Below are 102,141 nucleotides of genomic sequence, written 5' to 3' on the forward strand. Positions count from 1 at the left end.
AACAATTGGCCGTGTGAGTAATTTTGAGATCAACCAGCCCAAAATGCCACTCCACAGAACACCCAATAACAGAATGATCGAAGTGTACACCCATTCTTGTGTACCTTGAGCAAGCCAGTCCTTGAGTACAAAAATAAAAAAAGCGCTTGTTCCATAGGTTATTGCAGAAATTGAGACAAATGCAGTAACCATTTTCGTACCTAGTGACATCTTCATGTACTGTAGCCCACCCCAAAAAACTCAAATTTGATTCCATTTTACCATAAAATTGCTACATTTCTAGTAGTATTTTTCATAGACAGATATATTCATGAGCATAAAGATACAGAGTCTTAAGTCCCCTATCCTAATCACAAAAAACAATATGTTACCAGGTAGCAGCTTGCATCTTAAAACGGACGAATCGCGCTGTCACAAGCTTTACAGGCCATTCGTCACATCTTAAGCGAGCTGTTACTCGACAAAGTCATTTTCCATTATTAAAAATCATTGTCATTTTTCTGTTCAACGACTGCTTTCTTAATCGCTTCAATTGTGTCTATTTGGTGACTGTTTTTTTCCAGTACGGTAAACTCCCATAAACCGATGGTCAGCTTCTCTCCTTGCTGGATATCAAAACGCTCTGAAAGCATCCATCCCCCAATTGTATATACGTCCCCGGCCTCAATATCCGTCTCCAAGCGTCGATTGACCTCATGAATGAGCGCCTGTGATTTGAGTATGTAACGATGATCATCTGTTTTTGTAATGAGTGGAGTTAACGCTGCGGGGGTTTCGGTGTCGGTATAGGAAGGAATGTCTCCAACAATCTCCTCCATAATGTCCTCCAGTGTGACAAGTCCAGATGTTCCACCATATTCGTCCACCAGCACCGCTACTGGAATGCGTCGTTTTTGCATCTGAATCAGCAGATCCCGAGCCTGAACCGTCTCGATAACCTGAAGCACCGGGTGAATATAAGAAGCCATCGTCGTATTCCCTGTGCTGTGCCCACGTGCCAAATCATGCAGGGCTTCCTTGACGCGAATCATCCCGATAATACGATCCCGGTCGCCATGTTCAGCTACAGGTAGAAAATTATAAACTTTGTCCTCGATCAGCTCCATAAACTCGGCCACTGTTGCCTGGTGGGAGATGGAACGGATGTGGATGCGCGGTACCATAATTTCCTGCGCCGCACGGTCGTCAAAATCAAATACATTGTTCAGATATCGATATTCTGTCGGTGTAATTTCACCACTACGAAAGCCTTCAGATAACGCCAAACGAAGCTCGGCTTCACTGAGTGCCGCATCTTCTTCAGATACCCTTTTGAGCCCGAAGAGACCCGTAATGACACGCGATGAACGACTGAGCACCCAATTCAGGGGATAGGTCATTTTATAGAATATCGTGATCGGACGGGCAAAAAACAATGCCATTGGTTCAGCAATCTGTATGGCGAATGTTTTCGGTACCAGCTCCCCAATGACCACCTCGAAATAGGTCAAGATTAGAAAAGCCAGCAAAAAGGAGAGCACTCCCGTCAGGCCTGCTGGAATATGAGCCAACACAAACAGGGGATGTAGCAGATGTTCAACAGTAGATTCCCCTAGCCAGCCTAGCGCCATTGAGGTTAATGTGGTTCCGAGCTGACAAGCAGATAAATACTCGTCCAGCCGAGACAGAATGTTTTTAACGGCTTTCGCATTTTTGTTGCCTTCAGAGGCCAATTGATTGATGCGAGATACTCGCACACGAATAATGGAATACTCCGAGGCCACAAAAAAAGCAGTTAATGCGATAAGCAATATAACCAGAATGATATTTATCGTTTCCATAGCCCTCTCTTGCTCCGTTCATGACGAAGCAAGAAGCCCCCCCTTTGACATTCATTTTTGGATGGAACCATAACATAAGTAATGATGTCCATAATCGTGTATTACCCAAAAATGACAAGGAGTAGACTATGTATGCCCCTGTTAGCGAATCGCTAGCGGACTCTTTTGCACAATATCTATCCATTGATCAGCTATCAATTGATGCCCAACCGCTGTCGGATGAACCCCGTCATGCAGCCAATAGGAGGCGTCCGCCTGGATAGCGGCTTCGTTCAACATGCTCTGGAGCGGCACAAATACGGCCCCAAATTCGTCCGCAAGCTGACGTACAATACGCTGGTATCCCGTTATTTTTTCTTGCCAAATGTCCCATCGCGCCTCGGTAGCTCCCGTTTTCAAAATAAACGGCTCGCACAGCACGAGTCCCAGATCAGGCATCACTTCACGCGTTTCTTCCAGAAGGTGGCGATAGGCTCGTTCAAATCGGTCCGTCACCCCGGACGGCTCCTGCTCCACGATCCGCCAGGCGTCGTTCACTCCGATTAGAATACTGAGCAGGTCCGGCTTCAGGCTAAACGTGTCCTCATTCCAACGTGCATACAAATCCGAAACTCGATCCCCCGAAATTCCCCGGTTCACAAACTCTGGCTGCGTGGTAGTCAAACGGCTCCCCAACGCACCTGCGATCAGATACACATAGCTCTGACCCAGCCAATGGTTCGCGTCCTCATTTCGTCCCCTTCCTCCGTCTGTTATAGAATCTCCCTGAAAAAGAATACGTGCGTGTTCTATACTCGTCATCTTCCTAACTTCCTCCTTCGCATTTTCCAATAATACCCTTATCATACCTCGCAGCTTCTAAATTATAAAGCGGTTTCAAAACATAGAAGAATTATAGATTTGCCATATGGCCGGATTCACTAGCTTTAATTAGGGTAGGAATCCGGTGGCAAAGGCGATCAAGTCATTTCACATCGCTCGGTACTTACACACCTCACGAAAATTACAGCCTCCGCACGCTCTGCGTGAAGGCATCGGAGTGAAGAAAGATTCAGGCTTGGGGCGATTATAGTAATCGTCATCGAGACAGGACTTCATTTCCTCGATGTATCGTCCGACATTACCAACCACTTTGTCGATATCCTCTTGCGCGGGACGATACACCTCATGCTCTCCTGTCATCAGATACTCCACACGTACCTCGATCTTCTCCAATGGAAGCTGATAGTGCTCCTGCACATAGGAAGCATACAAAAAAAGTTGGTCGGAAAAATCGCCTTCCTTGCCTGTTTTCCAATCCACGATGACCAAGTCTCCATTGTCTCTACGGTAGAGCAAATCCATTTTGACATACACTTTCGTCTCGTGAAGGAGCATCGTATCCCACTTCTCCACTTCTACAATTCGGGCCTTTCCCTGTTGCAGTTCATGCCAAACCGCAGTACGGTATAAATTGTGTATCACCGCGTGCTGTCGCTCCTTAATAAGGGCGATTCGTTCCGAAAGCACCTCGTCGTCGTAATAAACCTCCGCCAGCATGACGCGATTTTTCGGATCTTGTAGCCATAGCTCACGGTGTAGCGATTCCTTGTAGCTGTCATTCAACATGTTCTTCATAGCTGTCTCGAGGTATGCTGTACGCGGGATAGCCCCTTTTTCCATCCATCCACGTATGACTGATTCACACATTTGATGCGTGATATTCCCGAATAAAATATATAAGTTGCTCAGTTGCTTGAGCCGATACAACGTAACTTGCTCTTCAGTGCCCTGTGCCGAATTCCAGCCATTATGCGAGCCGTAATAATGATAATAGTATTTGCGTAAGCATTCATCGAACGTTTGAGCCCTCGATTGCGAATAGGACCAGGACGGGTATATAGCCATGACAGGCCCTCCTTCATTAAAACTATCATCTCTTTATTATAACGCAAACCTAAGCTGTATCGGCGATAAAAAGGACAAAGACTTTAACCCATGGGTTAAAGTCTTCTACTGACTGACTAGTTTGTAAACTCTCAATGAGTCCGTTCAACATTTATCAAATCACTAACATTAACGGCACCGTCCTCACGGACGTTGACAACAAGTACCGGAGTTCCCAGCATTCCGCTGATCCACTCCTTATAATCATCCACATGATCATTCGGAAGAATCGTCAAGATGACACCAGCGAAGCCACCCCCATGTACCCTGCATGCGCTGTTATCTATTGATTTTAAATACATTTCGGTTAAAGCCAGTGCAACCGATACGTCTTGTTCCCGCGCAACCCCACTTCTATATACGTTTTGGAGCCATTTCCATGAGGAATTACCAGATTCGGTAATGAGCCTCAGGAAATCAGTAAAGCGCCCCTCCTCCAGTGATTTCACCTGTTCATCCACACGCCTATTTTCTTCAAAAAAATGCAACGCCCGCAGTACTGCACGGTCTCCTGCTTTTTCCCTGACCATTTTAAGGTTGGCATATAGATCCTCTGGCAATAAGTCACGGCAAACCGAAGCGTCTAAAGATTGAGCCACTGCAAACATTTCGTTGGGCACCGCCGCGTAATCGTCCGTTAAATCAGCATGATTTCCGCCTGTATTTACAATAACGAGGGAATATCCGTTTTGTTCAAAATTCCAATGAACAGGATTTATGATCGGTTCCTTGGGATTTTCAAAGTCAATGGAAATCAAGCCGCCATACGCGCAAGCCATCTGATCAAGCAGCCCCGACGGCTTGTTCCAATAGCTATTTTCCGCATACTGACCAATTTTGGATTTAGCAACTGCATCTAACGCTCCCTCGTTATAAAAATGATTTAATATCGTGCATATCAACATTTCAAAAGAAGCGGAAGAGCTTAAACCTGAAGCAGAGAATACATTACTTGATATATAAGCTTGGAATCCCCCGATACGGTATCCGAATTCAAGTAGACCAGCGGCAATACCACGAACCAGCAGCATCGTACTGTCATCCTCCGGTTTTGGCGACAAGTCGGTTAAATCGATGACGTACTTCGTCTTATAGCCTTCAGAAAAGAATGTAATTACAGACTCCTCCACTTTAGAAGCTGCAGCGATGGTATCGAGTGTTATACTGCCTGCCAGCACCTTCCCGTGATTGTGGTCTGTATGATTTCCACCAATTTCGCAACGTCCCGGAGCACTAAACAGTTCAATATCCCCTACACCAAAATGCTCCCGATACGCCTGTATAAGTGATTCATATCGAGTCGTTTGCTCAGAGATTTGCTGTTGACCGTACATTCGGGCAAGCACCATTTGTCCCTCTCTGGAATTCAATAGTTCCATATCTTTCATCGTATATCCCCCTAATTGTATGTGTTTTCCTATGCTGGAATGATACTATAATTATCTCAATTTTCCCTGTATAAAAGTATGGCACTTTTAAAATTTGTAAGCGCTTATTTTAATCGCTTTACTGAGCATTTTACCAATTTAACTAAAAAAGAACCAGCCCTAATTGGGCCGGTTCCTTGAATATCTTTTTTAGTCGCGTTTCAGTACATATTCCCCATCATTGTTACGAGTTACTGTGGCGCCAAGCGCCTCGGCAACTGATTTGAAAGGAACATACAATGTGCCATATTCATCCGTATATGGAGCTTGTGGCAGCGTCAATGTGCTTCCTTCCAATACAGCCTGTTTGGAGCCACTTTTCAGCTTAATCGTCTTACCTGTAATATCATCAATTACAGTAGTTTGTTTAGCAGCTGCATCCCATTTTAACTCGGAGTTCAGTTCGCTCGTCAGTTCACGCAATGGAATAAAGGCAGTGCCACCACGATTCTCCAAGACGTAGTAATCGTCTTTAGGATCGAAAATGGTTTCTACTTTTGTAATTTCCAAATCATTTTTTAAAATGTTGTAGATCGGAGAATTCGCTTCAAAATTGCGCAGCGTCGCTCCCGGAGTTAATTCAGCTTGTTTATTCAAGTCAATAACACCGTTAGAAATATCCACTTTATCAGCCGTCACACTACCATTGACGTTCCAAGATTGAGTTTCGGTCAGAATTGTGAAGGACTTCACCGGAAGACCGTCCACATCTGGCAGAGCAACTGTCAAGTCTGTCGCTGCTTTGCGAACATTTCCTTTTTCATCAAAATACATGTCGCTTTTCAGAACCGTGTTAGCACTCAGAACCGTTTTGATTTCAGGGGACTGTGCATACATGGTGCTAACGCCTACATCATACTGATCAACGGCCAGATCCAAATACTTTTTAACTTCGGTATAAGCCTCATTGACCATTTTTTCTTTGTTAGCACTCAGTTCCGTTGTTACTTTATCACTACCTTCAATATTCATGCCGGAAGCAATCGTTTTAGTCATATCAATGGCTTGCCCGATCAGCTCTTTCAAGCCTGCTTCGTCCTTCGCCAGATTCGCCAGGAACGGTTTTACCAATGTTACCAGCTCATCACCACGAAGTTCAGCATGCAGATGGGTCAGTTTCACTTTGTCTTTTTCACCGTATACTTCCTCGGTTACAGACGTTGCAGAAATGGTAGAAGGGTTAGGCGCATGCTTGAGCATAAGTGCAGCGGCTGTTTTCGTCAGTTCTCTCACGTCTTTGGAATATACATATGGATCAAATCCAGCAGGCAGACCGCTCAAACTCTCTTGCGAGTTCAAAGATATGTAATAAGGTTTTTTGGCACCTTCCAGTTGAATAGCCAAACCTTGGCGGTCTAAAGCAAGTTCAAACGGCAAATTATACTTATCGATGTGCAATGTACCTTTGGCAGAAGCAAGTTCCTCCGATTGTACCTTGGCTTCATCCACAGTGACGGAAATCGAATTAATCAAATCTACGATTTCTTTATCTCCTTGCGTGATTCCTTCTTTTGGAGTCAATTTAAGAGAGATTTTCTCCGTTGTTTGCTGGGATTTCACATCAAGTGTTCCCAATAAATTTTTACTTACATCAAATCCACCTACTGCCTGGCAACCTGTCAAAGCTACCATTAACAGAATAAGAGGGACGGCGATCCATTTTTTTATATTCATATTAATCCCCTTTCAAGATATTTCCGTTATCTCTTCTATTATCTCAGTGTTAACACGCATTGTAAATGAGTAGAATGGAAAATAGAACTAGTTATTTAGGATCAATTTTCAGCCTGCAGCATTCGGTAAGCCAGTAGCGCCATCTCTAGGCAACGACGTTTGTCAGGGTCTGCCAGATTTCCCTCTATGATTTCATTAATTTTATCCAGCCGATTATAAAGGGTCTGTCTGTGAATGTACAAAATTCCGGCGGTATCACGCTTGGAGCCATGGGATTGAAAATAGGCATCCAGTGTATCCAGAAGCTGCATATGGTGCTCACGATCATGCGCAATCAGCCCGCCCAAATGGTCCTCTACGAACTCTTGTAGAAAAGGAATGCGGGGCACCGCCTTCAACAACTGATAGATTCCGATGCTGTCGTAAAATAACCGATCCTTCATGACTGGGACGCTTCGTGCCACTTCAATGACCTCATATGCCTCTTCAAAACTGCGATCCGTCCCCGTCATGCGATGCCTTACTTTACCAAAGCCTGCATGAATGCGCACCTTATCAAGCTGTCCTGCGGCATAATTCTGAATATATTGAACAGTATGGGCAAGCACTTTTTTCATTTGCGCTGCGGAACGCAGTGTTAATTCCTCCTTGGCACAAAGGATGTAGCATTGACTCCCCTTCATCATCAGCAGATTGTGCAACGTTTCTTTTTTCAACAATGAACGAAGCAGCACCAGCACATCCTGATTGATGGATTCCTTGCGTACCTGACTGGCATCCTTGTCCTGATGTTCCACCTCGATGACCCCTGCCCAAAATAAATACTGCCCCTTCGATAACAATCGCAGGCCCATTCGGGTCTGGGCCTGTTCTTCACTGGGAAGCTGTCCGCTCAATACATCCTGAATCAATTCATTTTGATTACGCAGCAATCGGTCTTCAAGAAACTGTGTTCTCAGCACCAATGTAGCGGCTGCCTTGGCAGTGTAATCGAGTAACAGCGACATTTCTTCCGTTGGCATTTCACTATGCAGCACCAAACCTACTGCGGAAAACACCTGACCGAAGCATACAACGGGCTGGAACAAGACGGCGGTGGATTCATTCAGGTGAAACAGCAGATGCCCCTCCCGATCGGCTGTCATACTAGATTCCACTTCATTGGCATAAAAATCTGCAATACGGTCCGCTAGATCCGGCTGGACGGAAGGTACGAATCGATTGGTTTCAATGGAAGACATGTAGATGACCTGCCGGGCTGCATAGTCATGAAGCACACGCAAGAGGGCGTTCATATCAGTGCTGCGCAGGGTCTCCTGCTGAAGCTGACGTGAAAATCGCTCCAGATCTTTTAGGAGTTCATGATGTCGGTTAATAAGTAGGGAATGAATATCTTGTGTAATTTCAACAAAACGCACTGGCTGCTCAAATACGATGACCGGGAAGTGATGTCGTTCCGCCAACTCCAGAATTTCAGAGGGGATTTCATGAATGCTCGTGCCCAGCTCCACGCACAATCCCGCAGCTTCCGAGCGGATCAGTTGCTCCATATACTCGGCACGCTCTTCCCCCTTCCGTGTGAGCCACAGGCCGGTCGTCAAAATCAAGTCATGACGGCTCACAAACGGAGAAACATTTGTGATTTCTAGTACATGTACCCAACCCACACGGCGATTTACGCCCTGTTCCCCCGCCGCCAGTTTTGCCCGCCGGAAAACGGGACGTTCCAGCACATCCGCAATGGTAAATGTTTTTTTACCGTTCATCGGCATTCTCCTTATGTATATGTCTTTATGTCATTTTATATGACATATATTCATCAAAAAGTCGAGCCTTTAAGTCAGATAATCCGACAAAATGTATGATGTCAAGGAGCTTCCCCCCTTGTAAACTGTACCTAATCTAACATGAATTGCATTTATCGGCTTGAGTCCATGTAACTAATCGGCAAACTGCACAAAAATGATAGTGTAATTTTCTTAACAATTATTTTTAGGAGAGGTGAATGAAATGAAAATTGGGATTCCGAAAGAGATTAAAAACAACGAAAATCGTGTCGCTCTAACGCCTGCAGGTGCAGCTCAAATGATTCAACACGGACATCACGTATTTGTGGAAAGCCATGCAGGTGTTGAAAGCGGCTTTACGGATGGAGATTATGCCACTGCGGGTGCGACTCTTGTGCAACAAGCTGCGGACGTGTGGTCCCAGGCGGATCTGATTATCAAGGTAAAAGAGCCGCTCCCCTCTGAATACGGGTATTTTCGACCAGGATTGATTTTATTCACCTATCTGCATTTGGCTGCCGAGCCAGCACTGGCCCGCGCTTTAACAGACAACGGCGTAGCCGCCATTTCCTATGAGACGCTAGATGTTGAAGGCAGCCTCCCGCTGCTTACCCCGATGAGTGAGGTTGCCGGACGAATGGCTGTACAAATTGGAGCACAACTGCTGGAAAAACCAAAGGGTGGCAAAGGCATCCTGCTGGCAGGTGTGCCGGGGGTCAAACGCGGTAAAGTGACCATTATTGGCGGAGGGGTGGTCGGCACCAATGCTGCCAAGGTCGCCATCGGTCTCGGGGCAGATGTGACACTGATCGACCTGAGCCTGCAAAGACTGCGCCAACTGGACGATATTTTTGGCAATCAGCTCCATACGCTGGTGTCCACCCCGTCCAACATTGCTGAAGCCGTGGCGCAAAGTGATTTGCTGATCGGTGCTGTCCTGATCACTGGTGCCAAAGCCCCGCGGCTCGTAACGGAAGCGATGGTACAGACGATGCAGCCCGGCTCTGTGATTGTGGATGTCGCCATCGACCAAGGCGGCATAGTCGAGACGATTGACCACATCACGACACACGACCAGCCTACCTATGTGAAGCATGGCGTCATTCACTATGCGGTAGCAAACATGCCGGGCGCGGTACCGCAAACCTCGACGCTCGCTCTGACGAACGCGACGCTCCCCTTTGCTCTCCAGCTCGCAGATTTGGGTGTGCAGGAGGCGCTTCGCAGAAGCAAGCCACTGCTTAGCGGCACCAATGTCCTGAACGGACATATTACCTACGAAGCGGTCGCACGTGATCTGGGATATCCTTATGTTCCCGTGGAACAGGCATGGCAGGCGAAAGCCTTACAATAGAAACAGCTCAAAGAACCACACACTCTTCCCAGCAGGGACTGGAGCGTGTGGTTCTTTTTGTGCTAGCTGTATTCACCATACTTACTGCATTTCAGACGATCTCTGACGAAAGGAACGTTTGAAGATGGCGATAAATATCTGTGATTTCTTCCAGCGACATGCGCACCAGTCCGCTAGACGAAGGTGCCACAAATTCATGCATCTCGGGAATTAGCGGTTCAGGCTGAAATCCCCAATCTACTTTGGATTTTTTACTGTATTCGGTGTACACGCCTTTGCCGACAAAGCAAGCAACCCTCGGGCGGTATTCCTTTAGCTTCTCGTATAGCTTCAGACGTCCTTCGGCGTATTCCTCGCGTGCAATGTCCTCTACTCCCCTCGTGGGACGGGAAACAATGTTCGTAAATCCGAAGCCCAGCTTCAGCAGCTCCCGATCTTCCGATGGATCGTACAAGCGAGGTGTCAAGCCTGCTCCCTCCAGTATGCGCCAAAAGCGGTTGCGCGGATTCGCATAATGATGTCCTACCTCGCCTGATTTCAAGCTGGGATTAAAGCCGATGAATACAACGGATAATCCATAATCCAGATGATCATCTACCTCATGCAGTTCTGTCTCTCGCTCTGTCATGGGCTCCTCCTTCCTCAAACAATATCCAGCGGCTGCTTCCGCGTTGGCGGAGGAAAAGCTTTGTCTATTTGTTGAAGTTGTTCAGGAGTGAGCCGAATACTGGCTGCCGCTGCATTTTGTCGTACATGCAATTCCTGCACCGCCTTCGGAATTGCCCAGACATCACCGTCCCGTATGACCCACGCAAGCGCAACTTGGGATGGAGTTACCCCGTGGCTGGCAGCAATGTCTACCATAACAGGATGCTCCAACAGACCCCGTCGCAGGCGGCCACCTTGGGCAATCGGGCAATAGGCCATCACAGGCACCCCATGCGTACGGCTCCAAGGTAGCAGATCATATTCGATGCCACGCGAAGCTGCGTGATACAGCACTTGGTTAACAGCGCAGGCTTCGCTTCTACTCAAGCTCCATAGCTCCTCCATGTCGGACTTGTCCAGATTGGACACTCCCCAGCTACGAATTTTGCCCTGCTCACGCAGTTTTTCCATACCTTGTATCGTCTCTTCCAGCGGAATATTCCCACGCCAATGCAACAAATACATGTCCACGTACTCCGTTCCCATTCGGGTTAGGCTCGCTTCGCACGCTTGAGCCAGTCCTTGGCGGTCCGCATGATGAGGGTAAGCCTTGCTAACAAGATAGACATCGTCCCGGCGACCCCGGATGGCCTCTCCGACGATCTCTTCTGCGCCGCCCTCAGCATACATTTCAGCCGTGTCCACCAGCGTCATACCCAGCTCCAAGCCAAGTTGAAGCGCGCGCACCTCTTCCTGCCGGAGTGACGCTTTTTCCCCCATATGCCACGTGCCCTGCCCGATTAGTGGTACTTCACGACCGTCAGTCCATCTAATCACACTTTTCTTATGTTGGCTCATATTCATCCCTCCTTAGGATCCTGATGCCACAGGCTTGTCAAATACATGGCTCTGCGTCCAATGCTGTCCACCATCCGAGGTGGTATACATAACTGGGGCCTGCTCTGAATCTGAGAAAATAGCCCAGCCTTCCTTGGCATTTGCCATCCCGATTTGCTGACCGCCATAACCGTCAAAGCCTTGCTTGCCATTGTTCCACGTCTTGCCGCCGTCAGTCGTCCAGCCGATCGTATTAGGCTTGTCGCACGGTGCGCAGTAGCCACCCATCCATGCGGTACTGCTATTAACCGGATAGAGCATACCTGGTGCCGTCCCTTCATTTTTGGCAACCTGGTTCTCTTGCTGGCTAATACCTGGTGCCGGACCGCCGCCAGCGGTGGCATTCGCCAGCACAGCACGCCAGCTTTGTCCACTATCGGCAGTATGCCAAAGCGAATACGACGTCTGATTCATCCCCGTATCTCCAACCAGCTCGATCCATGCGTTGCCACGTTCTACCGAACGAATAATGGCTCCATTTAGAGGCGCCTCCGTTGTGCGTGACATGACAGTAGTCCACTTTTGGCCCCCGTTAACAGTGTGTAAAATCTGAAACGAACGGTCTGTGTCCTGCGTAACCGCCCAGCCGTTTTGCCGATCATGGTAATATGGCTGTCCTACCATGTGGCCAGGCATGGGGAGCGAAGACCAGCTATGCCCGCCATCCTTCGTATATTGGCTGCCACTGAACCCTTCCTTGGACGATACAAAGTGTAAAAAGCCCGCTTGCCCTTGCTCAGGTACAGTCCCCACAACCTCCCAGCGTTTGCCGCCATCGCGAGTGGCCAGCAGCGATCCGCTGTCTGCCATAACAGCCCAGGCCTGCTGTCCGTTCAAGGCAAAAATCTGCTGAACCGTACCTTGGCCCTGATATTGCACATTCCACGTCGATCCGACTGAATCGGATGCAGCCGCGTCCGTTCGGGCAATCCAGCCATTTCCGCCGATCCAGCCGGATTGACCGTCGATCAAACGCAGCGCGGTAATATTGTCCATGCGGACCTTCGCTATAGTAGAGTCTGTGGTTGCTTGTCCTCCTGTTTTCGGTGTATCTACAGTCGTTCCCGAACCATTCGCTTGTGCCGAGGCAGCACCCTTTTGCTCATTTTGAGCCGTTTGTCCTGTTTGCGAGCCTGTTTCACACCCCGCTGTCACTATGGCAACGGCGAGCAAAAGCACCCAGACCGATGTTTTTTTCTTCATTTTCGTTCATCCCCTTATGTTGGTGATATACATGCTGTGCGGGTATTGTATTCACAGCAAAGTATATTCTATGTATTACCCTGCTGTCTTCGTTTCACTCTTAAGGTGAATATACGGGTGACTGTATGCGAACCATCGTTTCAGGTTTACGAGTTTACAGGAACAAAGCCGCCTTTTTCGATGGCCCGAGTTCCTTCTTCACTTTGCAGCCATTCGAGTAATCGTTGCATCGAAGGGCTTGGTTTCTCGCCTTCCCGTGTGACCACGAACAGTTGAGCTGTGAATGGATATTGCTTCGAGCGAATGTGTTCTTTGTTCGGCTCTACTCCATCAATAGACAAAAATTTGACCTCTTGACGATTATGCATCACATTTGCAAAATAATAAAATGAATATCCGAGCGCGTTGTGATCCTTGTTAAAATCTGCGACTGCATTAATCATACCACCCATAATGCCAATTTGTAGTTCACGTGGCGGGTCAGCCATCTCATGGCCTGCCATCACTTTCTTTTGCATGTATGTCTGACTGCCTGAATTTTCTTCTCGCTGATAAGCAATGATCGGCTGATCCTTGCCCCCTACTTCATTCCAATTATGGATAGCCCCTTCATATATACGACGAACCTGCTCCGAAGAAAGTCCCTTAACCGGATTGTCTTGATGAGCGAGAAAAATAAACGCATCCCACCCAATGGGCGTGAGCCTCATTTGTATTCCCCGACTTTTCGCCAGACGCAGTTCCTCATCGGAAGGACCGGCCACCAGAATCAGATCCGCCTTCTTTTCGATTAAATTGACATATGCCTGATGGGTCGTGTTGAATCTCAGCTCGTGCGCCGCTCGCGCCTTGCTCATTCCAGTCAGTTCATGCAGCATATCCTGCGCAAACGGAATGGCCGCCGTAGCCCCGTCAACTACCGGAAAATCCTTCTCTGCAATGTACGGGCGTTGAGGAAGCATCAGTGTAATCGTCAGCACAATGACGAGCGCAGCAGATATTGCGGCAACACTCCATTGCCATCTATGATCCACCTTACCATTCTTGTCGGTCACCGCTGGATAACGATTCACCCCAACTCCTATTACCATGCCAGCTATCGGCAGCAGTGCAGCCAGTAGAAACCAGATTTCACCATGCTGTGTATATGGCCCCAATACCTCCAACACAGGCTCCGCCCAAGCGTGATAGAGTGAAAAGAGCTCCCACGCCCCTCCCACTTCAGCAGGTTGGCCACCAGACCCTTGTATGCCTACAATCCACAACCACAGCCCACATAATAATGATAATAGCCCGGTCAGCATCAGCGAAAGCTTGCCCATGCTGGACATACGCGCACTCAAGGCACCATAAGCTGCAAAAATGAGACCGATAATCCATGCATATAGAAGTAGTATTACAAACACAGTTGTATCTGTGACACCTTCATGCCTCAGCAGAAGCTGCACTTGGGGTGCCACAACCATACTCCAAACTACATTAAACATGACTGAAAACAATCCAAACATAAACGTACCACCCAGCCATGGCCAAAACCATGCTATCCGCACAGACTCATTCTTTTCCGGCTTGGTTATAACTTCCTTTGGATCAGACATGTACATCCCCCTATAACTAATGAATGAAATGAGACTGTAAGCCATTGCTTCTTCATTGTACAATTATGGTAAAGATTAGTATACGAGAGGAGGATAAAAATGTCCTTATCCGATCATCCGAATAATACATCTGATGTAACCTTGCTCCGGAAAGCACACGATGATCTATGGCTTTCCTTACAGCATATTCCCAGCGATGAAGCACTCAAGCTACTTCACAGCTTTGCAACCCAGGTAGCGTTCTATCACGAGAAAAAGGACAAGGAGGCGGACTGTAAAAACTACTTTCGAACTCCCTTGCCCTATATAGCGATAGCCGTTGGTATTTCACTGCCAACCGCCATGTGGCTTCTGATATTGTTCTTACCCTAATGCTTATGGCAAAAAAGGCCTCCCCCACGGGAAAGGCCTTTTTGGTATCGAATCTTCTTTATATTGCTCTGGCATGGATCAAAAAACGGTGCTGCTTCACGTCCCAGTACCCATCACGTTGGATATCCAAATACAGACCATACAGCTGTTCTATATATTTCTCTGGCTGAAAGTCTGCAATCTGCCATTCAATAGCTTTTAAATAGTAGACAAGCGCAAAATACGTCGTACCTCCGTTGGCGAAAATGACTCATGCTTATTCAGCACGAGGTCGAACCCGGCATCGCCAAACGGGAGGGAATCGTCATCCTGTATAGCCATATCGTGGGCTTAAGGAATTGCTGGTAAAGCCTTTGCAAGCTCCGGTGTCATATCTTTTGGAGTTAAATAGCAATAGCGTGTATGGGGGTCTGAACTAAATAAAGGTTTGATCTTGACCTGAACCAGGTAAGTGCCTTTCGCCCTATTTGGAGTATAGCTATAGGGTCTGCGCTTTTCCAGTACAGTGCTCCAGAGCTTCGGATCTTCAATCGTTATTGCTTTATGCTTCTGTTGGATGCTTTTAAATAGCTTATAGTCTTCAATATACTGATTGGGTTGATAAGGTTCAAGCTCTTCAGCAATAATAGGAACAGCCCGTATCGAAAAAATATCCTTGGAATCAATGATCACCTTATCCGCATACCCCTTTTGCTCTAGCCAACCTGTAAGCTTGTGATAGGAAGCCGGCCATTCAAATGAAAATTCACGATGCCAGCTCGGTTCGTTATTGGTAAAGGATGACTCTTTGTTTGTAATAGAAACACTCCCTAGGGGATATCGATGTGATTGCATTTCGCTATAACTCATATTTAATACTTCTTCTCTGAGTATATCTTCAAATTCACGAGTTTCTTTGGGATTGGTCAAAACCACTCGTCTTTCATTATCATCTACGGATTGGATATTAATCGTCTCTGCTTTTCCTTGCAGCTTATCCAGCTCGTATCTTACCGTTTTATAAGGCTCTGCTTCCATCACTTTAGTCAGTTCTGTCCGGAAAGGCTTCTCCGGGAATGTATAGCGGCGAGTCATGGTGGAACCATCATCCAAGCGGTAGATTATGACTGCCCTTTCGACGGCCAGGTTTTTGGACAATGTTTTCTCGCCAGCTGCATGTGCACGTACGAGTTCACGATGTAAATTCAGCACAGAGGCAATATAGGCCCTGTCTTGGGAGTAATAAGCTTCTTTTTCTGCATTTCCCCCTAGAGGCTCCTCTTGCCCGACATAAACTTTTTCTACGGAGTGTGCTGTTGGAATCCGCCCCTCATAACCCAACCAACCTGATATCGGGATATATAGTACCAGCCCCATGATCACACCGTACACGACCATTTCCACCAAAGCTCGAACACGCACAATTTGCCACGTCTTGCGGACGACCATCTCTACAACGATATAGCCTAGAACAGCTCCAAGTGCATACCCAAAAATCGACCAATTTGCTGCTCCTCTTGTACCTGCATTATAAAAATAATCGCCTATTACAAGCATGGCGCATAGTATAACCCCTGCCTTGAACAAAGGTTGAAAGAAAGAAAACGCCATGGCCTGAGTCGCCTTCTCGACCAAGCGTTTACGGTACAAACCATAACTCAAGGCGACAAACAGCAGGGAGATACCTATATAGGCAAGCAGCTCCATGTAGGAAAAGGCGCGATGCGGCAAATTGTCCATAATGCGTACAAACGGCGATAAGTTATCCCAGACATTATTACTGCTGCGAAACTCCGAGCCGTTAATATATTGAACAATGGTTTCTCGCACTTGCACATAACCGTATAAATTACGTTCCAGAAAACGCCCTATCATCATGGATAGAAACTGAGGCAATAGCAGCAAAACATACACTACTACGATCTGTAGCAACGATTGTCCCACACAAATCCCTACAAACACAGTAAAAGTAAACAGGAAAATCGTAAGGACAGATACGACCAGTGCCCATGATCCAATATCATGGATATGAAAAATATAAGGCAGTTCGACTGACGTGTTAACCCAAGCAGTTACTCCCGCAGTCAGCCATACAGGTACAAGTAAAAGAATAAGACCGCTAATTAAATGTGATGTTAATAAATGCTCTCTACGCAAAGGTAGGCTGTGATACAAATCGGATGACCCCTGTCGCTGAACAAAACGAAGCAGCATCACACCTGCCAGCACGGGTACGGTCGTTAAGATTAATTTTTGCAATTCATTACCTGAGCTTGTGTTATCAAACAAGCTTTTTAAAACCACTCGTGGTTGTTCATCACCAATGCTCATAAACAATGGCAGCAGTACTGTAAACAGCAATCCTACCAAGTACAATAGACCGATCCAGCCATGCTGTCTCAGGCATTGGCGAATTACGCCGCCGCTACAGAAGAATCGGTTGGATGTCATAACCTGCGTCCTCCATTTCATAAATGAAAATTTCTTCAAGCGTCAACGGCAGCAAATCAAACACATGCGGCTCATACGCCTCAATCGTCTCTGCAATCCGCTCTCGTTCCCCCCGGATAATGAGCAGCAGAACACTGCCCCTCCGCTCCTTATGTACAACCGAAAGTTGTCCACATACGGTTTCCTCATGCGTGCTTTCACGAAAGGCAACCTGCACCTTATGCGTATCAGACTTGAGGTCGTCGACCTCTTTTTCCAACAGCATTTGCCCCTGGTGCATAATGCCGACGTGATCACACATGTCTTCTATTTCACGCAAATTATGAGATGAGATCACGACGGTCATCTCGCGTGCAGCGGTTTCCTGGAACAGTAAATTTTTGATCATTCTACGCATCACCGGGTCCAGCCCATCAATCGGTTCATCCAAAATGAGCAGCTCAGGCATACAGCTCAAGGCAAGCAAAAAAGCAGCCTGGCGCTTCATCCCCTTGGAAAAACGGTGGAGCTTTCGTTTAGGATCTAGCTTAAAAATCTCCGTAAGCTGTATGTAGCGTTCCTCGCTCCAGCTCGGATAAATGGAGCGGTAAAACCGGGCCATCTGACGAATTGTCGCTTGCGGAAAAAAATAGGGGGTGTCTGGCATAAACAGAATGTGCTGCTTGACTTCTGGCTGCTCATATACGGACTGTCCGCCAATCAGTACCTTTCCTGCATCCGGTCGGTAAATCCCGGCGATGATTTTGAGCAGTGTTGTTTTCCCCGCCCCGTTTGAGCCCAGCAGTCCAAAAATGGAGCCCTTCTTCACTCTAAGGGCGAGCTGGTCGACAGCCTTTTCTTCTGTAAATGTCTTTGTGACTTCCCTTAATTCAATCAAGGGACATCCCCCTTTCCTTTGTTTGTATAGCTTCCACGTACATGTCGTCCACTTCCTGCTGTGTAAAACCGAAATGGACGGCTACAATCATCTGTTTTAACAACGCCGCCCGAATCTCATCTCGCTTGATTTGTTGTGGCTGATGTTGGGCAGGTGTGACAAAGCTGCCTTTGCCCTGAACGGAATAAATGTATCCTTCTCGTTCCAACTCGCGATACGCCTTCTGAATCGTATTCGGATTCACCGTTAGCTGAGCGGACAATGTCCGCACAGAAGGCAATTGCTCATCCGGCTGAAGTGACCCATACACGATCATTTCCTTTACCCTGTCCATAAGCTGTTCGTAGATCGGCTTGCGGCTGCGGATATCCAGCTCGAACATGGACTTCCTCCTTTCAAGACTTAATCTGATTCATTTGTATATGCTCAGCTGTTCTAACTGTACTATAATTAATAGTACAGTTAGAACAGTTTGTCAATCTTTTCTTTGGGGATTTCTCACAAAAAAAATAGCCGTGATGCATGATGCATCACGGCTATCTCTTTTTAGCCTTCCTTTGACTCATAAGGTTCATCACGGCTTATATTCGCGAGCGTTGAACCATCCGGCAGCTTAAGATCCAGCTGGAACCGGAACGTCGCTCCTCTGGCCTCATCGCTATCCACACCAATGGACCCCCCCATCAGCTTGACCAAGTTTTTACAGATGGACAATCCCAGTCCTGTCCCTCCATATTTTCGGTTCAGTGCCGGATGAAGCTGGGAAAAAGGCTGAAACAATAGATGCTGGCGGTCTGCTGGGATACCGATTCCAGTATCCGTTACACTGAACTCAATCAGGCATCTATTTTTACGACGGCTGTAAGCCTTTCTCTCCACAAAGATATTTACACGCCCTCGCTCCGTAAATTTGATCGCATTGCTCACCAAATTCACCAGCACCTGTCGAATACGCACATGATCGCCGACCAGCATCCCCGGGATTTCCTGATCCACATGCCATTCCAGCTCAATGCCTTTTTCCATAGCCTGCGTCATGAATAGGTCAGCCACACTGCCCACCACATCATCTAGCACAAAGGACTCGTGCAGCAAAGACATTTTGCCAGCTTCGATTTTGCTCAAATCCAGTATCTCGTTCAATATCTGCATTAAAGCACCGCTGCTACTGGTAATAATGTCTATATAGCTACGCTGCTCCTCATCCAATTCAGTATCTGCCAGTAACCCCGCCATGCCTATAATGCCGTTCATCGGTGTACGGAGCTCATGACTCATCACAGAAAGAAACTCTGACTTGGCCCGATCGGCGCGTTCGGCAGACTCCTTGGCCCGAATGATCTCCTTTTCATTCGTCCTGTCTACAAAAACCATCACAGCCCCTTTTCGCTCGCCATTATCCATCAAAGGGCTGATTCGATAGGAGGCCAGAAAGCTGGACCCGCCTTTTTTCCAAAATACAGCTTCCTCTGCCTGATAAGAGGCTCCGCTTCGAATCGCTTGAAGAATAGAGGACTGTTCGTCCGGAAAATGACTGCCAATTTCGTCAGCATGGAGGATCATGTCTATGCAAGCGCCATTCAGCGGATTGGCAGATCCTACGCCAAACATCTCAACAGCTGCCGGGTTCATAAAGCGGACATGTCCTTCGGTACTTAAACCTACAATTCCTTCGGATACGGCATTCAAAATAAGCGAATGCTCATTACTGAGCTTTTCAATTTGAGCAATGTAGCTTTTAAGAGGGGTAACATTTTCTATAATCCCGTAGCAGCCTACAATTTCCTCTTGCACGAAAATCGGGATATTCGTCATCTTGATGAATAGACGCTCCCCCTCCTTATGTATAAATTCCGATTCATAGGTTTGCGTCTCACCCTGCTTGGCCAGCTCCATGTGACGCTTGATTTTGTCCTGTTCCTCAGAGGAAGCCATGATGAGTATGTCAGCCCCAAGCAGCTTATCCTTCGTATAACCCGTAAGCTCCTCCAAGCTCGGATTCACGCTCAAGATATGACCTTCCATATTCACGGCGCATATCCCGAGTGGATTATGCTGAAACAGTGACCTATAACGGTTTTCACTTTCGCGCAGACGCTGCTCCATTTCCCGGTGCTCTGTAACATCCTGGATCATTCCAACCACTTGAACGGGCTTGCCTGCATGCTCGTCCATTTCAGCTTCCCAGATTGAACGCAGTACCTTTTGTTCCCCATTCGGCAATACAATCCGGTAAAAGGTTTCTTCGTGAACTCCCTTTAATATAACGTTGGTGATAATCTGTTTCATGCGCTCTGTATCTTCTGGATGAACAGCCGCCATGAACGCGTCAATACTTGTTTCAACCGACTTGACACGATAACCAAAAATGCTGCGAAATTCCTTGGAGAAATGCATAACATTGTTGACCAGATCCCAGTCCCATGAGCCGAACATCGCCAACCGTTGAGCTTTTGCCAAATTCTCCTCGCTCTTCTGGCGCTCTGTGATGTTGCGTCCGATGGACAGTACTCGCTTGATTCTGCCCTGTTCATCCCGAATAATGCGGTACGATACTTCCAGCCACAAATAGTGCCCGTCCTTATGACGAACACGCCGCTTCATGATGCCTGTTTCCTTGAAGAGTCCATGTACACGCATATAATCGGCATCTTCAACATGGTAGAATTGGAGCCGCTTTTTGCCGAGCATTTCCTGCTTTGTATAGCCTAGGAGTTTTTCCACCGAAGGAGAAATATATTGGAGTATGCCGTCCGCCGTGCTATATGAGATAACATCCGGCGTATTTTCCGTAATCAGCATGTACAAATCCTCATTATCCGAGAGCACCTGCTCCATATCTTTTTTCTCCGTGATATCCATTGCATACGCAATCAAATAAGATTGTTCGGTAGCCTCATCATCAAATATGGTTAATTCCAGCGATAGCCAGACGGATGTTCCCCTTTTATGTTTCAAACGCAGCTCTGTCTTATAGACTTGATCCGTAGCCTTTAGCCAACCTGCGTAAGCCTCCCTCAACCCTCGCTGATCCTGAGCCTCTTTATACAAGAGATGGTAATATCGGATATCCAGTAATTCCTCCTGCTCATATCCGACCATTTTGCAAAAGGCGGGATTGACGTACAGGCACTTCCCCTCCCTCGACAAAATCACGATTCCTGTCGGGGCATGATTATACATATGTTCCAGCAAAGGCAGTCGTCGAGCAGCAGAAAACACAATGAATCTCCTCCTTTGTGGTCCGGCAGTTTTTCTAACTACACCTATTCTAACATGATATGGGATTTTATAGCAGTGAGTCCACCTCTAGATAAAGGCCCTTAAAACATGTATGCACAAAAGATTGCCGATGCAGGTTCATCGGCAATCTTCGAATTATTTTTTTATACCACCCGGCTAAGAAAATGACGCAAAAATCGCTCCGCATCGACTTTAAGTGCCACATCAACCGTAGTCAGTGCTTGAGCTTCGTTCTCATTTTGCACCTCACGGGTGCGACCAACCTCGGCGGAATCCCCCACCTCAACAGCAATGTGCATTGGACGTATCTCCACAAAACTGGAATCTATCGCTAATCCTACAGCCAGTGGATCATGCAAAGCACAGCCTGCAATACCAGGTCTGAAATTGCGATAAGCTTCCATATAAAAGTCTGTCATATCTGCCATAAACGCGCTCAGCTCGGTCCCTTGCTCACGCCATTTGTCCACATCCTGCTGTGGAAGCAGTGTTTGCATCGTGACGTCAAGCCCAACGAGCGTAAGCGGAAAGCCCGCTCCCAGCACATAGGCTGCGGCTTCTGGATCGGCGTAAATATTCGCTTCAGCCGTCGGAGTTACATTCCCTTTCACTGTAACCGCGCCGCCCATGATGATCAGGCGGTCAAGCAATTGGGGCAATTCGGGGCAGCGATCCAATGCAATCGCAAGATTGGTTAGCGGTCCCACAGCTACCAGGGTAAGTTTGCCTTCATAGCGACGAGCCTGTCCGATAATAAAGTCAGCCGCATCCCCAGACGCAGCCTGACGGGAGGGCGCTCCTTTCAATTGATTGCCAATACCGTCTTCACCGTGAATATGCCGGGAATAAGGTTTGAACAACTCCCGAGCATACGGCTTGTGAGCGCCAGACACGACCGGAGCCTCTACCCCCAGTTTTTCCAGCAGAATCAGTGAGTTACGTGTTGCCTCCTCCACCGAGATATTACCAAAGGTGGTTGTAATACCGAGTAGCTCCAATTCCGGCGAATGGACCGCATACGCAATAGCAAGCGCGTCGTCAATGCCAGTATCTACATCTAAGATTAACTTTTTGCTCATGATGACCCTCCACAGTAGAACAGCATTCTTTTTTTCATTATACACAATTTCAATGCTTATTCCCTTGGTCATCAAATTCTTTATTCGAAGACGTAAAAAAGACTACGACAGCTATGCCGTAGCCTTCTTTTAATACTTTTAAATCACTCAAGGGCACTTGTTCTGGCTAAATCCTAAGGCTCGATTCCCCACACCAGCTTATCATTGTGGAACAACGTTACTTTGTTCCATTCTGCATAAGAGGTTTTCGTTGGATCGAAGGAGTAATCATTGGATTCGTTCAGGTTAGACCAGTCACTATTGTTCATGCGGATCTGAATATCACCTGTTTGCGCTCCAGCAGCAAGCGTGCCGGCAGCAGTACTGAAACCAATTTCAATATAGTTGTCTGTAATGGTACGCAGCACGTTATCATTGCCTACTTGCGCATAGTCTACTGCAGATTGCAGCTCTTGGCTGCCATCCTTCGTGAAGTAATAGCGGATTTTCAGCTCACTCAGCTTCACGGGTGTTGTACCTTTATTTTTCAGGTTAAGGAAAGGCTTGACTGCGTTATTAGCTGGGTCGGTGTCACCAGCCCGGTACATTACAACCAGATCACCCGCTGGTTCTGTAGGGTCGGTTGGATCAGTCGGTGTACCTTTAGGTTCAGCGCTTACCGTTGCGGAATCCTTACTTGTTCCTTTCGCATTCGTAGCACTTACAACATAGAAGTAAGTTGTTCCGTTCGTCAGCCCCTTATCCGTGTACTCTCTTTCCGTTACAAGAGGCGCAACGGCTGTAAAAGGACCTGCTTCGCTAGTGGCACGTTTTACCGTGTAGCTATCGGCACCAGTAGACGCATTCCAAGTCAGCGTTACTTGAGCATTACCCACAACAGCCTTTAAGCCTGACGGTACAGCTGGAGCTGTAGGCGCTGGGTCCACACCACCAGTGGAAGGCACGATTGCAGGGTACGCATTTTGTACCAGCATCACAAACTGATCATGGAACCATGCTCCTGAAATAGGTGCATTCGGTAAAGCATCTGTTAATGTGCCATCCTTGGTTGTATAGGTAGGATCACACATACGGTCAAAGCCTTTACCCTCATCGTTCGGAATGAGTGAGCTGGAACCATCGGAATCACCCGGAGGTTTCGCCCATACATAGGCATCAATATGGCCAGCTGGAGCCGTTTGTGGCGGTGTTCCCATACCTGCTCCGCTGTTATTACACCAGTTACCACGGTGCGAGCGTTTGTCAACACGGCCTGAGTTTACATAGGAGTTAATATCATTGCCGACTGCGGAAGTCGGACGGTTAGGTCCGCCCCATCCGTTACGGCCTGTATCAATTAACATACCGAGTGAGCTCGGCCAGCCTGCGCTGACAAAATCTCTATGCAATGACTCTGCGAAATCCGATTCATCGAAATTAGGATTCCATTCATAGTACTTGGACGATTTGATCGGTTGTCCGCCGACATTCAGATTTGGATCAGGCAAATTAGGTTCTGTCAGCGGTGAAGTATTGGCTGTATTCGTGATAAAGCCATCTACACTGGACAGACCTTTGCTAGTGTCTTTGAAGATAGTTGTAAACAGGGATACCGTTGCTGCACGGTTGTTATCCCAACCTAACCAGCCAGAGTGACCGATATCTACGTATTTGTACACATTCGGAATCTCGTTCAGCTTATTCATTGTGTACTTAACGCCAGCTTCATAAATCCCTGTAGACTTGGCTTGCGCACATTTAGGATCATCCAGATTGGTTACCAGGTTTGGCAAACTATCTGGTTCAATGATCGCTACGATACGAATATCCTTATATTTGGGATTTGCAAAAATAGAAGCAATTTTGTCAACATAATCCTTTTTATATGTTTCCAGCCCTGCCTGAGTCAGCGGTAATTCACCATTGGAAGCCAAGGCATGACAATCCCGTCCGGGCAGATCATACACAATAAATTCCGCCGTAATCGGTGTGCTGCCTTTCTTTTGCGCCAATACTTGGTCCAAATGCGCTTCCAGGCCAAGCTTGCCTCCACCGCCGTTAATAGCAGCGATACGATCAAGCCATACGGCTGTTGGGAATGTTTTGACCGTTTGCATTTTTGCTTTCAGATTGGCATCCGTAATCTTGGCAATCGATGTATCAACACTAGCCGCATAATCAGGACTAACATATTTTGTCGCCCCTTGGTAAGGATTGTCCACATGGGATTCTGCATGTATTTTATCCGTAAATCCTGCACCTGGTAGAAAGCTGCTTGCGACGAGTGATAGCGCAAAAGCATACTTCATGCTTTTACGAAGCACTTGCTTTGTTTTCAATTGCTTCACCTATCTTTCCGTGGATTTTGTTGAATCTTCCTATGTCGGCACCTGATTGTTACATGATTAAATGTGAGTTACGCCTACTCTCTCCAAAAAAAGCGGCGTTCATAGTTGCGAAAGGTAAGCGCTTTCTATTTGTCCATGCGCTCACATTTTCCCCTTTTTGTCACCTCCTATGTTAGATTATAGTGAGCTGGAAATCTGCTGTAAATTGAATAAATTAAGGACTACATTATTAATTAGGCATATGAATTGCCACTCTAACGGTTCGTTGTGGCACCTCTTTTTCTGAAACCGGTTCCTTCATTTGTTGAACATCCCTGCTATGACAAGCTCTCAGGAGATTTAGGATCGACAGCAAAAGAGCGAATTCAAAAAAAGCAAGACCGCATTCTTTAATTTCCGTCAGCTCAAATCGACAATGATAAACTCCAGAACGCCAACTATGCCAAATCGTTATATCTATCGACAGCAAAAGGGTGTTTTCAGGCCACATGACCGTGAAAACACCCTTTTATTGTTGTGAAGTCAATCTATGCTCTTGTTGTTCTACACTTTTTCGCGATCCTTGCCCTTATCGGATTGCCCTGCATTTTTATTGGCGGCATCCCGATCCAGCTGCATTTCTTCAACCGTCTTCACCTTAAGTCGCGCTGCTCCCTCATAAGGTCGGGTTGGAATCAGATCGCCTGCAGCCAGACGTTGACGCGCCTCGACAATTGCTGCTCCGTATTGCGGCAACCATGCTTCCTGGGCCACCAGCATTTCATCGACCATCTGCCAAATTTCTTTCGGATTACACACCGCGCCCACTAGCGGATCCATCATAAACGCTTGCCGCAGCAGCTTATCATCTCCGTGCACAGCCGCTTCAACAGCCAAACGCTGGACGGAAATACTTACATTGCAGACGGCAGCAAGACCGAGCGGAAGGTCTCCTACATGTGGCATGGAGATACCATTCCGATCCACATATCCAGGCGCTTCAATAATCGCATCGTCCGGCAAATTGGAAATCACACCGTTATTTACGACATTAAAATGCCCCCGGTATACACGTCCGGTTTCTAGACCTTCGATAATGTATGAACCATGCTCTTCACCGCGATTTTCCGCCTTGTACTCCAATGGGTCTTCTTTCATCCAGTTGGGGAAATCTGTTTCAAACCAATTACGTCCTTCTGTACATACACGCAGATAGCCGCCTGTTTCTCCGTTGATCCAGCTGCCTAGATCAATCCAGTCCAGAATTTCATTCGGACGCTTCCGGTACCAAGGTACATATTCACTTAGATGGCCATTCGACTCTGTGCTGTAATAGCCAAAACGACGAAGCATGTCGATGCGTACCTTTTCGGTGCGGCTATATTCGGGATGTTTTTCAAAAGCCTCCAGCAGTCCAGCTGTCAGATCCTTGCCTTCATGTGACGCCTGAATGTACCACGTCTGGTGATTGATTCCGGCGCACACAATGTCCACATCCTGCTTCTCCAGACCATACACCTCGGCAATTTGGTGATGCCCATGCTGGACGCCGTGGCATAGGCCGATTGTACGCACACCGCTGTATTTATTGCAGGCCCACGTAATCATCGCCATCGGGTTCGAGTAGTTCAGCAACAATACATCCGGTGCACTTAGCTCGCGGATATCCTTGCAGATGGCCAGCATTTCAGCAATACCACGCTGACCGTACATAATCCCTCCTGCACACAGTGTATCGCCCACGCATTGATCCACGCCATATTTCAGCGGAATATCCACATCGGTTGCAAAGCCCTCTAGCCCTCCTACCCGGATGGTACAAATGACGTATTTGGCATCCTTTAGAGCTATCTTTCGGTCCGTAGAGGACTGTATCTGTATGGACAAACCATTCTCACGAATATCCCGCTGGCACAGCTCAGTAACCATATCCAGATTGTGCTGACTGATATCCGTAAAAGCCACTTCAATATCGTTAAATTCCGGCACCGATAACAAATCTCGTAAAATTCCACGGGTAAAACCGATGCTTCCTGCTCCAATAAAAGCTACTTTAAATGACACGGCATTCAACCTCCGGTAATTAGAATTGGTATATACCGTCATTGTAGCAATAGCTCTGCGGAAAGCGTTATCAAAATCATGACCAGTTTCGTATTTAGGTGTCAAAAATCCTAACTTTCGCTTTAGCAGAGGGTTGCCGATTTCCATTTCGTTCCATCCGTTTCTCTCTTTCTATCTAGTGTTTTTTCAGTTCAATATGTACTTTAAGTGCGGTAAATGTAGTAACATAAAAGAAAACATTGGAGAGCAAGGAGCAGCCTAAGATGAACAAAAAGATTATCTTTTTAGATATAGATGGAACGCTAGTGGATGATGATGGTATGATTCCCGAATCTGCAAAAACAGCATGTATCGAAGCGAGAAAGAACGGACATCTGATTTATTTATGCACTGGCCGATCCAAAGCGGAGATTTATGATTTTATCATGGAGGTCGGTTTTGACGGGATCATCGGAGCTGGCGGGGGCTTTGTAGAAATCGAAGGCGAGATGTTATATCACCACAAAGTATCGGATGAAGATGTTAAACATATGGTCGATTACTTTGATGAACATGATTTGGACTTTTATTTGGAATCGAACGGGGGACTGTTTGCGAGTAAAAACTTTTTGCCCCATGTGGAACGGCTTATCTATGGTGATGTGGACAATGATCCCGTAGCCAGAGAAAAAAAAGAACAACGCCCGCATCCGTTTATCACTGGCCTAACTATAGGAGAGGACAACCTGTATCGTAGTGACGTGAACAAAGCATGCTTTTTGGAAAACAAAAATGTTCCTTTCGAACAGATCAAAAAGGAATTTGCAGGGAAATTTGAGGTTATTCAATGTACTGTATCTGCTTTCGGGCAAGACAGCGGCGAGCTAATGGTTCCCGGTATTCACAAAGCCGTAGCTATTGAAAAGCTTATTGAGCATTTGGGAAGATCCCAAGAAGACACCATTGCTATCGGAGACGGGATGAACGATGCTGAAATGATTGAATATTGTGCGCTAGGAATTGCCATGGGAAATGCCAAACCGGGCCTCAAAGCCATTGCAGATGACATTACGGATGCTGTCGATGAAGATGGACTGTTTCACAGCTTTAAAAAGCATGGTCTGATTTAGTGAGGTTATTTTTTTATACTTAAGCCCCTGCAGTAGTTTCTGGACTTAAAAATGTCCTAATTCTACTGGTAGGGGCCTATCTCCAATGCTATCTTTCCACGGAATTCACTTAGTACTTGCTCGGCTTCCATCTCCTCACTACTTGTAAGATGGGCAAACCATTCTTCAAATATCTGTTGTTGCTTACCCTTCAAGATTTCTACTTTGGTCATGTACCTTGATTAAAATATGGAATTCCTCCTCAATAACCGCGCTTATGCTGACGATAGCTGCGTGCGGTTGTTTTGTTGCTGTATAATGAGTGAGTCTGTAAATATTTACAAAGGAGCAAGACATGTCAAACCGTAAATGGACATTTATCCTTATCCCAGTCTTCCTGCTATTTGCCTGGCTGCTCTTCCAGTTCACTCTGTCTTCTTTTCAAATTCACCAATTTGCAGAGTTATTGAAGACGGTTTCTCCAAAAGACGGGGTTTCCGCTACAAAAGTCGTACTGATATCCCAGGAGTTGGATAATTATTACTGGCGGTCAATCGAACAAGGAGCCCGAAAAGAAGCGGAACAGTACGGTATGCGGCTCGATTATATCGGGCCGGACCGCATTAATCCGTCCGAGCAGGTCAAACTGCTGGATAAAGCGATCGCCAGTAAGGCGGATGCAATTCTGGTTCAAGGAATAAATGATCCAGAGTATCGCCGATTAATCGACAAAGCAGCCGGACTTGGCATCCCCGTCATCACGATCGATACGGATGAACCAGACTCCCGGAGACTAGCTTACGTGGGAACGGATAACGAAGGAGCAGGAAAACGGATGGGCGCGCTGTTAGCGAAAGCCTCTGGAGAGCGTGGCGACATTGGAGTTATGATCAGTAGCGAGCGCGTCGAGAATCAGCGACTCAGGCTTGCTGGATTTCGTTCCGTGATCGGTCGCTATCCCAAGCTCCGCATTGTGGAGATTCGCTCCTCAAATATTTCACGGCTTCAGGCAGCACAGCAAGCTCAGAACATGCTCACCCGGTATCCGCAGATCCGCTACATGGTCGGATTCAGTGCGCTGGACGGCCTTGGCATTCTGGAAGCCTCGGAGCGACGCGGAGCGCGGAATTTGCAGATTTTCGCTTTTGACGATATGGCCGAGACGTTGAAAGCCATCAGAGATTGCAAAATCGAACTGACCATTGTTCAACAGCCAGAGGAAATGGGGGCTAAGTCCATAAAATTACTGAATGATTATCTAAAGGGGAATCCCCCCCAGGAATTAACATACACCAGGATATATGAGATGCATGCGGACACTCCCGACAACATGACCGGAGATGACAGACGATGACGATCAGAACGAAGCTGCTTCTGTTCATCCCTCTTCTAGTTGTGTTCGCCAATATCATCGCTTATTTTGTATTCCAAAGCGGAAAGGTCGTACAACAGAGCTACGATGAAATGCTTGGCCGCATTCTTCTCATCGAGCAAACCTCCGAATCGGCGGAGAGCAACTTAAATCTCCTATATGCCTATCTGCTTAATCCAAGAGGCGATAAGGCTGTGCAGGGCCCGACAGAATACCAATTGATGCAGTTGAAAGGCAGAATTCAGGAAGTCTCCGACTCGACCGACCCTTCTTTCGCCGAGGAGGACTACGTGAATCTGTTGGCTACATTTCTTAAAGAGAAACAAGCCGCAGTTCTGGATGCAAAGGCACAAGATCCTCAATCGGCTTTTGAACATTATATTGAAGCGGAGAAAACCGTCAGCTATATTCATGAGGAGGGTCAGCAACTGATCGATGATGAACTGGCTTATTACCGGCCAATCATTGAGAACATCCGGAACAAGAATGAGCGAATGAACGGATGGGGAGTGGCGTTGTTCGGCATGAACGCGCTGATGGGGGTTTTGCTTGCAATCTGGGTCTCGCGCAGCATTACTGGCCCTGTCGGCAGACTTGTCGGACTGGCGAAGCGAATCGCCACAGGTGATCTGAATATCAAGCCCCAACCGCGACGGGATGACGAGCTAGGCGTACTGTCGGACGCCATTTCGCAAATGTCCGCCGATTTGAGTATCCTCATCGAGAAGGATAAACAGAGTCTGGAAATGCGGCGGCTTGTGAAGGAACTGGAGCTTCTGGCTCTGCAAAATCAAATTAACCCGCACTTTTTATTTAATACCTTAAATGTGCTCTCCAAGCTGGCGATTCTGGAAGGGGCGGAGAAAACCAGCGACCTGATCGTTTCGCTGTCCAATCTGCTACGGTACAGCCTGCAGAAGCTGGACAAACCCGTAACTCTCCAGGAGGAACTGGATCATATCCGCGAATACGTAACCATCCAGCAGGCGCGCTTCAGGGACAGAATTCGCTTTGATCTTCACTTTGACGCTTCCGTACTTCAGCAGCAAATTCCGGCCCTGACGATCCAGCCATTTATTGAAAACGCTTTTCTTCATGGTGTGGCAGATATGGAAGACGGAGCCATTATCATGTTAACGCTATCGAGAGCAAACGAAGATGTACAAATTGAAATTTCGGACAACGGAAAGGGCATGACGGAGGAAACCCGACTGTCCGTACTCCATCTTAAAGGCGAAGTCGAAAGCGGCAGTTCAACAGGACTTGGAATGCAAAATGTGTTTAGGCGGCTGCAGTTGTTCTACGGAAAGGAAGGAATGGTTGAAATCAATAGCAATATCGGACGAGGTACTACCATAACAATACGAATTCCAGTCAAGAAGGAGAGTGAGCAGACTGATGTATCGGTTGTTGATCGCGGATGACGAGGCTTTGGAGAGAGAAGGACTGGAATTGACAGTGGAACGGGCGATGCCGGGGATATTCCGGTTTATTCATGCCGGCAACGGCCGCATGGCGATTGAATGTGCGGAAGAGCACCGTCCCCATATTGCCATTCTGGATATCAATATGCCTGGAATTGACGGGCTTGCGGCGCTTCGTGAATTAAAGGAACGGCTTCCCGATACCCGATTCGTGCTCGTTACTGCCTATGATTATTTTGCCTATGCCCGGGAGGCGCTCTCTTTGGGTGTGAAAGAATATATTCTGAAGCCGGCGAAGCGAGAACTGATCATCGGTACACTGAAACGACTGATTGAAGAAATTGAGTGCGAGAAGCGGGCACGTACGGAAGAATTGGAGCTTAGGCACAAAATCTCACAGCTGATGCCGCTCGCAGAAAATGAGCTGGCTTTAATGCTTATGGTTGACCAGACCGTGGATTCGAGCGCTTCCCAGCTATCAGAATGGCTGGACTTTCCTCTTGATCAGGGAAGCGCCATCATTGCCGCCTTTGACGGATATACGGACGAGCAGGATAAAAAGAAAATTTACGATCATTTCCGAAGCTATGTAAAAACGCATGGCCCGAATGCCATTGTAAGCTCCTTGATCGACCATCATGTAGCCACTTTTTTACGAAAGCCACCTGTCACCGGCGAAAACGACTGGCGGCAGTTGGTGAATCACCTTGTTCAGCAGCTCTCCGAGCTTGCCCAGCAGCAACTTGGTATAAAGACGGCCATTGGAATCGGATCGCTGCATAGCGGCGAGGAAGGACTTCGCAAGTCCTATTTCGAAGCCGTTTTTGCCTCCACCCTACGCAAACGGGATGGAGGTTACTGCCACTTTGACGAACTGAAGTCATCAGAGGCTGGAAACGCTTCTTTGCTTGCCGTCAAAGCGGAGAATGGAATGCTTCAGCAGACGTACGTCATGTCAGCACTGCAACGGATACGCGAACAGCGAGAGGTTCAAACACTGACTATGCTGGGTAGGGCGAAAATGTATATCGAGGAACGGTTCAACGATGATCTTTCGCTGGAAGAAGTGGCTGATTTTGTCCATTTGAATCCTCACTACTTCAGCAAAATTTTCAAACAGGAATACGGAGAAACATTCATCGACTTCGTAACCCGGCTGCGGATTGATAAAGCCATCTCTCTGATTAAGGCCGGCAACCTTACTCTTAAGGAAATCAGCTTTGAAGTGGGTTATAAGGACCCGAACTATTTTAGCCGAGTCTTTAAGAAGATAACGGGTGTTCCTCCCACTGAGTTCAAAGGCCAAAAATAGTAGAGATTCATCCATGTCGACTATCGGCATGGATTTTTTTAAGCTCGAATGACAAGGTAATGCTAGGTTCAGCCCCTCCGTCTCCAATTCGGGAATCGAAGCCAAAATCGTGCAGGAAAAGGTCCGTTTAATGAAGACGATAACCGGCCTTTCTTTTATAAGCGCATGTTATACTTCTCCTCGAAGAACGGAATGAGGTTCCAGAGATCTGGAGGGGAGATGATCATATGGCAGTAATCATCAATAATGAAAGCGCTCAACAGAAAGCGCTGCAATCAGAAAAACCCAATATGCTTTTTGTGACGTTGGTATCCATCGTAGCTGCGCTCGGAGGTATCCTGTTCGGTTTTGATATCGCGGTTGTTTCGGGAGCCGTTGAATTCCTACAGCAGCGTTTTTCGCTGAGCGAATTTCAGGTTGGTTGGGCCGTGTCAAGTCTGATTGTCGGGAGTGTCACTGGAGCGGCTCTCTCCGGCTACATGAGTGAAAAGATCGGCAGGAAAAAGGTATTGCTGGCCGCCGGATTTTTATTCGTCGTCGGCTCGATCTGCTCTGCGCTTCAAGACACGTTCACCGGGTATGTTATCTTTCGCATGATCGGCGGCATTGGCATAGGAATCACTTCCACCGTTTGTCCGGTGTACAACGCGGAGATCGCTCCCGCCAAATACCGAGGTCGTTTGGTTGCTTTAAATCAGTTGGCGATCGTAACAGGGATTTTCCTGGTTTATTTTCAGAATTCGTGGATCGTCAGCATGGGAGATGAAGCCTGGGGTGTCTCAACAGCCTGGCGCTGGATGTTCGGAGTGGGAGCCGTTCCGGGACTGATCTTTATGCTCTTGATGCTCTTCATACCCGAAAGCCCGAGATGGCTTATTAAACAGAATCGGCCTTATGAAGCGCTGCCGATTTTGCTGAAAATTCACGGTGAAGAAGCCGCTAAGCAGGAAGTGCTTGATATCAAGGAATCATTCAAAAATGAGAACAACTCATTGAAACAATTGTTCGCTCCTGGTATTCGGGTCGCTCTCTTTATCGGTGTTATGCTCGCCATTATGCAGCATATTACCGGCATCAATGCCATTTTGTATTACGCGCCGGTTATCTTTAAAGGAATGGGACTCGGTACGGACGCTTCTTTGACCCAGACCATTTGGATCGGGTTGATCAATGTGTTGTTCACCATCGTATCCGTATGGCTGATCGACAAAGCGGGACGAAAAGTCCTGCTGATAATTGGCACCTCGTTGATGACCCTCTGTTTGGTCATTATTGGAGCCGCATTCAAAATGGGTTTGACCACCGGACCGCTTGTGCTCATCATGATATTGATCTACGTGGCCTCCTATGCTATATCGCTTGGGCCGATCGTATGGGTTATGATCTCGGAGATCTTTCCGAACCGCATTCGCGGCAAAGCGGTCGCCATCGCTTCGATGGCATTGTGGGCCGGCGATTATCTGGTATCGCAAGCATTCCCTCCTCTGCTGAGTTCAGCCGGTCCGTCCAACACCTTCTGGTTATTCGGAGCCATCTCGTTGTTCGTCGTGGTCTTTATATGGCGCAAGGTTCCCGAAACCAAGGGGAGATCACTTGAACAGATGGAAAATATGTGGCTTGGGAAATGACCCAACTTTAGCTCTCAAGAAGCCCGGACACATGTTATAATGCTTCAAAACACACGTCCTCTGAGTCATACCGACCTAAATCGGCAATGGTTCAGAGGCTTCTTATTATCAGCTCCCATCCTCCTCCGCATAGTTCCTCACATTGCGCTCTACAGCAGAGCGGTATTCAACAGGCGTCTTGCCTGTGTGCTTTTTGAACAACATATGAAAATACTGCCTGCTGGCCACGCCTACATAATCGGCAATTTCTTGAATGGGAATGTCCGTTTGCTGAAGAAGCATACGGGCCTTGTCCATTCGCAGCATCGTTAAATACGCGGTAAGCGTTTGCCCAGTATGCTTTTTGAAAATACGGTGCAAATAACCTGGGTGTAGATTCACGGCTGCCGCCATGTCCTTAACCACAATATCTCGGTCATAGTTCAGATGGAGAAATTCAATGCATCGTTTGATGTACATATCCGTTTGCTGCGTGTTGCTGCGCTCTGCCTCTTCCCGTAGACGTGCAATTCGTACTAGCAATTGCATAAAAAGCATCTCTGCCATTGCACCCGGCTGTTCTTTTCGTTGGTCCAGCTCCAGCACGAGACTTTTCAGCGCATAATATACCTCTTCCGGGTCCGATAGTACCAGATACGGGAACGGACGTGACATGAGAGTCGTGACCTCCTGCTCCTCTGCTGCCATTTGTCGGATAGACGGCCCTACCCTCACTCCCTCCGTAAAACCAAACTCTACATTTAGCATCCGGCACGGTTGTTCTCCTTCCACCACTAGTCGATGAGGTACACCTGCGTCCAGCATAATAAACTCGCCTTTACGCAGCGTGATGCTTTCTTCCACATTCTCTCCCGTTTGTACATCTACCCTGCAAAAGCCGGAAATCATGTACATAATTTCGGTAGAATGATGATCGTGGTAAGACATGGTGTAGTCATGCCATTGCTTGTAATAGTAAGCAAAAAAACGGGGAATATAATCCCCGTCACGCAGCCGTGGCTCAAACAGACTTCCGTTCATCCCCGCACCTCCACAAAAATAGATAAGGCTAACACGACAACGTATCTGCAACCGCTCTATTTTCACAGTTTAACAGACTGAGTCCTGTACTTCTATTTCACTCCATCGGACGATCTGAAATCCTTTGGAATACGGCAGGCGACTCTTGCCTAAAAGGTTGGGGATTTATCACTTTTTGGACTTAAATACTGAATCAACATTCCCGCAAATCGGTTAGCAATTTCTATATCATCAAGTTCGTTATTCCAATCGTCCTTGGACGTCAGACTCATTTTCTGTAGTATACCCATCATAGACGTGAAGATAAAATGAGCGGTCTTCAAGGGTTCTGTGTCGGACTTTAATGATCCATCTTGGAATCCAACTTCCAGAGCATCCATCAGGAAATGTCGTTCCTTTTCCCGGCTAACAAAATTTTTGTACTGTTCTTTGAGTTCTTGATTTGAATCATAAGCTTCGTAATGCAGATCGAATAGAAGAATAAACTTGATGTATTCTGGATGTTGCCGAGCGTAATCAATCCATGCATCAAGCATCGAAGTAAGCATCTCCTTACCGCTCATTTCGGCTGAAGGTGCCCTTCTAACAAATTCGGTCATGCTCTCAAGGATTTCCATCTGAACCTCAAAGATCAGTTCGTTCATGGACTGAAAGTGCTTATAGAATGTGACCCGACTTACACCAGCCACGTTGCATACATCCTTAATATTAACTTTGAGAAAGCTTTGCTTCATAAAAAGTTCCTTGGCAGCCGCAATGAGTTCTTCCCGATTTTTGTTTTTCAAATTCTGGTGCCAGTTCTCAGTCATTAACAACCATCCGTTTCTCATTTTTCGATTTTTGTAAGGTTAAGAAAAGGGCAGATGCAAGGATAAGTGCACCAAAAATATAAGGAATATGAATGTGTTTGTCAAACAACAAACCCGCTAAAATGGGTCCCAATATATTGCCAAGGCTGGTATACGTCGTATTCAATCCGGCGGCATATCCTTGACGATCACCAGCTGAGTTCGCGATCATTGTACTTACGGTTGGCCTTAGGAAGGCATTAAAAGCAAAAAACAGCGCCGATACCGCCAGCAGATAACCTAAATTGATCTTAATTATCATTAACAGTAAAGCGATGGCTGTCATGATCAAAGAGAGACGTATAAGCTTCATCTCACCAAGTCTCTTGATGAGATAATCAAGTAGCCATATCTGTACTACGATGCCTATAATTGCACCAACCGTAATGATCATTGAGATTTTAGTGGCATCAAAACCATATTTTCGTTCCACAAAAAGAGCATACACCGTTTCATAATTCATCAAACCTAATGTCATGATCAGAATGAGGAGAAGATAACGAAAATAGGATGTCCGAAATGAATTTAGGATTTGGTTGCGAATTGGCTCCCGGCGGACCCATTGGATAGCGGGTTTTCGTTTTTCCTTGGGTAGTGTCTCTGGCATATACAAGCTAAGCAGCGTAGCTACAAGTCCAAGTCCACCAGCAAAAAAATAGGGCACCCTTATGCCAAACTCAGCGATCATACCGCCTAACCCCGGACCAAGCACCATACCCAAATTCATGGAGGCACCCAAGTATCCCATTCCTTTAGCTCGGGTTTCAGAAGTGGTAATATCAGCGACGTAGGCCATATTAGAAGGAACCATTAATCCAATACCTATCCCCCCGATAAATCGGGCAATATATAGAAGAGGCAATGTCGTAGAAACAGCAAACATAAGATCCGAGATGACGGTTAAAAACAGACCGGTGATGATCATGGATTTCCGACCCCATCTATCCGAAAGCTGCCCACCTAGGGGCGAAAAAATAAACTGTGCTGCTCCAAAAGCGGCAATAAGATACCCCGCAGCAGCTCCTGCCGCATTAAATTGTTTCAGATATTCAGGCAGAATGGGAATCACCATACCTTGACCCAATAAAGCAATAAACAAATTCAGCATCAGAATGAAAAGTGGAAATGTAGCAGACTTAGGTAAGCTGCTCATGTTTGTAACCCCCTTCAACCATTTACACTATGTAACCCTTTACTATGTGTAAACTATATTAGTTGAAATAGGGACCCTTGTAAATAAAATTACACACCTATTAAGCCAAGCTAATACCGGAAAGAGATCTTGTTATTCTTGAGTTACACATTAGGCTCCTGTTTTGCAAACTCTTGTAACATACCTCTTATTTGTTCTACCAATATAGCAGGTGCTTTCTTTGGTGAACCCGTGTCAAACGGAGGCTGAGGATCGTATTCCAAAATCAGCTGAACTCCTTTACTCATATCTTCTCCCAATTCCCATGCCAATAGCTGGAGTGCCATATCAATACCAGAGGAGACACCGGCTGCTGTAACGATTTTGCCCTGACGAACCACTCTCTCATCTGTTGGAATGGCTCCAAGAGATTGGAGCAGGTCTAAGGAACCCCAATGACTGGTGGCTACGGTTCCATTTAACAAGCCTGCGGCGCTCAAAATCAAAGAGCCGTTACAAACCGACGTGGTCCATTTCGTAGTTTCATGTATTTGGCGAATCCAATTTAACGTTTCTCCGTCATTCATTGGAGTTTTATAATTTGGCGGACTGCAACCTGGAACAACAAGAATATCAGCTGAACTAACTTCAGAAAAACTGTAATCGGCATGCAAATAACCCATATTTGAGTCCAGCTTGATTAATCCTTTTTTCTTAGCGACAAACTTCACTTCACATTTCAGTGTAGCAGCAAATACATCGTATGGACCCATTGCATCTAATGCCGTAATTCCATCGAAAAGCATGATTGCGATTTTCATGATGATCTCTCCTTTGAAGTGGGATTTTATTCTTGCACATCCATACTAACATACATATACGGGGTATGGGTATATTTAATGGTGTGAAAGCAGTATCTTCATTTCAAACGCCTCTTTAAGAGTACGTACCTGTAAAAAGGCATACTTAAAAAGGGCCACCCCCGAGGTAGTCCTTTTAAGTATGCCTGTAAATCTGTTAATCGCGAGCCGGCTTAGGAGCTTTGCTTACTCAATTGACCATAATATAAATTACTGTAAAAGCCTTTGTGAGCCAGCAGTTCATCATGAGAACCCTGCTCCTCCAAACGGCCATCCTTTAAGACCAGAATTCGATCAGCCTGACGAATGGTATTCAGCCGATGCGCGATGACGAAACTTGTTCGACCCTGCATAAGCCGCTCCAGTCCTTCTTGTATCTTCATCTCGGTAATGGTGTCGATGCTGCTTGTTGCCTCGTCGAGTACAAGGATGGAAGGGTTGGCCAAAATAGCACGGGCAATAGCCAACAGTTGTTTTTGCCCTTGACTGATGCCACTGCCGTTCGCTTCCAGCACCTTGTCGTATCCGTCCTTCATCCGCATGATAAAGGAATGGGCGTTGGCCAGTTTCGATGCTTGTTCAACCTCCTCATCGGTGGCGTCCAGTCTGCCGAAGCGGATATTTTCACGAATCGTCCCCTGAAACAGGAAGGAGTCCTGTAGCACAAATGCCATGCGGGAGCGCAAGCTTTCACGCTGTATGGTGGTGATATCGCGCCCGTCCACCGTAATCATTCCCTTGTCGGGGCTATAAAATCTGGAGAGGAGCTGGATCAGTGTCGTTTTTCCTGCCCCGGTCGGGCCGACTAGTGCGATCATTTCACCCGGTTTGGCTTCAAAAGAAATACCTTCCAGCGTAGCGCTTCCCTCATCATAACCGAAGGAAACATCCGTAAACCGCACCGCCCCCTCCACATGCTCTACCTCCACTGCGCCGCGTTCATCCTTGGACTCTTCATCTTCATCCAATATTTCAAATACACGCTCAGCTCCGGCAATGGCGGACAGCAGAGTGTTCCACTGGTTAGCCAAATCGTTCAGCGGTCTGGTGAACTGGCGGGCATATTCTACGAATACAATAATTGTACCTATAGTGATGGAGCCGCGAATGGCCAAAATCCCACCGATCCCCGCTACAATAGCAAAGCTGAGATTATTCAGTCCGTTCATCAGCTTCGGTATAAAGCCTGAAATCGTTTGTGCCCAGAAGCCCGATAGCCGAATACGGTCATTACGCTCGCCAAAACCACGGATGACTCTCTTTTCCTGCGAAAATGCTTTAATAATCTGCTGCCCAGACAGTGTTTCTTCGATGTATCCGTTCAGTTCGCCCAAATTCTTCTGGCGTTCCTTATATAAAGGCCCGGTGCGACGTGTAATCCAGCGCATCCCGGCAGCCATTAACGGCACCACGATAAAGGTCAGCAGGGTCATCAGCGGGCTTAACCACAGCATCACCGTGAGTGTACCGATTAGCGTCAATATACTCGAAAAAATCTGAATGGCGGAACTGTTAAGCGTAGAACTGACATTTTCAATATCATTGGTCAGACGGCTCATAATCTCTCCCTGCTGACGTTTGCCGTAGAAAGGAATCGGTAGTCGATGCAAATGTGAAAACAGATCGAAACGCATGCGGTACACCGTCTCTTGGGCAATCTCAATCATCCAGATATTTTGCAACCAGGAGGTCAGCGAGTTGAGCAGATATACAGCTCCTAATCCGATGAGAAAATAAATCCACGTGCGTCCACCCGGACCTTCGAGAAAATCATCCACCGCTACGCCGACCAGATATGGACCCAGCAGAGCCAGCCCGGAGCTGAGCAGTACCATGAACAGCACCAGCATCAGTTTGGCCTTACGGCGGGCCAGATAAGCCCATATCCGTCCTAACGTGCCAGACCAGTTCTTCGCTTTGGCCTTGCGGCGTCCTTCCGCTCCCACCGGATTTCGCAGCACACCGGACGGCGGTGTAGGCTGACGGAACGGTTCAATGAGTTCCTTGAACATGCGACTCCTCCTTTCCGTATTGTGATTCATAGATACGCCGATACAGATCCGAGCTATCCATGAGATGCTCATGACTTCCACTTGCCATCAGGCGACCCTCATCCAGCAGTAAAATCTGATCTGCTGAGGCCGTCGAGCTGATTTTTTGCGTAATGAGAAATGTCGTGCAGGACAGGCCATCGAGTGCATTCAGTAGTGCTGCTTCTGTCCCTACATCCAATGCACTTGTGCTGTCGTCCAAAATCAGCACTGTCGGCTGGCGCACCAGTGCGCGGGCAATCGAAAGCCGCTGTTTCTGTCCGCCAGACAGATTGACGCCACGCTGCCCGAGCATCGTGTCATAGCCTTGCGGCAAGCGTTCAATCATATTATGGATTTGCGCCATCCGTGCAGCTTCCTTAATTTGCTCCAGGCTGGCATTCTCCAGCCCCCAAGCAATATTATCCCGAATCGAGCCGGTGAATAGCAGTACCTCCTGAGGCACATAGCCAATAGCCTCTCGCAATATGGACGCATCCAGTTCACGAGCGTCCTTTCCGTCAAAGCGCACATAACCTTCATCTTCTTCATACAGACGTGTAATCAACTGAACAAGTGAGGATTTGCCCGAGCCAGTGGCCCCCATAATAGCTATCCGCTCGCCCGATTGCGCCTTAAAAGATATATCCTTTAGGACAGCCAGATCACTGCCCGGATAATGAAAGCTTACCCGGTCCATTTCCACCTGTCCCTCAATCTGTGTATGATGTGTTGAAACAGGCTCCAGCTCTTGCCCATCTTCATTAGATGTTTCCAATATCTCTCGAATCCGCCCCGTAGATGCAGTTGCCCGGGAAAATACAACAACGATACCTGATAAGGCAGACAGGGCTCCAATTGTCCGCAGTGAATAATTGACGACTGCGACCACCTGTCCTACACTGGCATCCCCAGTGGAAATTTGGCCGCGTCCGAACCAAAGTACTGCAATAATCCCTGCATTCATCGTAAACAAAATGAACGGCATCGTCGTTTCTGTCCAGCGTAGAGCGGACACCGTCCCTTTCATCAACTCGCCTCCGTAATGGGCAAAACGTTCGATTTCATGCCGCATCCGCACAAAAACCCGGATGAGACGGATACCTGTCAGATTCTCCTGAATCACTCCGTTAACGTCATCCAAGCGTCGCTGGACACCTTTAAACAAAGTGACCGTCCTCCGCATCATCACCAACACAAACACGAACAGCACTGGGGCCATAACCGCCAATAGCAGTCCAAGCCTGAAATGTACAACCAGTGCCATCACAATACTGCCGATGACTACAAGCGGAACCCGTGTCATAAAACGCAGGCTCATAAACACCGTATCCTGTACTTGCGTGACATCCCCGGTCAGGCGCGTAATCAGCGACGAAGTGGCAAAACGTTTAAACACAGGATACGAAAAGGATTGCACTTTACGGTACAGCTTTTCCCGCAAATCATAGCCGAAGCCCTGACTTGCATGTGAAGCAAAAAAAGAGCTGGATATCCCCGCCATAAAAGCGATAACGGCACTCCCCACCAATACACTGCCCCATAACCAGACGACGGACAAATCCTGCTGTCGGATGCCCTCATCAATGATTTTAGAGATCAAATATGGCTGTGATAGCTCTACCGTCAATTCCAGCAACATCATCACGAGCGCTGCGATGGCTGGAACCCGATATTTTTTTAGAAAAGAAAACATCATTCCCACAAGCATTCCTCCAATTGCCCATAGCCGTCCTTCCAGATCAGCGTGTAATGGTTATAAGATTCGAACCTGTCTGCTGTAAAACCATATATACGCACTTTATACAGCACTATATTTTATTATACCCTTCTGAACGGCTTCGTTTAACCAGCAAATTGGAGACTCCGGTTGTGAAATTAAAAGATATGCAAGAAAGCGTTCCAGTCACGGTCACACTTACCGGACGGGAACGCTTTTTCGATTATTTCGGCAGCTCTGCCGGATAATACTGCAGCCAGCGCCTTAAATCCGCGCTATGAATGACACGCTTGGGATCTTCACCGACTAGGCGAAGTCGCTCCAGCAGGAACTTGATTTCACCGGAGCCTGCCTCGATTCCTTCCTGCTCCAGCATATATTGAACTGCACTTCTGCCCGAATGCTTGCCGAGTACAAACGAATGGTCAGCGCCCAGCTCGGTCGGATCAAGGGCCTGATAGGCGGCGCGCTCCTTTAGCAGACCGTTGATATGTATGCCGGATTCATGGGCGAATACCATGTCTCCCACAATTGGCTTACCTTCGGGAATGATTCGGTTGGAGGCTTTGGACACCAGTGCAGCCAGCGGGTTCAGCAGTTCGGGACGGACACTGCAGGTTCCTTGATATAGGTTCCTCCACGACATCACCACTTCCTCCAGCGCCGTATTACCTGCCCTTTCCCCAAGGCCCGACACTGTGGTACTGGCCCAGACAGCTCCCGCCTGCAAAGCTGCCAAAGTATTGGCAAGCGCTAGGCCATAATCATTATGACAGTGAATCTCAAGCTCCACATCCTGCGGCACACGCGATACAAATCTGTCTATACGGGCAGCTATGGCAGCGGGATGGTGAACGGACAGCGTGTCGGCATATCTGAAGCGCCGGATACCATCCCTATAGAGCTGATTCGCCAACTGCTCAAGGAACAGGTCATCTGCCCTTGAAGCATCCTCAAAGCCTACGGAAACAGTCAATCCTTTACACAGACCGTAATCGACAGACTTGCGGATCAGCTCAGTCACCTGCTCAGGGTTCATACCCAGCTTGGCCTTCATCTGCACCGTCGACACGGGAACCGAAATATGGGCCCAGCCGACACCTGTCGATTCAGCTGCATCAATATCCGTGAACACCGCGCGATTCCAGGTCATTAGCTTCATCTGAAGTCCGAGAGCAGCAATCCTGGCAATAGACCTGCACTCCGCCTCTCCCATTGCCGGAATTCCGATCTCAGCCTGCTCCACCCCCGCCGAGTCCAGCATGATGGCAATTTCAGTTTTCTCCTCGGCCGAAAAGGCAACGCCCGGAGCCTGTTCTCCGTCACGAAGTGTCGTATCACAAATATGCAATCGACTCATCTGTATTCCCTCCCGTTCCGCAGCACGGACAACGCGGATTGCGTTTGACCGCTATGGTGCAGCTGCTCATATCCAGCACATTCATTCGGTACATGCGGTCAGTGAACAGATTGCCCGCATCTGTAATCCATTTGACCGCTTCCAGTGCAGCCATACAGCCAATCAAGCCGGAGGTGGCTCCCAGGACCGGGAATCCCAGAGGCTCCCAAGGCTGTCCGCCTTCTGGGTAGAGACATTCCAGGCACGCCGTCCTACCGGGATCAATGGTCATCAATGATACTTCATAGGCGTACATGGCCGCCTCTATCATCGGTCTGCCATGTCGAACACATAGTCTGTTCAGCGCATATCTTTCCGGAAAGTCATATCGTGCATCAATCACGATATCTGCCGCTTCTACCCATGGTCGAGAGGATTCTTCCGTGATTCTGTCGGCGTGGCCCTCAAGCTGGGTCTCCGGATTGATACGATGCAAATGCTTCAATGCCGTTTCTATCCGTTCCTCCCCGATTCGTCCGCTGTCCATCAGCACCTGCCGGTTCATATCGGGCAGATGGATTACGCCCTCATGGGCCAATATCAGCTTTCCCACTCCAGCAGCGGCCAGGTACATGGCCGCTGTCCCTCCCAATCCTCCGATGCCTGCAACCATAACAGTAGCCTGCTTTAGCCTGTTCTGACCTTCCACTCCCAGCAGCTTCAACTGGCGTCCGTATCTACTGTCTTCCAGCAGCTGTACCATTCGTCCACCCCTCCATGTGCGGCTCCCGCCTTTAAGATATTCAGTCCGCAGGATCTTGACATCATATACGGTTGCTCTTCCTTACAGAAGGCTCATGATTCGGCTTTGCCGCTGCCCTCCTCAGCGTGCAGGATTTTGGCAAGCCACATGGGCGGATTACGAGCCAGCATATTCTGGAGACGCTGGACCTGCTCCTCAATGGTGCTACCGAAGGCCACCTTCACAGGCATAATGGTCCGTTTGGTAACCTGGGCGGCGGCCGAAGCGCCAATCTGTACCAGGAAGATCAAGGCACAATCCTCGATCAGGCCAATGCGGCTGGCGATCTTGCCCGCCTCGTTCTCATCGCTCCCCAGGGCTATCCGCCGATGCTCCAGGAACTGGACGCCTGAGTGCCGGATTTCGAATACAGTGAACATGGGACTCTGCCCAAAATGAGCATTCACATGCACACCGTCTTCCGTCGCAAATGCAACCTTCACCCTCCTCTCCCCCTCTCGGCAAGCAATACATTACCGACCTTGTTCACCCACTCCATGGTTCCACGGTATCCGACGCTTACGGATGTGTGGGCGCCCAGCTCGTCATACACCGGCAAGCCTGCCGGTACGAATGAGGCCCCGGCCCGTGCCGCTCCCTTTCTTCCATGTGAATTGCTGATCCACAAATCAACGCCCTGCGCGCTCTCCTCTGCATCATCCAGATCACCGATCCAGACTTCCCGTTCTGTCTTTTGCAGTGCGGGCGTGCTGCAGGGTGTAATTAGCCGTTTCAGTTCCACTCCCATCTCCTCCAGCCAGGCTGCGGTCGACAGCATATGATCCGGTTCTAGCGCCACTACAGCGGAAGCGCCGGAATAATAGAAATGGGCATCCAGCATGCTGTCCAACAGATTTTCACGCTGCCAGCGGAAGCGAACAGGGGCTGGCTCGCGGCTGATTTTCTGCAGAAAATGTATGAACGCATCGCTCGCGGCCAAGCCAGACAGACCCGTGAACAAGTGGTAGGGAATGCCTGCGGCATGAGTCAGCCTGCGCGCCGGACGCTCCATGCTCGCGCCAATGGCAATGGTGCAGGAAGACTCCAGCATCTGGCAGGCTGAATCCAGCGGAGTCCCCCCTCTCGTCAAAGGGGAAAAACCTGTCAGCAGGTGACCGGACAAGGAAGTGGAGATATCGGGAAGTGTGATAACCTCCAGGCCGAAGGAAGCGATAATATCCTTGATTTCCATGACATCTCCGGCAGTCAGATAAGAAGCCGGCAGCAGATTGACCTGCGTCCGGCGCTGTTTTTTGGGGGACTTGCCTCCGGCTAACCCGAGTATGGCATCCATTAGCGACTCTACTGTACTGCTGTAGCCCGTCTCCAGAGAACCGTGAAAATCAGGCAGCGATACAGAAAACAGCAGACTTTCCTTCAAGGCCCGTTCTCGCTTGAACGCTTTTACCCTGGACTGAAAATCAACGCCTGCCACCTCGGTGAGGGCCGTGCTGATAACGCCGATGACATCTGGATGGTGTTTGGACCAGATATGATCCAGCGCCTCCTCCAGATTCCGGTCTGCATCAAATATAACGTCCATCTCTTGCAGCGCAGAGGTCTGAACGGCAATCGGCTCTCGAAAATGGCGAGTCAGCAGCGCCTTGGAGAAGGCCGAGCAGCCCTGAGCGCCGTGCAGCAAAGGCATTGAGCGATACATCCCCTGCAGAGCCAGCACGCCGCCCAGAGGCTGTCCTACCTTGAGCGGGTTGACACTGACAGGCTTCGTGGCGGATTTAATCGGCAAATTCCGTCTCCTCCTCCCATGGAGCCAATTTGGCGGTCAGCTCCCATACCGGATGCTGCAGCGTATGCACAAGCTGTTTCGCTAGAGACAACAGCCCGTCATAGCCCGCATAGGCTTTGTGCCGTTCTTGATTGATGTCCACAAAAGGAATCTGTTCCTTAAGCGCCATATACATGTTCCGGCCCCCGGCAATGACCATGTCTGCCTTGCGGCTCCGTACGGTCTTGAGAATCTGCCGGGCGCCGCCTTCCGGGATGTATTCCGCATCATCTCCGATACGGTCAGCGATCCGGGATACATCCTCGGCAGTACTCTTGTTCGTGCCTACACCAACTACCTTAATGCCCAGCTCTTGCAAAGCCGTAATGACAGACCAGCTCTTTACCCCTCCGGTATAGAGCACTGCCCGCTTTCCTTTCAGCTGCTTGCGGTAGGGTTCCAGCTCCAGCGATAGCCTCATTTCCTCCCGTGCGGCCAGCTTATCCACCCGTCGCTCTACATCACGATCTCCAGTCAGGTAAGCCATCTGCCGCAAGGAATAACTCGTCTCCTTTGCTCCATAAAATGAACCTTCAAAATAAGGAATGCCGTATTTACGCTCCATTTGGACTGCCAGGCCCAGCAAAGCCCGGCTGCATACGACCATATTGGCCTTGGCACGATGCGCCCATCCCACCTCACGGAACCGACCGTCCCCGGTAATTCGGGACAGGATACTCATTCCCGCCTGCTGCATCAGCCGCTCGATATGCCACATCTCACCCGCAATATTGTATTCCCCAATGAGATTGATATCATGGGAGGTTGTCTGTTCCGGCTCGGTGCTGCCGATAATATGCTGGAACAGCACGTCTCCGGCCAGCCGGGTCCCGAGATTCTTGCTCCCCACAAATCCCGGACTGTTCACCGGAATGATCGGCGTCCCCAGCCGCTCCGATTCAGCCTTGCAGACCCCCTCGATATCTTCACCGGTGAGGGCTGTGACACATGTTGTATAGACAAACACAGCGGGAGGAGCAAAGCGGCTGACAATGTAGCGGATCGATTCATGCAGCTTCTGTTCACTACCAAAAATGATGTCCTGTTCTCCAAGATCAGTAGTGAAGCCATACGCCGACAGCTCCGGGCCGCTGGACAGGCTGCCTCTGCTCTCCCAGCTATTGCCGAGACAGGCAATCGGCCCGTGCACCAGATGAGCCGCATCTGCAATGGGGATCAGTGTAATCTGGGCCCCGTCAAAGGAGCAGCCACCCGAAGCCTCCCCCGGCACAGGCCGGGGACAGGGCGTGCTTTTGGGAATTTTGTTGCCGCAGGATACCTCCAGCCTTTCGTTAGACACAGCCGGCTCCATCCGCACACCCCCCTTATTTCAGATAGAATCCATTGAAATAGCTGCCAACTTCCATCTACGCGGTACAGCAATTAGCGCACCAGATCAAAGCTATGATCCGGGGCCTGCTCTTCCATGACATCCAGTACGGTATTCACGAATTGGGTAAGCAGATTCAGCGCACCCTGGTAGCCGATAATCGGATAACGATGCAGATGATGCCTGTCGAAGATCGGAAAGCCCACACGGAGCAAAGGAATTTTCGCCTCTTTGGCCGCGAACTTCAGGTGGGAGCTGCCAATAGCCAGGTCCACCGGGTCCTGGAACAGCAGCGAACGCATATGCCACAAATCCTGACCGGAATGAACCGTGGCTTCTGCACCGTAAGGGCTGGACTTCAGCAGAAGCTCTGCTTCCTTCTCGAATTTCCGGTCCCCATTGGAGCAAACAATATGCACCGGCTCCATGCCCAACTCTAGACAAAAGCCAATCAGGCCGATGAGCATATCCGGGTCTCCCGCCATAGCCACTCGTTTGCCGTGCAGATAAGCATGCGAATCCATCATGGCATCCACAATTCGGGCGCGCTCCTGCTTCAATGCCTCGGGAATTTCCTTTCCGGACAGACGGCTGATCTCTTCAAGCAAGCAATCAGTAGCGCGGATGCCCAGCGGCGTGGAGATGGAAGACACCTGCTGCCCCCAGGTTCGCTTCATATAGCCTAATGTTTTACGAAGAGAGTACTGCTGGATCGCCAACGTGCCGGCAGCATCTGCGGCCTCGGGCACATCCTTAAGCGGCGTTCCCCCGTAATAGTAGCTGTACTCTCCAGTGGCCCCTGAATCAAAATTACTGCTGTGGTCACCCAGAATGGTATACGTAGCGCCGAACATCCCCAGTATGCGCCGCATTTCCGCAAAATTGCCCGTATACCCGTCAAACCCGAGCAGTACATTCAGCTTCAATTCATGACCAGGCTGCGGCGTCCGGCCTGACTTGTTATACAGCGTCTCCAGTACAGAGCGCAGCATGGCGTCATAGCCTGTAATATGTGAACCGGAGAAGCTGGGGGTATTGGCAAAAGGAACCGGCATATCCTCGGGAAGGGCTCCCTCCTGACGGGCATTAGCCAAGAAAGCAGACAGATCATCTCCGATCACCTCTGCCATACAGGTCGTGCATACCGCAATCATCTCCGGCTGATACAAGGCAATACAGTTCTCTATACCGTCAATGAGGTTGCGCATGCCGCCGAATACGGCGGCATCCTCGGTCATCGAGGTGGAGACGGCAGGAACAGGCTCTTTGAAGTGGCGGGCAAGATGGCTACGGAAATAAGCCGTACAGCCCTGTGAGCCATGAATGAACGGGAGCGTTTTTTCAAAGCCCAGCGCAGCCATAACTGCTCCCAGCGGCTGACAAGCCTTGGCCGGGTTCACGACTACAGCTGTACGAGCGAAATTCTTATCCTTGTATTCCTTGGTCTTGGTGTACTCTAGGGTGGCGGTAACCTCCTCTGGCGAGCAAGGGGCCTCGAAGGCCCGTTTCTCCTCACGCTGGCGCACATATTTATCCTGCCGAAACAGCTGATTGTGATCGACAATGTTCAGACGCTCGTTCATACCGGCACCTCCGCAGTCTGCCGGGACGGCAGCAGGCTCCATACTGGACTGTTTATGGTCATATCCATATCACGTGCAAAAATCTTGAAGCCGTCAAAACCATGATAAGGCCCGCTGTAATCCCAGGAGTGCATTTGACGGAAGGGAATGCCCATTTTGTGATACACGTATTTCTCCTTGACTCCGGCGCCCATTAAGTCAATATTCAGCCGCTGGGCCAATTCCTCCAGCTCATAGGCAGTTGGATCATCGTACAGAATGGTGCCTTCTTTTACATCGGGAAACGTCTTTTCGTAATCATCCTTATGGGCAAATTCATAGCCTGTAGCCACAATTTCCATACCCAGATCCTCATAGGCACCAATGGTATGCCTTGCCCGCAGTCCGCCAATCAGAAGCATTACCTTTTTGCCTTCCAGACGTGGGCGGTATTTACGGATGACCGCCTCCATCTGCGGCATATATTGGGCAATGACCTGCTCACATTTTTCCTGAATCGTCTCGTCAAAGCGGGCAGCAATCGCTCTTAGGCTCTCCATCGTCTTGGTCGGGCCGAAGAAGTTATATTCCATCCAGGGAATTCCGTATTCCTGCTCCATCGTTGTGCACATATAATTCATGGAACGATGACAATGGATTAGATTGAGCTTGGATTTATGCGCAATCCCCAGCTCATTGATCGTACCGTCACCTGACCACTGCGCTATAACCCGCAGTCCCATTTCCTCCAGCAAAATGCGCGAGGCCCAGGCATCACCGCCGATATTGTAGTCCCCGATAATGGAGACATCATAAGGCCCGGACTCCTTTAGCTCGCGGCGCCCCATCAGAAAATCGCGGATAGCATCATTGGCAATGTGATGGCCCAGAGACTGACTCACCCCGCGAAAGCCCTCACAGCGTACAGGAATGACCGGAATGCCCAGCTCCTCTGTCATCTTCTTAGCCACGGCCCCGATATCATCACCAATCAGTCCGACCGGACATTCAGATTGCACGGAGATGCCCTTAGCTAGCGGGAACATCTCCTTAATTTCCCTGCAGATCACCTCCAACTTCTTATCTCCGCCGAACACGATATCCTTTTCCTGAAAATTGCTTGTAATCTGCATGGCGGTAAAATTATCGATTCCCAATACCCCATTCGCATAATTGCGTCGGGTACCCCAACTGTATTGCCCGCAGCCGATGGGACCATGGCTAATGTGCACCATGTCTTTAATCGGGCCCCATACCACACCCTTGGAGCCTGCATAAGCACAGCCCCTTGCTGTCATGACGCCGGGCCGTGATTTCATGTTGGACTTAATGGAACAGGTCCCGCAGTTCACAAGCTCCTCATCCGCGATCTCAAAATGCTTGGTCCGGTCCTTCTTGGCCTTCTTGGGATATACCTCCAGTATCTCCTCTACGATCTGCTTTCCCTTATCCACAATACTGCTCATTTGGCCTATTCCTCCCTCCTGCGAGCTACGCGTTCAGCTCCCTCCATCATCACACGTTGGTTCCGTCATTAAGCCTTCTAGCTGGAGCCTACTGCCCGGACGCCTCAGCTTTGTTAATTGCGGTTTCTTCATCCTCAATAATGCCGAATTCCATCAACAGATCCTCCAGATCTTCCATGGAAATGGGAGTGGGAACCGTTAGCATATCGTTATTCAAAATCTTACCTGCCAGCTCTTCATACTCCGCAGCCTGCTTATGTTCCGGGTTATATTGGGTAACGGTCATACGGCGCAGCTCAGCGTGCTGTACAACATTGTCACGCGGCAAAAAGTGGATCATCTGCGTGTTCAGTCTTCTCGCAAGCTCTGTAATCAATTCCGCTTCCAGGTCCGTATTCCGGCTGTTGCAGATTAAGCCGCCCAAACGCACCCCGCCGCTGTTGGCATACTTCAATATCCCGCGCGCAATATTGTTGGCAGCGTACATAGCCATCATCTCGCCTGAGCATACGATGTAGATTTCCTGAGCCTTCTTCTCCCGGATCGGCATGGCGAAGCCCCCGCACACAACGTCCCCCAGTACATCGTAGGATACGAAATCCAGCCCTTCGTAGGCGCCCTCTTCCTCCAGAAAATTAATGGCTGTGATGATACCGCGTCCTGCACAGCCGACACCGGGCTCTGGCCCGCCGCATTCCACGTTCAGAATGTCACCGAAGCCCTTCTGGACAACATCCTCCAGCTCCAAATCCTCTACCGTGCCCCTTTCAGCAGCCAGATGTAGCACTGTCTGTTGGGCCTTCGTATTCAGAATAAGACGGGTGGAGTCTGCCTTGGGATCACAGCCTACGATCATAATTTTTTGTTTGAATTTGGTCGCGAGCTGAGCCAGTGTATTCTGCGAGGTTGTCGATTTGCCGATACCGCCCTTACCGTAAAACGCAATTTGTCTCATATTTTCTCAGCCTCCAAAATGTTTAATGGGTAAATCCGAATGATTGCCCTTAACTCCCTTATTGCGCTTACTTCCTTTATTGCTCTGCACAGGATACATATAACGCAGAAATTTCACATATTCCAGAACCGATTCCTCAATATCCCCGCCGCATACAATAGGCAGCACGCCAGCTTCCTGCAATGCCTCTTTGGGGGCTTCGCCTATGCCGGACGACAGCAGCAATGCACAGTCATGCACCATGGAAAGGATCTCCTTCATCGTCTCGACCTTGTCCCCATTGCAATCGGCTTTCCCGTGGCAGTAGGATTGCACCTTACGAATGCCTATGAAATTTACGATGGTCCCGTCGCTTTCATAGATCATAAATTCCTTGGCACGGCCGAAATGCTGATTCACCTTCCCTCCGCCACGACTGGCCACTGCGATTAGGACCGGCTTTGAGGTGAAGCTCGCTTCAGGCTTATCTCCCGATAACGGGCAGCTACAGCCAGCCCCGGTTGACGGTTGTTTGTGGTGTGATTGTCCCTCCTTGCGTTCCATTCTCACTCTCACCTTCTCATCCAGTTCTTTCTGAAATTGTGCCCTTGCCCCTTCATCCATGGGAGGAGCAGCCGCTATGTTCTCCCATGTAAAATCCTGATTGCGATCCTCGCCCAGCAGTCCAATCGCATCCGCCCTGCACTGACGGCAATGGCGCATAATGACAGCCCCCGCTTCAGCACATTGCTCCTGCAGCTGCCGGACCAGACGGGGACGGGGAGCCCGCATCCCTTCCTGCTCATACCGGCTGCCAGGTGCGATGATGAGCGGCATAATGTTGTGCAGCACTGCGCCGTGCTCCTTGACCACCCTGGCTACCTCCGGCAGATGGGCATCATTGACTTCGGGAATCAGCACCGAGTTCACCTTGCACAATACGCCTCTCGAAGCCAGCATCTTCAAGCCTGCCAGCTGGCGGTCAATCAACAGCCGCGCGGCCTCCTCTCCTGCATAGCGTTTTCCTTCATCGTAGACCCATCCATAAATGCGGCTCCCCACCACTGGATCTACAGCATTGATCGTGATCGTGACATGCGAAATACCCAGCTCTACAATCCTGTCAATATGCCTGATCAAGGTAAGGCCATTCGTGCTGAGACAGAATATGACATCCTTAACTGTCTCACGGACCCGGCGGAAGGTATCGAAGGTTGCCTCCGCATTGGCCAGCGGATCTCCAGGTCCCGCAATGCCGACAACGGACAGCTGCATCAGCTGTGCCGCTACGCCATAGGTCTTGCTCGCCGCCTGCTCCGGCGTGAGCAGTTCACTAACAACACCGGGACGGCTTTCATTGACGCAATCGAATTTGCGGTTGCAATAATGGCATTGAATATTGCATGCCGGGGCTACTGGAAGATGAATGCGCGCAAAATAGCGATGTGCCTCTTCGTTATAACAGGGATGTCGTCTGAGGGTTTCCAATGCTAAGGGGGTTTCCGAGAGATCAGCTAAAGAGTCCATTCATTCCCTCCTCTCCACGTTATATTCCCTTACACAAATCTCTGTTTTTGTCTGGAATATAATTACATCTTAGAGACAGGGACAAATCCAGTCAATTCGCTTCTCCATGAAATCTCTGACATTTATCCTCATTTCACATATGTGTCAAATTTTACGTTAGGTAAGATATCACACTCTTTACATGTGCGCGGTTACATTTCATATTCTCAATAACATCAAGACGTAAAAAAAGAGAGTCCGTTAAGACGGCTCTCCTTTTGAAATAAGAAATTCAAATTGGCTTGATCCTTACATGTTGGTAAAACGCCTGCCCTCCAAATACATTCACACCCACAAGTCCCTCGGTGAACGTACTATCTTCCAGGTCGATGACCTGCTCACCGTCTACATCAATGCGAATGCGCAGGCCCTCCGCCACGATTTTAATATGATGAAACATTTCCGGCAAAACGAATCTTGGCACCTTGGCAAGCACCTGTCGCTCCTCAAATCGACCCTCTTTTTTAAAAAATAGGCGAATCGATTTCAGATTGGGGTCCAAATTCAGATAATAGCCACTCGATCCGTCAGCATTGGCGCGGAAAATCATGGATCCAGCACTTCCATTTCCATGCAGCTTCATATCAGCCTCGTACGTAAAATCTTCCGCCTGCTCAGCAGCCATATAATTCGCATCGCTGATATAGCTTCCTCGTATCCCATCCGTTGTCACGATCCACCGCGATGCGGAAACATCCGGCTTCCAACCTGTAAGGTTGGTATGAAACACCCCACCGTGCACCTTAACCAAGGTACTACCGCGGACCTTATCCTCCGAATCGGAAGCCGTAACAACAGCTTCTCCCGGGGCAACCGCCTCCATTAACGCACTCCCGTCCTCGGACGCATTGATCTTTACAATCTCAGGATTGTTAGAAACCCAAATCAGCGAGATTTCTTTTTCTCCAGACTCATCCCCCACACTCGCGTACAGACGCTTCGTCTGCTCCCTCGCAAGCTCCACATAAGTGTGATCCATGATCACACTGGCAGACGAAGCATCTGGTAGCCTCCAGCTGTTCCGCAAGGCATAAACATGGAGGGAAACAACCTTCACCTCACCACCCTGGGTGTAAAAGCCCATCCCTCTTCGCGCCGAATCGGGCAAAATAATCTCCGAAAATACGACCTCTCCATCATTCCCAAACACCTCAACCGAGGATTCGTCCACAAATATACGCATTTGGATTCGATTTCCGATAGGTGCAAGTAATGCTTTATGAAGCGTTGAAAATAGAGTAGAGAAATCTGTAAGCCCTGAATCAGCACGGTTTACAAACATTTGTTGTATGTCTGTTGTATAGCCGACCGCCGTTCTTTGCTCACCGCCATCCCGCACGTAAAACCCGAATGCTGAAGCAGCCCCAACAGAAGGCAGTTCGAACACCGCTTCAATCTCATAGGCACCTGCATCCAAACCTTCCAGTATATTCGGAGAAGATTCCGTGACACTTTGATTTTCTATCGCAAATAAACGGGAACGCAGCGAAGTCAGCTCGGATATCGGATGCTGTATCAAACGGATGCCTTCACGAGTTGTTTTTAGCGATAACTCTCTCGGGATGCTAAACTGTCCCTTCCAGGGAGAAGTCGGAAAGCTGAACGGATAGTCCCAATTCGTCATCCATGCCAGCATGATACGCCGCCCGTCGGGTACATCGGAGAAGGACATTGAGGCGTAGAATTCCTTGCCCCAATCGGTTTTCAACACCTTCCCCGGTGAATGATCGTTTTGAAATTTGCCATCAGACGTCAGTTCACCGATAAAATATTCCGCATCCGAGCCTTGAGTGTTTGTGCTGGCTCCAGTGCTAATCATCAGCACCCATTTAGAAGTATTACCATCGTCTACCGGAAGCTGAAATAGATCCGGGCATTCCCATACTCCACCACGTATATAATCACCATAACCAAAGTTATCCGTCCAGCGCCAATCTATTAGGTTGGTGGAGGTAAAAAAACGGATATGATCGCCTCCCGACACTACCATAATCCAGCGCTGATAGACTTCATCCCACACTACTTTAGGATCACGGAAATCCCAATGGCCAGGATCGTTTTCACTTTGGCCCGGGTTCTCTATTACAATTGGACGGTCTTTCGGGTATTGCCATGTACGTCCCCGGTCTGTGCTGTAAGCAAGGCCGATTCTCTGGTTGCCCTTGAGCTGATCGGGATTGAAGGAAGTGTAATAGGCAATCAGCCCTGCTCCTCCGTAGTCACCGAACAAGCTGGAAGTATTGGTTAGATCGGCTACAGCCGAGCCTGACCAGATATGACCAAGATCATTCCACTTCAATGCAAACGGAAGCCTTTTCCAATCCAGCAAATTCTGGCTGACCGCATGCGCCCATTGTCCACCATCCTGATGGAACAGGTGATACTCCCCCTCGAAATAAACCAATCCGTTCGGATCGCTCGCCGAGCCCCTGGCAGGAGAATAATGATACTGCGGGCGATATTTTTCTGTATAGTAATTCGAGACAGAGGTAAGGTAGATATCCTGAAAATAAGCAGTTCCCCCGGTCACTTTCAAGCCTGTAAAGACGTTGGTATTGCTGCTATCCATGATATCAATTGCCGCAGGAGTATATCCATCTATAAATACCTGAATCCGCTCTCCATGAGCGATGATTTCCAAGTGGTGTTTGCTGCTGACCCCCCCCTGATATGTCTGCGCCGACTTTGTAATCAACGTTCCGTCCGCCTTCTTCAGTTGTACGCGAACCTGATTGCCTTCGCCTTGCACAGAAGTAACATATCCATTTTTCCCATCCTGACTCCCTCTGAAAAATAGTCCTGCTTCCATTCCCGGTTCAGAAGGATTCAGCGTCACACCGCCTTCCAGCACCAGGTCTGTAGCTGCGGAGCTATATATTTTCAACGCATCTACTGCACTTGTTCCCTCAGCCCTTTGCCCCTTCAGGTCAGGTTGCCATTTTCCACAGATCAGGAGCGGTCCGCTTAGATTCGTATCCATATCACTGACTTGAATGTTCTGAAATAACGCTGATCCATTCCAGACATTCAGCCCCAAATATCCTGATGTATAAGTCGTATCGACCACATCTATAATCGGCTTATATCCCTCATCCCAGAACACTTTAAGATGGGAGCCCTCTACGCTCACCTTAAGATGATAAATAGCTCTTTTTTTTAAATTGACCTGACGTTCCTCTTTCAGTCTTCCAATATCCCCGGCAGCATCCCGCAACCGCAACAATCCGGCAGCCGGCACGATTTGGAGCATATAGGAAGACCACCCGTCCTCACTGGAACGGAATACTAGCGTAGCATCCGCCTGTGTGTCTGTGACCATCACATCCGCCTCAAAAGTAAAATCCTGAGACGTTGTTCCGGACATAGCCATCACATTTTCTTGCGGCTCCGACCTCAGCAAAAGTCCCTGGATGTTATCTTCTTTGTGCCCCTGTCCCTTAATCTGCCAATTGGTCAGGTTCGTTCGCGTGTTAGTAAACTCCACCTTCATCCCCCTACCTTCTAGTACGGATCAACACCGCGCATCCACTACAAAATAATTGGAAAATCCGCTGTTTAGATCTTCATGGAGAACGTCTCATTTCAACGGCGAACGATCCACATAGATATGAATGTCCAATCGGTTTTCTACTGTTTCCAGTGAGGCTGCGTGTCTTCCCGCAAAGTCTTCATGGAAATCCGAACAGCCTGACCGTGTCCGGTCTACATATACTTCCTGCGTATCGGAAGCATAACCGACGAGCATCTCCTGTTTTTCTGATACTCGCAATTCCCCCAATCTGTAATAAATCGCCTGTACAACAAATTTGAAAAGGCTTACATTTTTCATCTTCAATTTACCAAATCGAAATGTCATTCGTCAATGTTTTTTGTAAAAAAATAATTGACATTTGACTAAATATAGCATTAATAAATTATGCTTCTGTAAGAAGAAATGATAACCGATATAGTATATAATCCAACTTTAAAAGTTAACCATAAACAATGACCGCTTTACTTATACAGCATGGATCTGTCCTCTCTGTTTCCCATGCGCACTTTTTTTGTCCAGCTTATATAAGATTGGATTTAAATTTATTTGTCGATCCGATGGAGATAAATATAAGTTACCAAACAAGATTTACAAATGTAAATATTATTTGTTCGTTTGTAATGCAAACATTGCTATTTCATGCGAACTATTATACATTTAAGGTCTAAACGGAGAGCTGTAAGAGGCAACTGTACCTCTCAGGCAATCCATTATTAGTGAAGGTGGAACCTGTCTATGAAGAAAGAAAAAGTCACCATTCAAGACATTGCTGACGCTTTGGGAATCTCTCGAAATACCGCGTCCAAAGCGATTAACGGTAATGATAGCATCCCGGTTGATACTCGGAACAAGGTCATTAAAAAAGCGATAGAACTTAAATATAAGCAATTTGCCTATGTGGAAACGGAGAGCATCATCCCGAAAAATCAAGGTAACATTGCCCTGGTCACATGTAATCTGCCGAACAGCTCACATTTTGGCTCCTTACTCATCAGTGGTTTGGAGAAAAGAATAAGCGCAGAAGGGTATAATCTGTCGATTCATATTGTGCGGGAAAATGAAATCCATGCAGGAACGCTTCCTAATAATTTTGAAGCTTCCAAGGTGGATGGAATTATTTGTATTGAAATGTTTGATCCACAATATAGTGAGCTTATTACGGATTTGGGACTGCCCACGATCTTTATTGATTGTTCTGTGGACATTTCTTATCCTGATTTGAAAGCGGATTTATTGCTGATGGAAAATGAACATAGCGTTTATTCTGTCACCAAAAGCCTGATTCATCGTGGATTTACGCGGATCGGGTTTGCTGGGGATTATAAGCATTGCAAAAGCTTCAACGAGCGGTGGGTTGGATATAACAGAGCTTTAATCGAAGCAGGTCTACATGTGGATTTATCTTGCTGTATCGTCGATCAGGACCGGAATTTTTTCTCCGAGTCGGATTGGATGGATAAACAATTGGAAGGCATGAACGTGCTACCGTCTGCGTTCGTGTGCGCCAATGATTTTATTGCCGTCAGTGTCATGAAAGCGCTCAAAAATAAAAACTTGAAAATTCCTGACGATATTGCTGTGTTTGGGTTTGATAACGCTCCTGAATCCCGGATTGTGGAACCTCATTTATCCACCGTGCATATCTACAACAACGAAATGGGCATTACGGCGGCTGAGATGCTATTGGCGCGGGTCAAAAATCCTTCTAGACCTTATCAGATCACGCATATCAGAACAGAGCCGATATTTAGAGAATCCACTCCAGTGTTACAAATAGAAAAGTAAAAAGGTGTTCTGACGACGCTACGTGAACGGAACGTTGCTCCAATCGCTGTTGTATCCGGATTTTATTAAATAGCCTAGTGGTAAAAATCCGGATACAAAGGCGACCGCTGACGCTTTTCTCAATCGTTCCGTCCTCTCCGCTACTTTCAGCGTTTCCCTCACTATTACGGCTTTTCTAACCATCAATACAGACCTTGGATAGAGCTACCTCTACTGTGAAAGCTCTAAGAAAGCAAAGAGGCAAACCCCTAAATCATCCAGAGGCTTGCCTTTTTCTAAATCCATTAACTAATTTATACGCCGAAATAGATCTTAGTCTTCAGCTATTGGTTTATAAATCCTCTGCTGGAACTACTGGAACTACTGGCTCTCCCTCTATTTCCTTCGCATCTATTTCCGCCCCATCGATTTTCGTTTCATCGACTTCTTTTTCATCTACCTCCGCTGTCTTTGCCTCATCCACCTCATCACTGCTCTCTTCCTCCATCAAGGCTTTTGGCGTGTAGAGCTTGGGAATCGGTACATTCGCCCAATCCATATCGGACGCAAAGTAAAAGCTCGTATAGGAAGGTTGGTTATACCCGGTATTTTGACGCGCCACATCCGTGCGATATTGCGGATCATGCATCAACGTGTACAATTTATGCGTCGTAGGCTCTGTGCTCAGATAGATACGGATTGCCGAGCTATCCGCTGTGCGGACGAGCATTTCCTCCCGCCAATCTCCGAAAATGTCGGCTACCAGCGATGGAGTTCCTTTCGTATAGTTGTTCGTTTTGGTTCCAGTGGCGGTCATCAATGTACCTCGTTTCCAATCCTCAATGGTTGGGGTTACATCAATTGCACCGTTTACGATTTGTGTGGTCATATCAGCTGCCCATTTGATACTCATATTGGTACCTGGCATCTTCGTATCCAGCTGTTTACCCGCTGCGGTCCACAGGCCTATGGCCCACGTCTCCAGACCTCGCTGATCCGGATCTATGTCACCGACCATTCCCCGACCTGTATCCTTGCCGGAATATGCGCCGTAAATGATTTCACCCGTTTTGGCATCCCGCAAAGAATAGCCATATGGAGCGTAGGTGCCACCTTCATGTACCATAAAGATTTCTTTGCCGGGGCGATCCGGGTCAATATCGGTCACATGCAGCGCATCGCCATGTCCCAATCTGGCGGTTTGACCTGGAGTTGCGCTTTCAGGAGGCATGACATCAAATGAGCTGTACAACAGGCTGCCATCATGGTCAATCGTGGCGGAACCGTATACGATTTCGTCCTTGCCGTCACCGTCCACATCCACCACGCTCAAAGAATGCGCTCCCTGTGTGGTCAAGGTGCCAAATTTCGGGTCCGTTCCATCACGCCCGTGCGGACTATCGTTAAATGGATTGGTCATCGGTGTCCAGCCACTGTCCACCATCCAATGTTTTTGGAGATGGCGACCATCCCATGTGTAGGTGGCCAAAGTGGAACGCGTATAATAGCCGCGTGCGAATACAGCGTACGGCTTGCGTCCGTCCAAGTAAGCCACACCTGCCAGAAAGCGGTCTACACGGTTGGCGGGTTCAATGCGGGCCATGGCGTAATCTCCCCACATGAGGCCATCGTCATGACGCTCCGGCTCATAGCGGATGGTATCCAGCTCAGCTCCCGTTTTCCCTTTGAAAATCGTCAAATACTCCGGTCCATCGACGATGAAGCCCTCGAACTCTCTAAGCTTGTTTTTGTCGCTCCGTGAAGGCGCGTATACGTCCATAAAGTAGTCTGTCAGGCTTTCCGCATCCTTTCGGGATAACGGATAATTGTACTTCGGAGCGATACCAAAGCATTCCTCCAGCGTAGCAGGCCATTGTCCCTTGACCACTTCTTCATGCTTCGTCCAGTTCATAAACATGTTCACCACATGCTCATAATAATCCGAGCGACTCAAACGGTAATCGTCCTCATGTGTAATCCCTGCTTTGCGATCCTCACGTGGAAGAGTAATATACTTTTCTTTTTTCGGCTTGCCCTTCTTATCAAAAGAAATCGTTTTGGTCCCTGGAGCCGTTTTGAACATCAGCTCGGCTTTACCATCGCCGTCAAAATCGTACACCATCATTTGTGTATAATGCGCACCTGATCGAATATTCACGCCCAGGTCAATCCGATACAACAGCTTGCCTTCGGCCGTATACGCATCGACATACGTATTTCCGGTATACCCCTTCTGAGATACATCTTTGGAGTTCGACGGGTCCCATTTTACAAAAAATTCATATTGCCCATCTCCATCCACATCTCCCACACTCATATCATTGGCCGAATAAGTATAGGATTCACCTGCTGGTGTTACGCCATCGGCAGGCTTTTGGAGAGGAAGTTCATAGTAACCCTGCTGCCATGGCTTCACTTTGGCGCTACGATCCTTTTCCCGCCCATTAACGACTGAAGCTACTCTGTATACCGATTTCCCATTCCCTTCCTTATCCACATAGTTGGTACTGTCGGTCACTGTCGCGATCTTCTTACCGTCACGATATACGTTAAAGTCCGCTCCTGTCAGCCCCGTTGAACCGTAACCGTTCACTTCTTGAGCCAATAACCGCCAGCTTAAAAATACCCCCTCCTGCGTTACCGCAGCTACCAGTCCGCGATCCAGCTTTTCCAGCTGAATGCTGCCGCTACGGTTCTGTTCAACTGCGATTGCTGATTCCGCCTGCAGCGTCGGTTCGGACAAGTCTTCCGCAGCCACTCCTCCAGTCGTCCCCGTCATCGCCAGCATCGCTGCCAACGCGGCGGTCAAGCTTCCCTTTCGCCATGCGCCTTTCCCTTGAGCCATCCAGGTCGTCCTCCTCGAATGTATTGTGATGACAAGCAAATACCTGAAATGATTGCGCTTACATAAATTAAATTCCCTATTATTATAGTTTTGCCGTTCCCCCAAACGCGTTTAAATATCCGAGGATTTCTCTACACAAAACCGTGTTGTTTACTCATTCCAAATAAAACAGCCCTCACCAAGCCTGTTAACGGCATACTGAGGACTCAATATATATCTAATTTTCCTTTTATATTTTAGTGATACCCAATAATTTGAGCTACAACCACGAATACTGCACCCAGTACGAACCAGGCGGCCAGTAACGGCCAAAAGAAGCGAACCCATTTCTGATATGGAATACCCGACACCGCCAAACTCCCCATTAAGGCAGAGGAAGTAGGCAAAATCATATTCGAAAATCCATCTCCCAACTGGAATGCAAGGACTGTGGTCTGCCGTGTAATACCCAACAGATCGGACAGCGGCACCATAATGGGCATCGTCGTCGCAGCCATCCCCGAACCGGAGGTAATAAATACATTCATGATATTTTGGAACACATACATACCCAGCACTTGCACGGATTCCGGCAGATGTCCCACCATGATCGCAAGGCTGTTAACGATCGAATCAATCACATTGCCGTGATCCAGCACGACGACGATGGAACGTGCAAAACCAATGATCAGGGCACCATAGGTGATATCTTTGGCCCCTTTGGCAAACTCTGTCGCAATGCGACTTGGCCCATAGCCTGCACAAAAGCCGGAAATGATTCCCATCGAAAGAAACAGGGCAGCCAGTTCCTCCATCCACCAATCTTTTTTGGACACTCCCCAGATTAACATCGCGAAGCTTACTATAACGGTCAAAATGATCAGGATATGCTTAAGCTGTATGGAAGGCAGATTGGATAGATCCACCGGCTTGTCTTCAGCGCTCTTTTCCAATTCGTAAACGAGGCTGCTTTCCGGGCTTTTCTTCACTTTACTGGCATAACGCATAATATATAAGCTCGTAATAACGATCAGGATGACCAACAGGATGGCACGAAGCCACAGCCCTGAAAAAATAGGAATTTGCGCAATCGCCTGTGCCAATCCGACATTAAACGGGTTCAGCAGCCCGGCGGTAAACCCGCAGGAGGCTCCCAGCGAAATCATGGCTGTACCCGTCAACGCATCAAATTTCAACGCCCGGGCGATGGCAATACCAATCGGCACGAATACCATCACCTCAGTGGACATTCCCATGGTAAAACCACCTACGGAAAACAAGGTGATAAACACGGGAATGACCCATAACCCCTTGTTGGAAAAAGACCTCGCAACTCTTCCGGTCACCGCCTCAATTGTGCCCGAGGAAGTAATAATCTGAAAGACACCGCCAATGATTAGAATGAAAAAGACAACATCAGCCGAATCGACTAGACCGGATACGATGGATTTTGGGATGTCCCACAGCGTAACCGGATTCGGATCGACATGAGCGTACGAACCGGGAACGAGCAGCGTTTTGCCGGTCGTTTCATTTTTAACCCGTTCAAACTCTCCAGCGGGAACGACATAAGTCAATATTCCAGCCACTAAGGTCAGAAAAATAAGAATGACAAAGGTGTGCGGCATTTTCAGCCATTTCTTCGGACCGCTCGGTACGGTCGTGTTGCTACTCATTCGGATGCTCCCCCGTTTCTCAACGCTTGCCATTGTTCAAATTCAGTCCGTACCTCTCTCAAAGCCACCGGATCGGTTACCAGATCATAAGCGGTCAGCGCCAGCGCTTTGGCGGCATAATTCATTTCAATCATGCCTTCCTCTGCTCCTGCAAGCCGGGCAAATTCCGGCGTATGCGTGGACGCGTCACCCAATCGGATATAAGGATGAATCGCTGCAGTAATCTGGCTGACATTGCCGATATCCGACGAGCCGATCCCTCCCTGCGCAGGCGGCTCGTGAACCTCCAAACCCAGCTGCTCCAACTTGCTCTGGAACAAAGCCGCCAGCTTCTTGTTGGTATTGCGCTCCGCATAAATAAGCCCCTCGACAATATCCACCGTCGCGCCCATACCTTCTGCCGCCGCACGAACAGCACGATACACCTTGTCCCTCACCTCAGCCAGACCGACGACGGTTTGCGCCCGTAAAATAAACACAGCCTCGCACAGCTCCGGCACGACATTGGGAGCATCCCCGCCTTTGGTAATAATGCCGTGGATACGTACGTCGCTGGTAACGAACTGGCGAACCGAATTAATCGCCACAAAGGCATTGATCATAGCATCCAGCGCGCTAATGCCTTTCTCCGGGGAGGATGCAGCATGAGCCTGCTTGCCATGAAACGTGAAGGTGGCGTCCACGCAGGCCAGTCCCCCGCGTAAAACCATCGTTTTATTCTGTGGATGCACCATCATCACGGCGTCCACGCCGTCGAACACACCATGCTCGCACATCATGATTTTGCCGCCGCCCTCCTCCTCGGCGGGTGTGCCCAATACCACAATACGTCCGGGTAGGTCCGATATCGCTTCTTTTAGGGCTATGGCTGCTCCGACCGATGCGGTACAGATCAGATTGTGACCGCAGGCATGTCCGATCACCGGAAGTGCGTCATACTCTGCCAGCAAAGCAATTGTCGGTCCGCCGGGCTTCCCTTCCCATTCGGCGCGGAAGGAGGTTTCCAGTCCTGCAATCCCCTTTTCCACAGCAAAACCAGCTTGCTCCAGTGTACTCGTGAGCCATCCCTGAGCCTGATATTCATGAAAGCTCAATTCAGGATGGGTATGTATTGTTCGGGCAAGCTCCCGCAACTCATGATCCTTTGCATCTACAGCCTTCAAAATCTCTTCATGGGATGACGTTCTGCCATTATGTCCGTTCGTTGTTAAATCCATCAATGGAATACCGCCTTTCATTCGCAATAACGAATAATTATACAACCAATATTCAACATTGTATAAGCGAAGACCAGTGAAGTAAATTTAATATTTTTTGGCTTTATCCTTAAAATTATTTTATATATGACATGTTTGTCCTTGATATACGCTATTTTTCACCATTAATTACGTATATTCAATGTATTTACAGCCTCAAGACTGGAGCATCCATTCTACAAATCTTTCCACTGCCATAGGACGGCTGGATTTATTTTTATACAACATCCATGTTCTACGCAGGACAGGATCTCCATTTTTACGAATCAAATTAAATGCATACAGTTCATCCTTGGGAGAGATAAATATTTCGGGTACGATTGAATATCCCAGTCCGTGCCGAACCATTTCCTTGCAGGTTTCGTAGCTATCCACCTCCATAGAAACTCGTGGTGCACGGCCTATTCTCTCACTCCACCATGCCTGTACCGATTCGTTGAACGAGGAATACATATGACCGGAAAGTTGCGGCTTCCCCGGGTCCTTATAACGAATCATTGGAAGCTCCGGCAATTGCTCAAGCTCTACAGCTTCTTTCGAGATCACGCAGATATGCTCCTCATGAAGAAGATGCTTTCCCTCAGACCAAGGATAATCATTGCGGATAACACCCAGATGAATTTCATCCCCGCGCAGCATCTCATAGATTTCCGCACTGAGTCCGCAGGTGACTGAAAATTGCACGTCAGGATAAATATCTTTAAAGCTTTTAAGAATCGGCGGTAGCCGATAATGTCCGTAATAGCTTGAAATTCCCAAGCGCAGCGTACCTTTTACTTCCCCTCTCAGGTGAATGACAGCTTCTTTTAATTCGGTCAGTTCCCTCAAATTCCGTTTGGCATACTCCACCAGTCGCTCCCCTTCCATGGTCAGCTTCGTTCCTCTGTTCCCGCGTACAATGAGAGGTACAGCGAACTCCTTTTCCAATTGGTTCAGACGGTAGGTCAAGGCAGGCTGTGTAATATATAGACGTTCGGCGGCACGTTTCATGCTCTGTTCTTCTGCAATGTAGCACAACATTAAACAATCCTTTTCATCCACCATGATCACTCCTTCAATTCAATCATTCCTTTGTTTAGCCGTTCCTTTGTTCTCCGTAAAAAAAGCCCAGATATATCGGTCTATTATAACGTATGAAAAACTTAGGCATAAAAAAACGGACAGTGGATTGTTCCATTGTCCGTTTTCGTATTTTTCGCGCTAGTTATGGATTAGGATTCGTCTTGATTACTGCAAGCTAGTGAGGGACAAATGAACTGAAATCGTCCCGACTGGACTGATCCGCATGATAAAATACTACATCCCCGTCCTGTAAATGAAAGATATGCCCGTACGGGTCTTTTATCTCTCGGCGGTAACCCTCCAGTTGCCACTGGTTCAATAGCGGACCATTTATATACTGTAAATGCGGATGCTCGGTGTCCCCCTGACGCAGTGACTCCACATTAAAGTTGACGACGATAAAGCCCGTTTTCTTGAATATATCTGTATGCTCGTTTAGCTCCTGACGGCGACTGACCTCGCGCAAATCCGTGCCTTTGGTGACTGCGTATACATCAGCAGGCAGGCTATATTCACCATACCAGCGCTGAATCGACGCATTAGCGCGATCCACGTTGACCCCATCTGGCAGGTCTGTCTTCGGACCAATCAAGGTACGCACAGCCGCAGGCAGTACCAGCCAGTCGTAACGTCCAATCCAGGTCTTGCTGCGTGCAATACGGTGGGCATACAGGGAAACATAACGTTCCAGTGTCAACTGGCTTTGCTGTGCTTCACTCAGCTCATGCTTGTATTGGTAGGCTGACGTGTCCTGCATTTCCTCCATCGGCACATTGCGTAGCCGTTCATTCAAAATAACATATCGCTTTTCCCGGTCCTCCGCCGATCCCAAACGGATAAATTTTCGACTGCCGGAATGTGTATACAGATCCACCTCTTCCCGCTGTCGCCCATCTTTGCTCACCCAATAGAACGATGGCGTGATGCGAATACCGTCCTTGGCGCTAAACATATTGCCTTTGGTTTTGAGGTCAAACTTGAAATGATAGCCTGTCTTGACCGCCACATTTGCATAGCCTTCATATGGGTGACTGCCGGGACGAACGGGCAAGGTGAACGGCTCCGGGTTCCCTCTAGGCAACCCGTCAATATTGCCAAGCCCCGTCCAATAGGACAGGCCACTATGCGTCGGGCTTTCTTTTCGCTGTCGAAATACCCGCTCCCAATGGTAATCGGCAATATCCGTGATATGAAAATCGTACATCCGTCCGATGACCTCAATATTCACCACATCATTGGCAACATGATGGGCGATATCCGTGTTGGCATGGCGTTGTTCGGTGAACCCGTCCGGTGCATTTTCGGCAATGGTACGGAACTCAACTGTATAGTTGCCTTCATCCACCCATACGGGCAAATAAAAGTCTGTGTCGAGCTGCTGCACCGGAATGTCGATCCAGGTACCCCGCGGATAAAATTGTGTCTTCCCTTTGTCGTAGACATCGAACGGAAATCGCACCTGCTTGGTTCGTACATATTTGGCATACTCCCGATCACCATAGCCAGGAATATTTAAATGTGGGCCTGCTGTCGAGATCGTCACCCGGAAAGGGCGCTCCAAAATAAGCGCGGATCGTCCTTTCGTAGGTTGGGTTTTCTGGTTATGAGCAGCATCGTCCGACACTTTAGACAGATTCACTACGGGAGTGTGAACAGTCACCGTATTAATTCCCTGTATCGGAAACGTTTTATCCGCACCTCCATTGATATTCCCTTTGAGAATAGCGTAAGTGATGTCACCGCTGCTGGGCGTATTGAACTTATTTATCTTATACTTATCAATCACATGATCCGGACTGTACAGCACATCCGGCCCAATCGCTCCGGAAGAGGGTATAACGCCTGGCCTAGGGCCATTCACCTTAACGCGCTCCGGATTCATAATGATCTTGTTTTCAAAGGTTAGAGTGTCGTTTTCCACTTCGATTTCCTTAACAGCCCCCTCTGCCTTGGATTTCAGTGCACTACGGTCATCAGGTACACTCGGCTTGCTGCTGCCACCGTTTTTGCTACGGCTACCGCCATCCACTGTCCCGGGTGCAGGGGGCGGATAAAAATTGCCCTGAGTCGCTGCAATATAGGAAGGGGGTGTATAGGATTGCGGACGCAAAGTGATTGTTTCATTAGGTAACGCATAATTTCGGAGCGTAGCCTCCTTAATGCCGTACACCTCCAAATTATCTATCGTCCAATATGAGTATGGACGGACGATTTGGTAAGTATAGGTTCGCTTCACGGTCTCACTCCGCCGAGATTTTTTCTTAGGCCGCCAGGTCAATCGATATTCCCGTTTTACGTTCACCGTATATGTACACTGGCCTGTCATGTTCACAAACTTATGTTGAAAAAGGTATCTCTTCGCTTGCACATGACCGTATAGGCTTTCAGATGTAGGAATACCTTTGGATACGTCAAATCGTTCCCGACCACGCTGGTCCGCTTTGATAACGGCAGATACTGTCGGGTCCAGTTCGGCAGTTTCCAAGCGCAGACCTGGAACGGGGCGGGAGCAGACAACACCTTTTGTTGGCTGTTCATTATCTTGGCAATCTGAGGGTGCTCCCTCTTGGCTTTCTCCAGGCTTAGGACAGCCCTGAGCTTCTTTGTAATACAAATAAGCGGTAAACTGCTCAAAAGAACCGTCATAGGTAAATCCGGGTACAATTCCCGGTAAAATATCTCCGCTTGGCGGTTTACCGGTCGTGCTTTTCTTATAACCCACATACTCATATTTCGGGTTGGTTGGCGGGGTAAAATCATACAGTTGATCAGCTTTTAGTTCATCTTCTAATGGTGTAAATACGTTGTTAAGTGATTTTCCATCAGTTGTAAAATGCTTGACGATTAGACTGCTCTGCAGTTCGATCTTGAACAGGATGGGTTGGTAGATGCGCCAGGCTTCTACTTCCTTTGCACAGGTAGGGCAACTCTCTTCTTTTATATTTTCTGCTTGAACTGCTGCATTTAATCTTATATTCACAGTGATTGGAATGGTAGCTGTATCCGTTCCAATCCCCTTTTTTTGAAAAGGCCGAATATCTGAATCCTGTGTGCCTTTACTCATGTAGTCTTTGTAATCGTCATAAAGATCGGATCGGGATTTTGTAAAATAATTTTTATAATTAGGATTACCTTTGTTAACTTCTGCTACTGGATCATACAATTGTGCGTCAATCTTCTTGATCTTACGACCAGGGAAATTAAATTTGTAAGTGAATTCTGCTTCACCTTGCATGTCCTTGTCAGGCTCCTTGCCACCTGTGACCCAAGTACCTGCGGTATTTTTCCACATGTCGAAGTACATCATGCCAACAAAATAACGGTCGTTCTTATCGGCATAGTAAGACAGCGGTGTAATTTCGTTATCAGCTACCGCCTTGTCGGTAGGAAAAGAAAATGGTGGGAGCTGCAATAAGAGCAGTACCCCCACCAGCAATACGGCCAGAATGCGTTGCGTCTTCTTCATGCTGTTGTTAATTTCCTTTCCACGGATTGACCATCAATGGAATATAACTATCTGCTTGCAAGCGGAATCCAATGTACTCAATATCTTTTAGTTTCAGAGATTTATAGTTTTTTATTCCATGAAAGAGTTCATCAGCAGATGAATAAATCGGGTAATATACCATCTTTGTGCCGTCCCCGTTATCTTGTGTCATTTCTCTCAATGGAGGACGGAGACGTGCATTCTGGTTTTTGGTTATGAAAAAAATGCTACCTGCTGTAGATTTCGTTTTAACTCTCATCTTTAAGTAAGGTACACCCTTCGGACTTGTGTAGGGCTCAACGGAATAAACATCCCGAATCAGCTTAATAGGTAGATCAGACTGCTTAAAGACCATTATTTTATCGTATGGCTGGTCAGTGCTATTATTTAAAAGAGCAGGTATTGAACCGAACGCCTTCTTATACGGCTCAATACTCACCGTTTTATGCCCTGTATCCTCCAGCGCAGCAATTTCCTTCTTCCCAATCCAGACCCAGCGGCTGACCTTATCCCACTCCACCGTTTGCCCCAGGCCTTCACTTACCAACCGCAGCGGCACAAAAGTACGATTCTGCTTCAAAATAATCTTCGTTTCATACGTTTTGGTCTGCCCATCCACGGTAGCGGTGTTTTGACCCACTGTCATGTTAACAGCATGTGCATCATTTTTAATCGACACAGCCAATTGACCGTCTGTTTTCTCCCAGCCAACCTTAGCCCCCAATGCCTCGGATACAAAACGAATCGGAACCATCACATAATCGTTGCTATCCTGAAAAGGTTTAGCATCTGGAAACTGTATTTTTTTCGCGTTTAACAAGACTTCAATCGGTTTGGTGCTGCTTGCTGCCTCCGTCGTTGGAATCGTACTTGTCGCCCCCCATAGCAACGTGACTGCGGTCAAACTCAACATCCATTTTTTCATACTCATCTCTCTATCCCCTTTGTCAGCTTAAACTTTAAACTATGTATATCATCTCTAATCTCATAAACTTATCGCATCCCCACTTTCGGAAAATACTGGATACAACTTATATATTATAGGGTTTCCCTATTACAAAATCTATAAGAAAAACTTCTAATACAAAGCATTCCAAACAAATAGACTCTATTGAGCAATCCCTCCCCCTAAATCATAGAACTGACTCTTTAAAAAAGTTTATATTTCCGCAAAATATCAACAAAAAAGGGCTGCCTCTCTCCTATGAAGGAAGAAACAGCCCGTGTGCTTCACGCGCGACAAAACTATGAATGTATCAGCTCATACCACCATATGGATTATTCCAGCATCATCCAATATTTCTTACATCATAAATCATACCGGACTAAAAATCAAACGTTACTTTTCTCTCACGAAACATTTCAAAGATCATTCATGTATACCTGAACTTCCAGCTTGATAGCGTTGCTCATATACGTCCTTGTTAACCATCCTCAGCCCAAACAATCTGCGGATACGCTGTCCCGGCTTGGCCTTGAAGGTCACTGTCGCTTGATCCTTCCCCTCCAGATATGCAGCCGGAATAGCAGCATTAACGTTGTAAAACTTATCGGCCTCATCAAAGCCTTCACTAAAATGCTCAAGCGGATGACCGTTAATCAAAATATCAAAACCGCAGTTAGGCATTTCCAGTGTAGCTGTGTAGGTAATCACCAACAGCATCGGAGCAGACGGATCTGTATTCAGATCAAAAGAAAACCAGCCGTCAATTCCCGCATTCCGGTAAGGTCGGTTATTCACATATCCGGTGCGAGTCGAAGCATCTCCCTGGAAGTTATGATCCCGCTCCGGCTGCATTTCTCCGGGTTGGGCAAAATCAATCGTGCACTGCTCCAGAATCGCCAGCTTTTCGCGTGCCGCTGTGTATTCCTGTTCCGCCTCCTGCCACGCTTCCTTGGTAAAAATGTCCCAGTATATGGAATACGTACGGTCATGCATTTTATACAGAGGAGACAATTCCACATCCCGGGGATGCCCTGCATTCAAGGTACGAAACGTATTGGTCTTGTCTTCCACGGGCTGTATCCAGGCATCCAGCTTTTCCGTTTGGGGGATGAATACCGGTGTGTACAGGAAATCCTTGGCTTTATGATCTTCTAAGGGTCCAAGGTCTCCTGCCAGCACCAACGGTCCATACATGATAGCCGCCCGATCCGGGTTATCTGGCATCTGCTCCAGTCTCAGCGACATCGGAATCGTCACCTCTACAACGTCACCGTCAATCCACGTGCTGGCGATAGAGACAAAGCTGCCCGGTTCCGATACGACCGATTGCTCCTTGCCATTTACACGAATGGTAATTCCTTTTTCAGCCCAATATGGATAACGGATGAGTAGCATAAATGAGGCAGGTTGATCGCATTGAATCTCCAGCGTCGTATGATCTGTATCTGGATAGAAAGTATTTTGTTTTAGCGTAACGCCCGTGTCCTTCCATTCCAGCGTGGAGGCAATGAACTGATTGACATATAGCTTATCATGATCGTGAAAATAAATGCCGCTGCCGTAGCTCGCATGGTTTTCCATCCCTGTGCCGACACAGCACGTAAAATCGTCAAATTTGCTTTCAAAATGCTTGTGCCCGCCCATCGCCAGCGACAGAAAATACGTTACGCCCCCGTGAACCGGATCCTGCGAAGCCAAAATATGATTGAATAGACCTCGCTCATAAAAGTCCGCTTCCTTGGCGGAAGCATTCCATTGAAACAGATGATTGGTCAGCTTAAGCATGTTATAGGTGTTGCACGTCTCCGTCGTATGAGGCCCGATGCGATCATTCAAGCCATCTGGCGCGCCAAAATATTCTCCAAAGCTATTCCCGCCAATGACATACGAATGATGATCCACCACCCGCTCCCAAAAAAACTCCACCGTTGCCCGGCGTTTCGTATCATTGGTCAGCTCATATTCCTTGGCAAGCCCGATCAGCTTCGGAATCTGTGTATTGGCGTGAATGCCCTGCAAACAGTCTTCCTGCGAGCTAAGCGGGTCCAGCACCAGCTTGTGCCAGAAGCACTCAGCCAGCCGCAAGTAGCGCTCTTCCCCGGTATCCGCATACAAGTCTGCCAATACCTCGTTCATGCCTCCATATTCACAAAACATCATCTGCTGTATCTGCTCATCGCTCATCGGCTTCAAAATTCCTCCGAGCCAGTCCGCCAGCTTGCGCTCTACACCTAATGCCTTGTCACAGCCTGTCAAATGGTATGCATCCCGCAGGCCAGCGAATAACTTGTGCAGTGTATACAAGGGTGCCCAGGCACCGTTCAGGTCAAAGCCCTTCGAGCGAATATTTCCAGCAGACACCTCTTCAAAAAGTTCCTTCCCCCCTGGAATACCGGATACATATCCGTCACCATGCGCCGCCTGACAAACGGCTAGTTCATCCGTAATGTAATGTGCAGTTTCTTTAAAACGCTCATCGCCCGTTGAAGCATACATCATGGAGCAAGCGGACAAGTAATGTCCCAGTGTATGACCGGAAATAGTCATCGCTTCCCAGCCTTCATACTGAGGCGCTTTGGGCGTAAGTCCGGCATATTCCCGAAAACGCGCCAGCAGGCGGTCTGGTTGAAGCTCCAACAGATAAGATCGGTTCAGCTCCATCGCCTGTTTGAAGGGACCTTCAGCCAATACCACCTCATTCAGTGCGAACGGCCTTGCTTTCATATGGGCTTTTGCTTTAAGAGTCACTTTCCGTTCCTCCTTTAAGGCGAATTTGGGATAAAAAAATGCATATCAAACACAATGAGCCGTTACGCGCCGCTGCCAGAGGTTTGCCCCCACTGCTGGTACAGCTGCGTTCTCGCCTCTGTAATGCCGGGATGAAACTGAATCAGCGCATGCTTGCGTGCAAAATGGACCTCACGGATCGCCTCCTGTACCCGCTGTTCCCCGCCTGCTCCGCCGAGTCCAGCGGCATGGAGCATGGAAGCGGCGGCTAATCGACCTTGGGCCATCGCGACCAGCCCGCTTTCGATGCCGGTAATATTGCCGGCAACGTACAGCCCTTTGAGCGAGGTTTCCATTCGCTCACCATGCAGTGGAACATGCCCGCCTAGCTCAGGGCTGTACACGAATTTGCACCCGGCTACCGCCGCCAGCTCGGCGAGCGGGTACAAGCCGCCGCTCAGCGCCACGAAGTCGGCGGGTTCGACGCGCTCGCTGCCGGGAATAGGCGAGCCGTCCGGTTTAACGTGGATCAGGGTCACAGATTCGACCCGGTCCTGCCCGTTGACGGACAGCACCGCCGTCCGCAACCGGATCGGGATATCCCACAGACGGAAGCCTTTGTGGGGATAGCAGCACGCGATGAGTTTCTCCATCCGCATCGCAGCTGCCAGCCTGCCGCCTGCACGCATCCAGGCGGCAGGGGCCAGCCCCGACAGCTGAAGCAGCAGCTTCGCGGAGGCTGTCGGATCTGCCGCCGCACCAGCCAGCGGATTAGCGCACGGCAGTGTAATCGCCGCCACCTTCACCCCGGCGACAGACAGCTCGCGGGCAATCGCCATCGACAATACGTTCATGCCCACTATGATGCCTCGCTCTCCTGGCTTAACGTAATGAACGTTGGTCATCACCTGCGCGGCCCCGATGGACATCACGCCCGGCAGCGTCCAGCCATCCAGCGGAACGGGAATTTCAGCAGCTCCAGTCGCCAGCAATACGTAATCCGCAGTGAACAATCCACAGGAAGTGGAAATTTCCCACGTCGTTGTATATTCCATACCATGTACGGAAACGCCGCAGCGAATGTCTACCCCAAGTTCCCTGCAACGGGTAATCAGCTCATCCGAAACGTGTTTTCCAACCCACCAGCCTTGACTGCCTTCCTCATGATATTGCCCGGGCATGCGTCCACCCGGCTCTGTAAACTCATCCAGTACCGTGACTGGCAATCCTTGCTCAGCAGCCGATACCGCTGCGGACAATCCGGCGGGACCCGCCCCAATGACGATGAGATGCGCCATTTCATTCATGTCACAATTCTCCCTGTGATTTCATTCGAAAGTTGCCGTCCGGTTTCCACCACCATACCTTCCTCCAGCTTGGTCAGGCAGGAACGGACGGTACCGAACGGATGAACCGTCAGGCGGCATTCGTTACAATGCCCAATGGCGCAGTATACACCTCTAGCCGTACCGGATTCCTCATGCCTTCTCAGCAGACGGACACCGCTGGCCAGTAGTGCTGCTGCCAATGGCTCTCCAGCCAATCCCTGCATGGGACGACCGTCAAAAATGAAAGATACCTGCCGCCGTTCCGGCTTGGGTCCCAAAATAGGATGATTTACAATACGCATGCGGCTCATAAGGAACCTCCCTCTGCCAGCTGCCCGAACGTTACGGGACGTACGGGAGGCCTCTGTGACAACAGCTCCGCCTCCCGGCGGGCAGCAGGAACCTGATTGTAAAACCATGACTCCACCAATTGTCGGCATACCCTGCCCTGACATGCCCCCATCGTCACCCGCGTAGCCATTTTAAGCTGGCGCACGGTGTCCACGCCCATGCGGCAGGCCTGCTCCATCTGTGCGATACTCACTTCTTCACAGCGACATACGAGCAAATGACCTGATGCGCTCTCAACCGTCTCACTTCGTCCCGTCGCCCGCTTACTCATAGCTGATCGCGCAGGTTTTAATCGCTGAATAAAAATCCAGCGCCGCCTGGCCCTGTTCCCGGGTATGTGAACTGGATTGCTTCAGACCGCCGAACGGAGCCTGGTATTCGACACCAGCCGTCTCCTGATTAACCCGGACCATACCGGCGTTCGCCTCATCCAGAAACCGGTGAGCCAGCCGTAAATCGCGGGTGAACAGCGAGGCGCTTAATCCATAAATAGAATCATTGCACAGTCGAATCGCATCCTCGAAGTCGTCCGCCTGCATTACCCCCATCACAGGTCCAAAAATCTCCTCCTGAATCAATGGATGGGACGAATCAAGTCCAGTCGCCACCATCGGACGCACATAATATCCGTTATCCGTCCCGGCGGCGGCTCCACCTTCGGCTAAAATATCGGCTTCCCGGCGGGCGAGTGATACATAGGACATGACCTTCTCATACTGACTTGCCGATGCCACAGGTCCAAGATACGCACTGGGGTCCAGTGCAGGGGCGATCTGGATTTTTTCCACCGCTTGGCGTAAGGCTTCCGTGAACGTCTCATAGACAGACTGTTCCACAATTACCCGGCTGGTGGCCGTGCATTTTTGCCCGGCTGAACGGAAAGCTCCGCTAACAATCATCGCTACTGCTTGCGCCACATCCGCGTCCTTCAGCACCACAGCGGCATTTTTACCGCCCATCTCGGTCTGGTACTTGATATTACGGCGTGCGCACCGTCCCGCAATGCCCAAACCTGTAGCAGTAGAACCCGTGAAGCTGACCGCATCCAGTACCGGATGCTCCAGTAAGGCATCGCCAATACGGTTACCTTGCCCAATGACTAAGTTCAGTACGCCGGGCGGAAGCTGCACCGCCTCGAATAGCTCGGCGACCCGCACTGCAGTTAATGAAGCATGTTCGGCAGGCTTCCAGATGACCGTGTTTCCGCACAAGAGTGCAGGGGCGATTTTCCATAGCGGAATAGCTACCGGAAAATTCCACGGCGTAATGACTGCCGTTACACCCAGCGGAATGCGCTTCGTGTATTGGAGCACTCCCGGCTCATTCGAAGGAATGACTGTACCGATGGATCGTACGCCCTCTGCCGCGTAGTATCGGAGCAGATGGACACCTCGCATGACCTCTCCGCGCATCTCGGTAATCGGCTTGCCCATCTCACGGCTAGCCAGCTCAGCCAATTCAGGTAATGCTGCCTCTAGTAACCCGGCTGCTTTGAACAGATAAACTCCCCGTGCTGCGGGACTTAACGCGGCCCAACCTGCCTGAGCCAGCCGTGCCGCATCCCCGGCCTGTGTAATATCGCCCGTTTCTGAAAAATGGACGACTCCGACCTCCTCCTTCAAGGACGAAGGATTGTGAACCACCATTTCCTCACCTGAAGGGTTCAGCCACTCACCGCCGATCCAATTTCGGCTCTCCATCGTCTTCACCTCCGTTCAGGATGAAACTTCGCTTGGACGAACCGCCACCTCAAATGCTTCCCGAATGCGGTCATAATCCGCCTGCGGCAGCGCAAGTCTGGGCGGACGTGTCGGACCGACCGGAAATCCAGCCAGTTCCATCATATATTTGATGGACTGTACCAATTGCGGGCTGGCATCATAGTGGAACAGCGGCAGCAGCCTGCGATACAACGCGGACGCTTCCGCCATATTTCCCGCCTGCGCAAGTTGGAACAGCTCTACCCCTTCCTTGGGCAGCGCATTAGGTACCCCCGAAATCCAGCCTGTCGCGCCGAATAATGCCCCCTCCATCGCCAGATTATCTACTCCGACCATAACCTCTAGCTCTGTCTGGTCCAAAATAGCGTGAATACGCCGTACATCACCGGAAAATTCCTTGACTGCTACGATATTTTCAATTCGCGACAAGTCCGCAAGAATATCTGGAGTCAAGTCAACCTTGTAATCATGGGGGTTGTTATACGCAATGATCGGCAAGCCCACCTCTGACAATGCTTCATAATGGGCCGTTACTTCGTGAGGCAGTGGATTGTAATTAATGGGCGGCAGTGCCATGACACCCGCTGCCCCGGCATCCTTCGCATGCTGAATCCAATGCACCGCCTGTTTGGTGGACGGAGCCGCCGAGCCGACAACAACCGGGACACGCCCTGCCGCAGCGTCAATTACGGTGTGCACAACCTGCGACCGTTCCTCCGGGGACAAAGCCGCATATTCTCCCAGCGATCCCGTAGGAACCAGTCCGCTAATGCCGCTTGCAATCAGATGCTCGCACAGCTCGGTCAGACGCTTATGGTCTACCTCCAGCTCTGCCGTGAACGGTGTAACTAAGGCCACATATACACCTTCAAAACGTGCCATATGCTTACCAACCCTTTCCCATCTTTATTTTCATATTCAGCATTCGGGATTGATATAAAATGCTCACACCAGCAAAAAACCTTCTTTAAGAGGGTCCTCGGGGTCCAACACAAATTGATGATGTCCCGTCACCCAAGCCGAGCCTGTAATTTGTGGAATGACTGCCGGATAAGGACCTATCTGCGTCTCGCCCACGATTTCAGCCCGAAACATGGAACCTGTGATACTTTCATGTACAAACGGCTCATTTAAGCCCAGTTTTCCCTTGGCGTGCAGCACCGCTACCTTGGCCGAGGTTCCTGTGCCACAAGGGGAACGATCGATACCTCCCGGTGGGATGACGACGACATTGCGGCAATCGGCCTGTGGAGCCACAGGCTCCCCGTAGAATTCAATATGCGTCAATCCTTGAATAACCGGATTTTCAGGATGTACTACCTCAACAACAGCATTCACTGCCTCCCGAATCTGCACTGCTGTTCGTACAATTTTTGCCCCATTGCTCTGCTCCAGTGCAAGACCGATGGAAGCCGCCTCTACAATGCCGTAAAAGTTGCCTCCATACGCAATATCCAGCGTGACTTGACCGATATCCTCTACCTGGACCTCAACCTCACGGCGGTACACAAAAGAAGGGATGTTCGTGAACGTTACTTGTCGCACCTTGCCCGCATCCACCTTCAGCCGCACATGAACCGGGCCTGCCGGAGTGTCCAGCAATATTGATTTTTTATCCGCAGCAATCAGCCCGCCTTCCATCAGCGCTGTACATACTCCAATCGTATCGTGACCGCACATCGGTAAATAGCCGCCAGTCTCTATAAAAACCACACCGATATCTGCATCTGGATGACAAGGTTCTGTTAAAATGCAGCCCGACATCACCTCATGCCCTCGCGGCTCGAACATCAGCAAACGGCGAAAATCATCATGATGTGCTGCCATATAAGTCATTTTTTTCAGCATCGTATGACCTACCAGCTTAGGCGCGCCGTGAATGACCGTCCGCGTCGGATTGCCTCCCGTATGGGTATCAATGGTAGTAATTCTGCCCGGTACACTCATCCAGTTACCTCCCCGTGAACCTCGTGGCTGGTAAAAGCCTCCCCAAATCGGTCATATCGCAGCGGCTCCACCGGAATACAAGTGGATTCACCCCGTACCATTTCGGTCACCAGCTTACCCGTAACCGCCGCAAGACTAATGCCATCCCCCTCATGACCAGAAGCGATATACAGCCCCGGTACTTCGTCCACTGCCGATACAATTGGCAAATGATCAGGTGTCCATGGACGCAAGCCGGTATACGCCCGCATCAGCGGTATATTGGCTAAAGCAGGGAAAAAGCGAATGGCTCTGCGGGCGATTAAGCGAATCACTTGCTGATCGACACCTGTGTCCATACCGACAAACTGACGGCTGCTGCCGATCAGAATATTTTGGGATGCGGTTGGCTCGAACACCAGCGCTACACCGTATTTTTCATAAAGCTCATCCACACTCCGCTGACCGCCAAACTTGCTCATCAGATAGCCAAACTCCATTACCTTGCGGTTCCCAATGGAAGGCGTTCGGGCAGACACCAGTATATGCCCTTTGCGCGGCATGATCGGAAGGTCCAAACCGAGTGAATGACCGATGCTGCGTGTCCACACACCTGTCGCCAATACCACTGCACCTGCATGGATAACGCCATTGGGCGTCTCTACCCCGCGGACGTTCCCCCTTTCGTCCTGAAGGATGGACTGTATCGGCATGCGCGGTAATAACTTGGCCCCCATCCGACGCGCGGCCCTGGCCAGTGCATACGTCATCAACACCGGATTTACAGTGGAATCTGTCGCACACTCCAGCCCGCCCGGCAAATCTTTGGCTAAATGCGGCCATTCCTCTCGCAAATCCTGCTGATCCAGCATGCGAAATGGAAGTCCTTCCTGCTCTTGACGGGTTACCCATTGCTCAGCCGCTTGCATCTCCTGATCGTTTTCACAGACCAGAATACTGCCAGGCGCACGATACTCAAACTCATCCTCCAGTTCCCTAGCCAGCTCTGCCACCAGTTCCTGCGATACCAACGACATTCGACTGTCAAACCCGGGCTCTTTATCGATTGCCAATATATTTCCATCACAACGGGACGAAGTGCCTCCAGCAATCTCCCCTCGCTCAGCCAGTACGACTTTCATACCGGACTTAGCCGTATAATAAGCGATGGCTGTACCGATGATTCCGCCGCCTACAATGACCAGATCCGCGGCATCATATTTCATTCGCTTCCCTCCCTTCGACCGTTTTAATCTGTTTGTGAGGTATTCTTTACAGCTTGAGCGTAAAGCTTTGTTTCACAGGCTTGCTCAGCTCATCATAATCCCGTAACTGTACGGTGAACGTATACGTCTTGTTGCCTGCTCCGCTGCCTGCTGTTCCGCTAATCGTTCCTGTAAAGCGGTTCAGTGTGAACCCTTCGGGCAGTTGACCGCCTGTCACCGTCCAATCGTAAAACGGAACGCCTCCCTTGGCCTCCAGCTTGGCCGTGTACGCTTTGCCTTTGACGGGTGCTGGCAATTCCTTCGTCATGATTTCTGGCGCGAGGAAAGGAGTCAGGTCCTTACGCAGCGGCCAGCCTGCTTTTTCTGCTACCAGCAGCGAAAGCTTCGTGTTCATCCAACGCCGGGTCGGAAACAGATGGCGCCAGCCTCCATTTTGACCGCTCAATCGGTCGACTTCTGCAAGCTCTCCGGAGAGATGATAGCTGTCGTCCAGCGCGGCTGGTCTGTGCTGATAAGCCATAATATCCGGGTCATTGCCCGCCGCTTCCTTCAGCGCTTTGACACCCGGGAATGTGTCGCTGAACACAATGGCATGACCGAATTCATGCATGATCAGCCCATGCACATCCGTCACTTTGGACAGATCGGATTGATACCATTCTTCATCGTCCACGGATGTAAATGGAATCGCATCATCATAGAAATCCAGAATCAGACTATAGGAACGGTTCAGGTTCCCCGGGACGGTCACACCGTTACGTGTATGATAATTGCCGTTCGTGGCTGGAAAGCCCGTAGAATAGGGTCCGTTCAGCCCTCTCATAAACACCCACATGCCTTTGTAGGGCTTATCATTTGTCACCTGTATTTCATTTTGCCAGTCGTCTCCTGGCAGATGGTTTACCTCAGCGTTGGCAGGAACCTCATCGAAAGGAGCCAGATCAAAGAAATAGAACCAGTCCTTTACCGCCAGCTCTGCGGCTTTTTTGGTAGCCGCATCATTGAAATAAGGCTTGATCGTATCGAAGCGGTAATCAAAATGGAGAGGGACTGTGGGCTCTTCATTATCGTCCTGATCCAACACGCGAATCGGAATGGACTGAGTAGTCGTGTGACCATCATTTCCGGCAACGGACATAGACAGCGTATAGTTCTCTATTTCACCGTTTCCTCCAATCCGGTCAGGATGGATGGCTAACCGAAAATCTTTTTCCTCCTGTGCATTGGCAAAAGTCAGCGTTTTGCTTGCACCTTGCGCCGACAAAGTACTTGGCAGATCCATCATCAGCCGGGACGTGCCCTGCGCATTTAACGTAACCGTTAACGGAAAAGCGGCATCCGCTGGCGGCTTCACTTTTAGCTTCACATACGGGTTCGCCAGATATCCTTGCCAATCAACCAGATCTATACCATAATCGTTCACCGTCCGACTAAAGATGTCGATGACTTTTACATCCGACTCCGCCTCGGCATAAGCCTGTTGACCCGGAATAGCTGGTGTCAAAGCCACAATGAGAGAAGCCGCCAGCGCAGTCATCCATATTTTGGTGTGCCTTTTATGCGTGTTCATTTGATCCCCTCCATCTCATTTTTGAATGACTTGCAAACTATGGACAGTTACCTATAACGCCACTTAGTTTTATAATAAAAGCAGTTCCTTAGGCGAAGAGGTCAGTACCTTGACACCGTCATCTGTGATCAGCACATCGTCCTCAATGCGAACCCCGCCGAAGCCTGGGATATAAATTCCCGGTTCCACGGTAATGACGTGACCCGGTACGAGCACCGACTTGCTTTCGCGGGACAGCCGTACCTGCTCGTGAATTTCCAGACCAAAACCGTGGCCCAGCCCGTGACCGAACTGCTCCCCATAGCCGTAAGAAGCAATCACATCCCGCCCCAGACTGTCTCCCTCCCGACCGCTTAAGCCGGGACGAAGTCCTGCAATCGTCTTCATATTTGCTTCCAGCACAATGGCATACAATTTCTCATGTCGTTCTGAGGGCTGGCCTACGAATACGGTACGCGTGATATCGGATAGATAACCACGCACATTTGCGCCAAAATCCATTGTGACGAACTCGTTCTGACCAATTTCCTTGTCACTGGCCAGTCCGTGCGGCAGCGCCGAACGCTCACCTGAAGCGACAATGAACGCAAAACCGCCTGATTCCGCGCCTGCGAGCCGAAGCTGATATTCCAGTTCCGCCGCAATCCGCCGCTCTGTAACTCCAGGCTGAATACAATTCAGCACCTCCGTGAAGGCGGCATCGGTAATACGCGCAGCTTCGCTAATGGTGCGAATCTCTTCTTCGTCTTTCACATCGCGCAGCCGTTCAATGACATCCTCCGTTTGTACGTACTCCAACGAGCCCAGCGCGGCTTGTAGCTGTCCCGACTGTTGAAGTGAAACATGCCTGCTCTCCAAACCCAGTCTGTGGACACCCAATTTACTTGTGAGATCGGCCACGGTTTGGAAGATTTGCGCCTCATGCCGAATCACTGAATATTCCACTGCCTGATCTGTTGCCTGCATCATATAGCGGAAATCCGTCACTAAAAAAGCCTCTTCCTGCGTAACAAGTGCAATTCCAGCGGAGCCTGTAAATCCGGTCATATATCTTCGATTAGGCCCATGTGTAATAAGCAGTGCATCTATCCCTAGAGCCGGGAATTCCGAGCGTAACCGGGCCAGTCTGCCTGGAACACCCTGTAACGGTTTTGTCTTTTGACTCTCTTCCTCTTTCACTCGTACGCCTCCTTATTCCACATCTCTTTTCAGGGCATATGCCTTAGAACATACTCTCCACTTGCTTTTGAACACATGTATGCTCTTCTCGCTGCCGCTTTCCCGTAAGTCCTGCACCCAATTCTCCGTCTCTTTTTCAAGCACACCAGCGCGTCTCAGCTTCCTTTTAGCCTTTTATCCCTGTCAATGTGATGCCTTCGATAAAATAGCGCTGTCCGATAAAAAATATCAGGACGATGGGAGCCAAAATTGTGCTGGAAGCCGCCATCAGGTAAGGCCAGTTGGTATTGTTCAATCCCCGAAAAGTCGCTAGCCCCAGCGCTAGCGTAAAATGCTTTTCGTCACTTAAGTAAATAATCGGGCCCAAAAAATCATTCCACACATCAATAAATGTAAATATTCCGATCACGATCAATGCAGGCGAAGATAAAGGAATAATGACGCGCCATAGTACAGTCAGAGGCGTACCTCCGTCCATATAAGCCGCTTCGTCCAAATCGCGTGGAATCGTCAGCATGAATTGTCGCATCAAAAAGATGTTAAACGCCCCTCCACCGAACCATGCAGGAACAATCAGCGGCAGAAATGTATTCAGACCGCCCAGCTCACGCCACATCACGAAAGTGGGAATTAGCGTCACCGCGTAAGGCAGCATCATCGACCCGATCAGCAGAGAAAAGATCAGATTACGTCCAGGCCAGCGTAGGCGGGCAAAAGTAAACGCCGATACAATCGAGGTCAACATCACTCCTGCCAGCACACATACCTCAATGATGAACGTATTCATAAAATACCTGCCGAACGGTACTGAAGTCAGCGCTTCCGGGTAATTGCTCCATTGAAAAGGAGAGGGTATCCACTCTGGCGGGAACACGAAAATTTGGGATGTCCCCATCAGAGAGCTACGAATGAGCCATACAAATGGCAACAGCATTAAAACACTACCTATCATTAAAACGATATACAGTACAACACGGCTGATTGGGAATGGTTTGGAACGGGTGGCGGTAGCAGGACTTCGGGAGCGTTCAGGCTGTGGAAGCGGATGTTGTGGTGTTTCTGAAGGATTGACAGAAGAAGTGACCTGATTCATGAACGTTCCCCTCCTTCATAGTGGACCCACTTTTTGGATGTGGAGAAAATCAGAACCGTTAGGACCATGATGACGAAAAATAAGATCCAGGCCAGCGCTGAGGCGTAGCCGATTTTAGTCTCCGTAAAGGCCGTACGCCACAAGTAGAACACATAGAACAGGGTTGAATTGTTAGGCCCTCCGTTGGTCATAACATACGCCTGATTGAATGCCTGAAAGGTGCTGATTAAAGACATGACCAGATTGAAGAAAATAGTTGGTGTCATCGAAGGAATGGTAATGTGAAAAAATTTGTGCCACCTATTGCCGCCGTCTACCTCAGCTGCTTCATACAGATGGGTGGGAACCGACTGAAGTCCCGCCAAAAAGATAATGACCGTGTTCCCGATCCCCCAGGTGCTCATCATGATTAGCGAGGGTATTGCAGTGTTCTCGTCATAAATCCATTTGCTCCCCGGCAGTCCAACACCCTCCAGCAGCGAATTTAACAGACCAAAATCCGGGTTGAACATCCATAGCCACAGCATCGTGTTGGCAATACTCGGTACAATGGTAGGTAAATAATAAATCGTACGGAACACCGACAAACCCTTCACCTTTTGATTTAATAACAGCGCAATGATAAAAGCTGCCGCCAAGCCTAGAGGTACGCTACCCAGTGCATAATATGTGGTCACGAACATGGATTGGGAAAAGGTAGCGTCCTCAGTCAAAATGGTTCGGTAATTGTCCAATCCAATAAAGGTCATCTGTCCACCAATCGTCCAATCGGTTAAGCTGAATACGAACGAGGCCGCGATCGGTCCAATTGTAAATATCATTAATCCGAGGATGGCAGGAAGCGCGAATAGCAGACCCCAGTTTCGCTCCATACGCATCATTCCTGATTTTGGTCGCTTCATGGGCCGTTCTCCTTTCGCAGCTGTCCCGCCGCATTATTCATCCGGGTATACTCCTTGAAGCAATGGCTGAATGATAGGTTCCAGTTCATCCAGTGCCTGCTTCGGCGTCCTCTTGTTCGTCCAAATCAGATCCAGCCCTGGGGTCAGCTTGGAACCGATATCAGGCCAGTTGCGAAGGGTCGAAGTTGACGGCTTGATCGCATAATCTCTGGCATACTCAATGCCAGCCTTTTGAAATTCCGGTGGATGTGCGGCATTATTTGTCCATGACTGGATGGCCTGCTCATCGATATAATATTTTTCCTCGATAGGCATCCAAAGACCGGACTTGAACAAATCCACCTTTTCGGGATTGTTATGATACAAATAAAATTCGAGCGCTTCCTTCGGGTGCTTGGTGCTCTGGAAAATGACCGTGGCTCCCGCAACAATCATCGTTTTGGGCTCTTTTAGCTTCGGCAGAACGCCGATACTCCATTGCAGCTGCTTGTTGTTCGAAAAATCGAGCAGGGACCATGTCCCGTCTACCACCATGGCGACCTTTCTTGTCTGAAGCCGAATCGTATTGGACGGCATGTCCTGCTGCTGGATCAAATCAGGAGAAACATGCTCCTTGAAAACCAGATCCTGCAACTTCTGAAAGACCTCCACCGACTCAGGACTGTTCAGGGTGTACTTCTTGCCCGTTTTGTCAGTCAAACCTCCACCGTTGCTCGCTAAAAGGGGCCCCCAGGAGCTGCGGTCATTGCCGAAGGCAAAGCCGTATTGCACAATATTTTTCGGATCAAATCCACTGTCTCCCGGATGCTTGCCGCTCTGATCCTTGGTCAGCTTTTTGGCAATTTCCAGAAATTCATTCCATGTCCACGCTTTTTGAGGATCAGCCGGAGGGACGGGTACCCCTGCTTCTGTAAACAACTCCTTGTTGTAAAATAACTGCATCACTTCCAATGCGGTGTAATTTCCGATAGACTTGCCAGGTTCGCTGTAGAGATAGGAGGATTTGAGCTTGTTTTTTAATTCGGGATATTCGTCATAATAAGAGGATAAATCCAGGAGTCTGCCTTCACTTGCCCATTTCATCGTGAGGGAATCGCCCAAGTAGGCGATATCAGGAAGCTGATTGGCAGCCATTAACGTGTTAATTTTCGTCGTGTAGTCACCAGGGACATGCTCGCCCTTCACCCGAATGTTCGGGTGGGATGTATTAAAGCTTTGAATCATTTTTTCCATCGCCTGCTTCTCGTCATTGCTTCCCCAGTACATGAACTTGAGTTCGACCGCATTGGGATTAGCCGGTTCGCCAGCGTTACCACTGCAAGCCGTCAGCCCTGTCAACATCGCCGTCATCACGAGAGCCATCCATGTCCGTAACCTTCGTTTCAGCAAATCAACCGGCCCCTTCCTGAACTGGTTTCTCCTTACAAGCCTATTATGCGCCGAGAGCCCAGAGCCGACCACCCAACGACTCCAGACTCTCTTTGTTTTGGTATGATTTTTTTAACAGCGCGTTTACAAAAATGTTTTACGAAACTCCGTCGGGGTCAGTCCGGTATGCTTTTTAAAGGCAATGCTAAAATAGTTGGTATCTGTGAATCCCACAACCTCCGCTACCTCCGCCACCTTGCGATTCGCGTCCAGCAGCAGTTCTCGGGCTCGCTCAAAGCGAACACGCGTCTGGTAGTCGGCGAAGCTTTCACCTGTAACTTGCTTGAAACGGGCACTCAAATATTTGGGGCTCATATTCATGTACTCTGCAAGACGGTTCAGCCCGCCATCCTCCTGAAGATGCTCCCGAATCCATTCCTTGGCCCGTTGGAATTTGCGTGGAATCCCCTTCTCACGTGATTCTCGGACATGACGACCCACCCGAACAAAATAGCGCGATACATAATCAATCATCTCGGGCCCATGCCGTAATCGGGACAGCTCCAACAACGGGTCCTGCTCCTGCATGGACGTTTGTCCTACAGATGCATCACTCTGAACGATCCGCATGACGAACAGCACGAGCTGAGTGACAATCATTTTCACCTGCTTGACGGGCAACCCTGCCAACTGTCCTGACCATTCCTGTAAAATCGCATGTACGGCAGCATCATTGCCTGCTCGAATTTCCGTAATCATTAGCAGTTCCTTCTCCAGTAATTGACTGCTGTTCGGCTCGGCCGCCTGAATACTCTCATAGGGGATGATCTGGCTATAGCCCACCCACCCCCGATGCTCTGCCGCTTGCACAGCTTCCTCATACGCTTCGGGAAGTTGCTCCATCCGTTGTACGGGACGGCTAATCCCGATGGACACGCCCTGGCTCAATCGTTCCTGCACGGCCTGCCGAATCTGCTGTGCCGTCCGTTCCGCCGCCCTGCAAGATGCCGTCGCCAGCAGCACAACATGCCGATCGCGGGAAACCGCCGCACCATGCGCCTTCGCCCCGGCTGCTGCCGCAGCCTCCCCAGCCAGTCCGGCGAATACATGGCTGCTTTTATGCATGGAACCGTGTGGCTTGCTAGTGGCGGTTGCCTCCTGCTGCGACGCCTCCTCCAGCTCGCAGCACAGCACGGTATAAGGCGGCCCATTCGTCTCGCCGAAAAATCCCAGCCCGTCCATCTCCTGAATGACCTCGGCTGCAGGACGCCGCTGCTGGAGCAAATCCAGCAGTAGATGCTCCCTGTACAATGGCTCCAATGAACGATGGCGGTGAATGGCTTCCTCCTCGCTTCTTCGCCATTGCGCAATGCGATCCTCAGCCCGGCTCAATGCCGCTTCGAAATCCTCGCTGGTCACCGGCTTGAGCAAATAATCGACCGCTTGAAGCGAGACTGCCTGACGAATATATGTCATAGATTCGTACCCTGTCAGGAATAATAACGGGGTCTGCTGATCCTTTTCCCGAATGGTTTTTGCTACGTCCAGTCCACTCATATCCGGTAAATTAATATCCAGTAAAATCATGTCCGGTCGCTGCTCCGTATACAAACGTAATGCCGTCGCGCCGTCCTCCGCCACATCACTGACTTCCACTGACAGGCCACTTTCCGCCACCATCAGCTTCAGTCCTTCCCGAATATGATATTCGTCGTCCACAATCAGCAGCCGGTACATGCCTTCCTCCCCTTTCTTATTCGGTTCGAATGGGTGCCAGTAAAGTAACCGAGGTGTACTGACCCGGCTCGCTTGTCACGGACAGTCCATATTGCGGACCATAATGCCGAAGACGTTCATGCACATTGCGCAGCCCAAAGCCAATAGCATTCCCCCGTTCCGCATCCAGCGACTTCCGGATATCGTTCAGACGCTCGGCTCCAATACCGCCCCCATCATCACTGACCGTCAAACGCAACATATCCCCTTCCCTTGTACCGGATAACATGATATAGCCACGGTCGGTACGCCCTTTTAAGCCGTGGTAAATAGCATTTTCGACGAGTGGCTGGAGGATTAGTTTGGGTACATAAAATCCGCAAATATCCTCCTCGACCTCGCAAATCCACTCGAACGAATTCCTAAACCTGAACTGCTGCACCTTCACATAGGCGCTTACATGCTCGACTTCCTGTCCCAAACTGATTTGCTCTCGGCCATAACTTAGCGAAATGCGAAAGCATTTTCCGAAGGCACCGATTACCTCTGCCATATCCCGTTGCCCATTCGCCAAGGCCATTCCCTTCAGGGATTCTAGCGTGTTGTACAAAAAATGCGGATTAATCTGCGCCTGAAGCGCGCGGAACTCAGCCTGCTTACGCGACAGCAACGCTTCGTAGACTTGACCGTACAGTTCATGATTTTTTTGCATCATATGAAGAAAACGCTCCCCGATCTGCCCTACCTCATCCTTAGGATTAAAAACAACGGAAGTAGGAGCTTCGAAAGCTTGGGCTGAGCCTGTAGCGCTCACACTCCCATCGACCGCCATTAATCGGCTCAATTGAAGCAGGGGGCGACGAATCGTGTCACTCAGCCGATAAGACAGCATCCAGCCCAACATCAGTGCAATCAAAAAAGTCCAGATGGTCCAGGCACCAATTTTCCGCGCATCCTCGAACAGCACAGACTGATCGACTTTTTGCAGCAGCGTCCATTGTCCTTCATTTAACGGGCCGTAAGAGATCATCGTCTGGCGCCCGTTCCATGTTCTCCAGTCCTTCGTAAGCACAGGCCTATCCACAGCCGATTTGGCAATCTGCCGCAATAGCGCTTGATCCGCAACACCCTGCTCCGGCAATCGGTATACAGGCTCGCCCTCCTGATCCAGCACCCACATCTGGGTATTGCCATCTGTTTCATGAAAAGCAAGCCCCCGAAATAGACTGGCCTTGTCGATTTCCAGCAGCAAAAATCCGAGTGGTGCATAATCTCCAGTCGTTTTTCGGAGCAGTTTCCCCACATAGATGCGATCCTCCGCCATCCCGCGTCCGGATTCAAACGGCGAATGAGCCATCCACATCATGGGCCGCTCGGCGAGTAGGCGGCGATAGTACACACGTGCTTCCTCTAATGTAGGAAGGCCGCCAAAACGGACCGAAACATTCCCCTGATAGAGAGAATGCTTGAGCCCGCCATTGGCGGCATATATGAGAGAGGACGTGATATACGGCTTGGTCTGGGTTTGCGTACGGACAACCATACTGAGGGTTTCATCGTTCCGTAAATATTCATAATCATCTTCCGGCTTGGTCTCCAGTGTGGACTGCACATCAGGATTGCTGAGAATGGCATTGGTTAGATCATTCAAATCGGAGAGCGTCGCATTGACGTAATTTTCACTCATTTGCCGGGACTGCATAGCCAGCGCTTCCGACTTCTCACCAAGGGAATGGGCCGCGATCCGGTAAAAGGTAAAGGTCAGCACCACCATCGGAATGACGGTGAGTACCAGCGTCAGTACAATGAATTTCCCACGGATTGTAGGAATCCCGGCGAACTTTTGACGACCACGGCCTCCCATTCATCTGCCTCACTTACACATAGGCTGGGAGCCATGTCCCGTGGGCTGCAATTAGGTCATCACACAGAGAAACGATATCATCCATGGACAACTCTGCGGACGTGTGCGGGTCCAACATAGCAGCATGATAAATGTGCTCCTTTTTCCCGGTGATTGCAGCTTCAATCGTTAACAGCTGGGTATTAATATTCGTCCGGTTCAGCGCAGCGCATTGGGGTGGCAAATCCCCGACAAAGGTTGGCGTAACCCCGTTACGATTCACCAGACAAGGTACCTCCACACAGGCTTCCTTCGGCAGATTGGTAATTAAGCCTGTGTTCATCACATTGCCGCCAATGGCAAAAGGCTGATTCGTTTCGATCGCCTCAAATATATAAGAGGCATACTCGTTTGACCGTTCATGACGCAGATCCTGATTACCCAAAAGCTCTTCACGCATCGTTTCCCATCGTTCAATCTGGCTCACACAGCGACGCGGGTATTCATCCAAAGGAATATTGAAGCGCTCGATCAGCTCAGGGTATGCCCGTTTGATAAAATACGGATGATATTCCGCGTTATGCTCGGACGATTCCGTAATGTAATAGCCGAATTTTAGCATCATTTCAAAGCGCACCATATCATGATGCTTTTCCTGTTGCTTAGCGGCGGCTCGTTTTTTAATCTCAGGATACAAATCCACACCGTCCTTGCTCACTTCGAGCAGCCACGCCATATGATTAATGCCTGCGATTTTTGCCTTTACACCTTCCTGCTCCAGCCCGAGGCTTTTAAACAGTTCCGGTATACACGCCTGCACGCTATGACACAGCCCTACCGTACGGACACCGCCATAAACGTTCATCACATTCGTTAGCACTGCCATCGGATTCGTGTAGTTGAGAAACCATGCATCTGGGCACACCTCGCGCACATCTGCCGCAAAATCGAGCATCACCGGAATCGTACGTAAATTGCGGAAAATACCGCCAATACCAACCGTATCGGCAATCGTTTGGCGCAGGCCATATTTTTTAGGAATTTCAAAATCCGTAATTGTACACGGATCATAGCCGCCTACTTGGATGGCGTTTACCACATAGGTCGCCCCACGCAGTGCTTCCTTGCGATCAGTGTAGGAGCGAATCACACAGGTACTCCCTGTTGTTTTTTTCAAATTGGATAAAATATTTTCCGAATCTTTTAGCCTTACAGGGTCAATATCGAACAACGCCAACTCAAAGCCCTGCAAAGCAGGCGTCAACATACAATCGCCAAGCACATTTTTAGCAAATACCGTACTGCCTGCACCCAGAAATGTAATCTTGCTCATACTTTTTCCCCCCATTCACATTTTTGTTCGCAGCTTTGCACTCCAAATGCAAGGATACCCACCGCCACTCTCCCCTTTACAGGAGGAAAGTGACGATGGGAAAGGTTAGTCATGACTATGCGTTGTTGCCTCCCATCAGGATACCCCCGCTGATTTAGCGGAGCTAATAGGCCGAAGCGGTAAGGCAGATGTTACCGAGGGTGTCGTAGTTGACGAGGTTACTGAATTCTCCGGACTAACCGGTGTTACCGATGAATCCGCAGCCCCAGCCTCAATCACAGTTACCTTCGCAATTGCCTTTAACTCTGTCCCTTCTACTTTACCCTTCAACTCAAACGAACCTGGAGCAGCATATTGTGCAGGGTCTATATCCTCCCATTCCACAGCCACCCATTTGGTGGAGCCTTCTCCATACGTAGCTTCCACGACGCTTGGCAGTTCGGGTTTTTCACCTGCACGAGTCGTCACGTTTACTTCTTTTAAAGCCGTGATTTTCTCGGCTCCCGTTAGGTTTTGTGCTGTACCAGAGGCCAGTCCTGCCACCTCGGTTGCATTCAAAGCACGGCTGTAGATACGGAATTCATCCACCAGACCATTGAAGTACGGATCAGGGTACTGAGATTTGCCGATGAAATTATTTTTGGTCTGACCCAGACTGGTAGGATTCAAGGTCAGGTTGGTATTGCGTCCCACTTCTTTTCCATCCACGTATAAAATACCTGTGGAACCCGAAAGCGTGACCGCAACATGCTTCCATACGCCTGTTGGCAGTACAGGGCCTTCAATCGTCTGCTCCTGTCCCTGCCCGTTGCCTTGGTTGGTAATGGCAAACAGCATGGTATTTCCTGCTTTAGGCGTCAGGAACATATATTCATTCGTCCCGGAGCCAAAGTCAAAAATCCGCACATAATCGCTCAGGCTGTTCGCTTTGACCCAGCCGGATACAGTCAATTGCTGTGTCCGACTGACAATACCCGCCGGAAGCTGCACATAGCTGTCCTTGCCGTTCAGGCTGACAGCATTGCCTGTTTTACCCGCAGCCCATGCAGCCGTTCCCTTCACGGCAGCATCATTGCCACTGTCCGATGAATCCGCAACTACAGAACCGCTTGTTTCATCAAACTTGTAAACTGCAAGCTGTTCAAGTAACGGAGCCGCCGGTTCAGCTACCACCGTTACTTTGGCCTCCGCTGACAACTGAGAATCGCTGGCTGTCAGCTTGAACACATACGTTCCTGGCTCGGAAACATTCACCTTTGTGCGCAGCGATGTTTTGTTACTGAATGTGACCTTCGCGTCCTGTGGTCCTTCGATCAGACTCCACTCGCTCGTCACCTTACCTTGTGGAAGTCCATCATCCGTAGCCGTGCCTTTCAGAATGATCTGATCCGGCAGCTTTACCTTCGAATCTTTGCCAGCATCCACGATAGGTGCTTTGTTCGGATCAGGTGTGGTCGGTGTCAGCTCTATCGTATAGGAGGATGCTGTACCAATCTCCAATTTAAGTTTGTTGGTGGTCGCATACGCATTAAACTTTCCTTGCGATTGACCGCCCACTTTAACCAGATACGTTCCTTTCTTCAAACCGTCAAATGTAACGTACGTGGAATGGGCTTGGCCCGGCGTTTGATTTTTCAGTTGGAACCATACATAATCCTTGGATGTTGCCAACTTGGCTTCTGTATATTGGTCCTTTTCCAGCTCGATATACAGCTTTTCCGTGATCAGATTGACCCGCTTGAACAGGCCATCCAGTGGCTTGATCGTATACACGTTGCCGCTTTTGCTCACCTCTGCACCGTAGCCCGTCAATCCAAAAATAGGATCAATCGCGATATCAGCACTTAATGTTTTGAGCGCACCGAACAATCCGAGATCAGCCTCACCGCTCATGCCGCGCCAGCCGTTAAAGAGCGGAACATTTTTACCGCCGCCAGTGCCGTTCGTGCCGTTATTGCCTTTTTCCGCTTGATACGTCCATGCGACCGCCCCGATGTTTTCAGGGTCGGAGCTGATTTGCCCGGAGTTAATCGCTCCAACATTGGCAATTTTAGCTGCATAGGACAACCGCTGTTGTTCCTCACGGTGATTGTCCTCATGATGGCGAATCCAGTCATCCATCGCATATCCGGCAAGCGAAGTCGTGTACTGGAAGTTAAACCAGTTCTCCCCGGTAATCGTCACCGGATCGGTGTAGTAGTACCATACGGGCATATGACCGCGTGCCGCACGGGTTTTGGCATTAATTTTACTCATCATTTCCAGGGCTTTACTTTGCTCGCCCTCTGTATCTATATTCTGCTTGGCTAACGTATATACAGCCTCTTCCCCTGTATTGTCATAGCTATATTCAGAACCGTAAGGATACTTTGTATTTTTAAAATTGTTATATTTACGATCCATTTTTTCCTTGAGATCATTCGCTTCATCATCATAGCCTTCATCATGAAGTGCCTGAATAATATCTGGTGTGGTCAGTTCGCCCATCAAACCTGTTTCCCAGTTGTACGCGACTGGCCCTTCATACAATGCTTTGAAAATGTTATACGCCCGCAGCAAATAGGTTTCCTTTGGATGCTTGTAAGTGACAAGATCCGGGTATTCCTTGGCAATCTTGTACATGCTGAAATACGTGTTGTATACGTGCGGATACGCATACCCTCGATAGGTCGGTGTATCGTTAGGTTCTGGCATCAAGAAATCATGAATTAAATAATCCTCATGATGTCCGTTCATCAGATTTGTCCAGATCGCCGTCTCCAAATAATCGTCTACTGCCCGCACCTCTTTGGCGACTGGAGACAGTGTGTTTTTCTCAGCCAGGAACTGTCCGTGGGTCAGACCCCAATCGTCTCCCCAGCCCCAATAGCCGTTAAAAATGTTGCGTTTGGATTTGGTATGCATCATCCAATCATCAAATACCTTGTCGCGCAGATCACCCGGTACATTCCATTGGGTTTTGTCGACCATAAATGTAGCATGCCGTTGCAACGCCTGATCAATCGGCTCGATGGCATAGAACTGTAACACCGTTTTGTTGCCGTTGCCGTATTCTACCGTTATGAAGTTCGGACCCAGCTTAGTAAATTTCAGTTCATAAATGTAATGTCCTCCGGCCTTGCTATCTGTCTGCGGAATAACGGTTCCGTCTGGATAGGTTACTTTGCTGATCGCCTGCTTGGAACGCAGGTCCACCTTCGCCTTTTGATTCGTAGGCACGATCATGCCGGGTACGACTGTTGTATCCACCAAGTTTTCTTGGTACAACGTATCTTTTACATCATGCTCGTCCTTCACCGCCAGAAACTTGAAGCCATAGTTTTTGCTTTGACCAGGATTCAGGATCAGGCTTGTATTGGGCAAATACCCCCGATTCGTGGACTTGATGACATTGGAATGAATATAAAATACATTGAGTCCTTCCAGCCATTTGCCTTCGTTGGCTGGATTCCAGGCCCATTTGCTGCCCGGATGCTCCTCATCCCGCCAGTGATCCTGATATTCAAAACCCGCACCTGTTGTGGAATCAGGAATCAGCAGCAGGGAAGAACCAATGCCGCTGGGACGCCCAGCTGTAATATAGGAGCTGTTATTGCCGACAAAGGAATGCGTCACCACTCTAGTTTCGTAGATCGCATCACCGTTGGTCCACTGCTCATTAAAAGGCAGAGGCAAACCGAAATCGCCAATCTCCAATTTTTTTCCACTTGTATTCTGCACCTGTATATTCCACAGCACCGAACCATTCGACTCTGCCGAATACGTTTCAATGACTTTAAAATTGCGTATGCCTTCTGCGTTAGTAGAATTCTCGTACGTGACAGTGACACGGTTACCACTGGTTGTGATCTTACGTGCGTCTGCCGACTTGTTCGTCCATGCCTTCGTCCAGCTGCCTCCATCCAAGCGGTACGTGAACATCAGCTCCCCTAGCCACTGATGATCTGCGGTGTTCTGCTCAGGTGTAACCGTTGCGTTCATCACGTACTCTGTCGGGAAAGCATCTCCCTTGATACGTATGGATGAAATTTCACCGTGCTCACCTGTCTGAATCGTCAGCTTGTCATTGGATAGTTCATGGGCCTCTGCCGTATGCGTCCCAAACAACACAGACGCTGTGGTTAAAAACAAAAATGCCGCCAATATTCCCTTAAATTTCATCAACACGGCCTCCTTTTGGATCTCGGGGTCCTGATTTGCTTGCCAATCACCTGAAGTCTCTTCATTTCGCCGCAACCCCCTTGGAAATGTAAGCGTTACAACTCTATTGTACAAATCCTTGTCCATTGGTAAAATCAACATTTTCAACCGATTTATATAGGATTTCAACCTAATAGAGGGATACTGTTAGATCGGCAATCAACCAAGCTACGACAGATTTATCTGAATTAAGATTACTGATGATGGAGAGAAAGAAATTTAGATAGGGAGCAAGGAGGCATTTTTAGATATATCGGGGTGTGATCAGATTATACAAACGGACACTATAAAATCGAGAATTTATTTTGAGCTGCTGTAGTGGGGAATCGATACGTTGGGTTTTCAGATGCGAGGGTATTTATTAAGATAGTTTCGCTCCTAAGGTAGAATTTGGAGTCTGCGTATGTAAAGAATTTTGGGGATAGGGTATGGGGAAAAATCTGCTGAAAGCATTTATAAACTGGGCTGATTCCAATGGTATGCTTTGTATTGGTCAACCCCCATTTTATAGAGCTAACAAATCATATCTATCCCATAGCAATAGCAAGAGGCATGTAAACCGTACAAATATAAATACTGCCCCAAAATCTATTTTTAGGGCAGTATCAACATATCTCATTATTTTTCTATTTTTATAGTTCTTGAATTGTTGGACGAATAATCATCTCATTAATTGCTACATCGGCTGGCTGTTCAATTGCAAATGCTATGGCACGAGCAATGTTAGAAGGCTCGATAGCAATTCTCATATCCTCATTAATTGCTGTTTTTAACTCTGAGTTTGAAATTGCTGCTGTTAATTCTGTATCAATCGATCCTGGCGAGACAATAGTCGTTCGAATATTGTTGATACACTCTTCTCTACGAAGGCCTTCTGTAATGGCACGCACAGCAAACTTTGTACCACTATAAACTGAACTAGCAGGGAATACTAAGTGCCCTGCTATAGAGGAAACGTTAATGATATGCCCTTCTCTTCTTTCTCTCATGGATGGAAGAACGGCAGCAATACCATAAAGTACACCCTTTATGTTAACATCCACCATCAAATCCCATTCTTTGATTTTCTTTTCATGAACAGGGGATAACGGCATGACTCCTGCATTATTGACCATTACGTCTATTTTTCCAAACTCTTTAAGCGCATAATCCGCTAACTCTTCCATCTGCTCATGTGAGGAAACATCCGTCACTTTATAAACAGCTTGCCCGCCATTATTTTGAATTGCTTCTTGCAGCTTTTGCAAACGAGCTTCACGACGAGCGGCCAGTACCAGCTTCGCACCTTTAGAGGCAAGTTCTTTTGCAGTCGCTTCTCCAATTCCACTTGAGGCACCTGTAATAATGACAACCTTACCTTCAATATTTGACATATAATTGACATCCTTTCTTAATGAATACGTGATAACGATAAAAATGTTATTCTTCGATATGAAACCATGGACCTGAAGCTTGGATGACACCCCAAAGTTTTTCCGGAAGCTCAAGCTCACTAACTTTTGAAGCCTTTATCGCTGTTTGGATTTCAGACTCTTGTCCACTTTGAACCTTTTCTACCCAGTCTGGATTCATGATTAACGTATGACCAATAGCCGCTAAGGACAGCCCCTTATCTAAAGCCGTTACAACGTCATCCGGAGTGTCCATAGCACCAGCTGCCATTACAGACAATCTGCCATTTACATGTTCTATAATTAATTCAAGATATGTTTTTTCATCCTGACTATCGAACGGCTTTAACGAGAGCGCATTTACGAGTGAAGCATGCACATAATCGACACCTTCTTCAATCAGGTGATCAATTAATGTATAGGTATCTTTCATTCGCAGACCACCTTCAATTGGTTCATCAGGAGAAAGCCTGTAACCCAATATAAACGGTTTTGTAGCAAATTTTCGAATCACATTTTTCATTTCTTGAATAACCGCCAACGGAAAGCGCAAGCGATTTTCTAAAGAACCTCCCCATTGATCCTCACGTCTGTTGAAGAATGGAGAAAAGAAGTTTTGCAGCAAAAATCCATGTGCACCATGAATTTCAACGCCATCAAATCCTGCTTCAATGGCTCGTCTTGTTGTTTCTCCAAATGCACGAATTACTTCCATGATCTCATCATGTGAAAGTGCTCTCGGCAAAACAGAAGGAGCAAATGCCGTAGCTTCAGTCTGTACAGCACTGGAACTTACCACATCTCCATTTGGAGTTAAGGTCGGAAGTGCTTTGTTGCCTGCGTGGAAAACTTGAAGTACCGCAGGAGCTCCTCCACTTTTCGCCGCATCGGCTAATTTTCGTAAACTTGGAATAAATGTATCGTCATAGCCTGCAAATTCATGCGTAAAACCTATACCGTTTGGTTGGACATGCGTACAGCCTGTTATAACCAAACCTACACCGTTCACTCTTTTTTTATAATAATTTACTTCTTCATCTGAAATCGTGTAATCGTCATTACTGGCCCAAGTTGTCATAGGCGCCATAATGACTCGATTTCTAAGGTCGATTCCATTTTTGAGTGTAAAGGATTCAAATAGTTTGTTATATTTTGCGTTCATTTTCTAACCTCTTTCTAGTTATTCATTTATAAACTGTAGTAATTGTTGTCTTAAGTTAAAGCATTTATTCGCATTCCCAGAGGAGATTACCAGTTGATGAGCGCTCACAACATTGGTACAATGACATCATAAAGTATTCGAGTAACTCGAAGTCAATAGCAAGGAGGTTCGAAATTTTGAATCAGACATTACATGAACCAAAATATACGGTAAAAGATGTATCTGAAATAACTGGCCTTACAAAACATACGATCCGTTACTATGATGACCAACAATTAATACCTTTCGTTTCGAGAGACGGCAGAAACAATCGCTTATTCTCTGAACATGATCTGGATTGGTTGCGAATGGTGCATTGCTTTCGTATTTCAGGATTACCGATTTCAGAAGTCAAACATTACATTGCTATGTGTTTGCAAGGTGATGAGACGATTCCTGAAAGGGCTGAGCTTGTTGTAAAACAAGAAAAAGAACTAGAAGCGAAGATCCATGAGTACAACCTTCAATTAATGCACATAAAAGAGAAGAAGGCTTACTACGAAAGTGTTTTGGCTGGTCAATTAGACGATACCTGGAATCCAGTTAACAATAACCCAGAATGTGGAGAAAAGTACGATATACCGGAACATATCAAATCAGCGTCAAAAGTTCATGCTTGATCTTAGAAGATAGTCTACGGCTTCGAGTACACTCGAAGTCAATTTTTTTGTGTATTTAATTTTGACGGATATTGCACCAATCTGCCTGTTACTTCAATGAAAGAGGGAGCATTTGCCGCGGCAGTGTGCTCCCTGTTCTAAATTCAACTATCGTTTTCCGTTAGTTGAACCCCGAATTAAATTAAGTTGTAGGTGGTAGTGAGAGGATTAGGCAAACATTTGGCACGAACGGGATAACGATCGCTTTGTCATCTGGTGCATAATAAGGATGTGAAGTGGGTGTCTGTTATGAATATGGATTGTAGTTGATTTACACATAATAATTAAAAATACTGGAGGATTTTATATGCAAAAAGTAACTTTGAACAATGGTGTTGAGATGCCTATACTCGGTTTTGGTGTTTATCAGATCCAAGATGCAAATGAATGTGAACAAAGTGTTTATGACGCTATTATGGCAGGCTATCGGTTGATAGATACCGCTGCCTCTTATTTAAATGAAGAAGCAGTTGGCAGAGCGATTAATCGAAGTGGCGTGACAAGAGAGGAGTTATTTATCACTACGAAACTTTGGGTTCAGGATACTGGTTATGAGCGTACAAAAAAGGCATTTGAAAAATCACTGGAAAGATTGCAGTTGGATTATTTGGATTTGTATTTAATTCACCAGCCATATGGAGATGTGTTTGGTTCTTGGCGCGCTATGGAGGAATTGTATCGTGAAGGAAAGGTCCGTGCAATCGGCGTTAGTAACTTCCATGAGGATCGCCTGATCGATTTGATTATTCATAATGAAGTAGTTCCTGCCGTAAACCAGGTTGAAACGCACCCATTCAATCAGCAAATTGAAAATGCAAAATTCATGAAAGAGAATAACGTTCAGATCGAATCCTGGGCGCCTTTTGCTGAAGGGAAAAATAACTTGTTCCAGCATGAGATATTGGCAGCCATAGCTGAAAAGTATAATAAATCCGTTGCTCAGGTGGTTTTACGCTGGTTGACACAAAGAGAAGTTGTTGTGATTCCAAAGTCCGTTCGTAAAGAAAGAATTATCGAAAACTTCGATATCTTTGACTTTGAGTTAAGCCAAGAGGATATGGAGTCGATTACTACGTTAGATACGAAACAGAGCCTGTTCTTTTCACATCGCGATCCTGACATGGTGAAATGGATCGGTAGCCGTAAACTCGATATCTAACCCTCTTTCAAAAGATCACCCGTAGGTTTTGATTACGCCAAAAGAACCAACAATTTAACAATAACCGTTAGAAGTATGGAGTAGATGCCCTAAGGAAATCTACTCCTCTTTTTCGTTTGCGGTATCAATGTATTTATTGAACTATCGTTCCCCGTTAGTTTAATACATTTATCAAAGAAGGGACGTCCCCCATCACAGATGTCTGGAGAAACGCCCCTGTCGGCGGTGATCGCTACAAAGCAATACATTTATGTCGTAGGAGCACAATGTCCCCGTACCAAATTATTGCACCGCAGAAATATTGAGGGCGGCCTCTATTTGATATTGGCATTATTATCGAAAAATACTGCATTTCTTTCCCTCTATGCAACCTGCGTAATAACAAGGTGCGCGGAAACTGGTCTTGTTCCTCCAGCTAATGGAGTGATCGTGAGTGCCGCGGCATTGCCAGCAGGATTTCGCACTGTGAGTACTGAATTAATGACCGTTGTTTGTACAAGAGCCATTCCTACTATTTGAGAAGTACCTGTTGCACGCCCGACCACCGTATAAGCCAGGTCAGCGCCGTTGAGTGTTAAAATGAGTTGACCCGGTTCGTTTACACCTACCTGAAACAAAACCTGATAAGTGCCAATTGTAGCCAAGTTAAAAGAACTCGCATTTATACGGGTAATTGCAGTCCCACTGATTGGACCATCTTGCGGAAAACTCACGTCCGTGTCGGGAGCAACAGTTGCTGCATTATCAGGAGGCATCAAGGCAAAGAAATCTGCAAAGCCTAATACTCCACCTGCTGGTCCTGCTGCTCCTGCTGCTCCTGTTGCTCCTGTTGCTCCTGCTGGACCTGTTAGCCCTGCTGCTCCCGCTGGCCCTGCTGGTCCTGCTGGTCCTGCTGCTCCTGCTGCTCCTGCTGCTCCTGCTGGTCCCGCTGGCCCTGCTGGTCCTGCTGGTCCTGCCAATCCAGCTGCGCCAATTGCTCCTGCAATCCCTGCAAGTCCCTGTGGGCCAAGTGCTCCTGCAAGTCCTTCGGGGCCAAGTGCACCTATCGCTCCTGCAATCCCTGCCAGTCCTTGGGGACCAAGTGCTCCTGCAAGTCCTTGAGGGCCAAGCGCCCCAAGTGCTCCTGCAATCCCTGCAAGTCCTTGGGGACCAAGTGCTCCTGCAAGTCCTTCGGGGCCAAGTGCGCCTATCGCTCCTGCAATCCCTGCCAATCCTTGGGGGCCAAGTGCTCCTGCAAGTCCTTCGGGACCAAGTGCTCCTATCGCTCCTGCAAGTCCTGCCAATCCTTGGGGGCCAAGTGCTCCTGCAAGTCCTTGAGGTCCTGCTTCTGCAATTGCTCCCGCAAGTCCTTTAAGTAATTGCTGACCTTTAGGTGGGGGACACGGTACCCGCACTATTTTTTTAATAACTAGAAGACGTCGTTTCTTTTTTTTCCCTTTTGGATGGCAAACAATTGCGGTTTTCTTTTTGCACGATTTTTTTTTATACAGAAAACTCAACAGTTTCTTTTTTCTTTTCTTTTGGATGGCAAACAATTGTGGTTTTCTTTTTTCACGATTTTTTTTATCCGGACAACTCAACAACGACACCTCCCTATAAAGATAGTTTAGTGTACGTGAGTTGTTTATTTTAGGCATGGACGAATAGCCGGTTATTCGCTAGACTAAAAACCATTTTTAGAATATTGGGTGTTTAGTAGGGTGCTGTTATTTCACAAACCACAACACTCTTTCAGTATGATTACAAAATTTAATCATCCTTCACTGCGTCAACCAAAATCACATTTGGGTCTCTTTTTGTACCTCACAGTGGCAGTGTGCTCCCTGTTCTAAATTCAAATATCGTTTCCCGTTAGTTGAATCATTTCTGTGATTGATCCACCTTGTAGATTCTTCTGGTAAGCGCCTGGCATCATCTGTCCATAATATTTGGAGCTGTTTGCGGGTTTTTGAGTGCAGGCAGTAGAATGCCATCGATTAGCGCTGTGAAGAGAGGCTTGTCGAACGGTTTGCGCTGGATGAGTCCGCGAAAAGAAGCCACTGAAGTAATGACCTGACAAGCCATCTCAATGTCCGCGTGAGCGGGAATTTCACCGCGGACGACGGCTCGGTTCATAAGCTCGCGGTTCACAACAACCCATGGCTCGAAAATCCCGGCTGTTCCTGCTTCGGCAAATTCCGGATGCTGCAAAAAGGAGCCTAGGCCCGCTAGGACACGAAATTTTCGTTCAATCGTAGAGCTTTGTCCTTCGGTACACGGTGAGGGTGACACAGGATTTGTGCCGAGACTGATCAACATTGCCAAAACGAAGGGCTTCTCAGCCTATGTGGAAGAGGGGACCAACCGCTGGCCGGCTGTGCACCGCCTTGACGCCGCACATCTATACCGCCTTGCGTTAGAAAAGGCGCCCGCAGGTTCACGACTAAATGGGGTCGCAGATGAAGGAGTGCCATTTCGCGACATCGCAAGTGTTATCGGTAAACACCTGAACGTGCCTGTAGTCAGCATTTCCCGTGAAGAAGCAGACACCCACTTCGGCTTCCTCAGTACACTTGCAGCGCTCGATATCCCGAGATCAAGCGTTGCAACTCAGGAACTTCTGGGATGGCGGCCTGTGCAGCCTGCACTAATCCACGACCTCGAACAGTCTCACTACTTCAACAACTGATTGGAGGCGAGACCGAGAATCGATCATGGGCCGCTTAATAAAGCACTTGAGAAAAGCGAAGCAAGACATAGACTAGCAACAACATGTATGAAATAGAAGTTTGGATATTAAAACACGAGATCAACACGAATGTATACCACACTGAGTGTTGTTATCTTCATTCGCATCGAACTATTCTGGCTAATCGTATTGTTAGGTCACTTCCCCCAAGAAAATTTTTCGTCTTTACTTATGGTATGGTTCACCACGTTGGCTGAAGGGCAAGTTCTCGAAAAATAGCCTCCTTATCAGAGACTACCCGCGATCTTCCTGTATGATAATCATATGATAAGCGGTATCTTTCCCTATTATTTCCAGCATTCTCTCAATCAAAATTGCTTTTCATCATTCCTTCAAAGAAAGGGCCATCCTTTTGCGGGATAGCCCTTTCTTTGATTTCACATTTTTTTGCAAAGAGAATAAGGGGATGGATTCCTCCGTTTGCGCTTTTGCTTACTTTAATATTGTCCTTTAATTACAAAAGAAGCCCCGGATTGTTCCAGCTAGTTTAGACTCCTGCCTAGCAAACTTAAACTTCTCTTCTAACTCTTTTGGTACCTCCATCCCCTCAGAAAGCTTAAAACCAACGGCCCGCTTTTTAGAGTCATCCACCGTATACATGACATTGATTGCAAGACCATCCTCATAAAAAACGTAGGTGAATTGGATATTTTCCACTTGAAAACGCGACGTTTCTAAAGGTTTAGCCGCAAACGCATTATCATGTTCTTCTATCAAAATTCGGTTCACATAATCAAGGCTCTCCTGGCTTTCGCTAGCGGGTACAACCGTAAATTCATACTTGTATTTATTCATAAAATAACGGGCTTCATTAGCACGTAAACCCGCAAGCGCTTCTGCTACAGGTGAAGACTCTAAACCAACCGTAGACACATCTTTAAAATCAACCAGATACGACAATTTCTATTCCTCCTCTTCTCTCTTTACGCCCTAACAGCAGGAGTCCACATTTCACCAAAATCGATTCAAGAGAAGATTTGAATGGCGAATTTGTTAGTTAGTTTGTTAAATAGTGTTCACATAGACTGGTATTCACCAACACCGCTTTAAATATTCGACCAGCGAGACAATACGATGCTGCCTATAGTTCCTTGAGGTCGGGAAATTAAGGACTCAGAGTATGTCCTACCAAAAAAATCTCGGCCTGTGCCCTGTACTTCCATTAAGGAGGTTCAGATTCACAAGCCAAGACATTTTCATTCATGATGGTGGCCGTTAGGCCATGTTTGTTTGGGAAAACCCCTCTGCATGGAAGGGGAATACCCGCATACGTAAACCAAATGAGTACGAAGCCTATGTGCTCGGCACCACCCGAGCGACTTCTTCGTTACCCGGATCGGATATCTTCAACTGTTGAAGTAGTGACCCTGTTCGAGGTCCGGGATCAGAGCGGGGTGTACTGGCTGCTTCTCAGACGAAGATGACTCGGTCAGCGCTTCGCTCAAAGCCCATTGACCGATAGTTAAGCAGATTGAAGGTCTGGATCTGGAGCGGTTGCTTCTCTCGCCGATAACAAAGTTAGGTTGCGGGGTGCAGGAGGTGGGGCAATTTCTGATGAGATTTTCTGTCTGCATGCTGATATTTCCTTCAAGAACTGAACTGCGAACTGAAACTTAAGTATATGGAGGAGATCAGAAAATAAGAATTCTGGAAGTTGCCTATGTATGTTAATAACGCAAAGGAACGGAGGAGATTGCCTTGGAGTTTCTACTGGTTGTCATGTGGATAGGAATAGTTTAAAAGTAAAAAGAAGAGATGGCATAAAAATAAGCCATCTCTTCTTTTTCATCTATATAAAGCGGGTTATGGGAATCGAACCCACGCTACCAGCTTGGAAGGCTGGAGTTCTAAATTGAACTACACCCGCCATTAATTTATCGGGACGACACGATTTGAATACACGACCCCCTGGTCCCAAACCAGGTGCTCTACCAAGCTGAGCTACATCCCGAAATAGATGCCGGTGAGAGGACTCGAACCTCCACGGTTTCCCTCACGATTTTGAGTCGCGCGCGTCTGCCAATTCCGCCACACCGGCTTATGAAGTTA

General features: G+C 48.4%; 73 protein-coding genes, 3 tRNA genes and 1 pseudogene (1 of these 77 running past the window's edge). 11 read left to right on the forward strand and 66 right to left on the reverse strand.

Going from position 1 to position 102,141, the window contains the following annotated elements:
• From MKX30_RS15995 to MKX30_RS16025, 7 genes are all read right to left on the reverse strand, one after another.
• Window positions 1–216: the start of a methyl-accepting chemotaxis protein gene (locus MKX30_RS15995; protein ID WP_023987309.1), read on the reverse strand. 1,056 nt of this gene lie to the left of the window's left edge; only the first 216 of its 1,272 coding nucleotides appear in the window; its start codon is at window positions 214–216; its stop codon lies beyond the left edge, outside the window.
• 263 nt (window positions 217–479) lie between these two features.
• Window positions 480–1,820 carry a hemolysin family protein gene (locus MKX30_RS16000; protein ID WP_025723741.1) on the reverse strand — a complete coding sequence of 447 codons (1,341 nt, stop codon included), beginning with the start codon at window positions 1,818–1,820 and terminating at the stop codon, window positions 480–482.
• A 141-nt stretch (window positions 1,821–1,961) separates the two neighbouring features.
• Window positions 1,962–2,621, reverse strand: coding sequence for an SGNH/GDSL hydrolase family protein (locus MKX30_RS16005; protein ID WP_179085432.1), 660 nt, complete (start codon window positions 2,619–2,621; stop codon window positions 1,962–1,964).
• Between the two features lie 168 nt (window positions 2,622–2,789).
• Window positions 2,790–3,707, reverse strand: coding sequence for a PD-(D/E)XK nuclease family protein (locus tag MKX30_RS16010; RefSeq protein ID WP_028543196.1), 918 nt, complete (start codon window positions 3,705–3,707; stop codon window positions 2,790–2,792).
• 131 nt (window positions 3,708–3,838) lie between these two features.
• The gene (locus tag MKX30_RS16015) at window positions 3,839–5,134 is read right to left on the reverse strand and encodes a galactokinase (protein ID WP_028543197.1); all 1,296 of its coding nucleotides are present in this window, start codon (window positions 5,132–5,134) and stop codon (window positions 3,839–3,841) included.
• Window positions 5,135–5,323: 189 nt separating this feature from the next.
• Complete coding sequence (locus tag MKX30_RS16020; protein WP_023987305.1) at window positions 5,324–6,847, reverse strand: copper amine oxidase N-terminal domain-containing protein; 1,524 nt, start codon at window positions 6,845–6,847, stop codon at window positions 5,324–5,326.
• Window positions 6,848–6,948: 101 nt separating this feature from the next.
• Entirely contained in the window at window positions 6,949–8,613 is a 1,665-nt protein-coding gene (locus MKX30_RS16025) for a PucR family transcriptional regulator (protein WP_028543198.1), read from the reverse strand.
• A 244-nt stretch (window positions 8,614–8,857) separates the two neighbouring features.
• On the opposite strand from MKX30_RS16025, the gene ald reads away from it, so the two are divergent.
• On the forward strand, window positions 8,858–9,988 hold the full coding sequence (ald, locus tag MKX30_RS16030; protein ID WP_023987303.1) for an alanine dehydrogenase: 1,131 nt from the start codon (window positions 8,858–8,860) through the stop codon (window positions 9,986–9,988).
• A 91-nt stretch (window positions 9,989–10,079) separates the two neighbouring features.
• On the opposite strand, the gene MKX30_RS16035 is transcribed toward ald, so the two are convergent.
• The 4 genes from MKX30_RS16035 to MKX30_RS16050 form a co-directional block, all read right to left on the reverse strand.
• Window positions 10,080–10,616, reverse strand: a complete 537-nt coding sequence (locus tag MKX30_RS16035) for a mismatch-specific DNA-glycosylase (protein ID WP_028543200.1) — start codon at window positions 10,614–10,616, stop codon at window positions 10,080–10,082.
• A 14-nt stretch (window positions 10,617–10,630) separates the two neighbouring features.
• Window positions 10,631–11,494, reverse strand: coding sequence for an aldo/keto reductase (locus MKX30_RS16040; RefSeq protein WP_339201563.1), 864 nt, complete (start codon window positions 11,492–11,494; stop codon window positions 10,631–10,633).
• A 12-nt stretch (window positions 11,495–11,506) separates the two neighbouring features.
• Entirely contained in the window at window positions 11,507–12,736 is a 1,230-nt protein-coding gene (locus MKX30_RS16045; protein WP_339201561.1) for a hypothetical protein, read from the reverse strand.
• A gap of 146 nt (window positions 12,737–12,882) precedes the next feature.
• A complete protein-coding gene (locus MKX30_RS16050; protein ID WP_279832050.1) occupies window positions 12,883–14,334 on the reverse strand; it encodes a PstS family phosphate ABC transporter substrate-binding protein in 1,452 nt (483 codons plus the stop codon).
• 99 nt (window positions 14,335–14,433) lie between these two features.
• Between MKX30_RS16050 and MKX30_RS16055 the strand changes: the two genes are divergently transcribed.
• Window positions 14,434–14,706: a hypothetical protein gene (locus tag MKX30_RS16055; protein WP_069079703.1), complete on the forward strand. Its 273-nt coding sequence runs from the start codon at window positions 14,434–14,436 to the stop codon at window positions 14,704–14,706.
• A 330-nt stretch (window positions 14,707–15,036) separates the two neighbouring features.
• Here the strand turns inward: MKX30_RS16055 and MKX30_RS16065 are convergent, their stop codons facing one another.
• The 7 genes from MKX30_RS16065 to MKX30_RS16095 form a co-directional block, all read right to left on the reverse strand.
• On the reverse strand, window positions 15,037–17,136 hold the full coding sequence (locus tag MKX30_RS16065; protein WP_339201559.1) for a multidrug ABC transporter permease: 2,100 nt from the start codon (window positions 17,134–17,136) through the stop codon (window positions 15,037–15,039).
• On the reverse strand, window positions 17,111–18,013 hold the full coding sequence (locus MKX30_RS16070) for an ABC transporter ATP-binding protein (RefSeq protein ID WP_339201557.1): 903 nt from the start codon (window positions 18,011–18,013) through the stop codon (window positions 17,111–17,113). Before MKX30_RS16070 ends, MKX30_RS16065 begins: the two co-directional genes overlap by 26 nt.
• Entirely contained in the window at window positions 18,006–18,395 is a 390-nt protein-coding gene (locus MKX30_RS16075) for a GntR family transcriptional regulator (protein ID WP_025723754.1), read from the reverse strand. Before MKX30_RS16075 ends, MKX30_RS16070 begins: the two co-directional genes overlap by 8 nt.
• A 164-nt stretch (window positions 18,396–18,559) precedes the next feature.
• Window positions 18,560–21,235 (reverse strand): PAS domain S-box protein, encoded by a 2,676-nt coding sequence (locus MKX30_RS16080; RefSeq protein ID WP_339201554.1) that lies wholly within the window; start codon window positions 21,233–21,235, stop codon window positions 18,560–18,562.
• Window positions 21,236–21,399: 164 nt separating this feature from the next.
• Complete coding sequence (locus MKX30_RS16085; protein ID WP_341062984.1) at window positions 21,400–22,335, reverse strand: nucleoside hydrolase; 936 nt, start codon at window positions 22,333–22,335, stop codon at window positions 21,400–21,402.
• 173 nt (window positions 22,336–22,508) lie between these two features.
• Window positions 22,509–24,662, reverse strand: coding sequence for a glycoside hydrolase family 6 protein (locus MKX30_RS16090; RefSeq protein WP_340958570.1), 2,154 nt, complete (start codon window positions 24,660–24,662; stop codon window positions 22,509–22,511).
• Between the two features lie 543 nt (window positions 24,663–25,205).
• Window positions 25,206–26,705, reverse strand: a complete 1,500-nt coding sequence (locus tag MKX30_RS16095; RefSeq protein WP_028543208.1) for an alpha-glucosidase/alpha-galactosidase — start codon at window positions 26,703–26,705, stop codon at window positions 25,206–25,208.
• Between the two features lie 263 nt (window positions 26,706–26,968).
• On the opposite strand from MKX30_RS16095, the gene MKX30_RS16100 reads away from it, so the two are divergent.
• The 5 genes from MKX30_RS16100 (at window position 26,969) to MKX30_RS16120 (ending at window position 33,529) form a co-directional block, all read left to right on the forward strand.
• Entirely contained in the window at window positions 26,969–27,814 is an 846-nt protein-coding gene (locus MKX30_RS16100) for a Cof-type HAD-IIB family hydrolase (RefSeq protein WP_023987289.1), read from the forward strand.
• 334 nt (window positions 27,815–28,148) lie between these two features.
• The gene (locus MKX30_RS16105) at window positions 28,149–29,147 is read left to right on the forward strand and encodes a sugar-binding protein (RefSeq protein ID WP_053324772.1); all 999 of its coding nucleotides are present in this window, start codon (window positions 28,149–28,151) and stop codon (window positions 29,145–29,147) included.
• Window positions 29,144–30,589, forward strand: coding sequence for a sensor histidine kinase (locus MKX30_RS16110; protein WP_341062985.1), 1,446 nt, complete (start codon window positions 29,144–29,146; stop codon window positions 30,587–30,589). The genes MKX30_RS16105 and MKX30_RS16110 overlap by 4 nt, the downstream gene beginning before the upstream one ends.
• Complete coding sequence (locus MKX30_RS16115) at window positions 30,564–31,901, forward strand: AraC family transcriptional regulator (protein ID WP_341062986.1); 1,338 nt, start codon at window positions 30,564–30,566, stop codon at window positions 31,899–31,901. Before MKX30_RS16110 ends, MKX30_RS16115 begins: the two co-directional genes overlap by 26 nt.
• 227 nt (window positions 31,902–32,128) lie before the next feature.
• A complete protein-coding gene (locus MKX30_RS16120; RefSeq protein WP_023987284.1) occupies window positions 32,129–33,529 on the forward strand; it encodes a sugar porter family MFS transporter in 1,401 nt (466 codons plus the stop codon).
• Window positions 33,530–33,637: 108 nt separating this feature from the next.
• Here MKX30_RS16120 and MKX30_RS16125 read toward each other — a convergent pair whose 3' ends face one another.
• From MKX30_RS16125 to MKX30_RS16205, 17 genes are all read right to left on the reverse strand, one after another.
• Entirely contained in the window at window positions 33,638–34,549 is a 912-nt protein-coding gene (locus MKX30_RS16125) for an AraC family transcriptional regulator (RefSeq protein WP_068938471.1), read from the reverse strand.
• 149 nt (window positions 34,550–34,698) lie between these two features.
• The gene (locus MKX30_RS16130; RefSeq protein WP_053324767.1) at window positions 34,699–35,358 is read right to left on the reverse strand and encodes a TetR/AcrR family transcriptional regulator; all 660 of its coding nucleotides are present in this window, start codon (window positions 35,356–35,358) and stop codon (window positions 34,699–34,701) included.
• The gene (locus tag MKX30_RS16135; RefSeq protein ID WP_341062987.1) at window positions 35,351–36,550 is read right to left on the reverse strand and encodes an MFS transporter; all 1,200 of its coding nucleotides are present in this window, start codon (window positions 36,548–36,550) and stop codon (window positions 35,351–35,353) included. Before MKX30_RS16135 ends, MKX30_RS16130 begins: the two co-directional genes overlap by 8 nt.
• A 143-nt stretch (window positions 36,551–36,693) precedes the next feature.
• On the reverse strand, window positions 36,694–37,350 hold the full coding sequence (locus MKX30_RS16140; protein ID WP_075153831.1) for a DJ-1/PfpI family protein: 657 nt from the start codon (window positions 37,348–37,350) through the stop codon (window positions 36,694–36,696).
• 212 nt (window positions 37,351–37,562) lie between these two features.
• On the reverse strand, window positions 37,563–39,401 hold the full coding sequence (locus MKX30_RS16145) for an ABC transporter ATP-binding protein (protein WP_341062988.1): 1,839 nt from the start codon (window positions 39,399–39,401) through the stop codon (window positions 37,563–37,565).
• A complete protein-coding gene (locus MKX30_RS16150) occupies window positions 39,382–41,118 on the reverse strand; it encodes an ABC transporter ATP-binding protein (RefSeq protein ID WP_080751604.1) in 1,737 nt (578 codons plus the stop codon). The genes MKX30_RS16145 and MKX30_RS16150 overlap by 20 nt, the downstream gene beginning before the upstream one ends.
• A 244-nt stretch (window positions 41,119–41,362) precedes the next feature.
• A complete protein-coding gene (locus tag MKX30_RS16155; protein WP_341062989.1) occupies window positions 41,363–42,499 on the reverse strand; it encodes a homocitrate synthase/isopropylmalate synthase family protein in 1,137 nt (378 codons plus the stop codon).
• Window positions 42,477–43,241, reverse strand: coding sequence for a HesA/MoeB/ThiF family protein (locus tag MKX30_RS16160; protein WP_341062990.1), 765 nt, complete (start codon window positions 43,239–43,241; stop codon window positions 42,477–42,479). Before MKX30_RS16160 ends, MKX30_RS16155 begins: the two co-directional genes overlap by 23 nt.
• A 92-nt stretch (window positions 43,242–43,333) precedes the next feature.
• Entirely contained in the window at window positions 43,334–43,723 is a 390-nt protein-coding gene (locus tag MKX30_RS16165) for a NifB/NifX family molybdenum-iron cluster-binding protein (protein ID WP_028543220.1), read from the reverse strand.
• Window positions 43,720–45,027, reverse strand: coding sequence for a nitrogenase iron-molybdenum cofactor biosynthesis protein NifN (gene nifN / locus MKX30_RS16170; protein WP_023987274.1), 1,308 nt, complete (start codon window positions 45,025–45,027; stop codon window positions 43,720–43,722). Before nifN ends, MKX30_RS16165 begins: the two co-directional genes overlap by 4 nt.
• On the reverse strand, window positions 45,017–46,378 hold the full coding sequence (nifE, locus tag MKX30_RS16175) for a nitrogenase iron-molybdenum cofactor biosynthesis protein NifE (RefSeq protein ID WP_068938466.1): 1,362 nt from the start codon (window positions 46,376–46,378) through the stop codon (window positions 45,017–45,019). The genes nifN and nifE overlap by 11 nt, the downstream gene beginning before the upstream one ends.
• 71 nt (window positions 46,379–46,449) lie before the next feature.
• Window positions 46,450–47,979: a nitrogenase molybdenum-iron protein subunit beta gene (gene nifK, locus MKX30_RS16180; RefSeq protein WP_028543223.1), complete on the reverse strand. Its 1,530-nt coding sequence runs from the start codon at window positions 47,977–47,979 to the stop codon at window positions 46,450–46,452.
• The gene (gene nifD, locus MKX30_RS16185; protein WP_025720286.1) at window positions 47,976–49,424 is read right to left on the reverse strand and encodes a nitrogenase molybdenum-iron protein alpha chain; all 1,449 of its coding nucleotides are present in this window, start codon (window positions 49,422–49,424) and stop codon (window positions 47,976–47,978) included. The genes nifK and nifD overlap by 4 nt, the downstream gene beginning before the upstream one ends.
• An 88-nt stretch (window positions 49,425–49,512) precedes the next feature.
• On the reverse strand, window positions 49,513–50,379 hold the full coding sequence (gene nifH / locus MKX30_RS16190; RefSeq protein ID WP_023987270.1) for a nitrogenase iron protein: 867 nt from the start codon (window positions 50,377–50,379) through the stop codon (window positions 49,513–49,515).
• A 6-nt stretch (window positions 50,380–50,385) separates the two neighbouring features.
• A complete protein-coding gene (gene nifB / locus MKX30_RS16195) occupies window positions 50,386–51,885 on the reverse strand; it encodes a nitrogenase cofactor biosynthesis protein NifB (RefSeq protein WP_023987269.1) in 1,500 nt (499 codons plus the stop codon).
• 271 nt (window positions 51,886–52,156) lie between these two features.
• Window positions 52,157–55,414 (reverse strand): GH32 C-terminal domain-containing protein, encoded by a 3,258-nt coding sequence (locus tag MKX30_RS16200; protein WP_341062991.1) that lies wholly within the window; start codon window positions 55,412–55,414, stop codon window positions 52,157–52,159.
• A gap of 87 nt (window positions 55,415–55,501) precedes the next feature.
• On the reverse strand, window positions 55,502–55,753 hold the full coding sequence (locus MKX30_RS16205; RefSeq protein ID WP_028543225.1) for a GH32 C-terminal domain-containing protein: 252 nt from the start codon (window positions 55,751–55,753) through the stop codon (window positions 55,502–55,504).
• A gap of 438 nt (window positions 55,754–56,191) precedes the next feature.
• Here MKX30_RS16205 and MKX30_RS16210 point away from each other — a divergent pair, with 438 nt between their 5' ends.
• Window positions 56,192–57,241: a substrate-binding domain-containing protein gene (locus MKX30_RS16210; protein WP_023987266.1), complete on the forward strand. Its 1,050-nt coding sequence runs from the start codon at window positions 56,192–56,194 to the stop codon at window positions 57,239–57,241.
• A 331-nt stretch (window positions 57,242–57,572) separates the two neighbouring features.
• Here MKX30_RS16210 and MKX30_RS16215 read toward each other — a convergent pair whose 3' ends face one another.
• The 25 genes from MKX30_RS16215 to MKX30_RS16335 all read right to left on the reverse strand — a co-directional run bounded on the left by MKX30_RS16215 (window position 57,573) and on the right by MKX30_RS16335 (window position 95,507).
• Entirely contained in the window at window positions 57,573–60,065 is a 2,493-nt protein-coding gene (locus MKX30_RS16215) for a rhamnogalacturonan lyase (RefSeq protein WP_071559116.1), read from the reverse strand.
• Between the two features lie 236 nt (window positions 60,066–60,301).
• Complete coding sequence (locus tag MKX30_RS16220) at window positions 60,302–61,720, reverse strand: YfcC family protein (protein ID WP_341062992.1); 1,419 nt, start codon at window positions 61,718–61,720, stop codon at window positions 60,302–60,304.
• Window positions 61,717–62,937 carry a M20 family metallopeptidase gene (locus tag MKX30_RS16225; RefSeq protein WP_071559118.1) on the reverse strand — a complete coding sequence of 407 codons (1,221 nt, stop codon included), beginning with the start codon at window positions 62,935–62,937 and terminating at the stop codon, window positions 61,717–61,719. The genes MKX30_RS16220 and MKX30_RS16225 overlap by 4 nt, the downstream gene beginning before the upstream one ends.
• Window positions 62,938–63,132: 195 nt before the next feature.
• Window positions 63,133–64,020: a LysR family transcriptional regulator gene (locus tag MKX30_RS16230; protein ID WP_048481493.1), complete on the reverse strand. Its 888-nt coding sequence runs from the start codon at window positions 64,018–64,020 to the stop codon at window positions 63,133–63,135.
• A 193-nt stretch (window positions 64,021–64,213) separates the two neighbouring features.
• Entirely contained in the window at window positions 64,214–67,504 is a 3,291-nt protein-coding gene (locus MKX30_RS16235; protein WP_341062993.1) for a DUF5704 domain-containing protein, read from the reverse strand.
• Window positions 67,505–67,511: 7 nt separating this feature from the next.
• Window positions 67,512–68,456, reverse strand: coding sequence for a stalk domain-containing protein (locus MKX30_RS16240; RefSeq protein WP_341062994.1), 945 nt, complete (start codon window positions 68,454–68,456; stop codon window positions 67,512–67,514).
• A gap of 438 nt (window positions 68,457–68,894) precedes the next feature.
• A complete protein-coding gene (locus MKX30_RS16245; protein ID WP_341063012.1) occupies window positions 68,895–71,195 on the reverse strand; it encodes a glycoside hydrolase family 127 protein in 2,301 nt (766 codons plus the stop codon).
• Between the two features lie 86 nt (window positions 71,196–71,281).
• Window positions 71,282–72,505, reverse strand: coding sequence for an NAD(P)/FAD-dependent oxidoreductase (locus MKX30_RS16250; protein WP_081391148.1), 1,224 nt, complete (start codon window positions 72,503–72,505; stop codon window positions 71,282–71,284).
• On the reverse strand, window positions 72,502–72,837 hold the full coding sequence (locus MKX30_RS16255; protein ID WP_023987257.1) for a (2Fe-2S)-binding protein: 336 nt from the start codon (window positions 72,835–72,837) through the stop codon (window positions 72,502–72,504). Before MKX30_RS16255 ends, MKX30_RS16250 begins: the two co-directional genes overlap by 4 nt.
• Complete coding sequence (locus tag MKX30_RS16260) at window positions 72,834–73,148, reverse strand: (2Fe-2S)-binding protein (RefSeq protein ID WP_068938458.1); 315 nt, start codon at window positions 73,146–73,148, stop codon at window positions 72,834–72,836. Before MKX30_RS16260 ends, MKX30_RS16255 begins: the two co-directional genes overlap by 4 nt.
• Window positions 73,141–74,577, reverse strand: coding sequence for an aldehyde dehydrogenase family protein (locus tag MKX30_RS16265; protein WP_071559121.1), 1,437 nt, complete (start codon window positions 74,575–74,577; stop codon window positions 73,141–73,143). Before MKX30_RS16265 ends, MKX30_RS16260 begins: the two co-directional genes overlap by 8 nt.
• Window positions 74,578–74,592: 15 nt before the next feature.
• Complete coding sequence (locus tag MKX30_RS16270) at window positions 74,593–75,480, reverse strand: dihydrodipicolinate synthase family protein (protein WP_023987254.1); 888 nt, start codon at window positions 75,478–75,480, stop codon at window positions 74,593–74,595.
• 63 nt (window positions 75,481–75,543) lie between these two features.
• Entirely contained in the window at window positions 75,544–76,545 is a 1,002-nt protein-coding gene (locus MKX30_RS16275) for a proline racemase family protein (RefSeq protein WP_264454115.1), read from the reverse strand.
• Window positions 76,542–77,750: an NAD(P)/FAD-dependent oxidoreductase gene (locus MKX30_RS16280; RefSeq protein WP_341062995.1), complete on the reverse strand. Its 1,209-nt coding sequence runs from the start codon at window positions 77,748–77,750 to the stop codon at window positions 76,542–76,544. The genes MKX30_RS16275 and MKX30_RS16280 overlap by 4 nt, the downstream gene beginning before the upstream one ends.
• A gap of 46 nt (window positions 77,751–77,796) precedes the next feature.
• Window positions 77,797–79,320 carry an Ig domain-containing protein gene (locus MKX30_RS16285; RefSeq protein ID WP_341062996.1) on the reverse strand — a complete coding sequence of 508 codons (1,524 nt, stop codon included), beginning with the start codon at window positions 79,318–79,320 and terminating at the stop codon, window positions 77,797–77,799.
• Between the two features lie 69 nt (window positions 79,321–79,389).
• Window positions 79,390–80,499: a M24 family metallopeptidase gene (locus MKX30_RS16290; RefSeq protein WP_028543238.1), complete on the reverse strand. Its 1,110-nt coding sequence runs from the start codon at window positions 80,497–80,499 to the stop codon at window positions 79,390–79,392.
• A gap of 166 nt (window positions 80,500–80,665) precedes the next feature.
• Window positions 80,666–81,592, reverse strand: a complete 927-nt coding sequence (locus MKX30_RS16295) for a carbohydrate ABC transporter permease (protein WP_023987249.1) — start codon at window positions 81,590–81,592, stop codon at window positions 80,666–80,668.
• Window positions 81,589–82,494 carry a carbohydrate ABC transporter permease gene (locus tag MKX30_RS16300; RefSeq protein ID WP_025718934.1) on the reverse strand — a complete coding sequence of 302 codons (906 nt, stop codon included), beginning with the start codon at window positions 82,492–82,494 and terminating at the stop codon, window positions 81,589–81,591. The genes MKX30_RS16295 and MKX30_RS16300 overlap by 4 nt, the downstream gene beginning before the upstream one ends.
• A 33-nt stretch (window positions 82,495–82,527) precedes the next feature.
• Window positions 82,528–83,883, reverse strand: a complete 1,356-nt coding sequence (locus tag MKX30_RS16305) for an ABC transporter substrate-binding protein (RefSeq protein WP_341062997.1) — start codon at window positions 83,881–83,883, stop codon at window positions 82,528–82,530.
• A 123-nt stretch (window positions 83,884–84,006) separates the two neighbouring features.
• Window positions 84,007–85,599: a response regulator gene (locus MKX30_RS16310; protein WP_053324747.1), complete on the reverse strand. Its 1,593-nt coding sequence runs from the start codon at window positions 85,597–85,599 to the stop codon at window positions 84,007–84,009.
• A 16-nt stretch (window positions 85,600–85,615) separates the two neighbouring features.
• Entirely contained in the window at window positions 85,616–87,442 is a 1,827-nt protein-coding gene (locus MKX30_RS16315; protein WP_053324746.1) for a cache domain-containing sensor histidine kinase, read from the reverse strand.
• A 13-nt stretch (window positions 87,443–87,455) separates the two neighbouring features.
• Window positions 87,456–88,754, reverse strand: coding sequence for an alpha-glucosidase/alpha-galactosidase (locus MKX30_RS16320; protein WP_053324745.1), 1,299 nt, complete (start codon window positions 88,752–88,754; stop codon window positions 87,456–87,458).
• A 135-nt stretch (window positions 88,755–88,889) separates the two neighbouring features.
• Entirely contained in the window at window positions 88,890–92,915 is a 4,026-nt protein-coding gene (locus MKX30_RS16325; protein ID WP_341062998.1) for a DUF5695 domain-containing protein, read from the reverse strand.
• Window positions 92,916–93,586: 671 nt separating this feature from the next.
• Complete coding sequence (locus MKX30_RS16330; protein WP_341062999.1) at window positions 93,587–94,327, reverse strand: SDR family oxidoreductase; 741 nt, start codon at window positions 94,325–94,327, stop codon at window positions 93,587–93,589.
• Window positions 94,328–94,373: 46 nt separating this feature from the next.
• Window positions 94,374–95,507, reverse strand: coding sequence for an NADH-dependent flavin oxidoreductase (locus tag MKX30_RS16335; protein WP_076157685.1), 1,134 nt, complete (start codon window positions 95,505–95,507; stop codon window positions 94,374–94,376).
• Window positions 95,508–95,683: 176 nt separating this feature from the next.
• Here MKX30_RS16335 and MKX30_RS16340 point away from each other — a divergent pair, with 176 nt between their 5' ends.
• Complete coding sequence (locus tag MKX30_RS16340) at window positions 95,684–96,166, forward strand: MerR family transcriptional regulator (RefSeq protein WP_023987240.1); 483 nt, start codon at window positions 95,684–95,686, stop codon at window positions 96,164–96,166.
• Between the two features lie 346 nt (window positions 96,167–96,512).
• Window positions 96,513–97,364: an aldo/keto reductase gene (locus tag MKX30_RS16345; protein ID WP_023987239.1), complete on the forward strand. Its 852-nt coding sequence runs from the start codon at window positions 96,513–96,515 to the stop codon at window positions 97,362–97,364.
• A gap of 362 nt (window positions 97,365–97,726) precedes the next feature.
• Here MKX30_RS16345 and MKX30_RS16350 read toward each other — a convergent pair whose 3' ends face one another.
• Window positions 97,727–98,866, reverse strand: coding sequence for a collagen-like protein (locus tag MKX30_RS16350; protein ID WP_445671563.1), 1,140 nt, complete (start codon window positions 98,864–98,866; stop codon window positions 97,727–97,729).
• 409 nt (window positions 98,867–99,275) lie between these two features.
• Complete coding sequence (locus MKX30_RS16355; RefSeq protein ID WP_341063013.1) at window positions 99,276–99,662, reverse strand: TetR-like C-terminal domain-containing protein; 387 nt, start codon at window positions 99,660–99,662, stop codon at window positions 99,276–99,278.
• Here MKX30_RS16355 and MKX30_RS16360 point away from each other — a divergent pair.
• A complete protein-coding gene (locus MKX30_RS16360) occupies window positions 99,643–100,032 on the forward strand; it encodes a hypothetical protein (RefSeq protein WP_226887791.1) in 390 nt (129 codons plus the stop codon). The two genes, MKX30_RS16355 and MKX30_RS16360, sit on opposite strands and share 20 nt — an antisense overlap.
• A 497-nt stretch (window positions 100,033–100,529) precedes the next feature.
• Here the strand turns inward: MKX30_RS16360 and MKX30_RS16365 are convergent.
• The 4 genes and pseudogenes from MKX30_RS16365 to MKX30_RS16380 all read right to left on the reverse strand — a co-directional run bounded on the left by MKX30_RS16365 (window position 100,530) and on the right by MKX30_RS16380 (window position 102,130).
• Window positions 100,530–100,992: pseudogene (locus MKX30_RS16365) on the reverse strand (phage tail protein).
• A gap of 897 nt (window positions 100,993–101,889) precedes the next feature.
• Window positions 101,890–101,959, reverse strand: a tRNA-Gly gene (locus tag MKX30_RS16370).
• Between the two features lie 10 nt (window positions 101,960–101,969).
• A tRNA-Pro gene (locus MKX30_RS16375) sits at window positions 101,970–102,043 on the reverse strand.
• A 7-nt stretch (window positions 102,044–102,050) separates the two neighbouring features.
• A tRNA-Leu gene (locus MKX30_RS16380) sits at window positions 102,051–102,130 on the reverse strand.
• Between the last annotated feature and the right edge of the window lie 11 nt (window positions 102,131–102,141).

The sequence above is a fragment of the Paenibacillus sp. FSL P2-0173 genome, assembly GCF_038008045.1.
In the GTDB taxonomy this organism is placed as follows: Bacteria; Bacillota; Bacilli; order Paenibacillales; family Paenibacillaceae; genus Paenibacillus; species Paenibacillus polymyxa_B.

Excerpts from the sequence above, each read along its gene's own strand:
- ald (WP_023987303.1), top strand. The coding sequence starts at position 8,858 with ATGAAAATTGGGATTCCGAAAGAGATTAAAAACAACGAAAATCGTGTC.
- MKX30_RS16055 (WP_069079703.1), top strand. The coding sequence starts at position 14,434 with ATGTCCTTATCCGATCATCCGAATAATACATCTGATGTAACCTTGCTC.
- MKX30_RS16235 (WP_341062993.1), bottom strand. The coding sequence starts at position 67,504 with ATGAAGAAGACGCAACGCATTCTGGCCGTATTGCTGGTGGGGGTACTG.
- MKX30_RS16205 (WP_028543225.1), bottom strand. The coding sequence starts at position 55,753 with ATGAAAAATGTAAGCCTTTTCAAATTTGTTGTACAGGCGATTTATTAC.
- MKX30_RS16010 (WP_028543196.1), bottom strand. The coding sequence starts at position 3,707 with ATGGCTATATACCCGTCCTGGTCCTATTCGCAATCGAGGGCTCAAACG.
- MKX30_RS16120 (WP_023987284.1), top strand. The coding sequence starts at position 32,129 with ATGGCAGTAATCATCAATAATGAAAGCGCTCAACAGAAAGCGCTGCAA.
- MKX30_RS16110 (WP_341062985.1), top strand. The coding sequence starts at position 29,144 with ATGACGATCAGAACGAAGCTGCTTCTGTTCATCCCTCTTCTAGTTGTG.
- MKX30_RS16035 (WP_028543200.1), bottom strand. The coding sequence starts at position 10,616 with ATGACAGAGCGAGAGACAGAACTGCATGAGGTAGATGATCATCTGGAT.
- MKX30_RS16310 (WP_053324747.1), bottom strand. The coding sequence starts at position 85,599 with ATGTACCGGCTGCTGATTGTGGACGACGAATATCATATTCGGGAAGGA.
- MKX30_RS16355 (WP_341063013.1), bottom strand. The coding sequence starts at position 99,662 with ATGTTGATCAGTCTCGGCACAAATCCTGTGTCACCCTCACCGTGTACC.
- MKX30_RS16230 (WP_048481493.1), bottom strand. The coding sequence starts at position 64,020 with ATGGTGGATGAAAAGGATTGTTTAATGTTGTGCTACATTGCAGAAGAA.
- MKX30_RS16135 (WP_341062987.1), bottom strand. The coding sequence starts at position 36,550 with ATGAGCAGCTTACCTAAGTCTGCTACATTTCCACTTTTCATTCTGATG.
- MKX30_RS16265 (WP_071559121.1), bottom strand. The coding sequence starts at position 74,577 with ATGGAGAGCCGAAATTGGATCGGCGGTGAGTGGCTGAACCCTTCAGGT.
- MKX30_RS16160 (WP_341062990.1), bottom strand. The coding sequence starts at position 43,241 with ATGGTACAGCTGCTGGAAGACAGTAGATACGGACGCCAGTTGAAGCTG.
- MKX30_RS16245 (WP_341063012.1), bottom strand. The coding sequence starts at position 71,195 with ATGAAAGCAAGGCCGTTCGCACTGAATGAGGTGGTATTGGCTGAAGGT.
- MKX30_RS16325 (WP_341062998.1), bottom strand. The coding sequence starts at position 92,915 with ATGAAATTTAAGGGAATATTGGCGGCATTTTTGTTTTTAACCACAGCG.
- MKX30_RS16270 (WP_023987254.1), bottom strand. The coding sequence starts at position 75,480 with ATGGCACGTTTTGAAGGTGTATATGTGGCCTTAGTTACACCGTTCACG.
- MKX30_RS16220 (WP_341062992.1), bottom strand. The coding sequence starts at position 61,720 with ATGAGTAGCAACACGACCGTACCGAGCGGTCCGAAGAAATGGCTGAAA.
- MKX30_RS16210 (WP_023987266.1), top strand. The coding sequence starts at position 56,192 with ATGAAGAAAGAAAAAGTCACCATTCAAGACATTGCTGACGCTTTGGGA.
- MKX30_RS16260 (WP_068938458.1), bottom strand. The coding sequence starts at position 73,148 with ATGAGTAAGCGGGCGACGGGACGAAGTGAGACGGTTGAGAGCGCATCA.
- MKX30_RS16295 (WP_023987249.1), bottom strand. The coding sequence starts at position 81,592 with ATGAATCAGGTCACTTCTTCTGTCAATCCTTCAGAAACACCACAACAT.
- MKX30_RS16065 (WP_339201559.1), bottom strand. The coding sequence starts at position 17,136 with ATGACATCCAACCGATTCTTCTGTAGCGGCGGCGTAATTCGCCAATGC.
- MKX30_RS16105 (WP_053324772.1), top strand. The coding sequence starts at position 28,149 with ATGTCAAACCGTAAATGGACATTTATCCTTATCCCAGTCTTCCTGCTA.
- MKX30_RS16200 (WP_341062991.1), bottom strand. The coding sequence starts at position 55,414 with ATGAAGGTGGAGTTTACTAACACGCGAACGAACCTGACCAATTGGCAG.
- MKX30_RS16150 (WP_080751604.1), bottom strand. The coding sequence starts at position 41,118 with ATGATGTTTTCTTTTCTAAAAAAATATCGGGTTCCAGCCATCGCAGCG.
- MKX30_RS16145 (WP_341062988.1), bottom strand. The coding sequence starts at position 39,401 with ATGTTCAAGGAACTCATTGAACCGTTCCGTCAGCCTACACCGCCGTCC.
- MKX30_RS16025 (WP_028543198.1), bottom strand. The coding sequence starts at position 8,613 with ATGAACGGTAAAAAAACATTTACCATTGCGGATGTGCTGGAACGTCCC.
- MKX30_RS16045 (WP_339201561.1), bottom strand. The coding sequence starts at position 12,736 with ATGAAGAAAAAAACATCGGTCTGGGTGCTTTTGCTCGCCGTTGCCATA.
- MKX30_RS16020 (WP_023987305.1), bottom strand. The coding sequence starts at position 6,847 with ATGAATATAAAAAAATGGATCGCCGTCCCTCTTATTCTGTTAATGGTA.
- MKX30_RS16285 (WP_341062996.1), bottom strand. The coding sequence starts at position 79,320 with ATGAACACGCATAAAAGGCACACCAAAATATGGATGACTGCGCTGGCG.
- MKX30_RS16335 (WP_076157685.1), bottom strand. The coding sequence starts at position 95,507 with ATGAACGCAAAATATAACAAACTATTTGAATCCTTTACACTCAAAAAT.
- MKX30_RS16115 (WP_341062986.1), top strand. The coding sequence starts at position 30,564 with ATGTATCGGTTGTTGATCGCGGATGACGAGGCTTTGGAGAGAGAAGGA.
- MKX30_RS16330 (WP_341062999.1), bottom strand. The coding sequence starts at position 94,327 with ATGTCAAATATTGAAGGTAAGGTTGTCATTATTACAGGTGCCTCAAGT.
- MKX30_RS16155 (WP_341062989.1), bottom strand. The coding sequence starts at position 42,499 with ATGAGTCGATTGCATATTTGTGATACGACACTTCGTGACGGAGAACAG.
- MKX30_RS16040 (WP_339201563.1), bottom strand. The coding sequence starts at position 11,494 with ATGAGCCAACATAAGAAAAGTGTGATTAGATGGACTGACGGTCGTGAA.
- MKX30_RS16300 (WP_025718934.1), bottom strand. The coding sequence starts at position 82,494 with ATGAAGCGACCAAAATCAGGAATGATGCGTATGGAGCGAAACTGGGGT.
- MKX30_RS16275 (WP_264454115.1), bottom strand. The coding sequence starts at position 76,545 with ATGAGTGTACCGGGCAGAATTACTACCATTGATACCCATACGGGAGGC.
- MKX30_RS16315 (WP_053324746.1), bottom strand. The coding sequence starts at position 87,442 with ATGGGAGGCCGTGGTCGTCAAAAGTTCGCCGGGATTCCTACAATCCGT.
- nifE (WP_068938466.1), bottom strand. The coding sequence starts at position 46,378 with ATGGAGCCGGCTGTGTCTAACGAAAGGCTGGAGGTATCCTGCGGCAAC.
- MKX30_RS16240 (WP_341062994.1), bottom strand. The coding sequence starts at position 68,456 with ATGAGTATGAAAAAATGGATGTTGAGTTTGACCGCAGTCACGTTGCTA.
- MKX30_RS16100 (WP_023987289.1), top strand. The coding sequence starts at position 26,969 with ATGAACAAAAAGATTATCTTTTTAGATATAGATGGAACGCTAGTGGAT.
- MKX30_RS16225 (WP_071559118.1), bottom strand. The coding sequence starts at position 62,937 with ATGGATTTAACAACGAACGGACATAATGGCAGAACGTCATCCCATGAA.
- nifK (WP_028543223.1), bottom strand. The coding sequence starts at position 47,979 with ATGAACGAGCGTCTGAACATTGTCGATCACAATCAGCTGTTTCGGCAG.
- MKX30_RS16255 (WP_023987257.1), bottom strand. The coding sequence starts at position 72,837 with ATGAGCCGCATGCGTATTGTAAATCATCCTATTTTGGGACCCAAGCCG.
- MKX30_RS16140 (WP_075153831.1), bottom strand. The coding sequence starts at position 37,350 with ATGAAAATCGCAATCATGCTTTTCGATGGAATTACGGCATTAGATGCA.
- nifH (WP_023987270.1), bottom strand. The coding sequence starts at position 50,379 with ATGAGACAAATTGCGTTTTACGGTAAGGGCGGTATCGGCAAATCGACA.
- MKX30_RS16215 (WP_071559116.1), bottom strand. The coding sequence starts at position 60,065 with ATGGCTCAAGGGAAAGGCGCATGGCGAAAGGGAAGCTTGACCGCCGCG.
- MKX30_RS16000 (WP_025723741.1), bottom strand. The coding sequence starts at position 1,820 with ATGGAAACGATAAATATCATTCTGGTTATATTGCTTATCGCATTAACT.
- MKX30_RS16050 (WP_279832050.1), bottom strand. The coding sequence starts at position 14,334 with ATGTCTGATCCAAAGGAAGTTATAACCAAGCCGGAAAAGAATGAGTCT.
- MKX30_RS16345 (WP_023987239.1), top strand. The coding sequence starts at position 96,513 with ATGCAAAAAGTAACTTTGAACAATGGTGTTGAGATGCCTATACTCGGT.
- MKX30_RS16250 (WP_081391148.1), bottom strand. The coding sequence starts at position 72,505 with ATGAATGAAATGGCGCATCTCATCGTCATTGGGGCGGGTCCCGCCGGA.
- MKX30_RS16320 (WP_053324745.1), bottom strand. The coding sequence starts at position 88,754 with ATGAGCAAGATTACATTTCTGGGTGCAGGCAGTACGGTATTTGCTAAA.
- MKX30_RS16005 (WP_179085432.1), bottom strand. The coding sequence starts at position 2,621 with ATGACGAGTATAGAACACGCACGTATTCTTTTTCAGGGAGATTCTATA.
- MKX30_RS16085 (WP_341062984.1), bottom strand. The coding sequence starts at position 22,335 with ATGAGCAAAAAGTTAATCTTAGATGTAGATACTGGCATTGACGACGCG.
- MKX30_RS16015 (WP_028543197.1), bottom strand. The coding sequence starts at position 5,134 with ATGAAAGATATGGAACTATTGAATTCCAGAGAGGGACAAATGGTGCTT.
- MKX30_RS16075 (WP_025723754.1), bottom strand. The coding sequence starts at position 18,395 with ATGTTCGAGCTGGATATCCGCAGCCGCAAGCCGATCTACGAACAGCTT.
- nifB (WP_023987269.1), bottom strand. The coding sequence starts at position 51,885 with ATGGACTCTTTAGCTGATCTCTCGGAAACCCCCTTAGCATTGGAAACC.
- MKX30_RS16280 (WP_341062995.1), bottom strand. The coding sequence starts at position 77,750 with ATGAAATATGATGCCGCGGATCTGGTCATTGTAGGCGGCGGAATCATC.
- MKX30_RS16125 (WP_068938471.1), bottom strand. The coding sequence starts at position 34,549 with ATGAACGGAAGTCTGTTTGAGCCACGGCTGCGTGACGGGGATTATATT.
- MKX30_RS16130 (WP_053324767.1), bottom strand. The coding sequence starts at position 35,358 with ATGACTGAGAACTGGCACCAGAATTTGAAAAACAAAAATCGGGAAGAA.
- nifD (WP_025720286.1), bottom strand. The coding sequence starts at position 49,424 with ATGAGCAGTATTGTGGATAAGGGAAAGCAGATCGTAGAGGAGATACTG.